Source organism: Collinsella sp. AM16-21, assembly GCF_003471905.1.
In the GTDB taxonomy this organism is placed as follows: domain Bacteria; phylum Actinomycetota; class Coriobacteriia; order Coriobacteriales; family Coriobacteriaceae; genus Collinsella.
Map to the genome: position 1 here is coordinate 1 of NZ_QRKJ01000005.1, position 115,343 is coordinate 115,343.

At 60.2% G+C, this 115,343-nt stretch carries 91 protein-coding genes, 1 tRNA gene and 1 other RNA gene (1 of these 93 running past the window's edge); 65 read left to right on the forward strand and 28 right to left on the reverse strand.

Annotation, left to right across the window (positions count from 1 at the left end; genetic code table 11):
• Positions 1-112 precede the first annotated feature (112 nt).
• The gene (locus tag DW180_RS03735) at positions 113-580 is read right to left on the reverse strand and encodes a hypothetical protein (RefSeq protein WP_117629859.1); all 468 of its coding nucleotides are present in this window, start codon (positions 578-580) and stop codon (positions 113-115) included.
• A 277-nt stretch (positions 581-857) separates the two neighbouring features.
• On the opposite strand from DW180_RS03735, the gene DW180_RS03740 reads away from it, so the two are divergent.
• The gene (locus tag DW180_RS03740; protein WP_055251783.1) at positions 858-1,289 is read left to right on the forward strand and encodes an Hsp20/alpha crystallin family protein; all 432 of its coding nucleotides are present in this window, start codon (positions 858-860) and stop codon (positions 1,287-1,289) included.
• Between the two features lie 81 nt (positions 1,290-1,370).
• Here the strand turns inward: DW180_RS03740 and DW180_RS03745 are convergent, their stop codons facing one another.
• A complete protein-coding gene (locus tag DW180_RS03745) occupies positions 1,371-2,180 on the reverse strand; it encodes an MBL fold metallo-hydrolase (RefSeq protein ID WP_117629858.1) in 810 nt (269 codons plus the stop codon).
• A 48-nt stretch (positions 2,181-2,228) separates the two neighbouring features.
• Here DW180_RS03745 and tilS point away from each other — a divergent pair, with 48 nt between their 5' ends.
• The 5 genes from tilS (at position 2,229) to DW180_RS03770 (ending at position 8,954) form a co-directional block, all read left to right on the forward strand.
• A complete protein-coding gene (tilS, locus tag DW180_RS03750; protein WP_199569870.1) occupies positions 2,229-3,770 on the forward strand; it encodes a tRNA lysidine(34) synthetase TilS in 1,542 nt (513 codons plus the stop codon).
• 147 nt (positions 3,771-3,917) lie between these two features.
• Positions 3,918-4,466, forward strand: a complete 549-nt coding sequence (hpt, locus tag DW180_RS03755; RefSeq protein ID WP_055251779.1) for a hypoxanthine phosphoribosyltransferase — start codon at positions 3,918-3,920, stop codon at positions 4,464-4,466.
• A 61-nt stretch (positions 4,467-4,527) separates the two neighbouring features.
• The gene (gene ftsH, locus DW180_RS03760; RefSeq protein ID WP_255413430.1) at positions 4,528-6,606 is read left to right on the forward strand and encodes an ATP-dependent zinc metalloprotease FtsH; all 2,079 of its coding nucleotides are present in this window, start codon (positions 4,528-4,530) and stop codon (positions 6,604-6,606) included.
• Positions 6,607-6,782: 176 nt separating this feature from the next.
• Positions 6,783-7,973 (forward strand): pyridoxal phosphate-dependent aminotransferase, encoded by a 1,191-nt coding sequence (locus tag DW180_RS03765; protein WP_117759914.1) that lies wholly within the window; start codon positions 6,783-6,785, stop codon positions 7,971-7,973.
• Positions 7,974-8,132: 159 nt separating this feature from the next.
• Positions 8,133-8,954 carry a phosphatase gene (locus DW180_RS03770; RefSeq protein ID WP_117646330.1) on the forward strand — a complete coding sequence of 274 codons (822 nt, stop codon included), beginning with the start codon at positions 8,133-8,135 and terminating at the stop codon, positions 8,952-8,954.
• 78 nt (positions 8,955-9,032) lie between these two features.
• Here DW180_RS03770 and rlmD read toward each other — a convergent pair whose 3' ends face one another.
• Positions 9,033-10,481: a 23S rRNA (uracil(1939)-C(5))-methyltransferase RlmD gene (rlmD, locus tag DW180_RS03775; RefSeq protein ID WP_118237503.1), complete on the reverse strand. Its 1,449-nt coding sequence runs from the start codon at positions 10,479-10,481 to the stop codon at positions 9,033-9,035.
• A 348-nt stretch (positions 10,482-10,829) separates the two neighbouring features.
• On the opposite strand from rlmD, the gene DW180_RS03780 reads away from it, so the two are divergent.
• From DW180_RS03780 to DW180_RS03795, 4 genes are all read left to right on the forward strand, one after another.
• Positions 10,830-11,690 carry a transporter substrate-binding domain-containing protein gene (locus DW180_RS03780; RefSeq protein WP_117759219.1) on the forward strand — a complete coding sequence of 287 codons (861 nt, stop codon included), beginning with the start codon at positions 10,830-10,832 and terminating at the stop codon, positions 11,688-11,690.
• Between the two features lie 150 nt (positions 11,691-11,840).
• Positions 11,841-12,494, forward strand: coding sequence for an amino acid ABC transporter permease (locus DW180_RS03785; RefSeq protein ID WP_099432382.1), 654 nt, complete (start codon positions 11,841-11,843; stop codon positions 12,492-12,494).
• A complete protein-coding gene (locus DW180_RS03790) occupies positions 12,487-13,251 on the forward strand; it encodes an amino acid ABC transporter ATP-binding protein (RefSeq protein WP_118237505.1) in 765 nt (254 codons plus the stop codon). Before DW180_RS03785 ends, DW180_RS03790 begins: the two co-directional genes overlap by 8 nt.
• Before the next feature lie 310 nt (positions 13,252-13,561).
• On the forward strand, positions 13,562-15,637 hold the full coding sequence (locus DW180_RS03795; RefSeq protein WP_118237507.1) for a translation factor GTPase family protein: 2,076 nt from the start codon (positions 13,562-13,564) through the stop codon (positions 15,635-15,637).
• Positions 15,638-15,765: 128 nt separating this feature from the next.
• Here DW180_RS03795 and DW180_RS03800 read toward each other — a convergent pair whose 3' ends face one another.
• Both DW180_RS03800 and DW180_RS03805 read right to left on the reverse strand, forming a co-directional pair.
• Positions 15,766-16,746, reverse strand: coding sequence for a DNA/RNA non-specific endonuclease (locus DW180_RS03800; protein WP_118237509.1), 981 nt, complete (start codon positions 16,744-16,746; stop codon positions 15,766-15,768).
• Positions 16,747-16,875: 129 nt separating this feature from the next.
• Positions 16,876-17,886 carry a LacI family DNA-binding transcriptional regulator gene (locus DW180_RS03805; RefSeq protein WP_233545171.1) on the reverse strand — a complete coding sequence of 337 codons (1,011 nt, stop codon included), beginning with the start codon at positions 17,884-17,886 and terminating at the stop codon, positions 16,876-16,878.
• Between the two features lie 415 nt (positions 17,887-18,301).
• Here DW180_RS03805 and DW180_RS03810 point away from each other — a divergent pair, with 415 nt between their 5' ends.
• From DW180_RS03810 to DW180_RS03835, 6 genes are all read left to right on the forward strand, one after another.
• Entirely contained in the window at positions 18,302-19,774 is a 1,473-nt protein-coding gene (locus DW180_RS03810; RefSeq protein ID WP_117779441.1) for a PTS fructose transporter subunit IIC, read from the forward strand.
• Positions 19,775-19,918: 144 nt separating this feature from the next.
• Positions 19,919-21,187, forward strand: a complete 1,269-nt coding sequence (locus tag DW180_RS03815; protein ID WP_118237513.1) for a class II D-tagatose-bisphosphate aldolase non-catalytic subunit — start codon at positions 19,919-19,921, stop codon at positions 21,185-21,187.
• 125 nt (positions 21,188-21,312) lie between these two features.
• Positions 21,313-21,996, forward strand: coding sequence for a fructose-6-phosphate aldolase (gene fsa, locus DW180_RS03820; protein WP_006235616.1), 684 nt, complete (start codon positions 21,313-21,315; stop codon positions 21,994-21,996).
• 64 nt (positions 21,997-22,060) lie between these two features.
• On the forward strand, positions 22,061-22,891 hold the full coding sequence (locus tag DW180_RS03825) for a transketolase (RefSeq protein ID WP_089573497.1): 831 nt from the start codon (positions 22,061-22,063) through the stop codon (positions 22,889-22,891).
• Positions 22,891-23,829, forward strand: a complete 939-nt coding sequence (locus DW180_RS03830; RefSeq protein WP_118237515.1) for a transketolase family protein — start codon at positions 22,891-22,893, stop codon at positions 23,827-23,829. Before DW180_RS03825 ends, DW180_RS03830 begins: the two co-directional genes overlap by 1 nt.
• 12 nt (positions 23,830-23,841) lie before the next feature.
• A complete protein-coding gene (locus DW180_RS03835; protein WP_089573499.1) occupies positions 23,842-24,294 on the forward strand; it encodes a PTS sugar transporter subunit IIA in 453 nt (150 codons plus the stop codon).
• Positions 24,295-24,436: 142 nt separating this feature from the next.
• Here DW180_RS03835 and DW180_RS03840 read toward each other — a convergent pair whose 3' ends face one another.
• Positions 24,437-25,315, reverse strand: a complete 879-nt coding sequence (locus tag DW180_RS03840; RefSeq protein ID WP_118237517.1) for an ATP-dependent sacrificial sulfur transferase LarE — start codon at positions 25,313-25,315, stop codon at positions 24,437-24,439.
• A gap of 173 nt (positions 25,316-25,488) precedes the next feature.
• Here DW180_RS03840 and DW180_RS03845 point away from each other — a divergent pair, with 173 nt between their 5' ends.
• The 8 genes from DW180_RS03845 to DW180_RS03880 all read left to right on the forward strand — a co-directional run bounded on the left by DW180_RS03845 (position 25,489) and on the right by DW180_RS03880 (position 37,570).
• Positions 25,489-26,139, forward strand: a complete 651-nt coding sequence (locus tag DW180_RS03845; RefSeq protein ID WP_118237519.1) for an HAD family phosphatase — start codon at positions 25,489-25,491, stop codon at positions 26,137-26,139.
• Between the two features lie 220 nt (positions 26,140-26,359).
• On the forward strand, positions 26,360-27,844 hold the full coding sequence (locus tag DW180_RS03850) for a rhamnulokinase family protein (protein WP_118237521.1): 1,485 nt from the start codon (positions 26,360-26,362) through the stop codon (positions 27,842-27,844).
• Between the two features lie 199 nt (positions 27,845-28,043).
• On the forward strand, positions 28,044-28,874 hold the full coding sequence (rhaD, locus tag DW180_RS03855) for a rhamnulose-1-phosphate aldolase (RefSeq protein ID WP_117759237.1): 831 nt from the start codon (positions 28,044-28,046) through the stop codon (positions 28,872-28,874).
• Between the two features lie 20 nt (positions 28,875-28,894).
• Positions 28,895-30,322 (forward strand): arabinose isomerase, encoded by a 1,428-nt coding sequence (locus DW180_RS03860; RefSeq protein ID WP_118237523.1) that lies wholly within the window; start codon positions 28,895-28,897, stop codon positions 30,320-30,322.
• A gap of 434 nt (positions 30,323-30,756) precedes the next feature.
• Positions 30,757-32,433 carry a PTS transporter subunit EIIC gene (locus DW180_RS03865; RefSeq protein WP_118237525.1) on the forward strand — a complete coding sequence of 559 codons (1,677 nt, stop codon included), beginning with the start codon at positions 30,757-30,759 and terminating at the stop codon, positions 32,431-32,433.
• A gap of 82 nt (positions 32,434-32,515) precedes the next feature.
• Complete coding sequence (locus tag DW180_RS03870) at positions 32,516-34,795, forward strand: family 78 glycoside hydrolase catalytic domain (protein WP_118237527.1); 2,280 nt, start codon at positions 32,516-32,518, stop codon at positions 34,793-34,795.
• Positions 34,796-36,697 carry an FAD-dependent oxidoreductase gene (locus DW180_RS03875; protein WP_117759244.1) on the forward strand — a complete coding sequence of 634 codons (1,902 nt, stop codon included), beginning with the start codon at positions 34,796-34,798 and terminating at the stop codon, positions 36,695-36,697.
• Positions 36,698-36,742: 45 nt separating this feature from the next.
• On the forward strand, positions 36,743-37,570 hold the full coding sequence (locus tag DW180_RS03880; protein WP_117759246.1) for a PRD domain-containing protein: 828 nt from the start codon (positions 36,743-36,745) through the stop codon (positions 37,568-37,570).
• A 138-nt stretch (positions 37,571-37,708) separates the two neighbouring features.
• On the opposite strand, the gene DW180_RS03885 is transcribed toward DW180_RS03880, so the two are convergent.
• Positions 37,709-38,914 (reverse strand): ATP-binding protein, encoded by a 1,206-nt coding sequence (locus DW180_RS03885; RefSeq protein ID WP_117759248.1) that lies wholly within the window; start codon positions 38,912-38,914, stop codon positions 37,709-37,711.
• Positions 38,915-39,130: 216 nt separating this feature from the next.
• Positions 39,131-40,264 (reverse strand): LacI family DNA-binding transcriptional regulator, encoded by a 1,134-nt coding sequence (locus DW180_RS03890; protein ID WP_233508907.1) that lies wholly within the window; start codon positions 40,262-40,264, stop codon positions 39,131-39,133.
• A gap of 317 nt (positions 40,265-40,581) precedes the next feature.
• Between DW180_RS03890 and glmS the strand changes: the two genes are divergently transcribed.
• A complete protein-coding gene (gene glmS, locus DW180_RS03895; protein ID WP_118237529.1) occupies positions 40,582-42,429 on the forward strand; it encodes a glutamine--fructose-6-phosphate transaminase (isomerizing) in 1,848 nt (615 codons plus the stop codon).
• Between the two features lie 118 nt (positions 42,430-42,547).
• Here glmS and DW180_RS03900 read toward each other — a convergent pair whose 3' ends face one another.
• Positions 42,548-43,249 (reverse strand): GntR family transcriptional regulator, encoded by a 702-nt coding sequence (locus DW180_RS03900; RefSeq protein WP_050766156.1) that lies wholly within the window; start codon positions 43,247-43,249, stop codon positions 42,548-42,550.
• A gap of 193 nt (positions 43,250-43,442) precedes the next feature.
• Here DW180_RS03900 and DW180_RS03905 point away from each other — a divergent pair, with 193 nt between their 5' ends.
• The 3 genes from DW180_RS03905 (at position 43,443) to DW180_RS03915 (ending at position 46,628) form a co-directional block, all read left to right on the forward strand.
• The gene (locus DW180_RS03905; RefSeq protein WP_117759250.1) at positions 43,443-44,477 is read left to right on the forward strand and encodes a YeiH family protein; all 1,035 of its coding nucleotides are present in this window, start codon (positions 43,443-43,445) and stop codon (positions 44,475-44,477) included.
• Positions 44,478-44,750: 273 nt separating this feature from the next.
• The gene (locus DW180_RS03910) at positions 44,751-45,968 is read left to right on the forward strand and encodes a helix-turn-helix domain-containing protein (protein ID WP_118237531.1); all 1,218 of its coding nucleotides are present in this window, start codon (positions 44,751-44,753) and stop codon (positions 45,966-45,968) included.
• Between the two features lie 84 nt (positions 45,969-46,052).
• The gene (locus DW180_RS03915) at positions 46,053-46,628 is read left to right on the forward strand and encodes a hypothetical protein (protein WP_147357372.1); all 576 of its coding nucleotides are present in this window, start codon (positions 46,053-46,055) and stop codon (positions 46,626-46,628) included.
• A gap of 239 nt (positions 46,629-46,867) precedes the next feature.
• Here DW180_RS03915 and DW180_RS03920 read toward each other — a convergent pair whose 3' ends face one another.
• The gene (locus DW180_RS03920; RefSeq protein WP_118237535.1) at positions 46,868-47,389 is read right to left on the reverse strand and encodes a nitroreductase; all 522 of its coding nucleotides are present in this window, start codon (positions 47,387-47,389) and stop codon (positions 46,868-46,870) included.
• Positions 47,390-47,684: 295 nt separating this feature from the next.
• Between DW180_RS03920 and DW180_RS03925 the strand changes: the two genes are divergently transcribed.
• The 4 genes from DW180_RS03925 (at position 47,685) to DW180_RS03940 (ending at position 52,398) form a co-directional block, all read left to right on the forward strand.
• Positions 47,685-47,975 (forward strand): CDP-alcohol phosphatidyltransferase, encoded by a 291-nt coding sequence (locus tag DW180_RS03925; RefSeq protein ID WP_199569871.1) that lies wholly within the window; start codon positions 47,685-47,687, stop codon positions 47,973-47,975.
• Positions 47,976-48,156: 181 nt separating this feature from the next.
• A complete protein-coding gene (locus DW180_RS03930; RefSeq protein ID WP_118237537.1) occupies positions 48,157-48,657 on the forward strand; it encodes a MarR family winged helix-turn-helix transcriptional regulator in 501 nt (166 codons plus the stop codon).
• Entirely contained in the window at positions 48,657-50,381 is a 1,725-nt protein-coding gene (locus tag DW180_RS03935) for an ABC transporter ATP-binding protein (protein WP_118237539.1), read from the forward strand. The genes DW180_RS03930 and DW180_RS03935 overlap by 1 nt, the downstream gene beginning before the upstream one ends.
• A gap of 1 nt (position 50,382) precedes the next feature.
• A complete protein-coding gene (locus DW180_RS03940) occupies positions 50,383-52,398 on the forward strand; it encodes an ABC transporter ATP-binding protein (protein ID WP_118237541.1) in 2,016 nt (671 codons plus the stop codon).
• A gap of 113 nt (positions 52,399-52,511) precedes the next feature.
• Here the strand turns inward: DW180_RS03940 and cysE are convergent, their stop codons facing one another.
• A complete protein-coding gene (gene cysE, locus DW180_RS03945; protein ID WP_117564329.1) occupies positions 52,512-53,216 on the reverse strand; it encodes a serine O-acetyltransferase in 705 nt (234 codons plus the stop codon).
• A gap of 223 nt (positions 53,217-53,439) precedes the next feature.
• Here cysE and DW180_RS03950 point away from each other — a divergent pair, with 223 nt between their 5' ends.
• Positions 53,440-54,087, forward strand: coding sequence for a DedA family protein (locus DW180_RS03950; protein ID WP_118237543.1), 648 nt, complete (start codon positions 53,440-53,442; stop codon positions 54,085-54,087).
• 289 nt (positions 54,088-54,376) lie between these two features.
• The gene (locus DW180_RS03955) at positions 54,377-55,429 is read left to right on the forward strand and encodes a branched-chain amino acid aminotransferase (protein ID WP_118237545.1); all 1,053 of its coding nucleotides are present in this window, start codon (positions 54,377-54,379) and stop codon (positions 55,427-55,429) included.
• Positions 55,430-55,908: 479 nt separating this feature from the next.
• On the opposite strand, the gene DW180_RS03960 is transcribed toward DW180_RS03955, so the two are convergent.
• Positions 55,909-56,460, reverse strand: a complete 552-nt coding sequence (locus DW180_RS03960) for a LemA family protein (protein WP_082421874.1) — start codon at positions 56,458-56,460, stop codon at positions 55,909-55,911.
• Positions 56,461-56,671: 211 nt separating this feature from the next.
• On the opposite strand from DW180_RS03960, the gene DW180_RS03965 reads away from it, so the two are divergent.
• On the forward strand, positions 56,672-57,256 hold the full coding sequence (locus DW180_RS03965) for a TetR/AcrR family transcriptional regulator (RefSeq protein ID WP_118237547.1): 585 nt from the start codon (positions 56,672-56,674) through the stop codon (positions 57,254-57,256).
• A gap of 2 nt (positions 57,257-57,258) precedes the next feature.
• On the opposite strand, the gene DW180_RS03970 is transcribed toward DW180_RS03965, so the two are convergent.
• Positions 57,259-57,348 (reverse strand) — tRNA-Ser (locus DW180_RS03970).
• 51 nt (positions 57,349-57,399) lie between these two features.
• Here DW180_RS03970 and tadA point away from each other — a divergent pair.
• Together tadA and ffs are read left to right on the forward strand one after the other, a co-directional pair.
• Positions 57,400-59,181 (forward strand): tRNA adenosine(34) deaminase TadA, encoded by a 1,782-nt coding sequence (tadA, locus tag DW180_RS03975; protein WP_118237549.1) that lies wholly within the window; start codon positions 57,400-57,402, stop codon positions 59,179-59,181.
• Positions 59,182-59,633: 452 nt separating this feature from the next.
• Positions 59,634-59,729, forward strand: an RNA gene (gene ffs, locus DW180_RS03980) — signal recognition particle sRNA small type.
• A gap of 349 nt (positions 59,730-60,078) precedes the next feature.
• Here the strand turns inward: ffs and DW180_RS03985 are convergent.
• Positions 60,079-61,059 carry a hypothetical protein gene (locus DW180_RS03985; protein WP_147357373.1) on the reverse strand — a complete coding sequence of 327 codons (981 nt, stop codon included), beginning with the start codon at positions 61,057-61,059 and terminating at the stop codon, positions 60,079-60,081.
• Between the two features lie 214 nt (positions 61,060-61,273).
• On the opposite strand from DW180_RS03985, the gene DW180_RS03990 reads away from it, so the two are divergent.
• The 9 genes from DW180_RS03990 (at position 61,274) to DW180_RS04030 (ending at position 75,514) form a co-directional block, all read left to right on the forward strand.
• The gene (locus DW180_RS03990) at positions 61,274-63,136 is read left to right on the forward strand and encodes an ABC transporter ATP-binding protein (protein WP_233545172.1); all 1,863 of its coding nucleotides are present in this window, start codon (positions 61,274-61,276) and stop codon (positions 63,134-63,136) included.
• Complete coding sequence (locus tag DW180_RS03995; protein ID WP_117635594.1) at positions 63,137-64,996, forward strand: ABC transporter ATP-binding protein; 1,860 nt, start codon at positions 63,137-63,139, stop codon at positions 64,994-64,996.
• Between the two features lie 323 nt (positions 64,997-65,319).
• A complete protein-coding gene (gene bilS, locus DW180_RS04000; RefSeq protein WP_118237553.1) occupies positions 65,320-65,871 on the forward strand; it encodes a flavodoxin family protein BilS in 552 nt (183 codons plus the stop codon).
• Positions 65,872-66,728: 857 nt separating this feature from the next.
• A complete protein-coding gene (locus tag DW180_RS04005) occupies positions 66,729-67,241 on the forward strand; it encodes a signal peptidase I (RefSeq protein ID WP_158570924.1) in 513 nt (170 codons plus the stop codon).
• Between the two features lie 70 nt (positions 67,242-67,311).
• Complete coding sequence (locus tag DW180_RS04010; RefSeq protein WP_118237557.1) at positions 67,312-68,001, forward strand: hypothetical protein; 690 nt, start codon at positions 67,312-67,314, stop codon at positions 67,999-68,001.
• Between the two features lie 91 nt (positions 68,002-68,092).
• Positions 68,093-68,740, forward strand: coding sequence for a hypothetical protein (locus DW180_RS04015; protein ID WP_118237559.1), 648 nt, complete (start codon positions 68,093-68,095; stop codon positions 68,738-68,740).
• Between the two features lie 3 nt (positions 68,741-68,743).
• Positions 68,744-74,242: a hypothetical protein gene (locus DW180_RS04020; RefSeq protein WP_118237561.1), complete on the forward strand. Its 5,499-nt coding sequence runs from the start codon at positions 68,744-68,746 to the stop codon at positions 74,240-74,242.
• A 1-nt stretch (position 74,243) separates the two neighbouring features.
• Positions 74,244-74,813, forward strand: coding sequence for a hypothetical protein (locus DW180_RS04025; RefSeq protein WP_118237563.1), 570 nt, complete (start codon positions 74,244-74,246; stop codon positions 74,811-74,813).
• Positions 74,814-74,815: 2 nt separating this feature from the next.
• Positions 74,816-75,514 carry a hypothetical protein gene (locus DW180_RS04030; protein ID WP_118237565.1) on the forward strand — a complete coding sequence of 233 codons (699 nt, stop codon included), beginning with the start codon at positions 74,816-74,818 and terminating at the stop codon, positions 75,512-75,514.
• Positions 75,515-76,217: 703 nt separating this feature from the next.
• Here the strand turns inward: DW180_RS04030 and DW180_RS04035 are convergent.
• The gene (locus DW180_RS04035; protein ID WP_118237567.1) at positions 76,218-78,518 is read right to left on the reverse strand and encodes an LTA synthase family protein; all 2,301 of its coding nucleotides are present in this window, start codon (positions 78,516-78,518) and stop codon (positions 76,218-76,220) included.
• 213 nt (positions 78,519-78,731) lie between these two features.
• On the opposite strand from DW180_RS04035, the gene DW180_RS04040 reads away from it, so the two are divergent.
• The 4 genes from DW180_RS04040 to DW180_RS04055 all read left to right on the forward strand — a co-directional run bounded on the left by DW180_RS04040 (position 78,732) and on the right by DW180_RS04055 (position 84,272).
• The gene (locus DW180_RS04040) at positions 78,732-79,604 is read left to right on the forward strand and encodes a nitroreductase family protein (protein ID WP_118237569.1); all 873 of its coding nucleotides are present in this window, start codon (positions 78,732-78,734) and stop codon (positions 79,602-79,604) included.
• Between the two features lie 160 nt (positions 79,605-79,764).
• Positions 79,765-81,792 (forward strand): KUP/HAK/KT family potassium transporter, encoded by a 2,028-nt coding sequence (locus DW180_RS04045; RefSeq protein WP_118237571.1) that lies wholly within the window; start codon positions 79,765-79,767, stop codon positions 81,790-81,792.
• Between the two features lie 136 nt (positions 81,793-81,928).
• On the forward strand, positions 81,929-83,554 hold the full coding sequence (locus tag DW180_RS04050) for an ATP-binding protein (RefSeq protein ID WP_118237573.1): 1,626 nt from the start codon (positions 81,929-81,931) through the stop codon (positions 83,552-83,554).
• Between the two features lie 4 nt (positions 83,555-83,558).
• Positions 83,559-84,272 carry a response regulator gene (locus tag DW180_RS04055; protein ID WP_197032188.1) on the forward strand — a complete coding sequence of 238 codons (714 nt, stop codon included), beginning with the start codon at positions 83,559-83,561 and terminating at the stop codon, positions 84,270-84,272.
• A 95-nt stretch (positions 84,273-84,367) separates the two neighbouring features.
• Here DW180_RS04055 and rlmKL read toward each other — a convergent pair whose 3' ends face one another.
• Positions 84,368-86,926 (reverse strand): bifunctional 23S rRNA (guanine(2069)-N(7))-methyltransferase RlmK/23S rRNA (guanine(2445)-N(2))-methyltransferase RlmL, encoded by a 2,559-nt coding sequence (rlmKL, locus tag DW180_RS04060; protein ID WP_118237575.1) that lies wholly within the window; start codon positions 86,924-86,926, stop codon positions 84,368-84,370.
• A gap of 251 nt (positions 86,927-87,177) precedes the next feature.
• Here rlmKL and DW180_RS10215 point away from each other — a divergent pair, with 251 nt between their 5' ends.
• Positions 87,178-87,327 (forward strand): hypothetical protein, encoded by a 150-nt coding sequence (locus DW180_RS10215; protein ID WP_158558713.1) that lies wholly within the window; start codon positions 87,178-87,180, stop codon positions 87,325-87,327.
• A gap of 52 nt (positions 87,328-87,379) precedes the next feature.
• Here the strand turns inward: DW180_RS10215 and DW180_RS04065 are convergent, their stop codons facing one another.
• On the reverse strand, positions 87,380-88,207 hold the full coding sequence (locus DW180_RS04065) for an HAD hydrolase family protein (RefSeq protein WP_118237577.1): 828 nt from the start codon (positions 88,205-88,207) through the stop codon (positions 87,380-87,382).
• Positions 88,208-88,256: 49 nt separating this feature from the next.
• Positions 88,257-89,120 (reverse strand): MurR/RpiR family transcriptional regulator, encoded by an 864-nt coding sequence (locus DW180_RS04070; RefSeq protein ID WP_055251936.1) that lies wholly within the window; start codon positions 89,118-89,120, stop codon positions 88,257-88,259.
• A gap of 300 nt (positions 89,121-89,420) precedes the next feature.
• Between DW180_RS04070 and DW180_RS04075 the strand changes: the two genes are divergently transcribed.
• From DW180_RS04075 to DW180_RS04120, 10 genes are all read left to right on the forward strand, one after another.
• On the forward strand, positions 89,421-90,623 hold the full coding sequence (locus DW180_RS04075) for an MFS transporter (protein WP_118237579.1): 1,203 nt from the start codon (positions 89,421-89,423) through the stop codon (positions 90,621-90,623).
• Positions 90,624-90,737: 114 nt separating this feature from the next.
• A complete protein-coding gene (locus DW180_RS04080) occupies positions 90,738-91,592 on the forward strand; it encodes a class II fructose-bisphosphate aldolase (protein ID WP_089573152.1) in 855 nt (284 codons plus the stop codon).
• 10 nt (positions 91,593-91,602) lie between these two features.
• Positions 91,603-92,031 (forward strand): PTS sugar transporter subunit IIA, encoded by a 429-nt coding sequence (locus DW180_RS04085; RefSeq protein ID WP_118237580.1) that lies wholly within the window; start codon positions 91,603-91,605, stop codon positions 92,029-92,031.
• Between the two features lie 29 nt (positions 92,032-92,060).
• Positions 92,061-92,564, forward strand: coding sequence for a PTS sugar transporter subunit IIB (locus DW180_RS04090; RefSeq protein ID WP_055251944.1), 504 nt, complete (start codon positions 92,061-92,063; stop codon positions 92,562-92,564).
• 46 nt (positions 92,565-92,610) lie between these two features.
• Positions 92,611-93,423, forward strand: coding sequence for a PTS sugar transporter subunit IIC (locus tag DW180_RS04095; protein WP_089573151.1), 813 nt, complete (start codon positions 92,611-92,613; stop codon positions 93,421-93,423).
• Complete coding sequence (locus tag DW180_RS04100) at positions 93,420-94,256, forward strand: PTS system mannose/fructose/sorbose family transporter subunit IID (RefSeq protein ID WP_055251948.1); 837 nt, start codon at positions 93,420-93,422, stop codon at positions 94,254-94,256. The genes DW180_RS04095 and DW180_RS04100 overlap by 4 nt, the downstream gene beginning before the upstream one ends.
• 97 nt (positions 94,257-94,353) lie before the next feature.
• Positions 94,354-95,298: an aldo/keto reductase gene (locus DW180_RS04105; RefSeq protein ID WP_055251950.1), complete on the forward strand. Its 945-nt coding sequence runs from the start codon at positions 94,354-94,356 to the stop codon at positions 95,296-95,298.
• Between the two features lie 2 nt (positions 95,299-95,300).
• A complete protein-coding gene (locus tag DW180_RS04110; RefSeq protein WP_118237582.1) occupies positions 95,301-96,392 on the forward strand; it encodes an alpha/beta hydrolase in 1,092 nt (363 codons plus the stop codon).
• Between the two features lie 44 nt (positions 96,393-96,436).
• Positions 96,437-96,835 (forward strand): HAD family hydrolase, encoded by a 399-nt coding sequence (locus DW180_RS10560; RefSeq protein WP_118237584.1) that lies wholly within the window; start codon positions 96,437-96,439, stop codon positions 96,833-96,835.
• 211 nt (positions 96,836-97,046) lie between these two features.
• Positions 97,047-97,751 carry a transaldolase gene (locus DW180_RS04120; RefSeq protein WP_199569872.1) on the forward strand — a complete coding sequence of 235 codons (705 nt, stop codon included), beginning with the start codon at positions 97,047-97,049 and terminating at the stop codon, positions 97,749-97,751.
• A 561-nt stretch (positions 97,752-98,312) separates the two neighbouring features.
• Here the strand turns inward: DW180_RS04120 and DW180_RS04125 are convergent.
• From DW180_RS04125 to DW180_RS04145, 5 genes are all read right to left on the reverse strand, one after another.
• Positions 98,313-99,446 (reverse strand): Abi family protein, encoded by a 1,134-nt coding sequence (locus DW180_RS04125; RefSeq protein ID WP_118237588.1) that lies wholly within the window; start codon positions 99,444-99,446, stop codon positions 98,313-98,315.
• A 181-nt stretch (positions 99,447-99,627) separates the two neighbouring features.
• Positions 99,628-101,775, reverse strand: coding sequence for a Tex family protein (locus DW180_RS04130; RefSeq protein ID WP_118237590.1), 2,148 nt, complete (start codon positions 101,773-101,775; stop codon positions 99,628-99,630).
• A gap of 420 nt (positions 101,776-102,195) precedes the next feature.
• Entirely contained in the window at positions 102,196-103,236 is a 1,041-nt protein-coding gene (locus DW180_RS04135; protein ID WP_055286288.1) for a Gfo/Idh/MocA family protein, read from the reverse strand.
• A gap of 67 nt (positions 103,237-103,303) precedes the next feature.
• Entirely contained in the window at positions 103,304-104,560 is a 1,257-nt protein-coding gene (locus DW180_RS04140; protein ID WP_118237592.1) for an MFS transporter, read from the reverse strand.
• A gap of 66 nt (positions 104,561-104,626) precedes the next feature.
• Positions 104,627-105,508 (reverse strand): SDR family NAD(P)-dependent oxidoreductase, encoded by an 882-nt coding sequence (locus tag DW180_RS04145; protein ID WP_118237594.1) that lies wholly within the window; start codon positions 105,506-105,508, stop codon positions 104,627-104,629.
• Positions 105,509-105,741: 233 nt separating this feature from the next.
• Between DW180_RS04145 and DW180_RS04150 the strand changes: the two genes are divergently transcribed.
• On the forward strand, positions 105,742-106,620 hold the full coding sequence (locus DW180_RS04150; RefSeq protein ID WP_233514502.1) for a LysR family transcriptional regulator: 879 nt from the start codon (positions 105,742-105,744) through the stop codon (positions 106,618-106,620).
• Between the two features lie 204 nt (positions 106,621-106,824).
• On the opposite strand, the gene DW180_RS04155 is transcribed toward DW180_RS04150, so the two are convergent.
• Genes DW180_RS04155 through DW180_RS04165 form a run of 3 tightly spaced genes read right to left on the reverse strand, consistent with a single transcriptional unit; the run spans position 106,825 to position 111,050 of the window.
• Entirely contained in the window at positions 106,825-108,744 is a 1,920-nt protein-coding gene (locus tag DW180_RS04155) for an ABC transporter ATP-binding protein (RefSeq protein WP_118237596.1), read from the reverse strand.
• The gene (locus DW180_RS04160) at positions 108,737-110,551 is read right to left on the reverse strand and encodes an ABC transporter ATP-binding protein (RefSeq protein ID WP_117758442.1); all 1,815 of its coding nucleotides are present in this window, start codon (positions 110,549-110,551) and stop codon (positions 108,737-108,739) included. Before DW180_RS04160 ends, DW180_RS04155 begins: the two co-directional genes overlap by 8 nt.
• Positions 110,544-111,050, reverse strand: coding sequence for a MarR family winged helix-turn-helix transcriptional regulator (locus DW180_RS04165; RefSeq protein ID WP_118237598.1), 507 nt, complete (start codon positions 111,048-111,050; stop codon positions 110,544-110,546). Before DW180_RS04165 ends, DW180_RS04160 begins: the two co-directional genes overlap by 8 nt.
• 214 nt (positions 111,051-111,264) lie before the next feature.
• On the opposite strand from DW180_RS04165, the gene DW180_RS04170 reads away from it, so the two are divergent.
• From DW180_RS04170 to DW180_RS04180, 3 genes are all read left to right on the forward strand, one after another.
• Positions 111,265-112,089 carry a PfkB family carbohydrate kinase gene (locus DW180_RS04170; protein ID WP_117758443.1) on the forward strand — a complete coding sequence of 275 codons (825 nt, stop codon included), beginning with the start codon at positions 111,265-111,267 and terminating at the stop codon, positions 112,087-112,089.
• The gene (locus DW180_RS04175) at positions 112,082-112,411 is read left to right on the forward strand and encodes a TIGR04076 family protein (RefSeq protein WP_199569873.1); all 330 of its coding nucleotides are present in this window, start codon (positions 112,082-112,084) and stop codon (positions 112,409-112,411) included. The genes DW180_RS04170 and DW180_RS04175 overlap by 8 nt, the downstream gene beginning before the upstream one ends.
• Positions 112,412-112,589: 178 nt before the next feature.
• Positions 112,590-113,951: an ATP-binding protein gene (locus tag DW180_RS04180; protein ID WP_118237600.1), complete on the forward strand. Its 1,362-nt coding sequence runs from the start codon at positions 112,590-112,592 to the stop codon at positions 113,949-113,951.
• A 205-nt stretch (positions 113,952-114,156) separates the two neighbouring features.
• On the opposite strand, the gene DW180_RS04185 is transcribed toward DW180_RS04180, so the two are convergent.
• Positions 114,157-114,603, reverse strand: coding sequence for a low molecular weight protein-tyrosine-phosphatase (locus DW180_RS04185; protein ID WP_199569875.1), 447 nt, complete (start codon positions 114,601-114,603; stop codon positions 114,157-114,159).
• 51 nt (positions 114,604-114,654) lie between these two features.
• Positions 114,655-115,343, reverse strand: partial view of an MFS transporter gene (locus DW180_RS04190; protein ID WP_233545174.1) — the 3' portion only. 547 nt of this gene lie beyond the right edge of the window; 689 of the gene's 1,236 nt are visible here — the last part of the coding sequence; its start codon lies beyond the right edge, outside the window — the gene reads right to left on this strand; it ends in the stop codon at positions 114,655-114,657.

The window sequence follows — 115,343 nt, forward strand, 5'->3', positions numbered from 1 at the left end:
TCTGATGACTTGAAGAAGGGGGAGGCCTCGCGGCCTCCCCCTTTTTTTGCGTTTACGGGGCGTAAATGACTCAATTACACCAGACGATCTTGTTGTTTTCGGTATTGAGCCTTTATTTAAAGAAAATAAATCGTATAACAAGGGCAACTACTATGGCCGCAATGGTCAAAAGCAGAATTGTCAGCTGATGCTGCTTGCGTCGTTTACTTGACGAAACGAAGATTGATTTTCCCTGTTTTGGCGTTTCGAGATAGCGAGCCGAATGCGTCAAGGTTTGCTTGGGTCGAGGCCCTCTTTGTTGATGAGCGGCGGATGCTTTCATCGGCTCATCGCTAGCTGCGCTGTTTTTAGATAATGGTGCGTCTTTCAGATATACAGGGTCTCCCGAGGCAACGCCCATATGTTTACGTCCCGTTTGGGCATCCTCGAGCGTTTGATATCGATTTCTCGTCACATAATCGGGCTCAGGATCATTAATGGGCTCTTGCGAGATGTGGGGGCGATGGAACCGTGGCGGCTGCGTAGAAGTATCTTCGCCCTGCGTCGGCATAAACATATTGTTCTGGTTTTGGTCGTCCATGATGCCCTTTAGCTCGTTACCAACAACGTGTACGCGCTCATTGTAAGCCCCTTGTTATTTGTAGCTGCGAACATACTTCTTATTTAAGCTCTGGTTCAAAGAACCTTAACCTTACTAAGACCTGAGTCATACACACTTAGATATGCTTATAGTACTGGACTCAAAAAACTTTATAGTCGATGTATATATGAGCACTGGGTGGGCATATATAAGAGCGTCAAAAGAAGTCTCAGTCACCTAGAAGATGACTCGGCAGTCCTTAAAAGGAGTGGTAAACATGGCAAGCATGGTTCCTTATCGTTCGGTTTTTGGCGTTCGTCCTTCTGCTAGCTCGCTGTTCGATTTGTTTGATGATATGACCGATCTTGCAAACAACTCGATTGCTTCCAAGGCGTTCCCCGTTGATGTCGAGGACAAGGGCGATGGTTATGAGGTCAAGGCCTATCTGACCGGCGTCGCTAAGGATGATATCGACGTTGAGCTTAACGAGGGTCGCCTGTCGATTAGCGTGAACGTTGTGGAGGACGAGGAGAACGAGGGCAAGAACTTCCTGCAGAAGGAGTTTAGCTCGTACAGCGCGACGCGCGGCGTGTATCTGAAGGACGCTTCGAGCGAGGGCCTTTCGGCTAAGTATGCTGACGGCATCCTGACCGTTACGGTTCCCAAGATTGTCGAGAAGAAGAACGTTACGAAGATCTCCATCGACTAACGATGGCTCTGCTTCAATCGAGAGTATGAGTTAAGGGGGGCTGGGAAGTGATTCCCAGCCCCCCTTTGTTGTCTTGAGGGGCTATTGAATGGTTGTCGGTTGATACTGGCTTGCAGGGCGTATCGAGAGCTTCCGTGGCCCTTGAAGACGGGTGGCAGAACTGCCGAGTTCATCATCGAGACTTGCATCAAGCGCGTTGGCATAGCTTTTGACGGTAAGGCTTGGACGATTATTGTCCTGGCTGATGTGCATGGCGATGAGTTGTTCGGTGCGATCGGTAACAAGTTCGCGCGCGGCTTCGGCGGCCTGGTTGTTGGAGAGGTGCCCCTTTGTGGACAGGATGCGCTCCTGAAGAAAGCGGGGGTACGCTCCTTCGCGCAACATAGTTACATCGTGGTTACTTTCGAGCGCGAGAACTCGACAGTCTTTGAGGATGCCTATGGCCTTGCTCGATAACTCTCCGGTGTCGGTGGCAAACCCAATGGAATCATCGAGAGCATTAAATCGATAGCCGACAGGATTGATGACATCGTGCGATGTTGAGTAGGTTTGCACGTGGATGCCGGCAATGGGGAGCGTGTCGCCGGGGTCAAATTCCTCTACGGGCAGGCGCGCGAGGTTTTCTTTGCATGAAAGGGTGTCCCTGCTGGCAAAGAGGGGACCATGCCAGTGCTTGCACCATACATCGAGCCCCTTGATATGGTCACCATGCTCATGGGTGATTACAAGAGCGGCGACGTCGTCTGCCGAGAGGCCAAGCTCCGCCATGCGTTTAAGTGTCTCGCGGCGGGACAGGCCGTTGTCGATCATGATGAGCCCCTGAGGTCCCTCGACGAGTGCGCAGTTGCCTTTTGAGCCGCTGCCGAGGATATGAAGGTGCAGGCGAGACATAAGATTCCAAAGGATACAATGAGTGCGGACGAATAGAGGAGGAAGCGAATGCCAACGGTATCTCAGCACTATGGACATCATGCCGCGCCGAGGACGGATAAGAGCGCCCTGGCAACGCGGCAGGCCGCTGCCCCCGTAGTGCTTATGGTATCAGGCGGTGCGGACTCGACGGCGCTGCTCCTTATGGCTTGCACATCAAAGCTGGATATCCAGGACGGGCGCGGCGTCGCTCCCATTGCGCGCGAGCGATTGCACGTGCTGCATGTAAACCATCATCTGCGCGGGGAGGCATCCGATGGCGACGAGGCCTTTGTATGTGACCTGTGCGCACAATACGGTTTGCCGCTGTGTGTTGAGCATGCCTATTTTGATGACGAATCGGGCAATATCGAGGCTGCGGCTCGCGAGGTGCGCTATGCCGCGGCACGGAGATACGTTCGCGAACTTTGTGCCGAATCGGGCGCACCGCGGACGGCGGCTCGTATCTGTACCGCGCATACTTCGTCGGACCGCGCGGAAACATTTTTGATGAATGCCATTAAAGGGTCGGGTCCCGCGGGTCTATCGAGCATTCCGCGCCGTCGGAACATTGTGGTTCGCCCCTTGCTCGACCTCACGCACGATGAACTCGTGGGCTATCTGCAGGTGCACGGTCAGCCATGGCGGGAAGATGAAAGCAACGAGGACGTTTCGTACCTGCGCAACTATGTGCGCCATCGAGTGATGCCGGTGGTGGCGCAGCGCAACGCGAGTGTCTGTAAGACGATTGGCGCCGCCTGCGAGATCTTGGGCGATGAGGATGCCTTTCTTTCCCAGCTTTCCGCACAGGCGTTTCGAAGCTGCCTGCGTAAGGAGGCGGCGGGTGCACTGGTTCTTGACGCTCGCCGACTGGCCGCGGCCGAGGTGGTGATTGCTCGGCGCATGGTGCGACTGGCAATTAAGCGTATCGACCCCGACGCTCGCCCGGAGATGCGGCATGTGGAGCGCGTGCTCGCCTGTGTCGCCGAAGGCTCGGGTTCGGTCACGCTGCCGGCGGGAATCGATGCGCGCGTGGAGTTTGGCATGCTGTCATTCAAGGCTCCGGCGGCGCGCGAGGGATTAGTTGCCGATTGGGTCACCATTCCCGGTCGATTGCCGCTGGGGGCGGGCCGCATTCTTGTGGCAGAGCCGATGGCCGTCGAGCCGGGGTGTGATATTGTGCGCCGTGCCCGCGAACTCGCGGGTGCCGGAGGGGTGGTCGCGATGGTGGATGCTGCGACGCTGGGCTTTGCCGATCGCGATAACGAACGGATGCTCGCCGGCTCGCGCGGGGAGATTCCCGCCGAGGCGCGTTTGGCGCGTCTGTGGGTAGACGGTCCCGCGCCGGGGGATGTGATGTGTCCGTTGGGCATGAGTGGGCGAAGTAAGAAGGTATCCGACCTGCTCAACGAGGCTCGTATTCCCGTATCTGAGCGCTCTGGCGTACCCGTGGTAAGAACGGCTCCGGGAGGTGCCGTAGTATGGGTCGCAGGCGTTCGCACGGACGAGCGTTTTAAATGCACGGCCGCAACGCGCGTGGCGTATCTGCTTCGTGTGGTCGATGCGGAATAGCGTCCCACGCCAGCTATTCTGTGCGACGTTGACGGTATTCCCGCGCTGATGGCGCACGGGCTGGTAAATATACCCCGTGCGCTGCTAGAATGTGTAGTTCGCGTCCATACGGCGGTGTGTGGGCGATAAGCACAAGAAAGGGTTGTCATGGCTTCTCAACATCCGGATATCGAGAAGGTTCTGTTTACGCAGGAGGATATCGACGGTATCGTCTCTCGCCTAGGCGAGCAGATTACTCGCGACTACGCGGGTAAGGATCTGGTGCTGATTGCGGTCTTGCGCGGCGCCGTGGTCTTTATGGGCGACCTGATGCGCAAGATCGAGCTGCCGACCAACATCGATTTCATGGCTGTTTCGAGCTATGGCGACGGTGTGAAGTCCTCGGGCATCGTGCGTATCATTAAGGACCTGGATATCGACATCCGCGGTCGCGACGTGCTGATCGTCGAGGACATTCTGGACTCGGGCCTGACGCTCAAGTATCTGATGAAGAACCTCGAGAGCCGCAAGCCCGCCTCGCTGGAGGTCGCCGCCTTCCTGTGGAAGGACGTTGAGGACCGTACCTCGGCCGTCACGCCCAAGTATGTTGGAACCCATTGCCCCGATGCCTTTGTGGTGGGCTACGGCCTCGACTATGCCGAGCGCTATCGTAACCTTCCGTATCTGGGCATTTTGAAACCGGAGGTTTATTCGTAAGATGCCCGATGACCGTAACGATAACAATTCCCAGACTCCCCGGGAGCCTAAGATCCCGGGGATGCCCGGAGGCAAGAAGCCCACGCGTACGGGCTGGCTGTATTTTATTTTGGCTTGCGCGCTTCTGGGCTACGCCTTCTTTAACATGGGCTCCGGCTTTGCCAACTCCAGCAATACCGTTAAGCTCGCGACGAGCGAGATGGTCAACGCCATTAAGCAGGACCGTGTCGAAGATTTGACCTATACGGTTCAAGACGGAAGCGTGGCGGGTCATTACTGGAAGACAAAAAAGGACAAGGGCGATACGAGCGAGCTCAAGAGCTTCTCCTCGACCTATGTCGGCTCCGATTCGCTTGCCGAGCTTATGGCGGAGCACCCCGATACCAAGTACATCGTCAACACCAATGACCCCGATTTTTGGGGCGACCTGGCGATGAGCGTGCTTCCGACGATCGCCCTGATCGCCATCATGTTCTACTTTATGCGCCAGATGATGGGCGCCAACAACAGGAACATGCAGTTTGGCAAGACTAACGCCAAGACCAACGAGGCCACGCGCCCCAAGGTCAAGTTTGAGGATGTTGCCGGTGTGGACGAGGCAGTCGAGGAGCTCGAGGAGATCCGCGACTTTTTGAGCGATCCGGACCGCTATCGCAAGCTGGGCGCCAAGATCCCGCGTGGCGTGTTGCTGGTTGGCCCTCCGGGTACTGGTAAGACCCTGCTGGCCAAGGCCGTTGCCGGCGAGGCGGGCGTGCCGTTCTTTAGCATCTCGGGTTCTGACTTTGTCGAGATGTTCGTGGGTGTCGGCGCCAGCCGCGTGCGTGACCTCTTTAAGGAGGCCAAGTCCCAGGCCCCGTCGATCATCTTTATCGACGAGATCGATGCCGTGGGGCGTCAGCGCGGAGCCGGTCTGGGCGGCGGTCACGACGAGCGCGAGCAGACGCTCAACCAGCTGCTGGTCGAGATGGACGGTTTTGAGGAAAGCGAGTCGGTCATCCTGATCGCCGCGACCAACCGTCCTGACATCCTGGATCCGGCATTGCTGCGTCCCGGTCGTTTTGACCGTCAGGTTACGGTCGACCGTCCGGATGTGAAGGGCCGCGAGCAGATCTTGCGCGTGCATGCCGAGAACAAGCCGATGGACGAGGACGTTAAGTTTGAGAAGCTCGCCCAGATGACCGTTGGCTTTACCGGCGCCGACCTGGCGAACTTGCTCAATGAGTCTGCACTGTTGGCTGCCCGCCGTCATCGTTCCGTGATCTCGATGGACGAGGTCGAGGAGTCGATGGAGCGCGTGATTGCCGGTCCGCAGCGCAAGGGTCGTGTGATGACCGAAGCCGAGCGCACCACGATTGCCTACCACGAAAGCGGTCACGCCCTGGTGGGCCACGTCCTGGAGCATTCCGATCCGGTTCACAAGATCTCGATCGTCAGCCGCGGCCAGGCGCTGGGCTACACGCTGCAGCTTCCGCAGGAGGACCACTTCCTCAAGACCAAGAACGAGATGCTCGACGAGCTTGCCGTGTTCTTGGGCGGTCGCGTTGCCGAGGAGCTCATGTGCGACGACATCACATCGGGCGCGAGCAACGATCTGGAGCGCGCGACCAAGATGGCGCGCGAGATGGTCACGCGCCTGGGCATGAGCGAGGAGCTTGGAACGCAGGTGTTTGGTGAGGCACAGCATCAGGTATTCCTGGGCCGCGATTACGCCGATCACCAGGATTACTCCGAGGAGACGGCGCGCCGCATCGATATCGAGGTTCAGCGCATCATGCGCGAGGCCCATCGCCGTGCGGTCGAGATTTTGGATGCCCGTCGCGATCAGCTCGATCTGATGGCCAAGGTGCTGCTTGAGCGCGAGACCGTCGAAGGCGACGCCGTGAACGCCCTGCTCGACAACGAGTGGGATGCCTATCTTGAGCGCGAGGGCGATATCCTGGCGGCCAAGGAGGAGCGCAATGCCAAGGCGGCCGGCATGCCGACCAAGAAGCGTGCGCCTCGTATGAGCGAGGAGGAGCTTGCGGCGGACGCCGCGGCATTTGCGCAGGCGGCTATGCAGGAAGATGCAGAGATCGCATCCGATGATGCCGGCGATGACTGTGCCGTCAATGCCGGTGCCGACACCGACGACGACAAATAGTCTTTGTGGCGAAAGCCTCTGCGGGGAAACCTGCGGAGGCTTTTTCTTTTGAGCGATATGTTGATTGGGGACAGACTTAAATGAGCGTTTTCACGCATTTAAGTCTGTCCCCAATCAACATTGTGGCGCTCTAGTTGGCTAAAGCGTACAATAGCGCCTATGCGAAAGGGGAACAGATGATCAACGAAACTATGTATGCTCGCGGTGCGGAAAGCTCCATCATCCGTGAGATCTTTAGCTATGGCCTTGAGCGCAAGGCACAGATCGGCGCGGAGAACGTATTCGATTTTTCGCTGGGTAACCCGAGCGTTCCGGCACCTGCCGCCGTGGCTGAGTCCATTAAGAAGGCCTTGGAGCTGCCGAGCGACCAGCTGCATGGATACACGCCTGCGCCGGGTCTGCCGCAATGTCGAGCAGCCGTCGCCGACTCGCTCAACCGTCGCTTTGGCACGAGCTATGAGGGCAAGGACGTCTTTATGACGGTGGGTGCCGCGGCTTCGCTCACCTGCACGCTCAATGCCGTTACGAACCCGGGCGATGAGGTTGTTGTTATCGCCCCGTACTTTCCGGAGTATCGCGTGTGGATTGAGAAGGCCGGCTGCACGTGTGTTGAGGCGCTCGCCGATGAAGATACGTTCCAGCTGAGCGTGGATAACGTGCTCAAGGCGATTACCGATAAGACCGCTGCCGTCATTATCGACTCACCCAACAACCCGACCGGTGCAGTGTATACGCGCGATACACTGACGCGACTGGCCAATGTTTTACGCGAGGTCAACGCCAAGCGCGATTCCGAGAACCCAATCACGCTCATCTCTGATGAGCCGTACCGCGAGATCGTGTACGGTGCCGGGGTGCCTTGGGTGCCCTCGATCTACGAGAACACCGTGGTGTGCTACTCGTATTCCAAGTCGCTTTCGCTGCCGGGCGAGCGCGTGGGCTGGATTTTGGTTCCCAATACCAATCCGCAGGCTGCTCGCCTGATGCCGGCCGTTGCCGGTGCCGCCCGCACGCTGGGCTTCGTGTGCACACCGGCCCTCTTCCAGCGTGTAATCATCGACTGCATTGATGAACCGAGCGATGTCGAGGCCTATGCGCGCAACCGCACCGCGCTTACCGATGCACTAGCGGAGTACGGCTACACCTATGTTGAGCCGGATGGTGCATTCTACTTGTGGGTGAAGGCGCTGGAGCCCGATGCGAATGCGTTCTGCGAGTGCGCGAAGAAGTACGAACTGCTCGCGGTGCCTTCGGATAGTTTTGGCATGCCGGGCTGGTTCCGCCTTGGCTACTGTGTGAGCTACGAGACAATCGTCAACTCGCTGCCTGCCTGGAAGCAGCTGGCCGACGAATATCGTCGAAAGTAAAGCGCTCTGCTTACAATGTTTTACGTGAAACGGGGTTTGGTTTTAAGCCAGACCCCGTTGTCTATGCCGTTGTGTGATTGGGATGAAGCAGTTTTACGACTGCCGAAAGCTATGCGTACAATGAATATACGCGACGGCCATACTGGACAAGGAGACCCGATGCCCTACCTTCTTTCTTGTGATATTCATACTCATACGATGTTCTCTGCGCATGCGTACTCAACCATCGAGGAGAACATCTATTGGGCGGCAGAGCGCGGCCTTCAGGTGCTCGGTTCCGCCGATCATTTAAGCTCGATGGTTACGCCTTGTCCCAATGACCTGCGCAGTTTCCAATTCTTTATTAACCAGGATATCTGGCCGCGCATTTGGAGCGGCGTGCTGGTGCTGCGTGGTGCCGAGGCCGATATCGTTTCGCTGGATGGAGGCCTGTTTGGCGAGGACATTCCCGTTTCGCTCGATATTGCCGGCGATTCGTACAGTCACCAGCATTCGCTGTTCGATTTGGTGACGCGTAATTTGGATTATTTGGTGGCAAGCGTGCATAACCCGCAGTTTGCCGAAGGCGCGACGCTCGCCCAGACAACCGAGATGTACATCAATGCCCTGGATCACCCCAAGGTGTTCATGCTGGGGCATACGGGGCGCTCGGGCGTGCCGTTCGATATCGATGAGGTGCTGCTGGCGGCCAAGGCCAAGCACAAGATTATCGAGATCAACAACCATAGTCTTGAACACGGTGTCGACACTGAGCATTGGGCCGTATGCCGCAAGATCGCCGAGCGCTGCGCCGAGCTGGGCGTGGGTATTGGCGTGTCGACCGATGCCCACATTGGCATGGCCATTGGCAAACTCGATCACGCGCGCAAGATGCTTGACGAGATTCACTTCCCGCTGGATTTGATCGTGACGCGCGACCGCGAGACGCTGCTGCGCGAGATGGCGGCAGCCGGCGTGTGCGACCTGCGCAAGGGGATGTAACGAGACTCATATGCCCAACGAAAGGGGGCGGTTCAAACGGGCCGCCCCCTTCTTGTCCCAAAAATCTACCGGTGTTGGTTAGCGGCGCTCGAGGACCGCGACGGTCTCGGTGTGGTCGGTATGGGGGAACATGTCGACGGGCGTGATCTTGAGCAGGCGATAGCCTCCGTCGAGAAGCTGGTGCAGGTCGCGCTCTTGGGTCACGGGGTTGCAGCTGATATAGGTGATGCGGCGCGGCTTGAGTGCGCAGGCGGCTTCGAGGAACTCGGGGGTAGAGCCGGCGCGCGGCGGGTCGATGGAAAGGACATCGATCCGCTCGTTGTTGTCGGCGGCGTCCAGGATGTAATCGGCGGCGTCGTCGGCCATAAACCAAGCGCTGCGGGTGAGGCCGTTGAGCTCGGCATTGCGACGTGCGTCGGCAATGCCCGCCGGGTTGCGCTCCACGCCGAGCAGCATAATGCCGATGCCCTTGTCCTGGACATCCTTCGCGGCGCACAGGCCGATGGTTCCGCTGCCGCAGTAAGCGTCCATAAGAATGTCACCCTGCTGCAGGTCCATGCCGTCAATGGCAAGTCGATAGAGCAGCTCGGTTTGCTGCGGATTGGTCTGATAGAACGCGGTAGGGGAGATGTCGAATTCACAACCGAGCAGCTGGTCGCGCATGCATTCGGCGCCATAGACGATACGGGTCTCCTCGCTCAAGATGGCATTTCCGGGGCGACCGTTGATGTTCTGAGCGACGGTGACGATATGCGGATCAAGCGCCGCGACGGCTTCAAAGAACTCCTGCGCATGCGGCAGGTCGCGTTGAGCGGTCACGAGGGTGACCATAATCTGGTCGGTGCGCCAGCCGCAGCGAACGACGGCATAGCGAAGCAGCCCCAGATGCTTGTCTTCGTTAAAGGCGGGAATATGCAGACGTTCGGCCTCGCGAGCGATGCCGTTGAGAATCTGACGAGCGCCCGGCGCCTCGACAGGGCATTCAGGAACAGCAACGATTCTGTGTGTCCCACGTTCAAAAAAGCCGCAGCGGACAGCGCCCCCTTTGCCGGGAGCAAACGGAGTGGCAGCCTTATGACGAAAACCACGCGGCGCAGGATATTTGCCCGGGTCTCCCAGGGTGACTCCCATACCGCGAATGGGGTCGACGCTAATGCCCTCGCGCTCGCAGAGCTCAGCAAACAGCTCCTCCATAGCAGCCTGTTTGGCCGCCAACTGCTTCTTATAAGGACGATTGAGCGCCGTGCACCCACCGCAAGCTTTCATGATCGAACAGGGAGACTTGGAGTCCACAACCTTACGCGCAGACGAAACCGGATCTTTATGCGAGCGCTTGGAGCGAGTCTGAGATGCCTTATCCTCGCTCCGACGAGAACTGGGGCGCTTGGCCTTAGCCTTGCCCTTGGCCGACTTACCCTTCGCATCCTGAGACGACTTGGATTTCGTAGAAGATTTTTTCTCCTCCGACCCCTCAGCCGCCTCGATCAAAGCACGACGAGCCTTACGCTCCGCACGAGATTCTGCCATCAATAACTCCACTAATTCATGAATTAAAAGCTGCAAGCATTGTACCGTGCCAAGCTAGTGGACGATATGCAAGCGGCCATTTCATGTCAGCGATAAGTCCAACGACGTTTGCCCGGCGCGGGCGGGGAGCGGCGCGGAATTAAGTTTATCGCGAGTTCCGCACGCAAAGGAAAGCACTTAATGTGCTTTCCGTCTTGCGCAGGACTGTAGAGCAGGAAACTTAATTCCGCGCCGCTCCCCGCCCGCGCCGGGCAGGTACTCCCTTGTACTCTATCCCACTAAAGTGTATGATTCTGAACGTTACATGACTCACTTTACCTAACTAAAGTGCTATCGAGGGGGAATACCATGAATACCGATATGTCTCGTCGTCAGTTTGTTGGTCTAGCCGGCTCGCTCGCCACGGTGCTTGGCCTTGGTCTTGTCGGCTGCGGCGGTGGTGCTGGCAAGGGCTCCGCTGCTGGTTCTGCCGCGGCCAAGGATGTGAAGGGCGCCGCGGAGTCCAAGAAGCTCGTGGTGGGCTTTGACAAGTCCTACCCTCCGTACGGCTTTGTGGGCGATGACGGCGAGTACACGGGCTTTGACCTTGACCTTGCCAAGGCCGTTGCCGATAAGCAGGGCTGGGATGTCGATTACGAGGCCATCGATTGGGATGCCAAGGACACGCTGCTCAACTCAGGCGCCATCAACTGCATCTGGAACGGCTTTACCATGGAGGGTCGCGAGGACGACTACACGTTCTCCGAGCCGTACATGCTCAATGAGCAGGTGCTCGTGGTCAAGAAGGACGCGGGTATCAAGAGCTGGGAGGATCTTGCCGGCAAGACCGTGATTACCCAGACTGATTCCGCTGCGCAGGATGTGCTCGAGGGCGACCAGAAGGATCTGGCCGCGACGTTTGCCACGCTCGATACCATCGGTGAGTACAACACGGCGTTTATGCAGCTCGAGAGTGGTGCGGTCGATGCCGTTGCCTGTGACCTCTCGATCGCTCAGTATCAGCTGGCCGCCAAGCCCGATGCCTATACGCAGCTCGACAAGCCGCTGTCCAGCGAGCACTACGCCGTCGGCTTTAAGAAGGGCGACACCAAGTCGGCCGATGCTGTAACCGAGTCACTCAAGGCGCTCTACGAGGGCGGCACGGTCAAGGACCTGTGCGATAAGTATGCAGATTACGGTCTTTCCTTCGACAACTGGGTTCTGAAATAGCGGCTTTCCCAGGCACTCGATTTTGCCGTTCAAACCGTCGCTTGCGTACATTTAGTACGCGGCGCTCCTCTTTCACGGCAAACTCGAGCACCTGGAAAACCCGCTTTAGCATTGGGTTTGCTGTTCTGTTGTCGCGAAAGAGAGCTTAGGTTGTCTATTCAGGTCATGATGCAGATGCTTGGCCAGGGATTCTTGGTCAGTTTGCAGTTGTTTGTGCTGACGCTGCTGGGGTCGATTCCGCTGGGAATCCCCGTGGCGTTTATGCGCATGAGCAAAATCGCGCCGCTCCGCTGGATTGCGCGCATCTATATTTCGGTGATGCGCGGCACGCCGCTCATGCTGCAGATGTTTGCCATCTACTTTGCCCCGTACTACGTGTTTGGCATTTCGCTCACGCCCGATTCCAAGTGGACGGCGTGCGTTGTGGCGTTCATCATCAACTACGCCGGCTACTTTGCCGAGATCTATCGCTCGGGCTTGCAGTCCATTCCGCGCGGTCAATACGAGGCAGCCGAGGTGCTGGGCTATTCGCGTCTGCAGACATTTTTGTACATTGTGATGCCGCAAGTCGCCAAGCGCATTTTGCCGGCGATGGGCAATGAGATCATCACGTTGGTCAAGGACACATCGCTGGCATTTGCCATTGGCGTGGGCGAGATGTTCTCGACGGCCAAGGCGCTGGTTGCCTCGCAGGTGAGCATGGTGCCGTTTGCGATTGCGGCGCTGATCTACTGGGTTTTCAACTTCGTGGTCGAGATGCTGTTGGGCGCCGCGGAGAAAAAATTGGATTACTACCATGACTAATTCGGTAATGAATATATCGAACGCGCGTAAGGCGTTTGGCGGCAATGAGGTGCTCAAGGATATCTCGCTCGAGGTCAAGCGTGGCGAGGTCGTGGCGATTATCGGGCCTTCGGGTGGCGGCAAGTCCACGCTGCTGCGCTGCGCCACGCTGCTCGAGACGCTCGACGGCGGCTCGCTTTCGTTTGGCGATCTTGCGGTTGTGACGGATGCGGGATCGGGCGCGGTCTATGCGAAGGGCGATGTGCCCAAGCAGGCGCGCTCGCGGTTTGGCCTGGTGTTCCAGAACTACAATCTGTTTCCGCACTATACCGTGATGAAAAACATCACCGACGCTCCGGTCCGCGTGCTCAAGCGCCCGCGCGAGCAGGCGGAGGCACGCGCGCGTGAGCTGATTGCGCAAATGGGGCTGACGGGCAACGAGAACAAAGTGCCGTGTGAGCTTTCGGGCGGTCAGCAGCAGCGCGTGAGTATTGCCCGCGCCCTGGCACTCGACCCGGAAATCTTATTCTTTGACGAGCCGACTTCGGCGCTCGATCCCGAGCTGACGGCCGAGGTACTGCGTGTCATTAAAGACCTTGCCGCGCAGAATATGACGATGGTGATTGTAACCCACGCAATGCAGTTTGCGCGCGATGTTGCCGACCGCGTGGTCTTTATGGACGGCGGCCGCATTGTCGAAGAGGGTTCTGCCGAGCAGGTCATCGACCATCCACGCGAGCAGCGCACCCGTGAGTTCTTGAGCCGTATCGAGGGATAGGCTCAGGTATTTACTCAACCATTAATTGAGGCGAAGCCGCCGCAGGTCTTACGGTCTGTGGCGGCTTTTTGTTTGCGTCGACGGGGTTCAATAATCGACTCACAAGCTTGTCTCTTCCTCTCGCCGCCTGTATTCATACGTGCGCCGAAAGGTATGCATGGACAGCCGCCCGTGAGGGTAGGGTGGTGGCATAGGACATTTGGAGGGTGAGTCGGCTCGGCTGCCGACCATGCTGCTCCTGGGACGGCACCGACCGCGAACCCTCCCCGTTGGCGTCGCGCATTGCGCGCGGCCCTGCAAGGAGGTCATCATGGGTGCTCCCAAGACCGGTAACGTAAGGAACGTGGTGCTCGTAGGCCAAGGCGGGGTGGGCAAGACTTCACTCGCCGAGGCCATGCTCCACCTTTCCGGCAAGACCGCCCGCCTGGGCGGCCACGACGGCACCAAGCCCACGCTCGACTATGACCCCGAAGAGGTCAAGCGTGCATTTTCCATCTCGACGACCATTGCGCCGATCGACTGGAAGGGCGCGCGCATCAACGTGCTCGATGCCCCGTGCTATCCCGATTTTATCGGCGACGCCTATGCCGCGATGAGCGTCTGCGAGACGGCTCTGTTTGTTGTCGACGCCGAGGCCGGCCCGCAGCCTACGACGGTTAAGCTCTGGTATGCCGCCGAGGACCTGCGCCTGGCGCGCGCGGTGTTCGTAAACCGTCTGTCGCGTTCCGAGGCCAGCTTTGCGACCACGATGGACCTGCTGCAGGAGCGCTTTGGTACGCGTCTGGGCGCCGTGACCCTTCCCTGGGGCGAGGGCGAGGACTTTGACGGCATTATCGACCTGGTGCGCATGAAGGCGCGCCATTGCAACGGCGCTGAAGCCGTTGAGTCGGAGATCCCCGAGGAGTATCGTGCCCAGGCCGAGGAGGCCCATGACCATCTGTGCGAGTTGGTGGCCGAGGCCGACGACGAACTGATGATGAAATACCTGGAAGGCGAGGAGACGCTGACGCAGGAAGAGCTCGAGGGCCTGCTGTCGAAGGCGATTGCCGAGCGCATCTTTGTGCCGGTCTTTGCGGGCGATTGCATTAAGGAGCAGGGCGTCAACTCGCTGATGGACGACATCGCCACGTACTTCCCGGCGCCGACCGACTACGGCGAGATGCCGCTCATCGACGGCGACTCGCTCAAGATCTCGAGTGACGATGACCGTCCGGTGGCATTTGTGTTTAAGACCCTGGCCGATCCGCAACAGGGTCGCATCAGCTTTATCAAGGTGCTGACGGGCACGCTTGAGCCGGGCCTTGAGCTGATCAATGCGCGCACGCGCAAGGGCGAGCGTCTGGCTCACCTGTATGTGATGTGCGGTCGCGACATGACCGAGGTCGGACACGCGTATGCCGGCGATATCATCGTGGCGCCCAAGCTGGCTGCCGAGACGGGCGATACGCTCTCGATTACCGGTAAGGTCGAGGCTGCGGCGTTTAAGTTCCCCAACTCGCAGTACCGCATCGCCATTGAGGCCGAGAATCGCGGCGACGAAGAGAAGCTCTACACGTTTATCGAGAAGGCCTGCAAGGCCGATCCGACCATGAGTATCGACCGCGACGAGGAGACCGGGCAGACCATCATCTCGGCGGTGGGCGAGGCGCAGGTTTCGGTGCTGCTCAACCGTTTGGAGGACCGTACCAAGGTTGTGGCAAAGAGCGTGCCGATCCGTATTCCGTATCGCGAAACCATCCGCCGCACGGCAAGCGCCCAGGGTCGCCACAAGAAGCAGACCGGCGGCGCCGGTCAGTACGGCGACTGCTGGCTGCGCGTGGAGCCGCTCATTGGGCCCGACGGCACGAGCGACGGCTATGAGTTTGTTGACGAGGTCGTGGGCGGCCGCATCCCGCGCTCGCTCATCCCCGCCGTGGACAAGGGCGTTCAGGAGACTATGAAGGACGGCATCATTGCCGGCTACCCGCTCACGGGCATTCGCGTTGCTGTGTACGATGGCTCGTATCACAGCGTCGACTCCAACGAGATGGCGTTCCGCGCGGCGGCCCGCATCGGCCTGCGCAAGGCGTGCGCCGATGCCGACCCGGTGGTGCTGGAGCCCATCGAGGAAATCACGGTGACTATCCCCGAGAGCTACGCCGGCGCCGTGATGGGCGACATCTCGGCCTCGCGCGGTCGCGTGACGGGCATGGAGACCGACGAACGCGGCGATACCGTGGTCATTGCCCAGGCGCCGCTGGCCGAGCTAACGGATTACTCGACGCGCCTGCGCTCTATCACGCGCGGCACGGGCGACTTTACCATGAAGCCTGCAGGCTATGAGCAGGTGCCTTATGACGTTCAGGCCAAGCTGGTCGAGCGCTATGAGGAGGGCCGAGCTAAGTAACGTGTGGCTTTGTCTGCAATGTAGGTGCTGACGAAAAGGCCGCCCTGGGTAACCGGGGCGGCCTTATTTGATCCCTTGGGAACGGAGGAAAACGGATCATTTTTGGGTTACGGGCGGCGCGGTCGGCACTAGTCTCCGGATGCCTGATTGCGGCCGGTGGCGTAGTCGATCTGCACATGCGGTTGCAGGTTATAACAGTACACGTGGAAGCACAGGGTTTTGCCGTGGTCCTCGATCGATTGTGCTTCCAGACGAATGCCACGACAGACGAGCTCCTCCTCGTTGTACATAGGCGTGACGCGATAGAGCACGTGGTTGCCCGTGTCGCGGACGTAGTCGAGGATCTGCTCTTCAAACGGCAGCATGCCCGTCTCGTTGAGATAGCGCGTGCCGGTGAGGAGATTCTTGCGGTTGGCGTTTTCGCCGCAGAGTGACCAGGCGATGAGGTGGCAGCGGTTGTAGAGGCTCTGGCCTGGAATAAAGTCGTAGCGCTGCTGGTGCCAACCGGCAGGATGGATACGCGAGATATCGCCGCGCTTGCCCTGACCGAGCGATTCGGGGCCCACGCAGGCGAGCGCCTTGCGAGTGCGGCCCAGGCTGTCGAGCTTGGAGAATTTCTTAAAGCAGCCCTCTTCGGTGGCACGATCGTATTCATCGAGTGTGAATGACGGCGTGCCGAGCGGGTGCGTGCTGTCGGCGCGAAGGGCAACGTAGGGGTTGCCGGCGTAGTCGGGAATGCTGCTGAGATAAACACCGCGGGCGCGGTTGAGGTCGGGGTTTTCCACCTCGTCGATGGGGGCGGCGGCGCTGTCTGTGGAAGCGTCGTCGGTGTCGCTTGCGGCGGAATCGGGGCCATCGCCAGAGTCTTGGCTATTTTGAGAGTCCTCGGAGCTCGCTGTTCCCGATTCGAGCCGGGCAACCAGGTCCGCCTCGTCGTCGGTGCGGCTGGGACTCTCGTTTTGCTTCTCGGCCAGAGCCGCCGCCTGCTCATCACTTTGCGGCGACAGCAACTTGGGCGCCCCATCGAGCGATCCCGTAAACAGCGCAAACCCCAGCACCACGGCGGTGCCGATGGAAAGTACTTGCTTGTAGGCGGACTTGCGCGACATTGAGGCTCCTGGATGGACGGTTGGGAATCTACCAGTCTAGCAGGAGCCGGCAGAGGCCGTTCTGTCGAACAAATACTTAAGATTTGGGACAAACGCTACTGGTTCATTTGCTTCATATTTGACGTATGGCTAGATCGAGGTGGAGTCGAGCCAGTTGAGCTTGCACTCGAGAATGCGCTGCTCGCCGGGTTGGCTGCTGCCATCAAGCAAGGCGAGCAGCATCTCGGCCGCCTCCCTGCCTTCCTGGTCGACGGGCTCGATGATCGTGGAGACGGTCGGCGTGGTGAGGTTGGTCCAGTCTTCGCAGTTGAGTCCCAAAAGACCTATTTGCTGCGGAAGTAGATGGGCCATGGGTTGGAGGGCCTTGTAGACACGGGGAAGCGCCCATTGGTTTTGTACGAAGATGAGCGTGCGCTTGGCGGGGTTGAACTTGTATTTAAAGTATTCGGTGAGCTCGTTGATTGACGGCTTGTTGTGATCGATGGGGATGGCTTTGTAGAGCTGCCCATTCGCGGCCAATGCCTCGGCATATCCCTGAAAACGTTCCATGCGAGTGCGCATTTCGGTCATGTTGGCGGCGATGGAAAAGAAGTCTTCGTAGCCGGCGTCGAGAAGCGCCTGCGTGGCATTGTACACGCCGTCGTAGAGGTTGGTTTTGATCCAGCTGGTGCCTGGGCTGTAGATGGCCGCGTCAAAAAAGACGACGGGCTTGTCGGCGCGCTTGATGCGGTCGTGGACTGCCTTGAAATTTGCCGTGGGCTGGATGATAAAACCATCGACGCCCAGTGAGAGCATTTTGTCGACATACATGAGCTCGGTCTCGGGGTTAAAGTTGCTCGTGCAAACGACCGTCTGGTAGCCCGCGGGGAGCATGACCTGCTCCATGCCGTTGAGGACGAGGCCCGCCCATTTGTTGGTGTTATCCAAGATGATGATGGCGATGACGTGGGTTTGCTTGCCGGTGAGCGTTTGCGCTTGGGCGTTGGGAACGTATCCGAGTTCCTTGATGACGCGCGCAATCTTTACCTGCGTCTTCTCGCTAAGCTTTTCTCGTTTGTCGTTGAGGTAATACGAGACGCTTGCCGTCGAGGTTCCCGCCTCTCGAGCGACGTCTGCGATCGTAACGCGCTGTTTTGCCACAGCGACTCCTTCCGACAGATGAGCATTTTCCAACATGATGACTTTGAGTCTTGGTGAGGGATGCGCTTTGGTGAGCGACTTTTTCCTTTCATATGAGTATGCAACAAATGCGGTATATGGGTGGGGTCGAAATTTGTGACCGGCATGCGCATCTGCCGTCTACCGAGAAAATCAAATACTTCTTGACTTTTGAAATCGAGGGTAAAATCGCAGGATTCATTTTTAGTTAAACGCATAACTAAATAGCGTAACCAACGCTCTGACCTGCGCGTTTACCGAAATAAACTGGCATTAAGAAAAACGAGCACCTATATTGGTCTTGTCGAAAAGACAGCAAGTCCAAACGGCAGGGGATGCTCCGGAGGCCTCCGCAAACGGTGTCTTGCGCACGCAACTCTATGAAAAGAGGGAAGCAATGAAGATCGTAGGCGTTGCCGCCTGTACCGTGGGTATCGCCCACACGTATATGGCCCAGAAGGCGATTCAGGATGAATGCGCCGCTCGTGGCATCGAGTGCAAAGTCGAGGCTCAGGGTGGTCTGGGTATCGAGAATGAGCTCACGCAGGAAGACGTTGATTCCGCCGACCTGGTGCTCGAGTCCGTCGACGTGGGTGTCGAGAACGAGGACCGTTTTGAGCAAAAGATGGCCGAGGGCAAGTTCCTCAAGGTCGGCACCTCGGATGTAATCGCCGATCCGGTAAAGATTATCGACCAGGCTGTCGAGATCATCAAGGCGACGGGCGGTGCCGTTGACGCGTCCAAGGCCGAGGCCAAGGCAGAGAAGAAGGCCGTCTCCGCTGCCCCGCAGGCCCCGACACCGGCGTCCAAGCAGTCCATCTTTGCCGATCCTGGCAAGACGCTGCTCAATGCATTCAATACCGGTGTTTCCTATTTTATCCCCATCGTCGTTATCGGTGGCGTGTTCCTCGCCTTCTCGTTGGCATCCGGTACTGCCGGTGCTAGCGGTATGGAGGTCACCAACCCGTTGATGGTGAGTCTTAACACTATCGGCATGGCCGGCATCTCTATGATGATTCCGGTGCTTGCGGCATACATCGCCTACTCGATGGCCGGTAAGCCCGCACTTGCCCCCGGCTTCGTCCTGGGCTACTTGGTTAACAACGCCGTCGTCACCCCGAGCGGCAACAGCGTTTCGACCGGCTTCTTGGGCGCCATGATCATGGCTGTCATCTGCGGTTACTTTGTCCGCTGGATGAAGACCTGGAAGGTCAACAACACCATCCAGACCATCATGCCCATTCTGATCATCCCGATTCTGACCTCGCTCGTCCTGGGCATGGCTTACATCTACATCTTGGCCACGCCGCTTGGCTTTGTGATGGATTGGCTCACCAGCGTGCTCGGCAGCCTGCAGGGCGGCTCCGCCGTCGTCCTGGGCTTGGTCATTGGCGTTATGACCGCTTTCGATATGGGTGGCCCCATCAACAAGACCGCTTCAACCTTTACCATGGCCATCATGGCCTCCGGCATCTACGGCCCCAACGGTATGTTCCGCGTCGCCGTCGCCATTCCCCCGATTGCTTGCGGCCTCGCTGCGCTCATCGCCAAGAACAAGTTCGATGACGCTGACCGTCAGATGGGCATCTCTGCGCTGTTCATGGGCTGCATCGGTATTACCGAGGGCGCTATTCCCTTCGCGGTCAAGGATCTTGGCCACACCCTGCCCGGCATTTGCATCGGCTCTGCCGTGGGCGCGGCGCTTGCCGCCTTCCAGGGCATCGACTGCTATGTTCCGCATGGTGGCTTTATTGTCGCCCTGGCCACCAACAACGTCGCGCTGTTCTGCCTGGACATCGTGATTGGCTCCTTGGTCGCCGCTGCAATCCTGATTGCCATGAAGCCCACGCTCGATAAGCAGGCCAAGTAAACCTTTAAGGACTCCGGTTGTGCGGAGGGATGGATTTGACTCCGCACAACCGCCCCTACACAACAAAATCCATCCGCACTGATAGGGCCCACATCTGGGTCCCAGGGAACTTTTGTCAAAAATCCTCTGGAGAAGGAGAACAAAATGTCCAACCTCACCATCCGCCAGGCCGTTCAGGGCATGCTCAAGCTGCAGGACAGCGGCGATCACGCAACCATGGTCGGCATTGGTCCCATGAGCCCCAACCTGATTCAGGCCGTGTTCGAGCTTGCCAAGGACGAGGATTTCCCGCCCATGTTTATCGCTAGCCGCAACCAGGTCGATATGGACGAGATGGGCGCCGGCTACGTCAACGGTTGGGACCAGACGCGCTTTGCCGCCGACATTAAGAAGGTTGCCGACGAGGTGGGTTATACCGGTCCGTACTACCTGTGCCGCGATCACGGCGGTCCGTGGCAGCGCGACGAGGAGCGTAACGCCCACCTGCCCGAGGACGAGGCCATGGAGCTCGCCCGCAAGTCCTTTGTCGCCGACATGGAGGCAGGCTTTGACCTGCTGATGGTCGACCCCACCAAGGACCCCTATCAGATCGGCAAGGTTATTCCGCTCGACGTGGTGCTTCGCCGCACGATCGATCTTATCGACTATCTTGAGCAGTACCGTCGCGAGCATAACCTGCCCGAGGTTGCCTATGAGGTCGGTACCGAGGAGACCAATGGCGGCCTGACCTCCACCGACAAGTACGAGGAGTTCATTTCTCAGCTGCAGCCCGAGCTCGAGAAGCGCGGCTGCCCCATGCCCACCTTTATCGTCGGCCAGACCGGTACGCTCACCCGTTGGACCGAGCAGGTCGGTCATTACAACTTTAAGAATGCCCGCGAGCTCGCCGACATGGCCAAGCGCTACGGCGTGGGCCTGAAGGAGCACAACGCCGACTACCTGGACGACGCGACGCTGCTCGAGCACATCCCGGCACACGTGACCGCTTCCAATGTCGCCCCTCAGTACGGCACCGAGGAGACCCGCGCTTACCTCAAGCTCTGCGCTACCGAGCAGATTCTGGTCGACAACGGCCTGTGCGACGATCCCTCCAATCTGTATCACACGCTGCTGGTCAAGGCCATCAAGACCGAGCGCTGGCGCAAGTGGATGACCGGCGACGATGTCAACCTGCAGGTTGACGACATTCTGGCCGACGACGAGCTCAGCCTGAAGATTCTGGATGTCTCCGGCCACTACGCGTTCAACGATCCCGAGGTCAAGGAGCAGGTCGAGAAGCTCTATCGCAACCTCGCTGCCCAGGACATTGACGGCAAGCGCTTTGTGATCGAGCACATCAAGCGCCCGATCAAGCAGTACGTCGTCGGTCTTAACCTCAAGGGCGTCACGAGCCGCATCGAGAAGGCTCTCTAAGTAGCTTTTCCTACACGACGCCGGGCCTGGGGCATGTCCCAGCTGCAGGCCCGGCACATAGGACAAAAGGACATCCCCTTTGTCCTATTTTTTGAGTTTTGGATTCCTTAGAAGGAGTTTGCACCATGAAGTTCTTTATCGATACCGCCAACCTTGACGAGATCGCCGAGGCCAAGAGCTGGGGCTGCCTTGCCGGCGTCACCACCAACCCGTCCCTGTACGCCAAGACCGGCGGCAAGCTCGCCGACTTTGAGCCCCATATGCTCAAGATTGCCGAGCTCTGCGAGGGCCTGCCCGTGTCTGCTGAGTCCACCGCGACCACTGCCGAGGGCATGATCGAGGAGGGCAAGCGTCTTGCCGCCCTGGCTCCCAACATCGTGGTCAAGCTTCCCGTGTGCGAGGCCGGCCTCGCCGCCTGCCGCGCCCTGGCCGATGCGGGCGTGCGCGTCAACATGACGCTTGTTTTCTCGCCGACGCAGGCCCTCATGGCCGCCAACGCCGGTGCCCGCTACATCAGCCCGTTTGTCGGCCGCTTTGACGACATCGCCGAGGACGGCATCTCGCAGCTCGACAATGTCGTGACATGCATCAAGAACTATGACTGGACCGGCAAGAACGTCGACGACACCGTCGAGATCATCACCGCTTCGGTCCGCACGCCCAACCACGTGACCCAGGCGGCTCTTCTTGGTGCCGACATCGCGACCGTGCCCATGGCCGCTCTCAAGAAGTGCCTGCATCACCCGCTGACCGACCAGGGCCTCGCCTCTTTTGAGGCTGACTGGCAGAAGGTCGTCGCTCAGGCTTAACGACCGGGTTGCCCTCGGCATCGCGCCATCCGGTGCCGGGGTTGTTCTCAAGAGAGGAATTCGTATGACCAACCAGGAGCTGGCGAAGGTCGCCAATGAGGTCAGGAAGGGTGTCGTGACTGCGGTTCACGCGGCCAAGTCGGGACATCCGGGTGGATCGCTCGGTGCAGCCGACATCATGACGTATCTGTACTTTGAGGAAATGAATATCGATCCTGCCGACCCTCACAAGGCCGATCGCGACCGCTTTGTGCTCTCCAAGGGTCACGCGGCGCCGGGCCTGTATTCGGTGTTGGCAAATCGCGGCTATTTTCCCGTCGAAGAGCTCGAGACGCTCCGCCATATTGGCAGCCGACTGCAGGGCCATCCCAACATGAACGATACCCCAGGCATCGATATGTCCACCGGCTCGCTCGGTCAGGGCATCTCTGCTGCAGTTGGAATGGCGCTTGCCGCTAAGCACTGGGGCGACAGCTACCGTGTCTACACGTTGCTGGGCGACGGTGAGTGCGAGGAAGGCCAGGTGTGGGAGGCGGCTATGTTTGCCGGCAACCATGCGCTCGACAATCTTGTTGCCGTCGTCGACCACAACGGCTTGCAGATTGACGGCACGATCGATGAAGTCAACTCGGCCATGCCGCTTGCCGACAAGTTCCGCGCCTTTAAGTGGCATGTGATAGAGCTAGCCGATGGCAACGACATGGCGCAGATTGAGGCGGCTTTCGCCGAAGCTCGCGAGGTGACCGGCGCGCCCGTCGCTATCATCGCCGAGACGGTGAAGGGCAAAGGCGTCTCCTTTATGGAGAACCAGGTTGGCTGGCATGGCAAGGCGCCCAATGACGAGCAGTTTGAGCAGGCCATGGCCGAGCTCGCGGCAGCAGGAGAGGAGCTCTAATGGCAGAGGTCAAAAAAGTCGCCACGCGCGTAAGCTACGGCGAGGCGCTCGTCGAGCTGGGCAATGAGCACGATGACTTTGTAGTGCTCGATGCCGACCTGGCTGCCGCTACGCAGACGGGTAAGTTTAAGGCTGCCCATCCTGAGCGCTTTTACGATGCCGGCATCGCCGAGAGCAACCTGATGGGTCTTGCCGCCGGCATCGCGACCACGGGCCGCGTTGCTTTTGCGAGCACCTTTGCGATGTTTGCCGCCGGTCGCGCCTACGAGCAGGTCCGCAATTCCATTGGCTACCCGCACCTCAACGTCAAGATTGGCGCCACCCATGCCGGCATTTCGGTGGGCGAGGACGGCGCCACGCACCAGTGCTGCGAGGATATCGCACTCATGCGTACGATTCCGGGTATGACGGTGGTCGTTCCCGCCGACGATGTCGAGGCCCGCGCCTGTGTGCGCGCCGCCTATGAGTTTGAGGGGCCGGTCTACATGCGCTTCGGCCGCCTGGCAACACCGGTCATCAACGATCACGAGGACTACGAGTTCAAGATCGGCCGCGGTGTTGTTGTACGGGAGGGCTCTGATGTCACGATCGTCGCGTGCGGTCTCATGGTCGCTGAGGCGCTCGCTGCCGCCGAGGCGCTCGCTGCCGACGGCATCGATGCTGAGGTCATCAACATGCATACGATCAAACCGCTCGATGAGCGTTTGGTGGTTGCCAGCGCCAAGAAGACCGGTCGCGTGGTCACCGCCGAGGAGCATTCGATTATCGGTGGTCTTGGCGAGGCCGTTGCCTCGGTGCTCGCGGAGCAGCATCCAGTGCCGATGCGTCGCGTCGGCGTGCGCGATGTGTACGGCGAGTCCGGCCCTGCGGTCGATTTGCTGCACAAGTACGGTTTGGACGCCGACGGCATCGAAGCTGCGGTCAGGTCCGTGTTGTAAGGAAGGCTTTCCATGGGGTTTGTATCTGCCAACCAAGTGACGATTGGCTACGCCGCCGCCTCGCGCGAGGACGCGCTGCATTATCTGTCCGAGCAGGCTGTTGAGCTTGGTTTTGCCGATGACGCGTCTGCTGTAGAGGCGGCTTTTATTGCTCGCGAAAACGAGGCCGAGACTGGCCTCGTCGCCGGTTTTGCCGTTCCGCATGCCAAGAGCGATGCGATCCATACGCCGGGCGTGGCCGTGCTCAAGCTGTCCGAGCCTGTTGAGTGGCCGAGCTTTGATGGCGTGCCCGTCGATGTGGCGCTCGCGCTGTACGTGCCCGCCGGCGAAGCGGGAACCACGCACCTGCGTCTGCTCTCCAAGGCTGCCGTGATGCTGATGGATGCTGGCTTCCGTGACAGGGTGCGCGAAAGCACCGATCCTGTCGAGATTGCCGAGCTCATCAACGCCGGGCTCGAGGGCTAGAACGGGCTCTCCGTTCCATTAATCGATCCTTCTCCAAGGAAAAGGGCCGCGACGCTATAGGCGTCGCGGCCCTGTCTGCGTTTCCCCAGATAAAACCTGCCAAAATAAACCTGTCCCTTTTTTGTAGGTTAAACGGCGTAACTTAAAGGTTCATGTTGCCGTGGATGTAGGGGGTGACCTCGGGGGAGATATGGCCGCAGCCCAGCTCGCGCAGCGTGGACTCGATGGCGGCGGGCAGCGGGGTCTTGCCTTCGGCGTCGACGGCGGCACCGCTGAGGGCGGCGATCTTGGCGACGTCTGCCGGCTCGGCCTCGATATGCATGCAGCCGCCGACGAGGCGTGCGCGGACCTGGTCCAGGCCAAGGTCGTGCAGGTAGTCCTCACAGGTGCGGATTACATCGACCTTCTCGCGCGTGAGCTCCTCGCCCGTGGGGACTCGCGTGGCCAGGCAGGCTCCTGCCGGCAGGTTCCAGACGGGATAGCCCCAGGCGCGTAGCAGCTCGCGCTCCTCGTCCTTGGTAAAGCCGACCTCCATAAGCGGCGAGCGCACGCCGAGCTCCTGGGCGGCGCGCATGCCGGGGCGGTAGTCGCCGCGGTCGCTTGCGTTGCTGCCGTCGATGACGGTGGGAAAGCCCAGCGACTTGGCGTGGTTGACGATGGCGGTAAAGCCGGCGCGCTTGCAGTGGTAGCAGCGGTTGGCGTCGTTGCAGGCTACCTGGGGGAGCTGCAGCTGATCGACCGAGAGGTTGAGCACGGGGAGCTTAAAATGCGGCCCCTCATCGGCCTGCCCGTCAACCGCCCGCTCAAACGAAGCCTGCTCGGGCGTGCCGATGAGCGGCGTGGTGAGGTGAACAAGAAGCGTGCTGGCGGGCATGATGCGGGCGCAGACCGCGGCCAAAAAGCTGCTGTCGACGCCACCGGAAAAGCCGATGGCGACGCGTCCGTATGCTAAAAGCAGCTGCTCGAGCGCTGCGAGTTTGTCCTGAAGCCCCTCTGCGGGTGCGGTGGTGTCTGAAAGCATAAGTCGATCCTTGCCGTTGAGTACTCGGTCGAAAACTATAATCCTACCGAGTCGCTTGTCATAAGACTTCTATCTATGTAACGAAAGTGCAATATGCTATATACGTTATATACAAGTTTACAGGTGCGGTAAAGTTGCGGGAGTACAGCAGCGCGAAGAGATGGGGGACCGATATGATCAAGGCCGTTATTTTTGACATGGACGGAACGCTGGTCGACACCGAGCGTTTGGGTATCAAGGCGTGGAAGGCGGGCGCGGCCGAGCTGGGATTCGCGATTGATGATGCGCTGATCCATCAGTTTATCGGTCGTACGCTGCCCGATGTCATGCGCATCCTTGAGGAGCATTACGACAGCAGCGAAACCGCTGAGGCAATCTATCGTCGCCATAAGGAGATTCGCGACGAGATGGTCAAGACCGATCTGGAGCTTAAGGCTGGCGCTGCCGAGTGCCTAGGCGAGCTGCTGGCTGCGGGCTATCACGTGGGCCTCGCGACGTCGTCGCGCCACGTTACCGTCGAGCGCAACCTTAAGACGGTCGGCCTCTTTGACAAGTTTGAGACGGTGACCTGCGGCGAGGACGTCGCGCACGGCAAGCCCGACCCCGAGATGTACCTGCTCGCCTGCGAGCGCGCGGGCTTTGCTCCCGAGGAGTGCGCCGTGGTCGAGGATTCGCGCAACGGCTGCGTCTCGGGTATCACGGCCGGCTGCCACGTCTTTGCCGTTCCCGACATCGTGCCGCTGCCGCAGGACGTGGTGGATGGCTGCGAGGCTGTGCTCGATACGCTGTTCGATCTGACGGCGGCGGTCAAGGCCGTGTGTTAGCGTTCGCATGTGAATCATTTCAATAGCATTTTAAGGATGCGGCCAACCGCTAAGTGTGGGTGGCCGCATCCTTTTGTTTAGAAGAGTTTTTAACCCAAAAACTACCGCTTACCGATTGATAACAACCGCTCGCCGGACTAAAGTTGACTCATATTGAAATTGAAACGGTTCAAATAATAATGAAAACTGTAAATGAAGCGCTTCAATAAGGGGAGAGCACATGGAGAGTCGCATCGAGTCCAAGCAGTACGCAGCGGTCGATATCGGTGCCTCGAGCGGTCGCGTTCTTGCCGGCTGGATCGAGGACGGCAAGATGTCCTACCAGGAGGTCTACCGCTTCGATAACGAGCAAAAGCGCGTAGACGGCCACGACTGCTGGGACGTTGAGGCTCTGTTCGACCATGTTGTCGCAGGCCTGCGCGCCGTCAAGGATCAGACCGGACAGGCTCCGGCCACCATCGGAATCGATACCTGGGGTGTTGATTTCGTGCTGCTCGATGAGCACAACAAGATCGTCGGTGATACGGTCGCCTACCGCGATGCCCGCACTGACGGCATCTACGAAGTTGCCGACCAAATTATGGATCCGGCCGAGGTCTATGCCCGCACCGGCATTCAGCGTCAGCCTTTCAACACGCTCTATCAGCTGCTCGCCCTCAAGAACGAGCATCCCGAGCAGCTCGAGGCAGCTCGTACCTTCTTGATGATCCCCGACTATCTCAACTGGCGTCTGACCGGCATCAAGGCCAACGAGTACACCAACGCGAGCACTACCGGCATGCTCGACGCCGAGAAGTGCACGTGGGACACCGAGATCCTTTCGCGCTTTGGTATTCCCCAGAGCATCTTCCTGGAGCCGACCATGCCCGGCGCCGTGCTCGGCGAGCTCACGGCCGACATCTCCGAGAAGATCGGTTACTCCGCGACCGTGGTGCTGCCTGCCACGCACGACACTGGCTCTGCCTTCCTGGCCGTTCCCGCCAAGGATGACAACGCCGTCTACATCTCGAGCGGAACGTGGAGCCTGCTGGGCGTTGAGAACCAGCACGCTATCACCAGCGAGTTCGCCCGCAAGCAGAACTTTACCAATGAGGGCGGCTACCTCAAGCGCTATCGCTTCCTCAAGAACATCATGGGCTTGTGGATGAACCAGTCCGTCCGTCGCGAGATCAACGGCGTAGACTATGTCGAGGGCAAGACCTCGCACAAGGCTCTCATGGATCATAAGGTTGGCTTTGACGAGCTCCGTACGCTCTGCCGCGAGGCTGAGCCCTTCGAGGCGTATGTCGATGTCGACGACGACCGTTTCCTGGCCCCCGACTCCATGATCCAGGAGATTAAGCAGGCCTGTGCCGAGGGCGGCGAGCCGATCCCGCACACCGTGGGCGAGATCATGCGTACCAACTACTGCAGCCTTTCGCGCTCGTATGCCAAGGCCATCGAGGGCTTGCGTGAGCTTTCGGGCCACGACTACACGAGCATCAACATCGTGGGCGGCGGCTGCCAGGATTACTACCTCAACCAGATGACGGCCGATACCTGCGGGCTCCCCGTGTTCGCCGGCCCCATCGAAGGTACCTGCATCGGCAACTTTATCGTTCAGATGATCGCCGGCGGCGATTTTGCCGACCTGGCCGATGCCCGTGCCTGCGTTGCCCGCTCCTTCAATGTCAAGCGCATCGACCCCAAGGGCACCCAGGCCTAAACGAGGGCAGGGCCTGCCCCGACTCACCTTTCAACTACCCCCAGCCCCGCGTGCGGCAAACGACTCCTGCCGGGCGCGAGCGGCTCTCTCCGATGACATACGGCGCGGAGGCCCTACACGAAACCATACTCCGCGCCGACGTCAATCGGCTTGCTACGTTTTTCAATTGGACCTGCGGGTCCCGGAGAGGAGACAAACAATGGCAATGGAAGATCTGGCGTTTATCAAGGGCTTCTGCCGCTTGTGCGATGACGGCTTTAAGCAGGGCTGGCATGAGCGCAACGGCGGCAACCTCACTTACCGTATGACCGACAAGGAGGTCGCCGAGGCCAAGCCGTTCTTTGAGGAGCCTCGCGAGTGGGTCAAGATGGGCGTGCGCGGTGAGAATCTTGCTGGCCAGTACTTTGTGAGCACCGGCTCGGGTAAGTACATGCGCAATGTTCTCGAGAGTCCGCATGCCAACATCGGCATCGTCGAGATCAACGAGACCGGTGACGCCTTCCGCATTGTGTGGGGCCTTGCCAACGGCGCCCGTCCGACCAGCGAGTTCGAGAGCCACTACATGAACCACTGTGTCGCCGCCGCCCGTACCGATGGCGCCGACCGCGTGATTTACCATGCCCACACCCCCGGCATCATCGAGATGTCCTTTGTGGTGCCGCTGGAGGACCGTGCCTTCACCCGCATCCTGTGGCAGATGATGACCGAGTGCGTCGTCGTCTTCCCGACCGGCGTGGGCGTGGTGCCCTGGATGGTCCCGGGTGGCCCGGCCATCGCCGAGGCGAGCTCCGAGCTCATGAAGACCTACGACACCATCGTCTGGGCCCACCACGGTCTGTTTGCCGCCGGCCCTGACTTCGATACGACCTTTGGCCTGGCGCACACCGTCGAGAAGGCCGCCGAGATTTACCTGGCCGCACGTGCTGCCAACGGTGGTTCGGATGACTTCCTCAACAAGATTTGCGACGAGGGCCTCAAGAACACCTGCCGCGACTTTGGTATCAAGATCAACGAAGCATTTGTTGACTAGCGCAAGAAAGGTGGATATAGATGCTCGTTAACACCAAGGCCAAGGTTGGCGTCTTTTCTATCACCCTCGGTGCCTATCTTCCGCAGTTTCCGCAGCTCGTTCCCAACTTCGAGCAGCAGTACGAGGACTTTAAGGCCACGCTGCCCACGACAGTCGAGCTTGTTGACGGCGGCATGGTGACCACCAAGGAGCAGGCCCAGGTCGCTGGCGACAAGTTCCGCGCCGAGGACGTCGACCTGGTCATCCTGCAGATGCTCACCTATGCCACGAGCTACAACGTGTTGCCGGTCGTGCGCGACCTGGATGTGCCCGTCGTCGTGGTCAATGTGCAGAAGAAGGCCCAGCCCGACTACGCTAACACCGACATCCCCACGTGGCTGGGCGACCTGTACGCCTGCGGCGCCCCCGGCGAGGTCGTGGCCGACCTTAACCGTGCCGGCAAGCGTCATGCTGTTGTGACCGGCGTTGTCGAGGGCGGCGACCCGGCTGTGGCCGAGCAGCTCGAGCAGTGGTGCCGCGCCGCCCAGGTGCGTCGTCGCCTGCGTCGCACCAACATCGCCCAGATCGGCCGTCCGTACCCGGGCATGATGGACCTCTACATCGACGAAACCAACCTCTACAACCGTCTGGGTCTCTACACCAAGCAGTTTGACTGGGAGAAGATGTGGGCCATCGCCGACAACATCGATGACCAGGCCGCCGTGGACGCCAAGGCTGCCGAGATTCTCGACACCTTCGACGTCGAGGGCGGCGCCAAGGTGAGCGACGAGCCCATCCAGGAGATGGCCAAGTACGTCGTTGCCTTTGAGCAGTGGGTCAAGGACGAGGAGATCGGTCTGGTCGCCAGCCACTACGATGGCTATGCCAAGGGTCAGGCCGGCGTGCTCGACTCCATGCTCATTCCGGCGTTCTCCATGCTCATCAAGCAGGGCACGAGCTGCGCGGTCGAGGGCGATATGAAGGTCGCCATCGCCATGAGCATCCTTAAGACCATCTCTGGCACCGGCCAGCTTTCCGAGATGTACTCCATCGACTTCCCCGAGGACATCGTCATCATCGGCCACTCCGGCTCTGGCGATGCCGACATCTCGACCGCCAAGAAGCCGACGCTCAAGGTCGTCCCCGTGTTCCACGGCAAGACCGGCGGCGGCTACCTCACCCAGTTCTATCCCGGCCACGGCACCATCACCTTCCTGGGCATCACGCAGGACGGCGACGGCAACTTCAAGTTTGTGGTTGCCGAGGGCGAGAACGTCGACGGCCCGATCTTTACCTTCGGTGACACCAACATGCGTATGAAGTTCTCGATCGGCGCCCGTGAGTTCATGGATCGCTGGAACGAGACGGGCCCGACTCACCACATGGCCGCCTGCCTGGGCAGCCAGACCGACACGATTCTTAAGGTCGCCAAGATTTTGAATGTGCCCGTCGAGATCGTCTGCCGCTAGATTAATAGCCACAGCTGGGTGGACCTCCCGCCTGTTTTGATGCGGGAGGTCCACTTGCGCACAGCAGCCTTAGCTGCCCAGCCAACAAAAATGGCCATTTTTGTCGTTAAGTAGGCCCAAAATGGCCTCTTATCAACAGAAATGGCCATTTTTTTTGAAGGGGAACGACGGGTTTCAACCGTTTGCCGCGTAAAAGCCACCGTTTGCCGGTACGTCATTTGAAACGTTTCATCGCAATGGCTATAGTGTAGCCAGAAAGAAAAGCTGCGCCGGAGACAAGGTGTCAGTGGGATTGTTATTCCATTTGGAAGCATGACCGGGTCAGAGGCTCTAGGAGTCCTCTGGCTCGGTCTTTTTTGTGCAGCTATTCTTGAGGTCGATGCAGTGCACGGCAGCGGCCCTATGGATTGGGACCTAAGGAGAGGCGGTTTGCGATGGATGTTCTCGAGACCATCAAAGCCCTGGTCGGCGGCGACACGAACGTGAGCTCGGTGATCGAGCTTGACGGCGGCGCGCAGATCAGGGTCAAAGACGCAAGCGCCGTGAAGCTCAGCGAGATCTGCGCCCTAGCGGGCGTGGAGAGCGCCAAGCTCACGTCCTCGGTCCTCAAATGTACGTTTATCCACGGAAAGGGTAAGCACATGGGTCAGTACCATGAACTCGCCGGCGAGATCCTCAAAGGGGTCGGCGGTATCGAAAATATCAAGAACGTGCGCCACTGCATCACGAGGCTGCGTTTTACGCTCAAAGACGAGAAGATCGCCCAGGACGAGACGATCAGCAACCTTGACGGCGTCATCCAGGTCATGAAGGCCGGCGGCCAGTACCAGGTCGTTATCGGCGCTGCCGTGGACGATGTCTACGAGGAGCTCGTGAGCGAGTACAAGGTCCCGGGCGTGGGCACGGTCGCTGAGGACGATGCGGCCGAGGACGAGGACGAGAAGAGCCGCAACGTCTTTAACATGCTGATGGACACGGTGTCGGGCTGTATGGCGCCTACGCTTATGCCCCTCGCTGCCGCAGGTATGATCAAGGGCCTGCTCGCCCTCTGCATTGCCATGGGCTGGCTCACCGCCGATAGCGGTGCCTACATGATCTGGTACTCCATTGCCGACGGCTTCTTCTACTTCCTGCCCATCATCTTGGGCTACACTGCGGCCAAGAAGTTCGGCTGCAACGAGTTTCTGGGCATGGCGCTCGGCGCGGCGCTCGTGTATCCGGCCATGGTCAACCTGAGCTCCACGGCCGAGGTCGCAGGCACCATCCTCGAGGGCACCGCCTTCCAGATGAGCTACTACAACACCTTCTTCGGCATTCCCGTCATCTTCCCGGCGGCCGGCTACACTTCGAGCGTTATCCCCATCCTTATCGCCGTGTGGGCCGCCTCTAAGCTCGAGGGCGCGCTCAACAAGGCCGTCCCGCAGCTCATCCGCTCCATGGCCGTGCCGTTCCTCTGCTTTGCCATCATGGCTCCCGCGACCTACCTTGTGATCGGCCCCGTGGCCTCCATGATTTCGGGCGTCCTCACCCTCATCACCGAGACCCTCATCAACATCCCCGTCGTGGGCGGCGCTGTGGTCGGTCTCGTCGTGGGTGGTGCGTTCTCCACGCTCGTTATGTTCGGTCTGCACTGGGCCATCATCCCCATCATGCTCAACAACATCGCTATGCTCGGTTACGACCCGCTCATGGCAGCCGGTTCCATCGGCGGCTTCGTGGGCGTCTCCCAGGGCCTGGCCGTGATCCTGCGCACCAAGAGCGACAAGACCCGCAACGTTGCCATCCCGGCCACCATCTCGCAGTTCTTTGGCGTAGGCGAGCCGCTGCTCTACGGTATCCAGCTCCCCAGCAAGTTCCTCTTTATTCAGAACATCGTCTTCAGCGCAGCAGCCGGCCTGGTTATGGGTGCGCTTAACGTCCACGCCTTCAGCATGGGCAGCGCCGGTCTCTTCGGTATCCCCACCTTTATGGATCCCTCGGGCGCCGACACGAGCAATATCGTGTTCTACCTGGGCACCCTTGCCGTGATCATGGTCGTTGCCTTTGTCTTTACCATGGCGACCTATCACGACGACGGTAGCTACCTGGGCAAGAAGCGCGCCGACAAATAATCGTCGGTACAGATTACACCCCAGCCAGAATGGCGGTTCCACGTGGCGGGCCGCCATTCTGTTTATCTCTTGAGAGGTCAGGATGGAGCATACGTTATTGGACGGGGCGCGCTGGATCGCAGGCGCGCCGTTTTGCTACGAGCCCGAGTCGGCTTTTTTTGGCGAAACATATCGAAACCATGTGGTCATGGGGTCGTTTGAGCTTGAAAGCGTGCCCGCACGGGCCGAGCTCGAGCTGGCGGTGCTGGGCTATGCGCGCGTGCGCATCAACGGTAAGCGCGCGGATGGCTCCGAGCTTCTCGGATGGTGGACCAACTTTACCAAAAAGGTCTATGCGCACAAGGTCGACGTGGCGGGCCTTTTGCATGAGGGTGAAAACGAGATCCAGATCGAGCTCGGCAACGGATTTTTTAACCCCTCGCCCTTACGCCTGTTTGGCAAGTACAACCTGCGCGAGCGCCTGACCGAGGTCGGCACGCCCCGCGTGGCCGCACGGCTCGTCGACGGCGAGGGCAAGGTGCTCGTTGCCACCGATGCCTCGTGGAGTGTGCGCGAGGGCGACCTCCTGTTCAATAACGTGTATCTGGGCGAGGTGTTTGACCTGCGCGGGGGTGCTCCCGCGGCAGGCCCGTGCCCTGTGACGGTATATGACGATACTCGCTCGGTCGAGCTCACGCCGGTCGCCCCGTGCGTGCGCGCGGGAAGCATTGCGCCCGTGCGGATCTTTGAGCACGAGGGGGCGACGGTTGTCGACTTTGGCGAGGTCGTCGCCGGATTTTTGCGTATGCGCGTGGCGGCTCACGCGGGTGCGCGCATCGAGCTTCTCTATTCCGAGACCTGGCGCGATGGCGGCCCTTATACAGGGACGGCGGTTGCGGGCTATGCCGGCATGGAGACTCCGCGCGGCGTGTGTCCCGGCGGTCCCGACGCTCCCGAGCCGGCCGAGCAGCACGACTCGGTGCTCTGCCACGAGGGCGTCAACGAGTTTGAGAACCGCTTCTGCTGGCATTCGTTCCGATACGTGAGCGTGACGGGCGCGTCTGCTGCCGACATCGTCGAGGCGGTGGCGACCTATGTGCATACGGACCTTGCGCAGGTGGGTAAGCTTGAGCTGGGCTGCGAGCGCTTTGAGCGGCTGCACGAGGCTGCGATCCGCACCAAGCTCAACAACAACCACGGCCTGTTTGAGGACTGCGCGCGCGAGCGCTTTGGCTACGGCGGCGATATGGTGGCCCTCGCCGCGTCCCAGACGTTCTCGTTTAACGTCGCGGGCCTCATCGACAAGACGCTTGCGGATTTTGCACGCGATCAGACGGAGCGAGGCGGCCTTCCCGAGACGGCGCCGTTCATGGGTATCGGCTCCAACGGGCCCGCCTATGGCGAGGGGCCGCTTATATGGCAGATCGCCTACCCGTATCTGGCGCTTGTTGCAGATCGTGTCTGCGGGCGACGCGACCTGCTCGAGCGGGAGTGGGCGGGCATCGAGCGCTTTGGCGACTACCTGCTCGGCTTTGATGCGGCAGAGCTCGCTCCGCACTGCCTGGGCGACCACGGCAGCCTGATTGCGCAGGGCTTCTCGAGCGGCAGCCCCGACAAGGAGTTTGTGGGCTGGTGCGCAATCCTTTGGGCGCTCGGCCTTGTGTGCGAGGCGGGGGAGCGCTTAGGCTGCGATGTCGAGCGCTTTGCTGCGGCCGCCGCAGAGCTGCGGCCCCGGATCATCGATCGCTTTAAGCACGAGAACGGATCGTTTGGCGACGGGACCCAGACGTCTTGGGCGTTTGCCGCGGAGCTCGGCCTGGGCGACCAGTCGGAGCTGGTGGGCGCACTGGTGCGTGCGATCAAGGCCGAAGGTGGCGTGCTCACCACGGGCATCTTCGGTACCTCGTTTGCCTTTAGGCTGCTTGCGGAGTATGGCTACAGCGAGCTTCTTGAGCGCTGGCTGCTGCGCGAGGAGAACCCGAGCCTACTCGGAATGCTCGCCGACGGCAACGGGGCGCTTATCGAGATGTTCGACGATCCTTTGGCCTCGTGCGACCATGCCATGTTCTCGAGCTACGACCAGTGGTTCTACGAGGGTCTGGGTGGCCTTTTAGTTGCGCGCGACGCGCAGGGCTGCGACAAGCTCACGGTCAAGCCCTACCTTTCGCACGCCACGGACAGTTTTGCCTGTACGTGGAAGACCTGCAAGGGCGCGGCACGCGTGGAGTGGAAGCGCGCGGACGGCGCGGTCACGGTTGCCGTCGAGGTGCCCGAGGGCGTCGAGACGGCCATCGAGTCCCCCTGGGGCTCGGAGGTCCTCTCGTCAAAGACAGAGGGCACGCGTACCGTCATGGTCGTTTCTGAAGAGAAAGGGGGCTGCTAGATGAGCTACCCACATCTGTTTTCTCCCATTAAGCTGGGCGACACGCTTGTGCAGAACCGTATCGTCGCAAACCCCATGAGCGAGCATTACGAGGATCGCTGCCGCGGTGGCGCCGGTGTCGTGATCTGCGGGCACACCATTGTGGAGCCCGGGCGCTCGTCGTGGATGAGCGCCGATGAGCCGTATGCATTCTCCAAGTACGAGCGCGAGTCCACGGTGGCCCGCGCCCGCATGGCGCGCGCGGGTGGTGCGGCGGCAAGTATCGAGCTTGCGCATGCGGGTCAGTATGCGCGCACCGTGGACTACGCCATGGGACCAGACGGCTTTGTGCGCGCCGATGGCATCGAGGTGCGCGCCATGACGCCCGCCATGATGGAGCATACGGCCGCATGTTGGGTGCAGGCGTGCGTTGATGCGCGCCGCGCGGGCTTTGACATGGTGTTTTTGCACTTTGGGCACGGCTGGCTCATGGGGCAGTTTTTAAGCCCGCTGTTCAACCACCGCACGGATGGGTACGGCGGCTCCATCGAAAATCGCATGCGCTTTCCCTTGCAGGTGCTGAGCGCCTGCCGCGAGGCCGTGGGGCCGCGCTTCGCCATGGAGATGCGCATCTCGGCTGACGAGTGGATGCCGGGCGGCATAGAGCTTGACGACGTCATCGCGTTTTGCCGCGAGGCCCAGCGCTACGTGACAAGCATTCAGGTCTCCTGCGGGCTCGATATCGAGCACGAGGCCAACGTGCACACTTCGGCAACTAACCTCGACCCGCATCTGCTCAACCTGGAGCTCGCCCGTGCCGTCAAGGCGGCAGTCGATGTCCCCGTGACGCTCGTGGGCTCCGTCGAGACGCCCGAGGAGGCGGAGCGCGCCATCGCCGAGGGCGCCTGCGACATGGTGGCGCTCGCGCGCGCCCTGGCCGCCGACCCCCTGTGGCCCGCCAAGGCACGCGACGACCGTGCCGAGGATATCGTGCCGTGCCTGCGCTGTCTGCAGTGCTACCACATTTCGACGGACCGCTGGAACGTGGGCTGCAGCGTGAACCCGCGCTTTGCCAACGAGGATTTTGTTCCGCGCACGGTGGAGCCCGCGGAGGTTTCGAAGCGCGTACTCGTGGTGGGTGCCGGCCCTGCCGGCTGCATGGCGGCGATCACAGCCTGCGCGCGCGGTCACAAGGTGGTGCTCGCGGAGCGCGCCGATCGCGTGGGCGGCAATGTGAGGCTTATCGCCCAGGAATCCCACAAGGAGGATATCGCTCGCTACTTGCACTATCTCGAGCACAAGATTGCCGGGCTCGAGCGCGCGGGTGAGCTTGACGTGCGCTTTGGGTGCGAGGTGGACCGTGTCTTTGTGGAGGAGATGGCGCCCGATGCGCTCATCGTCGCCGTGGGCGCCGAGTCGTTTGTGCCTTCCGTTCCGGGTGTCGATGCGCCCGTCGTTATGGGGTTTGCCCAGGCTATCGAGCATGTGGAGGACCTCGGCTCGCGCGTGGTGGTCGTCGGCGGCGGCACGATCGGTGCCGAGCTGGCGCTCGAGCTTGCCGAGCAAGGGCACGAGGTCAAGGTGGTCGAGATGGGGTCTGCGCTCGCGGCGCAGGGCAACTCACTCTTTAGGATTGCGCTCCGCCAGATGTTTGACAGGCAGGGCAAGGCCATCGAGGTGCTGCTCAACACTTCTTGCACCTCGATCGGCGATGAGGGCGTGTGCGTGAGCGGGCCCGATGGGGCCGAGTGCGTGCTCGCCTGCGACAACGTGGTGATCGCTGCGGGCGTGCGGCCGCGCACCGCGCTTGCCGAGGGCCTTGCGGGCGTGGTGCCCCAAACGTATCTTGTGGGTGACTGCCGCCGGGCGCGCGTCATCAAGGATGCCGTGTTTGAAGGCTACTCTGCGGCGGCATCCATCTAGCACATGTGCTAGGTTGTACAGTGGGTCAGAAAGGAAGGATAGGCGATGTGGATCCTCAAGAAGATCAACAACAACTGCGCGCTTGCCCGCGATGACGACGGGCAGGACCTTGTTGTCTTTGGCAAGGGCATCGCCTACCGCAGGCCCCCTTATGAGCTTAAGGACCTTTCGATCGTCGAGCGCACGTTCTACGGCGTGGGCGGGGCGTCGGTTGCCGCGCTCAAGGATATTCCGTCCGATGTGCTGCTGCTTGCGGCCGATATCGTCGATTACGCGAGCGCCAAGCTCGACACGGAGTTCAACCCCAACGCGCCCGTGACGCTCGCCGACCATATCAATTTTGCCTGCCAGCGCGTGAGCCAGGGCGTGGTGATCGAGACGCCGCTTTCGTTTGACGTGATGCGTCTGTATCCGCGCGAGGTCGCCGTCGCCCGCCGTGCGCTCACGCTCGCAAAGAGCCGCCTGGGGGTTGCGCTTCCCGAGGCCGAGGTCACCAACATTGCTCTGCACCTGATCGACGGCGAGTCCGAGCAGAGCAACATGGAGGCTACGATCGAGGCGACGCGCGTGCTTGAGGACCTGACAGAGATCGTGGTGCGGCACATCGGAGCTCTCGATACCTCGTCTTTTACCTATGCGCGCTTTGCGATGCATGTGAGATTTTTGCTCGACCGTATCAAGCTGGGGGAGGACGCGGATGCCGGCTTTGGAACGATGCTTCCCGTTATGAAGGAGACGTATCCGGAGTCGTATGCCTGTACGGCAGATATTCTCGCCTACTTTATTTCCGAGCACGGCTGGGAATGCAGCGAGAACGAGACGCTCTACCTGCTGATGCATGTTCAGCGACTTAAGGCGAGTATCGAAGGATAAGGTCGTTTTATTTGGATGGGCCCCTCCCGGAAGGGACCCGGAGGGTGGCTAGGGTGGAATAAAAGGGGCTTTTTTGCTTTAAACGATCGAGGGTGCAGCCTTGGCAAGGGGTCGGCGGAGGGCTTTGGGCGCTATGAGTTACTCCAGGAGCCAGTCGATCACGTTGCGCTTGCGGACTCCTTCGTAGTTCGCGTCCGCAAACAGCGTGTCGAGCGTAAGAAGCGTCTTGGGGTAGTTGTCTCGGACTTTCTTAAAGGGGGCCAACTCTCGATTGAGGGTAGTTTCGTCGAGCGTTGTGGCTGAAACCTGAAAATAGGCTGTCTCGTCTGACTTTAGGGCAACAAAATCGATTTCCCCGCCGTCGATATCGCCCACGTAGACGTCGTATCCACGGCGTAGGAGCTCGAGATAAACAACATTTTCGAGGATATGACCGATATCGCTGCTTTGGGTTTTGACGAGAGCACCTCTAAGTCCAAGGTCAACGGCGTAGTATTTGCCGTTTGTTGAAAGAAGCTGCCGACCGCGCACGTTATAGCGCGGAGCAAAGTACAGCACAAGGCTGTCTGTTAAGCCTTTGAGGTATTTGGCTACGGTTTTCTGGTCGGTTTTGTTGCCGTTGGACGAGAGCGTGTCGGAGATTTTTTTAATCGAGATCCGGTTTCCAATGCTATGGAGTAGGAACTTGGTGATATCGCGCAGGGTCGGGACGTCCGAGACCTTCAGGCGTTCGATAACGTCGCGTATGACGATGGTATCGTAGAGGCTCATAAGATAATCGCGCGCCTGGGGTCCCTGAATACCCGTCTCGGCGATAAAGGGAAAAGAGCCCCGGGTGATGTACTCGTCAAACAACTGCGCGGGAGCCTTTCCGTCATTGGTTTTTGCCGAGCAAAACTCTTTAAAGGATAGGGGCAGCATCTTGAGCTCTACGTAGCGGCCGGAGAGCAAAGTTGCCAGCTCGCTCGAGAGCAGATAAGCGTTGGAACCGGTTATGTAGAGGTCGACATTGTCCTTGATAAAAAGACTGTCGACGGCTTTTTCGAAATGCTCGACGTGCTGTATCTCGTCCAGAAAAACGTAGTTCATCTTATCGGGGACGAGTCTGGCGGAAATGTAGTCGTAGAGTGCTCTATACGACGTAAGCGACTCGAACTCCAGGTCTTCAAAGTTGAGGGATATAACCTGGTCGCCTGTGATTCCATGATCGCGCAGGTAGCTACGGTAGATTTCGAATAGCTTTGATTTGCCGGACCTTCGCACGCCCGAAACGACCTTGATGACGTGCGAGTCTTTCCACGAAATGAGCCAGTCGAGGTACTGTTTGCGATCAATCAGATTCATGAAACCCCTTTCTTGGCGAGAAAAAACTGGAGCAAAATCAATACTTATAGGAAATATCTAAAAATATGGAATTGAGTCTATTTTAACAAAAAAGTTAATGAAAAATGGATTATATTCCGTAAATATCCGTAGCCGCAGGTCCGGCTAAACGGGGAGGGCACATGGGGCCAGTAAAAAACGCCGCAGCGGGCCTGTTTCCGTTGCGGCGTTTTTTTGTCACAAGTAGGCGCCTAGGTTGATGTCGGTTGTTGGGACCATGGGTTGGCCCGTCGGGTGCGGCTTGGCATTTTGGGTGCTTACGCGCTCGAGCAAGAAGGGACGCACGAGCTCCTGACGGTTAATGTCCTCGCTGGCCGTGACCGTGGTGACGGTGCGCGCGGCGGAGCCGATGCGGACTCGTTTGGTCTTGGCGGCAGGTTTATCCTCGATTTGCTCTATGAGCAATTGAACGCCCTTGCGGCCAATCTCGTAGCCCGGGGGCGCTACCGTAGTGAGCGGGACCGATCCGCTCCATGCAAGGGGGTTGCCGTCGCAGCCGGCCACGCGGACCTGCTCAGGGACGGAGATGCCTTTGTCGGTCAGCGCTGCGATAACGCCCGAGGCCAATACGTCGGTCAGGCCGATGACAAAATCGGGGCGCTTGTCATCAGGGCGCTCGGCAAGCTGGGCACCGATGCTGTAGCCGTCGGCAGCGGTATTCCATTCGCCGGCGTCGATGACTTCGATCTTGATATCGGGATGCAGGGCGAGGGCCTTGTGGATGCCAAGTACGCGCAAGGTGAGCTGCATAAATGCCGCTCTGCCCACAACGGTGATATGGCGTGCGCCACGGGCAACGGCGAGCTCGGCGATAATGCGGCCTTGTGCCTCGTTGTCGGCAGCCACGTAATAACCGGGCTCGGAGCAGTGGATGTCCAGATGGACGATCGGCACGGGCATCTTGGCCATGGCGGGGTGCCAGTCGGGGGACGCCATGGGCTGAACCATGACGCCGGACATCTGCGTGCCCATAAAATAGCGCAGGTAATGATCCTCGAGAATGTCGTCGTTATCGGCATTGGCGATGAGCAAGTCATAGCCGTGCTTGCGTGCCTCGTTGTGGGCACCGCTGGCAATCTGGAGCGAAAAGCCGTGGTCGAGACGGGGGAGGACAAGGCCAAAGGACTTAGTGGTGCCGCCGGCCAGCTGGCGAGCGCTTTGGTTGGGCAGGTAGCCAAGGCGATTGATGGTCTCGTTGATGAGCTTGAGGGTCTCGGGGCGCAGCTTTTCGGGGTGGTTGAGCGCGTTGGATACCGTGCCCAGCGAGACCCCCGCCTCGCGCGCGACGTCGCTGATTTTTACCTTTGCCATAGCGGCCCCTTTGATGCGTTTCAAGTACAAGGCAGATTGTAGCATCGCCCACCCCTAGGGTGTCAAAACCTGCCAATTAGGGACAGGTTTATTTTGGTAGGTTTTATCTGGGCAAACGCTGGAGCCCAAACCACCACAAAGGTGCCTGTCCCCATCGTGGTGGTTTGGGCATGTGTGCATCGAGTGGTATCTAAGTTGAGATACCACTTCTGGTATATCAGCTTGCGCTTGCGTGAGTACAATACTCGAACGTTATACGTCTCAGCGCCCCCTGTGCGTGGACGTCTTGCAGTCACGCGAACGAAGGGATTTATCCTATGTGCGGAATTGTCGGCTACACCGGCTCTGATATTGCAAAGAACATACTGGTCACAGGCCTTAAGCGCATGGAGTATCGCGGCTATGACTCCTCGGGCGTTGCGCTCGAGGTGGGCGAGGGCGCCGCGGCACACCTCGACGTCATCCGCCGCGTGGGCAAGGTTGCGGGCCTGGAGAGCGAGCTTTCCAACATCGACAGCGACGCTACCTGCGGTATCGGTCACACCCGTTGGGCCACCCACGGCAAGCCCTCCGTCGTTAACGCTCACCCCCACACCAGCTGCGACGGTCGTATCGCCATCGTCCACAACGGCATCATCGAGAACTTCGCCGAGCTGCGCGAAGAGCTGGAGGGCCGCGGCCACCACTTTAAGAGCGAGACCGATACCGAGGTCTTCGCGCATCTGATCGAAGAGGCTTATGCTGAGACGCACGACCTGATGGCCTCCGTGCGCGAGGCTTGCACCCACGTGGTCGGTGCCTATGGTCTGGCCGCCGTGTGCGCTGACGAGCCCGGCGTGATCGCCGTGGCCCGCAAGGATTCCCCGATCGTAGTCGGCGTGGGCGAAACCGGCTCCTATGTTGCTTCCGATGTCATCGCGCTCATCGACGCCACCCGCGATGTCGTGGTGCTCGAAGACGGTCAGTTTGCCAAGCTCACGCCCGCGGGCGTCGAGTACACCGACGAGGCCGGCAACGTTATCGAGCCCAAGGTCACCCACATCGACTGGGACCTAGACATGGCCGAAAAGGGTGGCTACCCCGACTTTATGCTCAAGGAGATCCACGAGCAGCCTCGCGTTGTGCGCGACACGCTGGTCGGTCGTATGACGCCGGCCGGCGAGCTCGACATCGACGAGCTGGGCCTTTCGCTCGAGGAGCTCAACGACATCGACCGCGTCTACGTGATCGCCTGCGGCACCAGCTACCACGCCGGACTCATCGCCAAGAACCTTATCGAGGGTTGGGCTCGCATCCCCACCGAGGTTGAGGCGGCCAGCGAGTTCCGTTACCGCAATCCCATCATTACGCCGACGACGCTCGTCGTTGCCGTGTCCCAGTCGGGCGAGACGGCCGATACCCTTGCCGCCATTCGCGACGCGCGCATCAAGGGCGCCAAGGTCTTCGGCATCACCAACGTGGTGGGCAGCCCGGTGGCGCGTGAGAGCGACGGCGTCATCTACACCAAGGCCAACAAGGAGATCGCGGTCGCCTCGACCAAGAGCTTTATCGGTCAGGTCGTGAGCCTTACGCTGCTGGCTCTGCTGCTGGCGCAGGTTAAGTACCGTCTGACCACCAAGCAGGCGCGCATGCTGTTCCGCGAGCTTTCCGATACGGCCGAGCAGATCCAGTGGATTTTGGATACCCAGACCGAGGCCGTTCATGAGGCCGCCCTGCTGTGCAAGGACGCGCAGTCGGCGCTGTTCGTGGGCCGTGGCATGGGTGCCGCTATTTCCTACGAGGGCGCACTCAAGCTCAAGGAGGTCAGCTACCTGCATGCCGAGGCCTACGCCGCTGGCGAGATGAAGCACGGCCCCATTGCCCTGATCGACCCGGGCTTCCCTGTCATCGCTGTGGCCACCAAGAGTGCCACCTACGACAAGACCGTGTCGAACCTCATGGAGTGCAAGGCGCGTGGCGCCAAGGTCATCGTCGTTGCCACCGAGGGTGACGAGGAGATCAACAAGATTGCCGATTGCATCATCCGCGTGCGGGCCGTCCGCGACGTGTTCAGCCCCATCACCGCGAGCGTCCCGCTGCAGCTGCTCGCCCGCGAGGTCGCCATCCTGCGCGGTTGCGACGTTGACCAACCTCGTAACCTGGCGAAAAGCGTTACTGTCGAGTAGTTGGTTCCGCCGTTCTAACGACCAAGGCCCGGCTCCGCGTCATCAGACGGAGCCGGGCCTTTTTGTACGGAGAAACCAGCACAAAGGTGCCTGTCCCCTTTGTGGTGGTTTTGGCAGGTTAGCGGAGCTTACTGGTCTCGAAGTACTCGGGGAACTGGTCCAGAACCTCGGTTTGGTTGCGGAACATCATGTGCAGGTGCTTGCTGACCAAAAAGCTCGCTTCGATGGGGTCGCGACCGGCGATAGCGCGGCGAATCTGCTTGTGCTCGTTCACGATGTCCTGATTGTCGAGAACCTGCGTGGCGGCGCGCAGCCAGCGGAAGCGCTCCAGGTCGGCATTGGTCTCTTCGAGCCACGACCACACGGTGCTGCGACATGCGATGCTAAAAATCATGTGATGCATGAGGTTGTCGCTCAAAAAGAAGCCGATGCGATCCTCTTCGGCCATGGCCTTTTCCTGCAGCACGATGGCGCGGTCGAGCTGCTCGATGCCGGCCGACGTGGCGCGCGCACAGCACTCCACAATCACCTGCTTTTCCAGATGCTCGCGGATGTAACAGGCACTCTCGGCAAGGGTGAGGTTGATGGGTGAGACGTAGGTGCCGCTCTGGGGCACGGTGCGCACCAGGCCTTCCTGCGCCAAGCGAACCAAAGCCTCGCGCACGGGCGTGCGCCCCATATCCAGGTCGTCGCAAAGTTGCTTGACGCCCAGCTTTTCGCCCGGCTTGTAGTCCAGGTAGACGATTTTGCGTCGAATGGTGTGGTAGGACTGGTCCTGTAGGCTCGTTTCCTGCTCGCCGACGTGCATCGATTCTTCCATAGCGCCTCGCAACTGTTCTATCAAACTCATATGTCAGTTGTTAATTATGCCGCGAATCAGCTTTCCGCGGTGGGTAATTCGGCTGTTGCCCAAGAACTATTGCGGCATCTTAGTCTTTGTTTACGCAAGGCTGCGCTCAATGTTGCCGTATCATAAGCCGTCGCAAACGTGAAAGAGAAAGAAGGAATCCCATATGCAACTGGCGAATATCGTACGCGAGCGCTGGAAGGGTGTCTTGTTCTGCCTGATCATCGCTATCCCCGCAACGCTGCTCGGCAAACAGATTGAGGTGGTCGGTGGGCCGGTATTCGCCATCCTCTTCGGCATGGTTCTGGCGCTCGTCTTTCCCAAGAATCGCCGCGAACAGCTCGCCGTCGGTGTCACCTATACGTCTAAAAAAGTCTTGCAGTACGCGGTTATCCTGCTTGGCTTTGGCATGAACCTCTCCCAGATTCTGTCCAAGGGCGCCCAGTCGCTACCGATTATCGTGGCGACAATCTCGACCTCGCTTGTCATCGCCTTTGTGCTCTGCCGCGTTATGAACGTGCCGAGCAAGATCGCGACGCTTGTGGGCGTGGGCTCGTCAATTTGCGGCGGTTCTGCCATCGCCGCGACCGCGCCCGTCATCGATGCCGACGATCGCGAGATTGCCCAGGCTATTTCGGTCATCTTCCTGTTTAACGTTATCGCGGCGCTCGTGTTTCCGACGCTCGGCGGTATGCTCGGGCTGACCAACGAGGGCTTTGGCCTGTTTGCCGGCACCGCCATCAACGACACCTCGTCCGTAACGGCTGCAGCGAGCGCTTGGGACAGCATGCATCCCGGCGCCAATGTGCTCGAGAGCGCCACGGTGGTCAAGCTCACCAGGACGCTGGCCATTATTCCCATCACGTTGGTCCTCGCATGCTGGCAGATGCATCTGGCGCGCAAGGCCGGCGGCGACGCCAAAAGCACGTTCTCGCTTAAACGCGCGTTTCCCATGTTTGTGCTGTTCTTTGTGCTGGCGAGCGTAATCACCACGGTGCTTCAGCTTCCCGTGTCCATCACGGCGCCCATCAAGGAGCTGTCGAAGTTCTTTATCGTGATGGCCATGGCGGCTATTGGCTTTAATACCGATATCGTCGAGCTGGTCAAAAAGGGCGGCAAGCCCATCGCGCTGGGCTTTTGCTGCTGGATTGGCATTGCGTGCATGAGTTTGGGAATGCAGCACGTGCTGGGAATCTGGTAGAGAAGTAGCTTATTCGCGTGCTGGTTGCTGGTTGCTGGTGAGCGCAAGCCTGCGGTGGAGCGATAGGAGCTCTTGCGGGTATGGCTTGTCCGCAGGTTTATAAGTCCCGAAGAGCTCTTATCGCCCCGCCAGGATGGCGATGCGGGGCAACACCTATACTCGCAGGACGGCGCTTTCTGCCCTATAGTGTTTGGTGAGCAATATCGTTCAATTTTGAAACACTCGGTCGTGCGACCGTCGGCGGTTGCACGTCGCCGCGGACAGGGGCAAATCATGGATAGCGATGCCAAGCTGAACATCTTGACCGAGGCCCTGGCTGCTGCCGGGGCCTCGGCATTGGCAATCGATGCGCGTGGGGATGTCGCGATTTCGACCATGAATGACGCGGCGCTTGAGCGGGATGTGGCGGCTTTTGTCGCTGAGCGCCTCGACCGTATAGGAGACGGCGCGCGTCTGGTTATGGGGCGTGCGGGTACGCGCCTGAGCCTGACCGTTCGCCCCACCGACAAAGAAGGCGGGGGCCTTTGGGTCGTCGTGGTCCGCGAGGTACGCGGCGCCGCGGCACATGCGGGCATCGAGTGGCTCAACGCCGACGAAGTTGAGGCCCGCTACGAATCGAGCGCGTACGGCATCGTTGAGGGGGCGGCCTCGGTAGCTGCGCCGGTCGCCGAGAGCTACGCGCGCGGTGTGCCCCTTATGCTCGAGGGCGAGCTGGGAGCGGGTCAGGTCGAGATAGCCAAGCGCCTCTATCTGGACGGTCCTTTTGCCGATCAACCCTTTGTTGCCGTTGCGCTCGATGAGCTTGCCGATCGCGGTTGGCGCCACGTGCTCAAAAGCGCCGAATCGCCGTTGTTCCAAACGGGGCTGACACTTTGCATTGCGGGCTGGAATGCGGTTGGCCCCCAGCGCCTTCGCGAGCTCGTTTCCACGATGGCCGACACCGCGTTGGCGACGCGCTGCCATGTGGTGCTGACGGCGAATGACATGCCGGGCGGCAGCGAAAGTGATCAAGCCGCCTTTGTGACCGAGCGCTTCGCCTGTGCGGTGAGCGTGGCGCCGGCAATCGTCGAGCAGGGAGCCGCGTCGACGAAGGTTGCGCGCTATTTGGAATATCTCGCTGGTGCATTTGGGACGGCAGCGCCCACGCTGTCTGTCGCGGCGACGAAGGCGCTCGATGCTTACCGCTGGCCGCGCAACTATCTGCAGCTCCGCGAGGTCTCGGAACGACTGTATATATTGGTGGGGACGGGCACGGTGGATCGCGCTGTGGCGGAGGAAGTGCTAGCCCAAGAGGACGTGATTAAGACCGCAACCTTTGGCGCCCCGACACTCGAAAGTGACCTGTATATCCTGCGACCGCTGGCCGATACCGAGCGAGATATCGCGCATCTGGTTGTAGATCATCTACACGGCAACCGAACCCGTGCGGCGGAGGTGCTGGGCATAAGCCGTACAACGCTGTGGCGCTTGCTGAAGGACGATGACCGTTGAGCGAGGCGCCCGTGACCGCGCGCGACGCGTGTGCTACAGTCCAAAGCGTTATTGTTTCGATTTGGTTACGGCGTGCGAGGGCATATGGCTGAGACTTCAAAACCGAGCCGCAGAAGGCGGAGTGCCGCGCCGGTTAACCGACGCACGACATCGGTGACGTGGGGCAAACACGCCTCGGGGTTTGATGGCTCGTTCAAGCGCACTAAATATGGCTATCCTTCGGCAAGCGCTCGCTTGGCCATGCAGGCCGAGTCGTCGCTGTGGGGCCGCAAGCGCGTGGTGGGCTCAAAGCTCAAGCACGACGGAACGCTCGGTTACATCAGCCGCGGGGCGGCTCGTCGCAGCGGGCTCAATCCCGCCGGCTGGCATCGCTACGTGCCGATCGTGGCTGTCGTTGCAGCGATCGTCATCGCACTCGCTGCGCTTGGCTACGCCGGCGGCGGCGCCAACTTGGACGCAATGTTTAAATCGCCCGAGCTCGCACATGCAGGCATAGAAGTTGTCGAGGGCGCACAGGTCCAGACGGGCGTCGCGCCCCAGCGCGGAATCGTTGCGGCGGTCACCACCATCGCCGATGCTCAAAAGGACGAGGACGAGCAAGACGACGACGCCGAAACGACCCAGACGAACGAAACGACGACAACTCCATCGGCAAGATAAGTTGCGAGCGGAGCAGCAAATTTGGGACGGGGCCTTTTAGCTGCCCAAGTGTCGAATGTCAACAGTGGCGCACCTGATGTCAGTCGCCAACAGCGAGCGAGCCGCATTTGCGCCAAGGTGACGTGAAATGAGAGGGCGCTGACCTTCTGGTCGCGCCCTCAAAATTGAACGTCAGATTGACGTGAATGCGGCCCGCGCAGCGTCAGCGGGTCCGCCGTTCGTTAGAACGGCGGAACTAATTACTTCACGTACACCACGTTGTCGCGGCGCGGCTTTGCCTCGGGAAGCGTGTCTTCGGCATAGCCCAGAATGCAGTGACCGACACCGCGCAGGCTGCCGTCGGCGGGCAGGCCCCAGCTGGCCAGCAGCTCCAGGCCCTCGGGCGAGTCAAAGACCTCATGTGCGCGGTGAATCCAGCACGAATCGACACCCAGTGCATAGGCGGCGTTGAGCAGGTTGCCCATGGCGAGCGAACCGTCTTCCAGATGCGTTGGCACGCTGCGGTCAACCAGCACCACCACAACGGTCTTGGCGCCATAGAAGGGGTCACCTTTGCTGCCCATGACCTGGTCGTTGAGCTGTGAGAGACGCTCAACGGTTGCGGGGTCGGTGACGGCGACAAACGTCACCGGCTGGCGGCCCATGCCGCTCGGTGCATATTGGCCGGCTTCGATAATACGTGCAAGCTTCTCGGCCTCGACGGGACGATCGCTGTATTTGCGGCAGCTGCGGCGGTGAATGAGCGCTTCGATGGTTTCCATGGTGTCTCCTTGTGGTGGCGTTGCAGATGCCACGTTCATACCCGTCGGGCTCAAACGATAGACGGTCAATTGCCCGGCCAAAAGGATAGATTCCAATTGGGAAAGTAGGTTTGCATAAAAGTACCTTCAGAATGTGACAAACCAATGGGATGGTTAAACGTTTTATCCCGTCTACCCTGCGGTTTTTTACCACTTGCCTAAATGACGAACGCATAACCTCTGATAAAGGTTTTACTAAAGAAGTACCAACGTTTATCAATGCGCCGTGGTGGCGCCGGGCCAGGAGGTAACTATCATGTTCCAGGCTGGAGATGTCGTCGAGACCGATTTCGAAGGATTTCTGAAGCTGCTGCGTTCCAAGACGCGCGCTTTTGTGACGATTGACAACCACGAGTACTACATCACACATACCGATGGGTACTGGCGTGTTCAGGATTGTGAGGCCATCAACGATAAGGGCCACTTTACTGACTGCTCCGAGTTGGTCAATACGGTCTGCGAGGTTGTTGAGCTGCCTTGGATCTGCGGCAAGAGCCTGCATGACAGCTTTGCGGGCGCTACGGTTTACGAGGCCGTCGCTGCCTAACAGGCAATAAAACCTGAATTTCACGTGACCGCTGGCGCCGCCCCCGCGCCGGCGGTCTTTTTCTGCCGATGGGCCATAAAAGTGCAAGCATTTGCGGAGCGCCTGTTGACGATAGTCAAAACTCGGACTAATCTAGAGACATAAAATTGGTCAAAAATCGGACAATCGAATGGTGGGATAGATGAATAGTGCGGTTACGCTGGTCGACTTCGACCGGTTGCTCAATGGACTCGACCATATCTATTCGGAGTTCTCGCGCGCCTGCGGTCTTTCGGACTGCGCTTACTGGATGCTCGTCGATACCAGCACGGCGGGCGGCAGTGTTGCCGTAAGCCGTCTGACAAGCGAATGGTTCTACAGCAAGCAGACTATCAACTCGGCAATTAAAACCTTGACGGCGCGGGGCTTCGCAACGTTGGAGTTTGCCGAAGGCAGCCGTAAGAACAAGGTTGTGCGTTTGACCGAAGCGGGCATGCGGTTTGCCGAGCGTTATGCGTTGCCGGCACTCAAGGCCGAACAGCGAGCCTTTGGTGCGCTTGAGCCATGTGAGCAGCGCGAGATTATGCGCTTGATCGGCAAATTCTCTCGGGTGCTCGGCGATGAGTGCGATGCCTTTAAGCAGCATATCGCTGCCGAGAGCCAGGCCGAGAATCAAGGTGAGGGGGAGTCGTGCGACTCTTAATGAGGTTTATGAAGCCGTATCGCAGGCTTGTCGCGGTGACGTTGTTGGTGCTGCTAATCGACAACGTCGGTACGCTGTTGGTTCCCACGATGCTGGCGAACATGGTCAACACCGGCATCACCACGGGCGATGTCGACTACATCCTGCGCAACGGCCTCCACATGCTTATCGCGACCGGCATGGCCAGCGGCGGCGCGGTGCTGGGCTGCTATCTTTCGGCGCGCCTGGCCGCCAACGTGGCCTCCGATATCCGCAACGCCGTCTACGACAAGTCGCTTGAGCTGTCTGCCAGCGACTTTGAGCGCTTTGGCACGGGCTCGATGATCACGCGTTCGCTCAACGACATCAACGTGATCCAGCAGGCGATTCTGCAGACGATTCAACTGGTGCTGCCGGTGCCGTTTTTGGCCGTGGCGGGCATCATCTTCGCCTGGTTTATCGATCCCGCCATGGGCACGCTGCTGGGCGTCGTGGTTGCGATCGTGCTGGTGGCGGCGGTCTTTACGGTCGCTAACGCCGCGCCGATTTTTATGCGCCTGCAGAGCTTTATCGACCGCATGAACGTGGTGCTGCGCGAGAACATCGTGGGCGTTCGCGTCATCCGCGCCTTTAATAAAGAGCGCCACGAGGAGCAGCGCCTGGACGAGGTGTTTAGCGAGTACGCGGACAACGCCATTAAGGTCAACCACCTTTTTGTGGGGCTCGACAGCTCCAGCTTCTTTTTGATGAACATTGCCGAGGTGGCGGTGCTGTGGGTGGGCGGCAACCGCGTGGGCGCCCACGCCATGCAGATCGCGAGCATCTCGGCGGTGCTGGAGTACGCGCTTCTGATCCTGTTCTTTGTGATGATGGCGCAGATGGTGGTGCTGACGCTTCCGCGTGCCGCCGCATGTCTGAACCGCGCACAGCAGGTGCTGGAGATTAAGCCGAGCATCGTCGATGGCCAGCGTACGCTCGATGCGGCCGCGTCCGACTCAAAGGACGGGGCCGATACGGTCGCCGTGTTCGATCACATGTCGTTTCGCTTTGACGATGCCGACGAGGACACCCTGTGCGACCTGAGCTTTGCCTGTCGTCGCGGGCAGACCACCGCGATCGTGGGCTCGACGGGCTCGGGCAAGTCGACGGTGGCAAAGCTTCTACTGCGCTTCCACGATGCCACCAAGGGCATCATTCGCCTGGACGGCGTCGATCTGCGCGAGCTTTCGCAAGGTGAGATTCGCGGGCGCATTGCCTATGTGCCGCAGAAGGCGTGGCTGTTCTCGGGTACCGTGGCAAGCAATCTGCGCTTTGGCAACGAGGACGCGACCGAGGCGGACATGCTTCATGCGCTGCAGGTTGCCCAGAGCACCTTTGTGCTCGATCAGCCGCAGGGGCTCGATACCCCGGTGGTGCAGGGCGGTACGAACTTTTCGGGCGGCCAGCGCCAACGTCTGGCCATCGCCCGTGCGCTCATGAAGCATGCCGATCTATATATCTTCGACGATAGTTTTTCGGCCCTGGACTTTAAGACCGATGCAGCCCTGCGCCATGCGCTGCAGGACGAGACGCGCGACGCCGCGGTGCTCATCATCGCGCAGCGCATCTCGACGATTCTGCACGCCGACCAGATTGTCGTGCTCAAGGATGGCGAGGTCGTGGGCCTGGGCACGCATGGCGAGCTTATGGAAACCTGCGAGGTGTACCGCGCCATCGCGGAATCGCAGATGAAGGGAGGTGAGTAGCATGACCGAGGAGCTCAAGAAGCAGGGCGGCCTTGTCGATGCCGCCGCTGCGGACGCTGCCGATAAAACGGTCGACCAGGCTGCCGCGTCGACCGAGCTGGATGACGCCGCCAAGGCGGCGGCCGGGCGCGAGGCTCGTCGTCAAGCGCTTTACGAGGAAAACGAACGAGCCGAGGATGAGCGTGCCCGCGCCGAGGCAGAGCGCATGCGCGACGTGGATGACGAAGACGAAGACGAGACGCCCCGTGATACCTGGGCGACGGTGCGCCGCCTGTGGAGCGAGGCTGCCGGCGACCATTGGCGCTTCTATATCGTGTTTGCGAGCATTGTGTTCTATGTCATCTTTAACACCGCCGCGCCGGCATATAGCGCCCGCGTGATCGATGAGCTGTGGGGCCACATTCAGGTGGCGTTTGCCAACGGAACCACCTTCAACATCACCTGGGAGAACTGCGGCAAGACCATCTTCGTCTACTTTATGATCTGGACTGCCGCCGCCTCGTTCTATGCGCTCCAGAGCTTTTTGATGTCGAGCGTGGCCGAACGCCTCAACCTGCGTCTACGCAACCGCATCGCACAAAAGCTCAACCGTCTGCCGCTTGCCTTCTTTGATGCGCATCGTCCCGGTGAGGTCGTCAGCCGTGCGACCAACGACTTGGACAAGATGTCCGAGAGCATGCAGCGCGGATTGCTGCAGCTGCTTGTGTCGATCGGCACCGTGGTGGGCGCCGTGGGCGTGATGTTCGTGTTTAGCGTGCCGCTTACGCTAGTCTTTTTGTTCTTTACGGCGTTGTCGCTGCTGGTGACCAAGGTGGTTTCGCGCCGTACGCATGATGTGACGGGCGAGCGTCAGGAGTGGGTGTCCAAAATCACGAGCGCGGTCGAGGAAGGCTATTCGGGCCGTTTGGTGATTCGCGCATTCAACCGCGAGCACCAGAGCTCTGCCGAGGTGCACGAGGCCTCGGGCGAGCTGGCGCGCGTGAGCACCAAGGCCGACTTTATGATTAACGCCGTCGGACCCGCGGTTCGCTTTATCGGTCGCCTGGCGCAGATTGTGATTGCGCTCGTGGGCTGCAGCATGCTGGTCGCCGGTCACATGACCGTCGGCGTGTTCCAGGCGTTCTTCCAGTTTATCTACGAGGCGTCCGAACCCATGACGCAGCTGTCGTTCACTTTTAACTCGCTGCAGAGCGCGCTGGCGAGTGCGGAGCGCGTGTTCGACCTGCTTGATGAGCCCGAGATGGAGGCCGATCCGCTGCCGGACGAGGCCGCCAAGCTGCCGGGTCGCATTGAGGGCCGCGTCGCTTTTGAGCACGTGCGCTTTGGCTATGCGCCCGACAAGCCGCTCATGCGCGACGTGTCGTTTACCGCCGAGCCGGGCCAGAAGATTGCCGTGGTGGGAACCACGGGCGCAGGCAAGACGACGCTCATCAACCTGCTCATGCGCTTCTACGAGATTGACGGCGGGCGTATTACGCTCGACGGCGTGGATACGAGCCGCATGGATCGCGGCGAGTTGCGACAGCAGTTTGGCATGGTGCTACAGGACGCCTGGCTGTTCGACGGCACGATTGCCGAGAACATCGCCTACGGCTGCCCCGAGGCAACGCGCGAGGAGATTGTTGCGGCCGCTCGCGCCGCCCAGGTCGACTTCTTTGTGCGCACCATGCCTCAGGGCTACGACACGCGCGTAGCCAACGATGCCGAAAGCATCAGCCAGGGCCAGCGTCAGCTGCTGACCATCGCACGCGTGCTGCTCAACAACCCGGCGATTCTCATCCTGGACGAGGCGACCTCAAGTGTGGACACGCGCACCGAGCTTGCTATCGGCCGCGCCATGGACGCGCTCATGCGCGGGCGCACGAGCTTTGTGATCGCGCATCGCCTGTCGACGATCGTGGACGCCGACCTGATCTTGGTCATGGACCACGGCAACATTATCGAGCAAGGCACGCATAAGGAACTGCTGGCTGCCGAGGGTGCTTACGCCGACCTCTATCTGAGTCAGTTCGCATAATGTGACAAAGGGACAGTCCCGCATGTCACATCAAAAGGAATGGCGCGCCGGGGATTGATTCCCTGGCGCGCCTTTTGCGTCGGTGCCGATATTGTTTTGTGCCGCTTGCGTTCCTAACGTTCGTCCATGAGCTTGGCGACGAGGGCCTTGAGCTCGGCCACCTCTCGCTCGAGTTCTTTGACGCGGCGGGCATTCTCGGTGATGCCCTGGCGGTTGAGGGCACTCTGCTCGGCGGCGTCATCGGGCATGTACTCGCGATGCTGCTTGGCGTCGAAACTCTCCTCGAACACACGGCAGCCGTTGCGCTTGATGATGCGTCCTGGCACGCCCACGACGGTGCAGTTGTCGGGCACGTCCTTGACGACAACCGAGTTGCCGCCGATTTTGACGTTGTTGCCGATGCGGATGTTGCCGAGCACCTTGGCGCCTGTGCCCACGGTGACGTTGTTGCCCAGGGTGGGGTGGCGTTTGCCGGTCTCGTTGCCGGTACCGCCGAGCGTGACGCCCTGGTAGAGCACGCAGTTGTCGCCCACGATGGTGGTCTCGCCGATGACGACGCCCATGGCATGGTCGATAAAGAAGTGCTTGCCGATCTGTGCGGCGGGATGAATCTCGACGCCGGTGATGTGGCGGGGGATTTGCGAGAGCACGCGGGCGAGCGAGCGATGACCGTGCTCCCAGAGCCAGTGCTCGGGCACGTGGTTCCACTTGGCGTGCAGGCCAGGATAGGAAAGGAAGATGACTAGACCGTTTTGCGCGGCGGGATCCTGCGCTTGGACGGTCTTGATGTCCTCGCGAATGGTATTGATAAAGCTCACCGGCCGCCCTCCCTTAGCGCCATGGCAATGCGATTCAATAAAGTATAGCGATTCGCTAGGGATTAGGAAGAACAATCTTGGCGGCATTGCGCAACAGGTGTCAGTTATGCAAACTTGCTGGTAATGGGGTCATGCTTTTGTGGGGTTGCGCACGAGGGGGCGCCGCAACCGTATACTGGTCAACTTGGACGTATCCGCGCCCACAACTGAGAGGTTTTACTTCATGGGTTTCATCAATTTTATCGCCGAGCTGCTCAAAGACCCGCGCACCGCGATTGCCAGCTGGATCGCCGCCGGCCCGCTTATGGCCTACGGCTGCGTGTTCCTGATCATCTTCATCGAGACGGGCGTGGTATTCTTCCCGTTCCTTCCCGGCGATTCGCTGCTGTTCGCCTCGGGTTTCTTTGCCCATAACGGCGGCTTTAACATCGTGGCTCTGTTGGCCGTCGCATGGTCTGCTGCCATCTTGGGCGATCAGTGCAACTTTATGATTGGCCATTTCTTTGGCAAAAAGATTATCGCTTCGGGCAAGGTGAAGGCCATGACGCCCGAGCGCATCAAAAAGTCCGAGGACTTCTTGGACAAGTGGGGTCACCTGGCCATCTTCCTGGGTCGCTTCTTCCCGTTTATCCGCACCTTTGTGCCCTTTATCGCCGGCATGGGCGGCATGCACTGGCGCAACTTCGTTATCTTTAACGTGCTGGGCGGCATTACCTGGTCGACGGTCTTTACGCTGCTGGGCTACTTCTTTGGCGGCATTCCCTTTGTGCAGGAGCACTTTGAGCTGCTGATTATCGGCATCGTCGCCGTGTCGATCATTCCGACCGTGGTCGGCTTGGTTAAGGCTAAACTGGGCAAAAAGAACGCATAGCTCGAGGCAGCGCACAAACTGTGTCGTTGAGGCCCGCCACTGCTTACGGTGGCGGGCCTCTTTAGCTTCGGTTGAATGAAAATACTTTACTTAGTTAAAGAAAAGCGTTTTATCAGGCGTGTGCGGGGAGTACAATCTCGTGCATGCGAATCGACGTGCCATGGGCTTTGGTGTTGTCCGCGTGTCCCGTCCGGCTCTACGCTCCGGGCGTGCGACGTTGCGACGCGGTCGGCCTCGGTCCTTGCGTGCGAGTTCGCGAGTATGCAACTGTGTATGTAAGGAGCGACACATGACTGTCGAGAAGAAGGATATCGATTGGGGTAGCCTCGGCTTTGGCTACATGAAGACCGATTACAGCTACGAGGCCCATTGGAAGGATGGCGAGTGGGACGAGGGCGGCCTGACCACCGACCACACCCTGCATGTCTCCGAGTGCGGCGGCATCTTCCATTACTGCCAGGAGGTCTTTGAGGGCCTGAAAGCCTACACCGCCGAGGACGGCAGCATCGTCTGCTTCCGTCCCGATATGAACGCCGAGCGTATGTACAACTCTGCCCAGCGCCTCGAGATGCCCCCGTTCCCCAAGGACAAGTTTGTTGAGGCCGTCAAGCAGGTCGTTTCTGCCAACGCCGCCTGGGTTCCGCCTTTTGGCTCCGGCGCGACCCTGTACGTGCGTCCGTTTATGATCGGCTCCGGTGACGTGATTGGCGTGGCTCCCGCTCCTGAGTACACGTTCCGCATTCTCGTGACTCCGGTCGGTCCGTACTTTAAGGGCGGCCTCAAGCCCGTCAAGCTGCGCGTTTCCGAGTACGACCGCGCCGCACCGCACGGCACCGGCAACATCAAGGCTGGCCTGAACTACGCCATGTCCCTCAAGCCCACGATGGAGGCCCATCGCGAGGGCTATGCCGAGAACCTGTATCTCGACTCTGAGTCCCGCACCTATGTCGAGGAGACCGGCGGCGCGAACGTTCTGTTCGTGAAGGAGGACGGCACGCTCGTCGTTCCGCAGTCGCACACCGACTCCATCTTGCCCTCCATCACCCGTCGTTCGCTTGTTCAGGTTGCCGAGGACCTGGGCATGACCGTTGACCAGCGTCCCGTCGAGTGGGCTGAGGTCAAGTCCGGCACCTTTGTTGAGTGCGGCCTGTGCGGCACCGCTGCCGTCATTTCCCCGGTGGGCGAGATCGACAACAAGGTCTATGGTGCCGATGAGACCGTGACCTTCCCGGCTGGCTACACCGAGATTGGCCCCGTGATGAAGAAGCTCCGCGAGACCCTGACCGGCATCCAATCTGGTGCTGTCGAGGATAAGCACGACTGGGTTCACACCGTCGCGTAAGCTGCCATAGCTGTTCGGCCCGAGGGCAACCTTCCTTTCCGGCGCGTCCTCGGACATGCAAGAACCTCCGCAGCGCACTTCGTGCGGCGGAGGTTCTTTCGTCCTGCGGAGTGCGCCGGAAAGGAAGGCCGCGCTTTTGTTTTGGTTCGCGCCATGTGGGGGTGGTGGCGACGTGCATTTTTGCGAGTATTCTGCAATCGAAGGCCCCTGCATACCGACCTCGGGCAAAAAATCGGGATTTCTCGATGTTTTCTACGAATGATGGGCGGGGTTATGGGCTGACAGCGTTTGATTTGCAGGGGTATTTGCGCTCTTTGGCATTTATCGCGGTGCCCGAAGCCCTTGGTTATGTTGAATACTCCTAAAAATGCACGGCGCTTAGAGGGGGAGCTTCGCGAAAAAGGAAACCGCCCCGTCGAAGTATGCATTCGACGGGGCGGTTTATGCATTTGGCCGATTAAGGATGCGCTGCCAAACTACTAGAACTTGACGGTCGGGGCCTGGCGGGCTGCTTCGGCGGCCTCGAAGCCCTGGCGCTCCTTAAACTGGAAGATGCCGGCAAAGATGACAGCCGGGAACGTCTGAATGGCGTTGTTGTAGCTGAGCACGCAGTCGTTGTAGCTCTGGCGTGCATAGCTAATCTTGTTCTCGGTATCCTCGAGCGACGCCTGCAGCTGCGTAAAGTTGGTGTTTGCCTTAAGGTCGGGATAGGCCTCGGCTACGGCGAAGAGCTGGCGCAGCGCACCGGTCAGCACGTTGTCGGCTTCCATCTTGGCCTCGGGCGTGGTGGCCTTGACGGCGGTGTTACGCGCGCTGATCACGGCGGAGAGCGTCTCCTGCTCGTGCTTGGCGTAGCCCTTGACGGTCTCGACCAGGTTGGGGATCAGGTCGTTGCGGCGCTGCAGCTGCGTATCGATGTTCTGCCAGGCGTTATCGATGCGGTTACGCTTGGTGACCATGTTGTTGTAGATGCCGGCGATGGCGCAGACAATCACAATGACAACAACGATGCCGATGATGACGGTAATCATGATGTCTCCGTTTCGAATGGCCGCGGCGGCATGCGCCAGCTGCCGTTGGTATAACGCTACTAGTATACCCGCAACGTTTTGCCGTGCCGAACTTTCCGGTAAGCGTTATGTTTTCGGCGGGGTTGGCACCGGGGCAAAGCGCGCGAGGTACAGGTGTAAGATATGCGACAGATTTTCGAGTGTTGTCTTTGCCCTGAGGATGGCGATACCAGTGGACCTTCGCATTAAGAAAACCTACCGCGCCCTGTTCGATGCCTTCACCGAGCTTCTCGAGGAGCATCGTTTTGAGGATCTGACGGTTGCCATGCTGTGCGACCGGGCCATGATTCGCCGCACGACGTTCTACAAGCACTTTCGCGACAAGAACGATTACTTTGCCTTTTATATCGATGAGCTTATGTCGGGTTTGCCGCAAAAGCGGGTTGGCGAGGGCGGCACGGTGTCGGCTGACGACGTGCGCGTGCTTCGCCACGAGGTGTTCACCGACGCCATGGACCTGATTCTGGCCCATGAGCAGCTCATGGACAACATTTTGGCGAGCAGCATGTCGGGCATACTGACCAGCATGATTTGCGACCGCATTGCCCGCTCTATCCGCGAGTGTGTGATGAGTGCGCTAGACGAGGACGCGCTTGCGCCCGTGTCGCTCGACACGACGGCTGAGTTTGTCGCCGGCGGCATTATTCGGCTTTTTACTATGTGGTGGGAATCTGGTCACGATCTGGAACGTCGCTCCGAGATAGCCGACGTTGTCGATGCGCTGTTCGAGCGGACCATGACGCCGGTGCATCACTAAAGTGGCGGAGAGAGGGGGATTCGAACCCCCGGAACGCTCTCGCGCTCAACGGTTTTCAAGACCGCCGCATTCAACCGCTCTGCCATCTCTCCGTGAGTCGTAATGATAGCATCGTTTTGAATTTGCAACAGGGAAGGCGAACGATGACGATCACCGAAATCGACGAGAAGTTCATGCGCGAGGCGCTGGCGGAGGCTCGCGCCGCTGCTGCGGTGGGCGAGGTGCCCATCGGAGCCGTAGTGGTGCGCGACGGCGAGATCGTCGCGAGGGCGCACAATCGGCGCGAGCTCGACCAGGATCCTTCGGCTCATGCCGAGTTTGCGGCCGTGTGCGCCGCTGCCCAGGCGCTTGGCCGCTGGCGCCTTTCCGACTGTACGGTCTATGTGACGTTGGAACCCTGCTGCATGTGTGCGGGGCTTATGGTCAATGCGCGCGTGGGGCGCTGCGTGTATGGCGCGAGCGACGCCAAGGCGGGTGCGTTGGGCTCGTTGTACGATCTCAATGCCGATTCGCGCCTAAACCATCGGTTTCATGTGACCGCCGGCGTGTTGGCGGATGAGTGTCGCGCGGTGCTGAGCAACTATTTTGCCGGTTTGCGCGGTGCGGATGGCGTCGGTTGCGGCTGCGGTGCAAACCTTGAGGCGCATGTTGCCCACGCCGAGGCCCTTGCTGACGGCGAGGATCTTGCCGGCGAGACGCTCGACTTTGGTCCCGTGCAGCGCCGGCCTCGCCGTGTGCTGCTGGCGATTGATTCCTTTAAGGGCAGCGTTTCGAGTGCGCAGGCAGAGGAGGTCGTTGCCGAAGGCGTGCGCCGCGTTTGGCCCGATGCCGAGGTGTGCACATTGCTACTGGCGGATGGCGGCGAGGGAACGCTCGATGCTATCGCCGCATGCGGTGGTGAGCTCTCGACCTGCGAGGTGGCAGGTCCCTTGGGCGAACGCGTGTCTGCCCGGATGCTGGTGGACGGCGAGCGCGAGTCGGCCGTTATTGAGATGGCCGAGGCGGCGGGTATTGGGTATTCGCCCTGTGCGGAGTCGGCGGCGTTGGCGGCTTCGACCTATGGCGTGGGCGAACTGATGCTCCGTGCGGTTCGTGCCGGAGCGAAGACAATCTATATTGGCTTGGGTGGCAGTGCCACCAACGACGGTGGCGCCGGCATGCTGCAGGCGCTGGGCGCGCATGTGGTCGATGATCAGGGCTGCAATATCGCCCCCGGTCTTGCGGGCCTTGAACACGTGACGAGTATCGATTTGGCGCCAGCGCTGCAGGCTTTGGATGACGCTCGTATCGTTGTGCTTTCGGATGTCGAGAATCCGCTCGTAGGGCGTCGCGGCGCGCTTGCGGTGTTCGGCGGACAGAAGGGTCTGCCGGCGGATGATGCCGAGGCGCTGAACAGGTGCGACAGCTGGATGGTCGGCTACGGTCGCTTGCTCGACGCTGCGATTGCCGGAGCTCGAGCCCAGGGGCTGTTGCGCACATCCGAGGGTGCACGGACATTTGGCTCGGTGCTCGGTGTGCCCGGCGCCGGTGCCGCCGGTGGTCTGGGAGCAGCGCTGTTGGCACTCGGTGCCGAGTTGCGCTCGGGCGTGGAGACGGTGCTCGATCTCGTGGGGTTTGACGAACATGTGCGCGATGTCGACCTGGTCATAACGGGCGAGGGCAATATGGACGAGCAATCCGCCGCCGGCAAGGCGCCGGTGGGTGTGGCCCGCCGTGCCAAGCGCTATGGCAAGCCGGTTGTTGCCGTCGTGGGCGGTCGCGCTGACAACCTGGATGCGGTGTATGAGCAGGGCGTCGACCTGGTTTTGACGATCTGCCGCAAGCCCATGGGCCTTGAGCTGGCGCTCGATCCCCAAGAAGCCATAACCAACCTTATCTGCGCCGGCGAGTCTGCCGCTCGATCCTACGACCTCGCCCGCCTCTAAAACCTATCTCTCTATAAGTTGCGGTGAAATACGGAGTGTTTTTGCCTTTAAGGTGCCAATTCAGTACGTATTCCACCGCAACTTCGTGAATGGTCATCCGAGGCTGGTCGACATGGGTTTCGAGTCGGACCGTTTGCCACGAAACACGGCTATCTACTACGTTTAACCGACCACCCTCGACTATCTCGGAATTTGCAAAAATGAAACCGCAGGTAGAGAGCTTGCCGATTTCCGAAAAAGTCGGCTATGGTCGACCCCTGCGACCAAAACGTAGTAGATAGGCCCTTTTCGTGGCGCAGCACCAGATCAGTCTTTTTGGGACGGGGCTTTCTTGGCTACTTTCGTCACCCTGATGTCCCCAGTCAAAAAGTAGTCAAAAAAGCCTCGTCCCAAATTAGCTGTCTTGCCCCATCGGGCGGGAGCAGGTAATATATATCGAGCGCCTAGCGCGTTCGATGGGTTCGGATGACGACATGTTCCGAATCTGGTCAGGTCCGGAAGGAAGCAGCCATAAGGAGCCTCTGTCGGGCATCCGAATCCATCGAGCGCACGGGCGCTTTTTTGGTGCCGCGATGCGGTCCCGGTGTCGGCGGGCTGTTTGGTGCCTCGCTGGTCCTCGGCTTTGCCTGCGGGATCGCTCGACTACCAAACAGCCCACCGGCACCGGGACCACTTCGTCCAAAAATCACCCGTAAAGGCGCGTTAGCCTAATTAAATCTATCCCTTAAGGAATGCTGCTCGCTGGCGTTGTTTGGAGCGCGGTGGCGATGTGCTTCAAGAGACAGTGGCATTACCATTTGTTTTTACAAGTAAAGAGGTCCGTTTCTCTGGGTTGGGGAAACGGGCCTCTTTTTGTCTCTGGGCTTGTGGATTGGCGAAGACAATAACCGCTGGCAGCTATTTTGAGTTCTTGATGCGGCGTGTAGCCGTGGCGTTTATTCCGAGGCCTGCGGCGGCGACTGCTGCGAGTGCGATTGCGCTCGGTGCAGTGTCGCCCGTGTTTGCGAGCTTGCCGGGCTTGCCGCTGCTCGCGTTCGCTTGCTTGGTGGAGCTCGGCGTGGCGCCTTTGCCGGTCGCGGGCGAGCTGGCGGGCGGTGCCGGTTCGGCGGGTTGCGCCGAGTTGGAGGGAGGCGTCGTCTCGGTCGGTTGCGTTATCTCGGGCGAGGTGACCTTGTCTGCCGCGGCTTTCGCCTCTTCGTATGCCTTGCAGGCGTCGTCATAGGCCGCTTGCGCCTTTTCCAAATCGTCGAGGAGCGCATCTCGCTTGGCTACGTCCTCATCGATGTGGGCTTTGGCTTTCTCCGCCTCACTTTCGAAACGCTGAACCTGTCTTTCCTGGCTTTCGAGCCGGCGTTGGCAGTGGTGAAGATCATCTTCACAAGATTTTTCTCGCCTTTCTGCCGACATGATCTCACTTCGCAACTGCTTAATAGTTTCGTTAGAAGCTCCGTCGTCGATTGCCTTATTTAATTCTGCCTGAAGGCCGCTTGTCCGGTTGTGGGCCTCATCGTATTTGGCTTGGGCTGCATCGACGTTCGCTTGCATGGCGGGAAGGGGTTTCCTCCATTTGGCGGCTTCCGTCACCACCATGTCGTAGATCTCTTGAAAAGCGGCAATGTCATCATCGATTACCGCAAGTTTCTCAGGACTTGCGGCGTCTTTTGCGGCCTCGAGGGTTTTGAGCGCTTCCTGCATGGTTGCATACGCTTTTTCTTTTGCGGCGGCCGCATCTTCCGTCTGCAAGGCAACTGCACCGGTGGGGGAACTGGTTTCTGCCGCGATCGCCGTTACGGGGGGGGCGATTCCCGCGACAAGCGCCGCGGAAAGGGCGATGCCCACAGTTGCTCGTCTTGCTCTTCTTGCGAGAATGTCGTTCATCTTGGCACCTCATTTCAAGGGTCGGCGGCTCGGCTGGTAGCACTACTGTAAGTATACCAAGCGATTGGCGCGCCGCTGACCGGGCGCGCGCGACCTCTCCGCTTCTTTGGAAACCGAACCCCATTAGAAATGACGAGTTGTTTACGCTTCTTTTGGGCTCACCGTACTATCATGATTCGAATTGAGTGTGAATGATGATAGGGAGCGCCTTTTTATGATTGAGCTGCTCAGGCGTTTTGGCGGTAAGTTTCGCCGCTATATGGTGATTGGTCCTGCGTGCAAGCTGATCGAAGTGATCTTTGACCTGCTGACGCCGCTGGTGATTGCCCAGATGATCGATAAGGGCATCGGCGCACACGATGTCAACGCCGTCGTCCACTACGGCGTGGTGCTCGCCGCCATGGCTGTGATTGGCATCTCGTTTACGCTCGTCTGCCAAAAGATGGCGGCGCTCACCTCGCAGGGCATGGGCACCGATATCCGTGGTGCGCTCTACGAGCGCATTAATAAGCTGAGCTATGCTGAGCTCGATCGCTTTGGCGCGCCGTCGCTCATCACGCGCATTACCAACGACGTCAACCAGGTGCAGCTCGCCGTGGCGCTGGGCGTGCGCATGCTCATCCGCTGGCCCTTCCTGGCGGTGGGCTCTATGGTCGCAGCCCTTGCCATCGACCTTAAGCTCGGCATCATCTTTTTGATTTGCACGCCCGCCATCGGCCTGGTGTTCTGGTTTGTCATGGCACGCTGCATTCCGTACTACAAGCAGCTGCAGGCAAAGCTCGACCGCATTGCACTCATTTGCCGCGAAGGCCTTTCGGGCGCTCGCGTGGTCCGTGCGTTTGTGCGTGAAGATCACGAGCGCGAGCGCTTTGCTCAAGCCGCCGATGACCAGGCCAATACTGCCATCGCGGTGGGCAAGCTCTCGTCGATTCTCAACCCCGTCACGTTTCTTGTGATGAACCTGGGCGTGTGTGCCATCCTGTGGGTGGGCGGCATCCAGGTCAACGTGGGCGAGCTCACGCAGGGCCAGGTCATGGCGTTCGTCAACTACATGACGCAGACCCTGACCTCCATCGTGTACGTCGCCAACCTGGTCGTGGTCTTTACCAAGGCGAGCGCCAGTGCGTCACGTATCAACGAGGTGCTCAATTGCGTGCCGAGCATCACCGACGAGGGCAACCAGCCGGTCGCGCTGCCCGAGCCGGGCAATGTCGCTCCGACCTCCGCGCTGAGCTTGAGCCATGCGAGCTTCTCTTTTGGCGCCGGCGCTGCCAACGCCGTCAACGATGTGAGTCTGGAACTCCCGCTGGGCAAGACGCTCGGCATTATCGGCGGCACGGGCAGTGGCAAGTCCACGCTCGTTTCGCTTATCCCGCGCCTGTACGATGCGGGCACCGGCAGCGTGAGCGTAATGGGCGCCGACGTGCGCACCTGGCCGCTCGATCAGCTGCGCCACGTGGTCGCGACCGTCCCGCAGCGCGCGTCGCTGGTGAGCGGCACCATCCGCAGCAACCTGACCTGGCGTGACGAGGCGGCGACCGACGAGGAGCTCTGGGCGGCGCTCGACATAGCGCAGGCGAGCGAGTTCGTGCACAACAAGCCCCAGGGGCTCGACGCCCCGGTCGAGGCGGGCGGCAAGAACTTCAGCGGCGGTCAGCGCCAGCGCCTGACTATCGCGCGCGCCCTGGTGGGTTCGCCTCAGATATTGATCATGGACGATTCCGCCTCGGCGCTCGACTTTAAGACTGATGCGGCGCTTCGCCGTGCCATTCGCGAGCGCAGCATGCGCGGTGCCGCCGAGGGCGGGCTGCCGCTCACGACGGTGATTGTGAGCCAGCGCGTCTCGACCGTGCGCGACGCCGATATGATCTGCGTACTCGACCACGGCTCGGTTGCGGGCCTGGGCACGCACGATGAGCTGTACACGACCTGCCAGCTCTACCGCGAAATCTGTCAGTCGCAGCTTCGCCGTGAGGAGCTCGAGGGTCAGCAGGGGAGCGCGTCGCCCGCCCCCGCCCCAGGCGCCGCGCCCGCCTCGACTGCCCCCGCATCCGTCTGCACAAAGGAGGGCTGCTAGATGAATCCGTATACTTCCTCCGGTTCGGTCGCCACGATGACCGCTAACGTGTCCGGCAACGATAACCTTAACGACCTGGGCGACGGTCCGCGCCAACCCGGTGATCCCGAGCGCTATCCCGTGGGTGCGGTGACCCGCCGCCTGATGGGTTACGTCCGTCCGCACCGTATTTCGTTTACGGCGTCGTTTGTGAGCGCCGCCGTCTCGGTGATCTTACAGCTCTATACGCCTATTCTCATTGGCGAGGGCATCGACCTGATCGTTGCCGCGGGCCAGGTGAATTTCGATGCACTGCTGCCGCTTGTCACCAAACTCGCGATTGTCGTCGTAGGTGCCGCGGCCTTCCAGTGGCTGCAGGGCTACTGCGTCAACCGCCTGTCCTACGAGACGGTGCGTGACATGCGCGTGGAGGCGAGCGACAAGCTCAGCCGTATGCCGCTCAGCTTTATCGACAGCCATGCCCACGGCGACCTTATGAGCCGCGTGGTCAATGACGTCGACCAGGTGGGCGACGGTCTGCTGCAGGGCTTCACGCAGCTCTTCACCGGCGTTATCACCATCGTGGGCACGCTCGCGTTTATGCTCTCCATTAACCTGGCCATGACGCTCGTGGTGGTGCTCGTCACGCCGCTTTCCATTTTTGCAGCCGGCGCCATCGCCAAGCTTTCCAACAAGAGCTTTACGGCACAGCAGCGCATCCAGGGCCAACTTGGCGGTCATATCGAGGAGTATGTTGGTGAACAAAAGCTCGTGGACGCCTTCGCCTACGGCCCGAGCGCTCAGCAGCGCTTCGATGTCCTCAACGCCGAGCTCTATACGGCAGGTGAGCGCGCACAGTTTATGGGCTCGCTCTCTAACCCCGGCACGCGCTTTATCAACAACATCATCTACGCCGTGGTCGCCGTGATCGGCTGCGTCGGTGTGATCACAGGTGTGCCCGCGGCGCTTACGGTGGGCGGCGTGCAGATTTTCCTGTCCTACGCCAACCAGTACACCAAGCCGTTCAACGAGGTCACCAACGTCATTACGCAAATCCAGACGGCGTATGCCTCGGCGCGCCGCATGTTCGCGCTGCTCGACGCCCGTGAGCAAGAGCCCGATGCGCCAGATGCCGTGGAGCTTGCTGCCCCACAGGGCGAGGTGACCTTTGAGCACGTGGACTTTAGCTACGTGCCCGACCGCAAGCTGCTGCAGGATATCTGCATCGATGCCAAGCCCGGCATGCGCTTTGCCCTGGTCGGCCCCACGGGCTGTGGCAAGACGACGCTCATCAACCTGTTGCTGCGCTTTTACGATATCGACGCCGGTCGCATTGCGGTCGATGGCCGTTCCTCGCGTGACTACACGCGCGCAAGCCTGCGCCGTGCCTTTGGCATGGTGCTGCAGGACACTTGGCTGTTTGAGGGCACCGTGGCGGAAAACATCGCTTACGGTTGCCCGGATGCCACGCGCGAACAGGTTATCGAGGCTGCCAAGCGCGCGCATGCGCACAAGTTTATCGTGCAGCTGCCAGGCGGCTACGATACGGTGATCGGCGAGGACGGCGGCACGTTTAGCCAAGGTCAAAAACAGCTGCTGTGCATCGCGCGCGCCATGCTCACCGACCCGGCGATCTTGCTGCTGGACGAGGCGACCTCGAGCATCGATACGCGCACCGAGCTGCAGGTTCAGGCGGCATTTGACGAGCTCATGGCCGGTCGTACCAGCTTTGTGGTGGCGCATCGCCTGAGCACGATTCGCAACGCCGACTGCATTCTGGTCATGCGCGACGGCGAGATTATCGAGCGCGGCACGCACGACGAGCTGCTAGCGGCAGGTGGCTTCTACGCCGAACTCTACCGCAGCCAATTCGCCCAGTGAGCAAGCCCGTGGGGCAAATTAATCAGGTTTGTTTGTCCCATAGAGCGATCTTGTTATATAGCGTTCTACCAGCGCGTGAAACATTTTGACGATACTCCGTGACACAATTTGACGGCGTTTTGTGAAACAGTTTTTCGGCCATTCGTGAAACGTTCTGCGGCGGTTTCAATCCGAAGTACATACTGTTCGAAATCTGTCCAAAGATGTCGTCTGCGTCGCCAATCGACAGACGGTGGTTTACATCTGTCACGTTAGTACTAAGATATTCATCTAATAAATTGCATTAGTGGCTTTAGTTTTGGGGGAAACGAGGCAACGTGACTATGACGTGCTCTTTGGTGGTTAACAGCAAGAGCGGTAATACCAGGATGGTTTCGGGTGCGATCAAGCGCGCTCTGCAGGTTGCGGGCGTTGAGTTTGTCCATGCCGCGGCGTTGAGCGACGATGCGGACGCAGATCAGGTTGCGCTCGAGGCGCAGGGCGCCTGCGCGGCCGACACGGTGCTCGTCGGTTTTTGGTGCGACAAGGGCGCGTGCACGCCTTCGGTCGCGGCGTTGCTCTCCGCCTTGCACGGTAAGCGCGTCTTCCTGTTTGGCACCTGCGGCTTTGGGGCCGACCAGAGCTATTATCAGCAGATTATCGACCGCGTAACTTCCAATTTGGCTGGGGATGCCGAGCTTGCGGGCTGGGCGATGTGCCAGGGCAAGATGGGCCCCGCGGTCAAGCAGCGCTACGAGGCCATGCTCGAGCAAGATCCCGAAAACGCCCGATTTAAGATGCTGCTCGACAACTGGGTTGCCGCAAAGGATCACCCCACTAAGGAGGATCTGGACAACATGGCCGCAGCCGCAAAGAAGGCCGTGCTGGGAGAGTAGCTTCGCCGTTCGCGGTCCTTCGTGCAAAACAATACAAATGTGAAAGCCTCGAAGTTCTCGAGGCTTTTTTCTTGACACGAGGGCGCTCCTTTATTGATGGAAGGCCTAATAAGCTGATTGTTCTATGCCCGGATGTGTGCGGAGTGGGATGGGATTTCCGGATGGGTGGGGTTGCGGAAGCTGCGTCCCGGAATTTGCCTTTGGAATGGGATGCGGTTTCCCGTTGAGGGGCTCTGTGGAAACCGCATCCCAGTTTTCGGCCGAGAAATGGGATGCCGTTTCCGGTTGAGGGCCTTGGCGGAAAGCGCGACCCGGAATTTGCGATCGGAGTGGGATGTGGTTTCCCAACGGGGCCACAAGCGGAAACCGCATCCCACTCCGGACGTGAATTCTGGGACACGGTTCTCAGAGGATTATGGGCTGCGAACTACATGGGGCTGTCATAAAACTCCGGCAAGGGGAGGGTCGGAAATAAATGACACTTCCAGTAGTTTGTTTTAATGTGGGGGGGGGTACCATTATTTTAGTTTCGCAAAAAAATCGAACCTCCTATGGGGAAGTTGCGTAGGGGGTTAGTCGTAAGTATTGGATAAAACAGACTAATTTGGGGATAAATGGCCACTTACGCCAAAATAAGTAGCATTTAGCGATAAAACATTGAAAAATGTGTAGCACATCGCTATGTTTTTATTACGAAAAGATTCCAAATTGGCTTATTTCGGACTCACTTTTCAAGCGCCTTGCGGTTCCTGTTGAAACTTGCTGACCTTTGGATGGGTAGAATAGGTCCTCAAGGGGGATGAATTATCACTTTGACGGCGCGCAGACTCAAACGATTTATTACGCTTTTGAGTAGCTTGGCGTTCGCGCTTGTCATAGCCCTTGCCGTTGTTTCTTTTGTGCCTCGCGCATTTGGATACACACCCTTTGCTGTGCTTTCGGGCTCTATGGAGCCCGAGTTTCCCGTCGGCTCCATGGTGTTTGTTCGCCAAGTTGAGCCAACGGATATTGCCGTGGGCGACAATGCAACCTTTTACCGCTCCGACGGTGCCGTGGTGACGCACCAGGTGTACGAGATCGACCCTGTGGCACAGACGATCGGTACGCAGGGAATCGCAAACAAAAATGCAGATGGAACCATCATGCACGACGCCGAGCAGACGCCTTTTTCACGCGTGATCGGTGTCGTTTCTTTTTGTGTCCCTTACCTGGGCTTCGTTAACGCATATTGCACGACGATGCCCGGTTTGCTTGTTGTGGTGGCCGTTCTGGCGCTGCTGGTCGCGGCGTCGATAGTGCTCGATCGGGTGGTTTCCGACGAGCCTGCGGGTAAGCATGCCCGCGTGCATGCGAGGGAGCGGCGTTCATAGCGGCAGGGAAAAGCGTCGGCGGCGGTAGGGGCCGTTGCCGGGGAAGACGATTCTCGAAAGGAAGAGAACGATGGAAAACAAGAAGAAAAAGCGCTACGGCATCATTGCCGCCCTGCTGCTGTTGGTGCTGGCCGCCGGCGTTGGCACCTATGCATGGCTGACGGCGCAGTCGGGCCTGACCAACAACTTCACTACTGCGGGCATCAACAAGCCCACCACTAATCCTGATAATCCGGATCAGCCGATTCCGGATGACAACACTAAGGTCAACGGCAATCTGACCGAGACCAACTGGGTTGCGGACTCCAAGCTCGCCCCTGGCGTGTCTGTTCCTAAGAATCCTAATGTCGGTATTGGCAAGGGATCCGAGAACGCTTATGTGTACGTTTTCGTGAAGAACGCGACAGCGTCTGCTGGGGTTGATGATTCCAAGACGACTTACTTCACCATTAAAAATGGCTGGAAGGCCGTTGACGTGACCGCAGTTACGGGCGAGCCGACTCATTATCTCGGTGGCCTTTTCGTTTATGTTGGCGATGGGACCGAGGCAACTCCGCTTATTGCCAGCAAGACCGAGGACAAGTGGACCGGTGAGCTGTTCAGCAATGTGACTACGCCCAAGGAGACCGAGCAAAAGGATTTCGCCAATCCTGCCACGATGAAGGTCAACTGCTTCATTTACGCGGCAGACAACACTGCTGAGGGCTCGTCTGCGTCTGCTTTGACTGCTGCCAAGGCATGGGCTGACACTCTCAAGTAATCCCACCCCCCACTGAGATCCCGGCCCGCCCCCACCCCTATATTCGGGCTGGGATCTCAGTCCCCCTTTTTATCGACGACTGGCGAACGTAATGCTCAATAATCTTTCCGACAATCAGAAACGTACCTTGGCGCTTGCCGCGATGGCGCTGTTGGCCCTGGCGTGCCTGTGCGGCACGCTGGCTTTTACCGTTGATATGGTTCCGGCGAACAACGTCCTATCGTTTGGCAGCGTGAAGGTACGAGTCTGCGAATACACCCTCAACGAGCAAGGCGAAGAGATTCCGTTTGAGGCCAACGAGTACGGGGACTATCCCGACACCAAGGCCAGCGGCTCTGACATCAGCCGCATTGTGCGCGTGGAGAACGCTGGCGCGCAGCCTGAGTACGTTCGCGCGCGCCTGCGCATGACGTCGGTGGCACCAGACGGCTCGTGCGCGGATGCCTCGGGCAACGTTGCGTTTCATGTGAATGTGGGCGAGGGGTCCCCGTGGATCGACGGCGGCGATGGGTGGTACTACTACCGCGGATTGGCCGGGCGTGGCGGCACGCTCGACCCCGGCGTCATGACGGAAAGCCTCATGGACTCGCTGCGCTTTGTGGGCGACTACCACGATGCCGCGCGCGGCGGCTCATTCAGGCTCGATATCGATGTTCAGGCCGTGCAGGCCAAAAACCAGCAGGCAAGCGATACCGCCCTCGACGTACTTGACGTTGTGGGTTGGCCGGAGGCGAACTAGCCTATGAAGATCAAGAACATGAACCGGGGTATGCTTAGCAGGCTGGTTGCCGTCGCAGCGATTGTCCTTTGCTGCGTTATGGCGCTGCCAACGGTGGTGCATGCCGAGGACGTGCCCGAGAACAAAAACGAATTCCACATCAAAAACGAGGCTGACTTTTTGTTGTATGTGGCGCTGTCGCGCGAGCGCGATACGTCCGGCTGGCACGTTTATCTCGATAACGACATTGAGCTCGACAGCGACGACATGAAAGCCATCGTTGCAAACACTGTTAAGCATCTGTCGTTTGGCAACAAGGAGCATCCGTTTAAGGGCGTGTTCGATGGTCAAAACCACACCGTTGAGGGCCTGAACTACGATAAAGACGCTTTTGACCCCGAGCGCGATACGGGATTTTTTGCCGAGACCAACGGTGCCACCATCAAAAACTTCCTGGTCAAGGACGCCAACGTGTGGGCGGACTTCCGCGGTGGCATTATCGTGGGCAAGGCCGTCAATACGCGTTTCGAAAACGTTATGGTCATGGAGAGCACGCTGCACGTGACCTGCGCCAACAATGCTCTCAACCTCATTACCAACGCAGGCTTTGAGGGCGGTCTCATCGCCGGCGAGCTCGACGGCTGTACCCTCTATAACTGCGAGGTACGTGGTGGCCGCGCCGTTAACAACACGACTTCGGGCGTGCAGGCGCTCGGCGGTGAGGGTCTGTATATGGCGGCGTTTGCCGGCTACGTTGAGAAATCGACTATCGAGTACTGCCGCGTGACGCCGACGCGTAAGGACGACGGCTCGATTGCCGAGAAGGGCATGACCGACGTCACCAATAAGTACGACGTGGCCATTGGCGCCCTGGGCGGCAACAACGTGTACGCCTCGGGCTTTGTGGGCTGCATGGCAGGTGACGCCAAGATCATCGACTGCTTCTCGACGGCCCAGTGCTACAGCTATGCCGCGTCGTACGTGGGCGTTGTCGCCGTGACGCGCGCGTGGGCGGGTGGCCTGGCGGGTCGTATTTTAACCAAAGAAGGCAATGAGCTCGTCCGCAGCCACTTTGCAGGTGACCTGAGCTCGCGTCAATACAACCCCATCGCCGTGATCCCCATCATCCAAAACGACGTGAACCTGGGCGGTATTGCTGCGCGCGCCAACAAGGGCGACGCCACGGTCACCGAGTGCTACTTTAAGCCGAGCGTGAGCCTAAACGGCAGCAGCCAGGGTACCGCGGCTAAGAAGAAGATCCCCTCTTTTGGCGGCGACGGTACCACCAAGGGCGACGGCTATGGCCCGTGGGACGACGAGCGCTATACCACGCGTGAGCTATGGGAAGAGCACGACTACGACTTCTGTGCCGGCACCATGCGCTCGACTGCCAATAACGATTATCTGGGCGGCGACCATGCAAACGAATGGGCGATGGATTACAAGCTGAATATCCCCGTGCATGGCCAAAGCGTTAAGGCGACGATCGATTTTCCCGGTGCGGGTACCGCGACTATTACGGCAACCAAACTCGGTATTGATCAGGCGACCTCGGATCCGTATGCCTTTGCCGTGAGTGCCGTGCTGGCGGGAACTGCTCAGGTCTTGGCCCAGGGCGATACCTCGGTAACGTTTAAGCAGGAGACCTCTGCAAAGCCTGCCGACCTGAGCGAGGCGAACGGCGGCTACCGCTTTATGGGCTGGTTCCGCGAGCCCGATGTGCGTGTGAACCGAATTGGACAAGACAACAGCTGGTTTGACGGCAAGACCGATGCCGATGCTGTGGCTGCTGGCAAGCAGGTCCAGAAGAACGAGGCAAACGACAAAACGTCGACCTATACTGCCGATAACGCGAAGGGGGCCGAGGCCTTTAAGGGCAACGACCTCTTTATTGCTTCGTACGAGGCGCAGGTGCTGTTCTATAACGTCAAGGGTGAGATGCTCTCGTGGCAGAGCGGCGAGGCGCACGACAAGTCGACGGATTGGTACCGCTATGGTGTCGGTTTAACGCCGGTTGCCCCTGCGGACCGCGGCACTCTATCTGCCAGCGCCACCTTTATTGGTTGGACGACGCAGCCGAGCGGCGAGGCCGGGATGCATGGCGGTTACGCGGCCATCACCTCGCCTAAGCTTGCCGAGCTAAAAAACGCCGGTGCGTTCTATCCTGCCGGCGCTGAGATCACTGTGCTTGGCCCTACCGATTTTTATCCGGTGTACACCGACTATGTGTCGAACATCATGACGGTGTTTGAGGGCAATGAGCAGGATGCAATCGACGATCAGACTCGGCGCGATGGTGTGGGCAAAACTGACGTTAAGGTTGAGACTGCCGAGGATGGCACCGGTGTGTACACGGTGCGGGTGTGCGACGTGGACAACAAGCCTTTATCAGAGGACGGTGCGCTGCCCGACGGCTACCGTTTCCTGGGTTGGTATGAAAACAAGGGAACCGAGGATGCCCCGCTTGAGGTGCGCGTAAGCCGCGATCCCAGCTATACGCTCCCCACCGATGTCGATTTAACCGCGCCGCATACCTACATCGCCCGCTTTGAGTACCGAGTGGATTATTACGTTCGGGCTTATACCAACCATGAGTTTACGGACAGCAAGCTACTTTGTTCCGTTTGGAATCGCTATCAAACGCCCTTTGAGGAAAACGTCGGTAGTACCTTCGTGCGTGAAAACGTCGTCCACTGGGGCCCGGAGCATGTTGACCACGGTATAAAGGATAGTTATGAAACGTGTGGCACACGCTTCACGAAGGAAACCCTTGTCGTGAGTCCCCTTAACGCGTACTCGCACAACGTTAAAAACGATACGGGAGCCGATACTCTAAAAAACCTCTATGCCGATACCGATTTTCCAGGCGCTGCAACGCTAAGCGATACTTGGACTTCGGCTTCGCTGAACGTAACGGTCAAACCGGTGAATGATCGCTATCGCCTGAATTTCTGGACGCTTGAGCGCGATGGTGAATATTGGACATATGTGAAAAATCCCATCGAGAGCATGGTGCGTACAGATAAGAAGTACTACGTTCGCGCGATGATTACCACGGACGTCAATTTCTACAACAAGGGCGATAATGTCGTGAGGACTGCCACGCGGCGCTATGAGAGTAACTTGCTGCAGACCAAGGTGAACGGGGCGGATCCGACGTTCACGTATTACTACCCGCATGTTAATAAGTCGGTTAAAGTGGCCGAAAAGCCAGAAGATGGTGAGAAGGGATCGTATGAGAGCCCCCTGACCCTCGAGTCTTCTCCGACCGATACTGAAATGGCCGTGCGGAATCCTAAGGGCGAGCCGGATCCGAGATATAAGTTCTTGGGTTGGATTTCGACCGCCGAGGTCCAGAAGGATTCTCCCGTCTGGAACTATATCTATGATGTCGCCAACGACCCCTATGTGACGAGCGATCCGGAAAAGGCGGCGCCATACTTGGCGACGGATGACTTCAAGGTCACCAAGTGTCAGGATGCCTATCCCGTCTACGCAAAGTTCGACGTCAACTACACCACCAACCTGCACCGCGCCGGTTTTAATGGCACTTCCGAGGTGAATGTTCCTAGGTATGACATCACCCCTAATCTCAATGCGGACAACGATCCCGCCACGGCAACGGTGACTCCTGATATCGAAACGACGGTATACAAGTCCGGCGGCGAGTTATACAAGCTGAATAAGGTCGAAATCGAACTCCCGAACGGTGAGGTTAAAAAGCTCGAACCTAACGGCGATAACTCGTATTCCTATCAGGTGGAACCCGGCGGAGCCTATACATTTGTGGCGTACTATTCGCCGTTGGCGGTCGTGTACCATCTCAATGCCAAAGATGTGGATGGCAAGGTAGCCCAGCAGGGCGATACGCTCGGCAGCCTTAAGGACGGCATCCCGCTGCCGACGTATAACGTTGGCGACATCGATGATGCAACGAACGCATACAATGCCTTCGTAGGCTGGACGGAAACTAAACCGGCATCCGGCAACTGTTATGTCGTTTGGTCGGACGGCCTTCCCATGGTGAATACAAACACTGTGGTTAACGCCCCCATGGAGCTGTACCCGGTCTACCGTGCCAGCGCGGTAATTGTCCAATCGAATATCGATGCCAATCTGGATAACCCCGATTCCGTGCGTTCTCTTTCGCGCACCGACTCTGGCGATCAAATTTCGCTGGAAGTAAGAGCTACAGCTGAGGTTGTCGGCATTGACGGCACCAAGTACGACTTTGTCGGCTGGTCGCGCGACTATGAACCCGATGGCAAATACACCCTGTTGACCGAAGACGATAAGTATCCCCTCGAGGGTAGTGAACCCTTTAAGGGCGCGACGTATACCGCGGTGTACAAGGTCACGCCGTATAAGGTGCGCTATCACAGCGTCGACGGGGCGGTCATCTTTACGGCGACGGTCGACTCGGGCGACGAGCGCGCGCAGGACGGTAAGCCTGGCTTTGTCTACACGGTCGATGTTCCCAAAATGGACGAGAGCGGCAACCCTTTCTACGACAACGACGGCAATCCTGTGATGGAGCAAAAATCCGTGGCGTACGATCCGGACGCCCACTCCAAGATCGTCGCGCTGCTCGATGAACAGGCTGCTGCCAATGGCGATAAGCGCGAGCTCTTCTTGGAGTGGCGATATGTGGGTGCCGATGGCACTGCAAAGTCTTGGGATGAGTTCAAGGGCGAGCCAGTCAAGGGCGACATGGACCTGTATCCCGTGACGTATCGCGTGGTTGCCAACGATACGTCTGATCCCGCGAAACCCGTAACCATGACCGCGCAGCTTAAATGGCTGCTCGATCCCGCCGCCGCCAACACCGTCGATGACGGTGCCGACCAGGCGCCGTTTAAGGTCTGCTTTGCCGAGCCGTTTATGGGAACACAACTGACCGTTACGGTAACGCAGGCAAGCTACGGCCCTGGTGCAGAGGGCGTTTCTGCGGCGGAAAAGCCTGTGAACGGCAAGTTTGTCTCGCTCTACAGTCTGGGTTCGGGTGGCGGCTCGTTCGACCTGGCCAACCGTCTGGAGTCCAAGAAGACGGGCGAGGGCGATCAGGGCCCCGGCAAAGCCGTGTTCAACTTTGCCCAGACTCATGCGCTGACGATCGTTAAAAAGACGACCGATGCCAGCGCTATGGGGCAAACGTTCCGCTTTAAGGTAACGCGAAAGATGTCGCAGGATTCTCCTGCCGAGACGCGCATGGTCGAGGTGAAAGTCGATAAGCAGCAGCCGGAAAACGGTGAGACCTGGTATGTCGGCAGCGTGCAGTTCGCCGCTCCGGCGGGCATCTATACCGTCGAGGAAGATACGGCTTGGGCATGGCGCTACCGGGGCGAGCTGAGCACGCCGGGCAAGGCGCCCGGTAAAACTGCCGAGCTGACGATTTCGTCTGCTTCGAGCGCAGGCGACGCCGTGGTGACGTGCGTTAACACGCGCGCGAAGGACAAATGGGTCGATGGTGGCTCGCGTGCCAAGAATGTTTGGGAAAACGGCACGCTAAGGAGGGAGGACTAGGATGGGTAAGCGCAAGCAGATCGTTGCCCTCCTTGCCGGCGTTCTTCTTTTGGCTGGCGTTGCCGGCACCTTTGCGTGGCTTTCGGTTACGGGCGTGCTGGTCAACGAGTTTGGCTTTGGTTCGGTGGCGCCCTCGGTAGACGAGAAGCTCAATGGCAACGTGAAGAGTGACGTCACGATTACAAACAAGGGCTCGGCTCCGGCATACCTGCGTGCTGCGGTGGATATCTACTGGCAGGACCAGGATGGCGCGCGCCTGTGGGATGAGCCGGTCGAGGGTACCGACTACGCCATTGTGTGGGGCAACGTGTCCAATGCCTCAACTACTGGCAGCGCCTCGTCTTGGGTTCGCTCGGCCGACGGGTTCTACTACTGGACGTCTCCTGTTGCGCCGCTCGACAAGACGGGCGTGCTCATCAAGGGCGTGTCCGAGAAGAAGGCAGATGGTAAAAACCTAGTTGTTGACATCTCGACCCAAGCGATTCAGTCTACGCCCGACGATGCGGTCACCGAGGCATGGAACTGTACGGTCAAAGATGGCGTGCTGGTGCCGCCGCACGGAGGTGCGTAAGCATGGCTTTACCGATTTTCAAAGACGTTGCGCGTTCCTTGCGTTGTGTGGTCGCGGCCATTTTCTGCGTGGTCGCGCTCGCCGTTCCTGCCCGTGCGTTCGCCGATACGCCCTCGATTGCCTATGACGGAAATGCACGCCAGCTAACGGTATCGGGAGCGACGGACTCCTCGGGGGAGCCCGATCTGTTTCCAGCCTTTAAAGATCTAATGCCCGGCGATGTACGCGAGCAACAGATTGGGGTTCGTGCCACGGGTGTAAAGTCCCAGGTACGTGTGTTTGTGCGGGCTGTTGTCGATCACGAGACGGCACATCTGCTGTCGCCCATTACCCTAACGGCGTCGGCGGCCGATGCGTCTGCCGGTTGGCTCCAGACGGGAACGCCGGGCAGCGTGTTTGCCTATCCCACGCAGGTCGCAACGTTTACGAGCGATGGCAGCACGGTACTCAATTTGCAACTAAGTGTCCCGACGTCGGTGGGCAACGAGCTTGCCGACGCAAACAAGGCAATTCGCTGGGAAATCACCGCCGAAGACGATGGCGAGAAGATCTCCGTACAACCTGCTGGCAGCAAGAAGCCCGGCTTGCTTGGTCTGGCGGCAACGGGCGACAACACGCTCGCTTTGCTTTTGGTGTTGCTGGCGCTTGCCATCATCGCTTTTATAGCCGCGCTTCTCTTGTCCCGGAGGAACAAGCGCTAGGTCCATCTTCTAAACGCAACGCCCTCCTGGGCGGCGGGCACGAAGTTCCCAGCTCTACAGTCCTGCGCAAGACGAAGGCCACATTAAGTGGTCTTCTTTGCGTGCGGAACTCGCGATGAACTTCGTGCCCGCCGCCCGGGAGGGTGTCTCTTTATTGATAGAAGGCCTAATAAGCTGATGATTTCATGCCTGGATGTATACGGAGTGGGACGGGCTTTCCGGATGGGCGGGGTTTCGGAAAGTGTGTCCCAGAATCGGCGCTCAGAGTGGTCCCCACTTTCCGGTTGATGTCTTGTCCGGAAACTATGTCCCGGAATTAAGGCTTGGAATGGGATGCACTTTCCGGTTGAGAGCCTTAGCGGAAAGTGCGACCCGGAATTTTCTCTTGAAGTGGGATGCGCTTTCCCAACAGGCCCTCAAGCGGAAACTGCGTCCCATTCCGAAGGCAGATTCCGGGACACACTTTCCGAATATAAAGAAGGCCACTTAATGTGGCCTTCAACTTATATATGTTGCGGATGCTTTCATGACAAGCCGCGCTTCAACACCGAGGCGTCTGCCTGGCGACGCGGAATGTAAGGTTCATCGCGAGTTCCGCACGAGCCGGAGAGCACTTAATGTGCTCTCCGTGCGAGCAGGACTGTCCGAGCAGGGAACCTTACATTCCGCGCCGCCAGGCAGACGAACCAGTTAAGACGTGTCGCTACTTGATCTTGGTCGTGCCCGGTGCCAGGTTGGGGTCGGTCTCGTTGGCCTCGGTCTGGAAGTGCTCGGTATACACGTTCTTGCCGTCGCGGAACATCTCGTAGTACTGCATCTTGGCGTAATCCTCGCGCGCCTTGGTGGCGGCTGCTGCGGCGGCGTCGTCACCGGTGACGTTGGAGGAAAGCGCCCAACGCAGGCTGGCGTCCTCGTAGCCCACCGAGTTGATGGCGGGCAGCGACTCGCGCAGCGTCATGTGCGCTTTCTGGTAGTCGGTCAGCGGGGCGCCGATCAGCTGCATCAGCTGGGTGGACAGGTAGTTGGTGGACAGGTCGTCGACCTCGCTCGTCTGGTCGCAGCCGGCGACGTCGTAGTTAGCCCAGATGATGTAGTCGGTCTGCCACAAGCGCTCCTGGTGCGTGGCGTCGTCCTCGCCGGTAAACCACTTATCGTTGAACTTGGACGGGAAGAACGGCTGGTGGTCGCCCCAGAACACCACGACCACCTTGCGGTCGAGCTTGCTCAAGGCGTTAAGGAAGTAGCGAAGCGCCTGGTCGGACTGCTCGATGCACGAGACGTACTCGTCGACATCGGACAGCGTGCCGTCCTCGACGGTCTTGGCGTCCAGATCGGTCGTGTCGATGTTGAGGTGCATCTGCTTATCTGCCGGCAGCAGGCCCGTGTCGTAGCCCGAGTGGTTCTGCATGGTCACATCGAAGATGAACTGCGGGTCGGCGTTCTGGTCGAGAAGCTCCAGAATCTTGTCGTAGGTAGCCTGGTCGGTCACCATGCCGCGCAGGGTATCGGCGCCCTGGAAATCGTTGATGGACAGGAACTGGTCAAAGCCAAAGTCCTTATAGACGTTCTCGCGGTTCCAGTTGGTGGCGTGGTTGGGGTGCATGGCCGTGGTGGAATAGCCGAGCGATTTGAACTGCTCTGCCAGGTTCCCGGTCGTCTCCATGTTGTAGATGGTGTAGGGGTACACGCCCGAACCCAGGTTGGCCATGGAGTTGCCGGTCATAAACTCAAACTCGGTATTGGCCGTGCCGCCGCCGTAGGCGCTCACATAGAGCTTGCCGCGGCTGAGGCAGTTGGACAGGTTCTTAAAGTACTGCGGGCCCTCGTAGCCGGCGCGCATGTTCTGGTAGATGGACAGGTCCGAGAAGGTCTCGTTCATGATGGCGATGACCGTGGGCTTCTCGCTGTCGAATTGCTCCTTTGCGGCGGCGCGCTCGTCGCTCTTGGCCGCGTCGGACTTGTCGTAGGCCTTGGCGTACTTTTTGAGCGTGGCCTTGGCATCGTCGACGGAGTAGTCGGCGGGTTTGGGCGGCTTGATGGACTGCGCCGCACTAATAAAGGCAGGCAGGTAGCCCTCGCGCCAGTAGCTCTCGAGCGGACGCCAGGTGTAGACGGTGATGCCGAGAGTGTTGTAGTAGTCGATGAGCGTGACATGCGCGGTCACACCGCCCAGGCATAGCACTGCCACGAGCAGGTTGGTGAGCAGCATGCGCTTGGCGCTGGCGGCACCCTTCTGACGGTGCGGTGCCACCAGGCCGGCGTACTCGCACAGCAGCATGGCGATGGCGGTAAAGCCCATGGACAGCACGCAGAACAGCGAGATCGAGAAGGTGTAGCCGTTGCCGGCGACCGCGGCGGCGGTGGAGATGGCCGAAAGGTCGCCCGGCTGGATGGGCATGGATTTAAACGTGATAACGAAGAACTCGGCAATGCCCAGGACAAAGAGGGCAAAGGCCAGGACCGCGGGAGCTGCGCCGTGGCGCTGGAATAGGAAGAACAGGCCGGTCATGAGCACGGTGATGATGGCCCACTCGAGCAGGATGCACAGGGGGTAGACCCAGGTAAAGTCGTGGTTGGACGAGACCTCCATGCCCAGCAGCGCAAAGACGCCGGCGAGCAGCAGGCACAGGACGGCGGCGACGAGCGGTTTGCCCACAAAGGCGCCGCGCAGGCGGGCGAGCTTGCCAGTGGGGGCGGGAGCGTCGGCCGAGGCGAACGCAAAGACGCGCGGTGCGATGCGGTCGCGGGCGATGCTGGCCCAAGCGCATCCGGTGAGAATGGCGTTGGTCAGGATGAGAATCACAAAGGCGAGCGGCTCGTTTTGAGCGACGAGGCCAATGGCGCCCCAAATGGTCAAAAAGAGCTGGAACAGGCCGAAGGCGACGCTCCACCCAAGAGCGCTTTTGGCAACGGTGCCCGACTTTGCGCAAATGGCCTTGGCCTCGCGCAAGACAAGGTAGACGGTCGCCGCAAGACCGACGAGCGAGATGGCGGCAGCGAACATGCTGAGACTCCTCACAAACTAAAACCTACGAAAGCGGGGATTTACCCGATTGTTACCAAGATATGCGCAGCAATTGGTGGCTGCGCACACCAACCAGCCATATTAACGCGCGCGTGTGGCGGTGTGGCGCAATGTAGTGGCGACCTGCGCGATAATGGACGGGAATTACACGGAAACGTAAAGGCTTCTTAAAGAAATGGCGAGGGTAGGGCAATGAGCGAGCAGGTTTGCGAGGCGGACATGGGCGGCGACGGAGCTGCGGGCGTGGATACGTACGGCTATCCGGTCGAGACTACGGGCAACGCGGTACTGGACATTTTGGAGCACCGCTCGTCCACGCGCGCTTTTGCGCGCGATGACGACGGCCGTCCCGTGGCGGTGACCGACGAGCAGCGGGCGGCGATCTTGCATGCGGCGAGTCGCGCGCCGTCGGCGGGCGCCATGATGATGTATTCCATCGTGAGCATTCGCGAGCAGGCTACGCTGGACCGTCTGGCCGACCTGTGCGATCACCAGCCCATGATCGCCAAGGCGCCCTGGGCACTTATATTTGTGGTCGATTATGCCAAGTGGATCGATCTGTTTGAGCACGTGGGCTGCTTTGAACCCGAGTTTGTCGGGCGCACGGGCAAGGCGCCCCGCCGCGCGCCGGGTTTGGGCGACTTTGCCATCGCGGCGCAGGATGCCGTGATCGCCGCTCAAAACGCCGTGGTTGCCGCCGAGGCCCTGGGGCTGGGGAGCTGCTACATCGGTGATATCGTCGAGAATGCCGAGGAAGTCGCCGAGCTGCTCGATCTGCCGCCCTATACCATGCCGCTGTCGATGCTCATCATCGGCACGCCCCGTAAGGAGCGCCCGGCAATCGCGCATCCCGTGGTGAACCTGGTGCACGAGGAGCACTACCGCCGCGCCGACGCCGAGACGATGGATGCGCAGGTGGCCGAGATGGACGCGATGTTTCGCCCGCATGCCCGCGAGGCGGGCGAGCGCGTCATCGATATCTACACCCGCAAGCACACGAGCCCCTTTATGGCCGAGATGAGCCGCTCCATGGAGTGGTGGTTCAAAAACTGGTTCGGAAAATGACGGATGTGACAAAGGGAGCAGTCCCTTTGTCACATTCCATATCGCCGCGGTGGCCTAAAGGCCGCATAAATGTTTATCTAGCTGGGAAAACGGTGCCATTAAAATATGGGCTGATTACATATAATCCCGTCGAACGTTAAAGTTGGGAGGAAACCGGCTTATGAATCAAAAGGCCAAGGAGGCAGCTTCGCACGCTGCGATTCCTGTGAGCATCTCGGCGATGCTCGTCACGCTGGGCGTGGTGTATGGCGATATCGGCACCAGCCCCATGTATGTAACCAAGGCGCTCGTTGCCGGCAACGGCGGCATCGGAAGCGTCACGCAGGAGTTCGTGCTCGGCGCGCTCTCCCTTGTCGTGTGGACGGTCACACTGCTGACGACCGTCAAGTACGTGCTGATCTCGCTGCGCGCCGACAACCACGGCGAGGGCGGCATCTTTGCCCTGTACAGCCTGGTCAAGCGCTGCGGCAAGTGGCTCATCATCCCCGCCATGCTGGGCGGCGCGGCGCTCCTCGCCGACGGCATCCTGACGCCTGCCGTTACCGTCACCACGGCCATCGAGGGCCTGCGCACCATCCCGGCGGTCCATGCCGTGCTCGGTGACGACCAGGGTCGTGTCGTCGCCATCACGCTTGCCATCATCATCGCGCTCTTCTTGGTGCAGCGCATCGGCACGGCCAAGATCGGTCACGCCTTCGGCCCCATCATGACGCTGTGGTTTTTGTTCCTGGGCGGCACGGGCCTGTTCTTTGTCTGCCAGTATCCCGCGGTGCTGCTGTGCCTCAACCCGTTGCGTGGCATCGCTTTTCTGCTGAGCCCCAACAACCATGCGGGCATCATGATTCTGGGCAGCTGCTTCCTCGCTACCACCGGTGCCGAGGCGCTCTATTCCGACATGGGCCATGTGGGCCGCGGCAACATCTATGCCACCTGGCCGTTCGTTAAGTGCTGCCTGCTGCTGTCCTACATGGGCCAGGGCGCGTGGCTTATCAACAACGCCGGCAACCCGGAGCTCATGGGTATCGCCGACCTCAACCCCTTCTACCAGATGCTCGCCCCGGGTCTGCGCCCCTTTGCCGTCGGCCTTTCCACCGTCGCGGCCATCATCGCCTCGCAGGCGCTCATCACCGGCGCATTCTCGCTGGTGTCCGAGGCCAGCCGCCTGGACCTCATGCCGCATATGCAGGTCTTCTATCCTGCCGAGACCAAGGGCCAGCTCTACATCCCCATGGTCAACAACGTCATGCTCGTGGGCTGCGTCGTCGTGGTGCTGCTGTTCCAGAACTCGGCGCACATGGAGGCCGCGTACGGCCTGGCCATTACCCTGACCATGATGTGCACGACAATGCTGCTCTTCTTCTATCTGCACGTGGAGCGCAATCTCAAGGTCGCGCCGTGGATCTTTGCTGCCTTCTTCCTTTTGCTCGAGGGTTTCTTCTTTGTGAGCTCGCTCACCAAGTTCTTCCACGGCGGCTACTTCACCATCCTTATGGCTGCACTCATCATGGGCATTATGGTGTGCTGGTACAACGGTACGGCGGTCGAGCAACGTCAGTTTACGCTGCTGCCGCTGCGCAGCTATCTGCCGCAGCTCAAACGCCTGCGCGACGACGATCGCTACGAGCTCATGAGCGACAACATCGTGTACCTGACCAAGGACACCAACACCGACTATATCGACCGCGATATCGTCTACTCGATTTTGGATAAGCACCCCAAGCGCGCTCGCGCCTGGTGGTTCGTGAATGTCGAGACCATGGAGGAGCCGCATACCTTTGCCTACTCGGTCGAGACGTTCGGCACCGACTACGTATTCCGCGTGCATCTGTACCTGGGCTATAAGATCAACCAGCGCGTCAATGCTTACCTGCGCCAGGTTGTTCAGGACCTGGCTGCCAGCGGCGAGCTGCCGGCGCAGACGCATGACTACTCGGTCTACAAGGACCCGGGCAACATCGGTACGTTTAAGTTCGTCATGATCCGCAAGCTGCTGGCGCCCGAAAGCGACGTGGAGCCCAGCGAGCGTACGGCCATCACGCTCAAGTACATCATCCGCCGCGCCGCCGGCACGCCTGCGCGCTGGTACGGCCTGGAGAACTCCAACGTGAGCTTTGAGTACGTGCCGCTGTTCACCAAGTTTAAGGCCGTGAGCAAGATGCAGCGCCTGGCTCCCGACGAGCGTCCGTAGTCGACGTCTGCTGTTTGTCTAGCGACCGCAGGCTGCAAAGGCTATACACTTGAAACCACCACAAGGAGGCCACCACCGCAAAGGTGCCAGTCCCCTTTGTGGTGGTTTTTGTTTTTGAGAGAGGGGCGGGGCGCTGATGGACGTCCGTGCGGACGGCGATATTGCCGAGAACTTTTGGTGGCGGCGTACAACGCTGACGCGTCGCAGCCCTCTGTATGACGCCTGCGTATCGGCGGGGCTGCTAGCCGCGGCGACGATTGTGGGCGCGCTGCTCGACCATCCGGGGCTCGCGCCGAGCATCATGATCGTCTATGTGTTTGCCGTGCAGCTGTGCGCTTTCTTTACCTGGAGCCGCCTGTACTGCCTGCTGAGCTCGGCTGCCGCCGTGGCGCTCTACAACTTCTTGTTTGTCGACCCGCGCTACGCGCTGTCGTTTATCGACCGCGTCTATCCCGGCATGTTCTTTATCATGTTTGCGGTCTCGCTCGTATCGAGCTCGATCGCGCTGGCCCTGCGCCGCGCCTTGGCGCAGGCCGCCGCCAGCGACCGTCGCACGCAGATGGTGCTCGAGACCAACCGCATGCTGCAGCGGTGTGGCGATCAGCAACAGATTGTGCACGCTATGGCAACGCAGCTGGCGCGTCTTTCGGACTGTCCGGTCGTGTGGTATAGCGCCGATGCCGATAACGATGACCTGCTGCCGCGCACGACGTACACGGCCGTGGGCGATGCCGCGCCGGTACACCAGCTGGCGCCGCAGATGCCGCCGCGGCTCTCGGCGTCCGCCTATGTGGGAACGCCGCTCGATGCCACCTATGGCGCCTCGGCGTTCTACGGCATATACCTGACCGTGCGCTCGGGCGACACCATGGTGCGCGCGGGCGATCCCGCCTCGGTGGTGGGGGTGTTCGCCATTGTCGCCGAGCCCGATGCGCTGACGCCCGAGGAGCGGACGCTTGCCGATGCCATCGCGAGCGAAGGCGAGCTGGCGCTCGATCGCGCCCGCGCCATGGAGGCCCGCGAGGAAGCGGCGGTGCTCGCTAAAAACGAGCAGCTGCGTGCCAACTTGCTGCGCTCCATCTCGCACGATCTGCGCACGCCGCTTACCAGCATTTCGGGTAATGCCGACGTGCTGCTCGACCAGGGCTCGACCGGCACGGCCGTGCTTGACGACCAGACGCGCCGCGGCATGCTCCTATCCATTCGCTCGGACGCGCAATGGCTCAACGCCACCGTCGAGAACCTGCTCGCCATCACCAAGCTCGAGGGCGGCGGCATGCATCTGTCGACTACGCTCGAGCTTATGGACGATATCGTCGAGGAGGCGCTGCGCCACGTAAACCCGGCCGTGCGCGAGCACGACCTTAAGGTGGTGGCGTGCGATGAGCCGGCGCTCGTCAACGTCGATGCGCGCCTGATGGTGCAGCTGGTGGTAAACCTGGTGAACAACGCCATTACCTACACGCCCGCGGGCTCGCATATCGTGATTTCGATTAGCGTCGACGGCGGATGCGTGAGGTGTTCGGTCGCCGACGACGGCCCGGGCATTGCGCCCGAGGACCGCGAGCGAATCTTTGAGTCGTTCTACACCGCCAACCATGGCCTGGCCGACAGCTGCCGCAGTGTGGGCTTGGGGCTTTCGCTCTGCCGCTCCATTGCGCTGGCACATGGCGGTAGCATAGAGGTTACCGCGGCGGACCCTCACGGTTCGGTCTTTACGATTGAGCTTCCCGCCGCCGACGTTTCGTTTGATAAGGAGTAGCGCTGTGCCGAACTCTGCCGTGAAACCGCTCATCTTGGTCGTTGAGGACGATCCCGCCGTCCGCAACCTTATCGTCGCCGCGCTCGAGGCGCACGGCTTGCGCCATATGGCTGTGGAGACCGCCCACGCCGCCATCGCCGCCGCTTCGTCGCAGGCGCCGAGCATTGTGCTGCTCGATCTGGGCCTGCCCGATATGGACGGCGTCAAGGTGGTGGAGTCGGTGCGCGCGTGGTCGGGCATGCCGATCATCGTGGTTTCGGCGCGCAGCGAGGACGCGGACAAGATCCGAGCGCTCGATGCCGGCGCCGATGACTACCTGACTAAGCCGTTTTCGGTCGAGGAGCTGCTCGCGCGCATTCGCACCACGCTCAGGCGCCTTTCGTATGCGCAGGCGGGCGGTGTTGTCTCCGAGGGCTCGTTCGATACCGGCGAGTTGCATATCGATTTTGATGCCGGCATCGCCACGATGGATGGCGAGGAGCTGCATCTGACGCCGATCGAGTACAAGCTCTTGTGCCTGCTGGCACACAACGCCGACAAGGTGCTGACGCACCAGTTTATCTTGCACGAGATTTGGGGTACGGCGACCAAGAGCGACCTGGCGAGCCTGCGTGTCTTTATGGGCACGTTGCGCAAGAAGATCGAGTCCGACCCCGCGCACCCGCGCTATATCCAAACGCACGTGGGTATTGGCTATCGCCTGGTCACCCAAGGGTAGGACGGCACCCGCCATCCCACTATGAGCTGCGGTGAAATAGTTCCTGTTTGGGCCTTTACCAGGCATTTTTAGAAACTATTCCACCGCAACTTTGTTTATTTGCCCTTGGGCTTGCTGGCGTAGAACTTCTTCTTTTTGGGCTTGCCTGAGCAGGCGGGCTTGTCGTCGCCGTGCGGTCCTCGGACGCCGGCCTGCGCGTGCGCGGGCGCCGTTGCGCGAGGCTTGCGGGCTCCGGGGTTGCGCAGTTCCTCGACGCGCTCAGCAATTTCCTCGGCGCTAAAGCCGACCTCGGCCATGGCGTCCTCGATGGGCAGGCGGCGCACGATGTAGCAGTGGTGCACCTTCTGGTTGCGCGCGAAATCCTCGGGGATGGTCTGCGCCGTAATGTCCTCCAGCACCACGCCTGCGCGCGCAAGCTTGCGCGTCTCGGGGCGGAAACCGCGCAGGTTGCAGCTAAAGATGGCATGGCCGCCCTGCGCGAGCAGGCGCGATACGCCGGCCAAAAGCTCAACATGGTCGCGCTGAACATCCCAGGTGCGACGGCCCATCTTGGACGAGTTCGAAAACGTGGGCGGGTCGACAAAGATCAGGTCCCAGCGGTTGCGCGTCTGACGCTGGTCGCGAATCCAGGCGAGCACGTCGTCGCGCACAAAGTGATGCTGCGGGCCCACAAAGCCGTTCTGACGCATATTGCGCTCGGCCCAGTCCAGATAGGTGTTCGAGAGGTCAACCGTCACGGTCTCCTCGACGCCGCCGTCTGCCGCATAGCAGGTGGCAGTGCCGGTGTAGGCAAACAGGTTGAGGAAGCGGCGCGCCTGCTTGGCGTGCTCACGCACCAGATTGCGCGTGACGCGGTGGTCCAAGAAGATGCCCACGTCCAGGTAGTCGTCAAAGTTGACGGCAAAGGTGAGGCCGCCTTCCTCGATGAGCGGCAGGCGACGACGCGCGATATTGGCGCGCTCGCCCGAGCCGCCCTTGCCAGCGCCCTGCTTGCCGTACTGCGAGCCGCCGCGCGAACGCATGCGGGCCTTGGCGTGCACGTGCTCGGCTGGAACATCCAGGATGCGCGGCGCGATGGCCAAGATGTCGAGCATGCGGGCCTGGGCCAGCGCGGGGTCGATGGTCTTGGGCGCGGCGTATTCGGCGATGACGAGCCAGCGGCCCGGCGTCTGCGGGCATCCCTCGTACAGGTCGATGGCGGCGGAGTAGTCGGGTAGGTCGGCATCGTAGACGCGGTAGCAGCTCACGCCCTCGTGCTTGGCCCACTTACGACGCAGGCGGGCGTTCTTGCGCAGGCGGTTGGCGAACTGCTCGGACTCGGGGATGAGCACGGGCAGCGGCTTGCCGTCGCCTAGGTCGAGCGTGGCGGCGGGCTCGGGCATGGGGGTGTCGGCGGCTTCGTCTTGGGCATTTGCGGTCTGCTCCTCGGCATCTGCGTTGGTCGCAGCCTCAAATGCCGCGGCGGCGTGGTCGAGCGAAGGCCAGACTTCGACGATCGCCTCCTCGTTGTTGGGCATGACGGCGATGGAGCGCGCGGGCTCGGCATGGAGCGCGCGGGCCAGCAATCCGTCGCGGGTGAGCGCGGCGACCGGCGCGGCGGTAAGCTCGGGCGCGCGGTGCAGCTCGCCGACCAGCGTCATGGCATCGTGCATGAGCGAAAACGGGGTCTCGGTCGTATCCGCGACCACGGCGGCACCGGCGACGGCGCCCGCGTGGTCAAGTACGGTGGCGGACTTGGCGGCGCAAAAATCGACAAAGCGCTTGTAGCCGGCACACGTAACCATGCGCTCAGCGGTCTTGCGTGCGGCGGGGTCAACATCTACGGCAACGATGCGCGCCTGGCGCTCGCGTGCTTCCGTCTCGCGCTCGCGCGCCTCGGCACGCAGCTGCTCCCACAGGTCGGCATCATGCAGCTGCCAGCCCTCAAAGCCCCAGCGCTCGCGGGCGGCGCCCGGGGCGCGGTCGTTCAGAATATTCACGGCTTCCAGCAGCAGGCCGCCGCCGGCGCACGAGGCGTCGATCAACGTGGGTAGAGCCTCGTTCTCGTAGTCGTCGGCCGTCAGCTCGCGCTCGCACAGCGCGGTCCAGCCGACCTGCGCCAACACCAGGGCGGCGTAGTCGGGGCGTAGCACGTGCGTGCCCTCGCCAGCGCGGGTCGCCGCGGGCGGCAGACGCTTGAACAGCGGGTCGCCTGAAAGGTCCAGGCTTATGCTCGCACGACGTTGGCGCAGCGAAAGCAGCAGGTGAACGTCGGGATCGGCGGCATCGACGCCGGCGCGGCGACCCGTGGCCTCGGCCAGGCGGTCGCACAGCGCGTCCTTGGCGCGCAGGGCCGAGAAGCGCGTGTTGCGCAGCTGCTCGGTCACGCCGCGGGCGGTGATGGCGATGGTGGCGCCCGGGCGAACAATGCTCTCCCAGGCGATGTCGTAAACGCCGTCGTACAGCGCATCGGCATCCTGCGCCTCAAAGCGCCCAAGCACCACAAACACGCGGCTGGCCAGGCGCGACCACAGACAGGCGCGGTAGCCTTCTTCGAGCTCGCCCTCAAACGTAGCGCGGCCCTTAAGGCGGCGTACATGCGAAAGCCCGAGCCGTTTAAGCTCGTCGGCGAGTGCGGACTCAAAGCCCTCGGGGCAGCTTGCATAAAATTCCATGGGTGACCTCTCTGATTGCGTCGCTCCATTATATGATGGATGCTTCGTTTGCCATCGCCCCCGAAAGGAACCCATATGATTGATGCGTGCCCCTTGATTCCCATTTTCATTGCAACAGCCTCAGGACTCGGGGCCTCGCACAGGCTCCCGCCGCCTTACAGAACTGAAAGCTGGGCGTAGGGCAAATCCATGGCACGTGACCTGCGATTGCTCGGCCATAGATGGCGTAATCGAGGCTAAGGGAGGGCATCATGCGCAAGGGAAACGAGAGCTGGTTCTGGCACGCGAACGACATGGTGGTGGCGGGCGACATGAACCCCGTGGTCCGCGTCCTGTGGGCCGCGCTCATCGTAGGCATCGGCGTCGCGACGATGGCCACGCTCTGGATCGTCACGAGGTAGCGCGCCACGAACGGATGACGAGGCACGCGGCGCATGCCACGCTGGCGGAACCCTAGCCTCGCTGCTGGACAATCTGTTCGATGAGCTTCGCGACGGAGTCCTCGGCTGCGTTCCCGATCAGGTGATGGGCCGCGGCCTTCGCCTCTGGCATCGCGCCCGCGACTGCGTAGGAGTTCGGCACCTTATCGAGGAGCGTCACGTCGTTTTCCGAGTCTCCGATAAAAGCGACCTCGTCCAGCGTGACCCCAAGGCTGCCGAGAAGCGCGTCGAGTCCGTTTACCTTGCTCCAGCCAGCCGGAACAACATCGAGGAAGAATGGGACGGGCGAGGGGAAATCAAGCTCTGGGCAGGCTTCCTTGCATCGACTCCGAACGACTTCCGTCGGGGCGGAGCTGACGTTGACGAAGATGCCGGCGGTGATGACGTCACGGTTCGTGGGCACGTCTCCGAGCGCCATGTCTCTTCCGGAGTCCTTAACGATTTCCAGGGCGAATTCGTCGCCAGGCTCGACGGCGCAGAGGAACTGCTCGCAGCGTTTGCCTGTCTCATCGACATCGGCGACTAGCCAGAGTGACGTCCCCGCGTAGGGGCGTACGGCGCTATCGAGCTTGACGAGGGCCTCCGTCGAGAGCGTCTTTTTAAACACGAGTTCGCCGCTGGAGAAGACCTTCTTTCCGTTGGCCATGATGCCGGTCGAGAAACAGCGCGCGTCGCCGTCAAAGGCATCGGCCAGGTCGGCGTAGTCGCGGCCGCTTGCGGGGCCGAACGCGATGCCCGCATCAAGCGCCGAAAGAATCGCGCTGTGCGTGCGCTCCGATACGACCCTTGAGCCAAACGGCAGCAGGGTCCCGTCCATGTCTGCGAGGATGAGCTTTATCAAGGGGTCCTCCCGTTTCGGTCTGGGCGTCGGTGCGCCGGTGTGCGTCGTCCTAGCTGTATTGCCTGTCTCCCAAGAGATTCTTCGAGATGATCCTGTTAAACTCTACCGGGTCATCCCAGCAAGAGGTCAGGAAGAGGAACAGCAGCTCGATGACGAAGTTGATCGAGCTGTGCGAGAAGGCGACCTCGGTTCCGGTGATGGCCTGATCTCGCGAGATGGCTCGGATGATATACGTGGCACGCTTCGCGAGCGGCGTATCTGGGTTGTCTGTGATCATGATGATGGGGGTGTTCGAATCCTCGGCAGAGTCGAATATGTTGACGAGGCGCTTCGAGTATCCGGACGTCGAAATGACGAGCAGGATGTCATTCTCCTTGAGGCTGGTTGCGGCGGAGACCATGGCATCGGTGGTACTGGGGCAAAACGCCCTGACTCCAACCTGTGAGAGCTTGAACGCCGCGTTTACGCCCATGCTAATCGAGTTGCCGACGCCCGCAATCAGGACGAGGTTGGCGTTGTGGAGCAGATTGACGACTGCCGAAAAGTCATCGGAGTCAATGAGCGAGGCGGTTTGGGAGAGCTCCTTGACCTTGTGAGACAGGACGTACTTAATGGAGCCCTCGACGTCGTCCAGAGTAACCTTGCCGCCCGTGGCCTTTTCCTCGCCGGAGGCCCTGCTGATGGATATGCCGAGCGCCAGACGCATGTCCGAATAGGTTCGGTAGTCAAGCGTCCTTGCGAACCTCGAAACAGACGCCGGTGACGTACCGGTTCCTGCGGCGAGTTCGCGGACGGTCATCGTTGCGACGTCCGACGGGTGGTCGAGCACATACGTTGCGATTGCCTTCTCCGAGGGGGATAGGCTGTTCATGACCGCGCAGATGTGGCTGAGCACATCCCCTGTCTTATCCATGGTTACTCCTTGGCCCTAGTTTGCTTCGTATCTTAGGTCAAGAGAGGTGAAAATAAAGCAAAATGTTTCATAAGCAGTGAAATAGCGTTTCACCGCTGATTTCCTACCGTTCACGGTAAATCGGTGCTTCCCCGGCGCAATCTCATCTTGAGCTGCTATCTTATGAGCCGTGAAACAACGGCACGAAAACGATGAAACAACAGAACATTGTTCCAACGCCTCACAACTTTGTTTCACGCTAGATGGCGAATCACTTCGAAGCCCAGACAGGCACCCGGCGAGCAAGAAGGGAGAAGCACGATGCACAACGCCAGGACAAACGCAAGCATGATTTCGCTGTTCTTCGCGAACGTCCTCTACTGGGTCTGCGCGGGCGTGTACTCGCCGTTCCTCTCCGCTCACTACACGAGCCTCGGCCTCAGCGCAGCCCAGACCGGCATCCTCCTCGCGGCGACCCCGGTGTGTGCGCTCGCCATCCAGCCGCTCTGGTCGACGATCGCCGACAAGCTCGGGCGCCGCCGCGCGGTCATCGTGATCCTCTGCCTTGCGGCGGCGGTACTCGCTCCGCTGTATTACCTGGCGTCGACGTTCGTCCCGGTCCTTCTTGTAACCTTTGCGTTCTCGGCGTTTTTCTCGGGGCTCCTGCCCCTGAGCGACTCCCTCGTCATCGAGCTCGCGGATCGCTCTGGCCTGGACTTTTCTCGCATTCGCATGGGTGGCACTATCGGCTATGCCATCGTCGTCCTGATCGTCGGTCGGCTGCTCGACATGGCTCCTCAAATCCAGTTCGCGGTGGTCTCTGCCGCGCTGGTGGTCTTCGCGGCTCACATGTGGCGCCTCCCCGAGGCGGGAATTCGCGCCAATGCCGCGGACGATCCCAAGGTCTCCCACGGAAAGGGCCTCCTCTCGCTGTTTACCAGCAATGAGATCGCCTTCGTCTTGGTCTTCGCCTTCATCAGTTCGGCCGCGATTGGCTTCATCGGGGCGTTCTTGGGCCGCTACGCGGTCGAGCTTGGCGAGGGTCAGAACCTCGTGGGCGTCCTGAGTGCGGTCTCCGCTGCGAGCGAGATCCCCATCCTGCTCGTTTCCTCCAAGCTGGTCAGGCGCTTCGGCGAGATGAACCTCCTGATCTTTTCCTGCTTCATGGCGGCGCTCAGGCTCGTGCTCGTGGGCACCGGCATCGTCCCGGTCATGATCTGCGGCCAGCTGCTGCAGAGCGTGAGTTACATGACCGTCTACTACTCCTGCGTTACCTACATTGCCAACCACACTTACGAGGATTGTCGCGCTCGAGGTCAGAGCGCCTTCGCGATGGTTCAGAGCGGTCTGTCCGTCGTGGTTGCGAACCTGTTTGGCGGTTGGGCGTGCGACGCGCTCGGCACGCACGCGGGTTTTCTGGCCTTCGCCCTCGCTTCAACGATTGCTGCGGTCGTTGCTTTTGTGGCGTACGTACTGTGGCGTCGAAGCGCAGCGCCACAGCCTGAGGGCCAGTCGGCCGCATAGGTTCCACCGCGTTTTGCAAGCGCCTGCCTGCTTCGCGCTTCTCTTCGTGTTCAACCAGCTGACGAGCTGAGAACTGTCCAATCCAATGGTTATCCAAGTGAAAGGAAGACAAAGATGTCTCTCATCAAGGTCAACGAGCTTCTTCAACATGCGACCGAGCACCACTATGGCGTGCCCGCGATCAACGTCATCAACACGGAGACCATCCGTTATGCGATCCAGGCCGCCGAGGATGAGCACATGCCTATCATCATCCAGTACTGGCCCGGCTTCGAGGACCACTGTGCCCTCGACATCATCGCCTTCGCCGCCCGCTATTACGCCGAGCGCGCGAGCGTGCCCGTCGCCGTCCACCAGGATCACTCCGCTGGTTACGAGATCGCCGTCAAGGGCGTCAAGGCCGGTTTCCCCTCCGTCATGGTCGACGGCTCCTCGCTTCCCTATGAGGAGAACTTCCAGCTCACGAAGGACGTCGTCCAGGTCGCCAAGATCTTCGACGTTGACATCGAGGCCGAGCTCGGCCACGTCGGCAACGGCTCCGACGCCAACGACTTCGTGAACAGCGACCACTATACCGACCCGAACCTCGCCGAGGAGTTCGTCGAGGGCACCGGCTGTGGTTCGCTCGCCATCGCCGTCGGCAACGCCCACGGCCCCTACGTCAAGGTCCCGAACCTCGACATGGAGCGCATCAAGGCCTGCAGGGAGGCCGTCAGCGTCCCCCTCGTCATGCACGGATGCTCCGACATCCCCGACGAGCAGCTCCAGGAGGCCGTGAACCTCGGCATGAGCAAGTTCAACATCGCCACGGAGTACTTCCGCTCCATGTACCGCGCCTTCGAGAAGGACATCAACTCCGGCAAGAACGACGGCAACGGCGTTGGCCTCCTGATGGACGCCGCTCCCGACATGCGCGCGTTCGTCGCAAGCAAGATCCAGCTTCTGAACCCCAACCACTATTCGCTCTAGGAGAGACTCGATGAAGAAAGTTCTTGTCGCGTCGCACGGTCACCTCGCAAGCGGAATCAGGAGCTCGATCGAGGTCCTGACCGGTATGGCGGACATGGTGGAAGCAGTTGACTGCTACGTGGACGACTCCGATTTCACCCCTCGCATCCAGGCGTTTATTGACTCGGTGGGCCCTGAGGACGAGGCCATCATCTTCACCGACATCTACGGTGGCTCCGTCTTCCAGAAGGTCGTCCTTATGGAGCCGGAGAAGCGCGGGATCGTCCATGTTACCGGTATGAACCTCGGCCTCGTGATCGAGGCGCTCCTCGGCGCTGAGCCGGTCACGGCAGATTCGATCAAGCAGAGCGTCGAGCTGGCGAGGGCGACGATGCAGGTCGTCGAGCCTCCGAGCAAGGCCGCGGACAACGAGGGGTCCGACGGAGACTTCTTCGATTAGAGAGCACTAATAAGTAAGGAGAGGAAACAATGATTGTTCAGGTTCGAGTCGATGACCGTCTGATTCACGGGCAGGTCGCCCTGGTGTGGACCAAGGAGCTCAACACCACCAGGATCATCGTCGCCAACAAGCACGCCGTGGAGAGCGATGCCCTTCGCATGACGCTTTCCATGGGTACGCCGGCGGGCCAGAAGCTCCTCGTCAAGGATGTTCCGGATGCTTGCCGCATCGCGAACGATCCGCGTGCGGACTCCATGCGCATCTTCGCGCTCACCAACTGCGTGCGTGACGTGCTTGAGCTCGTTAAAGGCGCACCGGGCAAGATCGAGGGCGTGAACGTTGCCAATGTCGGCCGCTTCGACAAGTCCGATCCGGATAGCAAGGTCGCCCTCAACTCCACGATCATGCTCAACCCGGATGAGCTCGAGGCCGCGAAGGAGCTTTGCGAGCAGGGTATTCCGGTTTTCCATCAGCTTATCCCGTCCAATCCCAAGACTCCTCTCAAGAGTCTGATCGAGGCGGCGGAGAAATAAGGGGATTTGGCCAGGCGGTCAAATGAAATGAGAGAAAGGAAGTCAAATGATTGGGTTAGCAGTAATGGCCTGGTTGACCGTGCTGATTTGCTACGGCGGCAACTGGGTTCTCGGTCAGTGTATGATCGAGCGTCCTCTCGTGGTCGGCCTCGTTGCGGGCCTTCTGATGGGCGACGTCAAGACCGGTGTCATCATCGGTGCCTCTCTCGAGGCAATCTTCATGGGCGCGGTTAACATCGGTGGCGCCATCTCCGCCGAGCCCGTTACCGCGACCGCCCTCGCCGTCGCCTTCACCGTTGGCGCCGGCATCGACCAAGGCGCCGCCATCACGCTGGCCGTTCCCGTTGGCGTCGTCACCGCGTTCCTCTCGATCTTCATGAACAACGTGTTCCTCGCGTTCTTCGCCGCCACCTTTGACAAGATGGCCGCCGAGGGCAACGAGAAGGGCCTCGCGCTTCAGCACTTCGTTCTCTGGTTCGTTAAGTACGCCGCATTTGGCCTCATCGCCTTCCTCGGCGTTTACCTTGGCGCTGAGCCCGTTGCCGCTATCGTCAACCAGATTCCGGCCAATGTCATGAGCGGCCTCAACGCCGTGGGCGCCCTCCTGCCCGCCGTTGGTATGGCGCTCCTGCTCCAGATGCTGTGGAGCACCGAGCTCAGCATCTACTTCTTCCTGGGCTTCACGCTCTACCAGTACCTCGGCCTCCCGATGATCGCCATCGCGGTTCTCGGCGTCATCATCGCGGTTGCCTCCGCCCTCCGCGACAAGGAGATTTTCGATCTCACCAAGAAGGGCTTGGCCACCCAGGCCGTTTCCAACGACTCTGTAACCAGCGACGAGGAGGATTTCTTCGCATGAGCAACCTGACCAAGAATGTGAGCCCTGAAGACAAGAAGATGCTCAACAGCATTTTCCTGCGCTCTTTCTCCGTGTTCGCCTCCTGCGCCGGCGGTTCCGTCAAGGCTGGCGCCGACGGCTGGCTGTACTCCGTCCAGCCCGCGCTTAACCGCTACTACGCCGATGACCCCGAGGCCCGTGCCGAAGCCATGAAGCGTCACACGACTTGGTACAACATTACCCAGAACGTCGGCACGTTCGCCATGGGCCTCGTCGCCTCCATGGAGAGGGAGAACTCGCAGCACGAAGACTTCGACACCGAGTCCATCGACGGCATCAAGGTTTCCCTGATGGGCCCGATGTCCGGCATCGGTGACGCAATCTTCTGGGGCGTCCTGCGTGTCATCGCTGCCGGCATTGGCATCAACCTCGCCATGAGCGGCTCGCCACTCGGCGCGATCATGTTCCTGCTGATCTACAACATCCCGTCGATCCTCTGCCGATACTTCATGACCTACCTCGGCTTCAGCATGGGCACCAACTTCATCTCCGAGATGTACGAGGGTGGTCTCATGAAGCTCATCACCAAGGCGACCTCCACGGTTGGCCTCGTGATGATCGGTGCCATGACTGCGGCGAACGTCCAATTCAACACGATCCTGTCCATTCCGGTTCAGGACTCTGACCCCGTCATGATCCAGACCTACCTCGACTCGATCTTCAAGGGCATCGTGCCCCTGGGGCTTACGCTCGTCGTCCTCTGGCTCCTGCGCAAGAAGAACGTGAACGTCAACATCATCCTGGTTGGCATCATGATTCTGGCGCTCGTCCTCGGCCTCGTGGGCATCGTGTAGGGCGGCTTCCGGATCATTCGAAGCTTGTTTAAGGCAATTCCCGGCGGCACGCGATCGAGGACATTCGACGCGTGCCGCCCCATTAGAAGGAGAGAACATGCGCTACACGCACCTCAAGAATTCCGATGTCGACGTCTCCCAGCTCGCTGTGGGCACCTGGGCGATCGGCGGCGACTCCTTTGGTGAGAACGATGACGCCGCCAGCATGTCCGCCATCCGCACCATGCTCGATCACGGCGTCAACCTCATCGACACCGCGCCGTGCTATGGCAACGGCACGTCCGAGAAGGTCGTCGGCAACGCGCTCAGGGGCGTCGACAGAGAGAGCTACCTGCTCTCGACCAAGGTTGGCCTGATCACCAGCGCCGCCGGCTATGACCGCGACTCCTCGTTCAAGAACATCATGAGGGAGGTCGAGAGCTCGCTGCGCAACCTCCGCACCGACTACATCGACTTCTACTTCGTGCACTGGCCCGACGCTAAGACTCCGTTCTCCGAGACGATGTGCGCCCTCCAGCTCCTCAAGGAGCAGGGCAAGATTCGCCACATCGGCGTCTCCAACTTCACGACCGAGATGATCGAGGAGTGCGAGAAGGTCGCTCAGATTGACGTCCAGCAGCCGCCCTACTCTATGGTTGACCGCTCCTCCGAGGACCTCATCAAGTGGGGCTACGAGCGTGGCATCGACTCCTTCACCTATGGCTCCCTTGGCGCGGGCATCCTGTCGGGCAAGTTCCGCGAGCTGACGAAGTTCGAGGAAGGCGACGTCCGCGGTGGCTTCTACGACTACTTCCGGGAGCCCAAGTTCTCGCGCGTCCAGGAGCTGCTCAAGGTCATGGACGAGATCGCCGAGGCCCACGACAAACCCGTGGCGCAGGTTGCCGTGAACTGGAGCACCCAGAAGGAGTACGTGGGCACCGCTCTCGTGGGCGTGCGCACGGACGCCCACGCGATTCAGAACTGCGAGACGTTCGAGTGGGAGCTTTCCGCCGACGAGATGGCCAAGCTCGACGCCAGGCTCGACGAGCTGAAGATCGGCTAGCCATGAGCGCCGAGGATAGGAAGTACCCCACTTCCGAGCTTGAGGTGCTTGAGAGTGGCGCGAGGGAGGTTGTCGAGCCTAACGGCCTGAGGCTGATGCTGAAGCCCGTGCCGGGTGACGACCGCGAGCACGTGCTCGATCCGCGCGTCTATGCTCGTGCGCACGCGAAGCTCGCTGCGGCTCCTGCGGCGGGGTCGGCGCCGGCCGGACCGGTGGACGTGATCGCGTGGCGCTCCGCGCCCAACAAGGAGACCCACGTCGTGAGGGGCGCGAACGTTGCCAAGAAGACCGTCGTCATGAACTTCGGCGACAAGGGCATTCCGCTGCACATCTTCACGCCGGAGGGGCACGAGGATGGGTCTGCCGCGCTCGTGTTCATCCATGGCGGCGGGTTCATGGTGGGCAACATCGGCCAGTACGAGAACTGCCTGCGCGACATCGTGGAGCGCACGGGTTGCGTCGCGATCTATCCGGAGTACCGCCTGTCTCCCGAGACGATGTTCCCGGGTGGCGTCGAGGACTGCGTGAAGACGCTCGACTGGCTTGTCGATCACGCTGACGAGCTGGGCGTTGATGCGGCTCGCATTGCCGTGGCTGGTGACTCTGCGGGTGGCAGCCTGTCGAATGCCGTCGTGCTCGAGGGCTCTCACGCGGATAGGATCAAGGCGGTTGTCGAGCTTTATCCGCTCGTTGATGGCGGTCCCGTTCCGGATGAGTGGTCCTATGACCTGTACGAGGTCGTGGATGAGCAGAGGCCCGAGGCGCTGAGCAGGGTTGATCGCATTCGCCTCGCCAACAACGATCTTCCGCCCATGTACGTCAACGGCGATGCGGACAAGATGCTCGACCCGCTGATTTCCGCGCTGTTCGCGGAGGACGTGAGCGCGTTCCCCCGCACGGTCATCATCTCTTCCGAGTATGACTATCTGCGCTATCAGGACGAGCTGTTCGCGAAGAGGCTGCAGGATGCGGGCGTTGACGTCACTGCGATTCGTTATCGCGGCTGCGACCACGGCTTCTTCGAGATGTACGGCGTGATGCCTCAGGCTGAGGACGTCTGCCGCGTCATCTCCGAGGAGCTTGCGAAGATCTAGGGGCTCGTCGCGGCGGCCTCCTGGACGAGTGAAGGTCCGGCGGGATGCTAGGTGCGTCCCGCCGGACCTTTGCGTTGACGGGCGCGTGCCGCTTGCCGGAGGGCGTGTGTGGGGTTCGCTTCGGCGGTGCCGGTTTGATCGGGAGATGCGTTTACCGCCGCTCTTCCAAGCGAGCCCAGCAAACAAATCGCGAGCTGAACCCCAAAGGTATCGACAAGGGCGTGGGCGTGGCGCGGGCACTGGAGTATCTGGGTCGCCCTGGCAACGAACGCACCTTTGGCTTTGGCGATTCGGGCAACGACCTGGGCATGCTCGCCGCCGTCGAGACGGCTGTGGCCATGGGCAACGCCATGCCCGAGGTCAAGGCGGTCGCCAACTACGTGACCGACGACGTCGCACACGACGGTACCGTCACCGCCATGCGCCACTTTGGGTTGATCTAGCGGGAACCGTCCAATTACCGTTCACCCGCGGCGGGCGGCTCAAATCGGCTCGCCCTGCAAAATCGTTTTGCCGCTGGAGGGTGTGCTCAAAAACGCTAAAGCGTTTATGCCGTTCGCCGAGAAGATAAAAAACCGCAGCTCACGCCTTGATAAACGTAGGTAAAGTGTTTAGCAGTTTAACGCCCATGTGCAAGCGAAAGGAATCAGGCAGATGGCAATCAAGGTGTTCGCTGACGGTGCAAACCTCGAGGGCATGCTCGACATGTACGAGAACGGCAACGTTCAGGGCTTCACAACCAACCCGTCCCTTATGAAGAAGGGCGGCGTGACGGATTACCGCGCATTTGCCAAGGAGGTTCTGGCCCACATCACTGATGTGTCCGTTTCGTTTGAGGTCTTTGCCGACGACGTCGAGACCATGGAGATCGAGGCCCGCGAGATCGCTACCTGGGCCGAGAACGTCTATGTCAAGATCCCGTGCGTGACCACCAAGGGCGAGTCCACCGCCGAGCTGGTGCGCAAGCTTTCGGCCGACGGCATCAAGGTCAACGTCACCACTATCTTTACGCCCGCGCAGGTCGACGAGATGGTCGAGGCCGTTGACGCCGAGACGCCGTCCATCATCTCGCTCTTTGCCGGCCGCATCGCCGACACGGGTGTCGACCCCATTCCGTTTATGACGGAGTCGGTCAAGAAGGCCGCCGCCAAGCCAAACTGCGAGGTCCTGTGGGCATCCACGCGCGAGCTCATCAACATTTACCAGGCCGAAGCCTGCGGTTGCCAGATCATCACGGTGCCCAACAGTATCCTGGCCAAGCGCAAGAACATCGGTCGCGATCCGTACGAGGTCTCGCTCGACACCGTGCGCGGCTTTGCCAAGGATATCGCCGCTTTGGGCTTCCATATCTTGCCGTAACGCGAACACTGGCTGCGCCGCGGGTTGTTCGCCCCGGCCTTTCCTTTCCCTATCGCTCACGCGCTTCGCGAGGGTCGCGCTAGGTAAAGGAAAGGCCGGGGCTGCCGACACGAGCTTGCCGGCAAGTTAGCACTCGGCTTCCATATCCTGCCGCGGGCAAAGGTACCCCCGCCTGCGACGTGCAAAATTGAGAGTATTCAGCAAGGTAAAGGCTTTTACCAGCTGGCTGAAGCACGGAACAGCCCCCGTTTTGGCTCTAATTGACGCTAAAACGGGGGCCGTTTTTGCTTTTATGGCTCTCTGAGGCACCGCGGGGCTATCGAGAGATGCTGAATATTCGCGATTTTGCACGTCGCCAAGAGGGGGAAGTCGGGCCCTACTCTGACCACTCGGACGTACTCTTACCCGAACCCGCTGCTTCATGGGACGGCATGTCATGCGTCTGAGCTGCGGTTTTCATGCAGCGGGTAGTCGGATTGCTGCTGAGTTGCTCGAACCTACTCGAACCTACTCTGTTCGAGCGGGGCCCAAATGGTAAGGGGCTATTAGGGGGCTGAAGAGCTATAGGGAGCTCGAAGAGATGACATCGGCTCCCGAGCGCATGACTTCCCCCAGCATCCTGATTCCTCGGTCAAGCTCGATCTGCTTTTCGAAGTAGTCGGCGTGCTCAAGGAAGCGCTCGCGCAGGGTGCGCAGGCCTGCTGCCTTTTCCGACCTCGCGTCCGCATCGCTGACGATTCTATCGAAGCAGAGTACGAGTGCGGTGAAGTCGTGGATGACGGGGAAGCGCTTTGTAAGGGCGACGAGCTCATGGTCGATTCTGAGCTCCTCCCGCGCGGCCGTCGCGATGGAGCCGACGGGCTTCTGTAGGCGCTGCCCGATCGTGTTCAGAACGTTGCCGTTATGAGCGGCCGCGTTGCGCAGGGCCTTCACGGGGAACAGGAGCTGCTTGACGGATTCGGCCTCCTGGCTGCGTTCCCTCCTGAGGTCGTAGAAGTAGAACTTGTAAAGCGCGATGATTCCCCCGAAGGAGACGAGTTCCAGGTAGTTCCAGACGTACATGTCCTCGCGTCTGCCATACTTATTCGCGAGGTTCCGGGTGTAGTTCGAGTCTCCGAGGTACGAGACGCTGCGCTCAAGGTGCTCCGGGTCTATCCCCAAAGTCTGGTCCTCGGCGATGTGGAGCATCTCGAGGAAGAGCGTCGCTCGCTCGCTGCCGCCCACTCCATCTAGCCGGTCGGCGATGGCTTTCATCTTCTCGACGGCTGTTTCTGACCCGCTTGGATCGAACCGCTCCTCCAGCATCCTCTCCTTACGCACCCTCTCGTGGGCGAAGAGGAGGTCGAGGATCTCCTTCCCGTCGGCGCCGTCGTCCATCATCGTCCGGTTTAGATGGACCTTCATGTAGTGCTCGATGTCAAGCGTCATCGAGAGGATGTGCTCGCGGAGGTGGTGGTCGAGTCTGGTGAGCTCGGCGAGGTAGGCGAAGTCTAGGTTGACGTAGCGTCCGTAGCCCTCTGACGCGGAGCTACGATACGTTGAGAAGCACTTCGCAAACGCCTTGACCTTGAAAAAGAAGTTTTTGTCGCGGAGGAACGCAACCGCATCCTCGGGGCTCATTATGTCGAAGCGGACGCCCCGCTCTGCGAGGTGGGCGACCTGTTGTTCTGCCGGGATGAGCGGGCGCTCCTTCATAGTCGAGCCTCCAAAACGAAAAATGCGGCTGTAGGTACAGGTACCCGCAGCCGCTAAAAGCACGAAGGCTTTTCACACTGCGGACAGTATACCCCACTTTGTCGAAGGGGCAAAGAGTGCGGGGAATTCCCGCACTCTTTGCGACACTCGCCGCGAAGAGGGGGACGTTCGCTTTGGCGGTTTACTTCCCCTGCACCATGGTGAGCGAGATCTTCTTGCGGTCGCGATCGACCTTTTCGACCCACACCTTGACCGTGTCACCGACGCGTACCACGTCGCTCGGGTGCTTGACAAAGCGGTTGGCCAGTTTGGAGATGTGCACGAGGCCGTCCTGGTGCACGCCCACGTCGACGAAGGCGCCAAAGTCGACGACGTTGCGCACCGTGCCCTTGAGCTCCATGCCGGGTTCCAGGTCGTTGATGGAAAGTGCCGAGCGGCTAAAGACCACCTCGGGCGCGTCGTCGCGCGGGTCGCGGCCGGGCTTCTTGAGCTCGTTGACAATGTCGATGAGCGTGAGGGTGCCGCAGTCCAGGTCGCTTGCCAGCGCCGAGATGCTGCCCAGACGGCGCTCGATGTCGGGCACGCCGCCGCGGCTGAGCTCGCTTGCCGCAACGCCGGCACGTTCCAAGACGGATGTGGCCACCTCGTAGCTCTCGGGGTGGACGCTTGTCGCGTCGAGCGGGTTCGTGCCACCGCTGATGCGCAGGAAGCCCGCGGCGTTGAGGTATGCCTTGGGTCCCAGCTTGGGGACCTTCTTGAGCTGGCGGCGATCGGTAAAGGCGCCGTTTTCCTCGCGGTACGCCACGATGTTCTTGGCCACGCTCGGCGTGATGCCCGATACGTATCCCAGCAGGCTTGCGCTTGCGGTGTTGACGTCGACGCCCACGCGGTTAACGACGTCCTCCACCACGTGGCCCAGGGTGCGTGAAAGCTCGGCCTGGTCAAGGTCGTGCTGGTACTGGCCAACGCCGATGGACTGGGGCGGAATCTTGACGAGCTCTGCCAGCGGGTCTTGCAGGCGGCGGCCCAGGCTCATGGCGCCACGTACGGTGACGTCCAGGTCGGGATATTCCTGGCTGGCGAGCTCGGAGGCGGAGTACACCGACGCGCCCGCCTCGTTGACGATGGTGTAGCGAAGGCTGGGCGCCTGCTCGGCAATAAACTCCGAGACGACTTCCTCGGTCTCGCGGCTGGCGGTGCCGTTGCCGATGACGATGGTGTTGACGCTGTCCTTCTTGACGAGGCGGGCGAGCTCGCGCTTGGTGCCGGCGACGTCGTGGCGCGGCTTGGTGGGGTAGACCACGCCGTGGTCGAGTAGCTTGCCGGTCTCGTCCATGACGGCGACCTTGCAGCCGGTACGGTAGCCCGGATCGAGCGCGAGCACGCGGGCGCCGCGTACGGGGCGTGCCGAGAGCAGGCCTTCGAGATTCTTGGCAAAGACGTTGATGGCCTCGGTCTGGGCGCGAACGGTGAGTTTGGCGCGGGCCTCGCGCTCCAGCGAGGGGGCCATGAGGCGCTTGTAACCGTCAGCGATGGCGGCATTAAAGACGGGAGCAAACACGCCCTGGCGACGGGGCCAGCGGCTGCCGAGGCGTGCCGTAGCGGCAGCGCCGTCGACGTTCACGCGCACGCGGAGCTTGCCCTCACGCTCACCGCGGTCGATAGCCAGCACACGGTGGTTGGGGATGCGACGCAGCGGCTCATCATAGCTGTAGTACGGCTCGTAGGGGGTCTTCTCGGCGGGGTCGGTGGCCTCGACGACGATGTCGGCGGTGTTTTGCGTAAAGGCGCGCAGGTCGGCGACGTTCTCGGGGTCCTCGGCCACCGTCTCGGCCACGATGTCCGCCGCGCCGGCGAGCGCCTTTTCGGGCGTGTCGAAGCCGGCCTCCTCGTTGACGTATGCCGCGGCGGCGTCGAGCGCGCTGCCCTTGGCCGAGGCCTGCATGATGATCATGTTGGCGAGCGGCTCCAGGCCGGCCTCGCGGGCCTTCTGCGCGCGGGTCATGCGCTTTTTACGGTAGGGCTTGTAGAGGTCTTCGACACGCTGGAGCTGCGTGGCCTCGCGAATCTGCTGCTCGAGTTCGGGCGTGAGTTTGCCCTGGGCGCCGATGAGCAGAATGACGTCCTCTTTGCGCTGCTCAAGATTACGCAGGTAGGACAGGCGCTCGTCGAGCGCGCGCAGGGCGACATCGTCCATGCCGCCCGTGGCTTCCTTGCGGTAGCGCGAGATAAAGGGAATGGTGTTTCCCTCGTCGATGAGCTTGACGGCCGCCTCGACGTTGGCGGCCTTAAGGTTGAGCTCGCGCGCGAGCTGGGCGATAAGATCCATGGGACTCCTTGCGTTTGAGGTGCGTTTGCAGCACAGAGCTACCAAGGATACCACCTGCCACTTCGCTCAAAAAAGACTGTTTTGGCGCGGGACCACGAAAGCGGCCTATCTACTACGTTTGAACCGTGTGGGTCGACCATCCCCCGGTTTTCCGAAAATGCGCAAGCCATTTACCTGCGGTTTTTATTTCGCGAAATTCGGTATGGATGAGGGTGATTGGTTAAACGTAGTAGATAGGCACATTTCGTGGCGAACGAATCAAGCTAAGGTGCAAAAAGTCCCCCGTCCCAGAAAAATCATTGGCAAGGTAGCAAAATGCCCCGCGGGCAGGAGGCTGCTCGCGGGGCAAAGAAGAGGGACTTGTTGATGGCAGACCGAGGGACTCGGCATGGGGTTTCTGCCGCGGCCGCTCTCAAGGCATTACAGCTCGACGAGCTGGCCGGTCTCGGCTGCCTCCTTGATAGCGTTGAGAAGCGTGAGCGTCTTGACGTTGTCGGCGGGGGTCACGACGGGCTCGACCTCGCGGCGGACGACCTTCACAAAGTGCTTGAGCTGCATCTTGTGCGGCAGTGCCGGGTCGACAGCCGGAATCTCCATCTGCAGCGGCTTGTGCCAGTTGGAGGCGCCGTCGTAGGAGAACTGGTGCAGGCGGGGCAGCGACAGGGCGCCCTTGGTGCCGCCGATAAAGTAGGCGTCGGCGTCGAAGGGGCGGTACTGCGGGTCCTCGCGAGCAGTCGCCTCCCAGTTCCAGGGGCTGGCGGTGGCATCGGAGATGGTCATGCTTGCGAGCGCGCCATCGGCAAAACGGACGTTGACCACGGCGGAGTCCTCGGTCTCAAAACCGCGGGCGGCGCTGGACTGCATACCCTGGACGGCAACGGGCTCGCCCAGCAGATAGCGGAGCAGGTCGACGTCGTGAACCAGGTTAACCAGGATCGGGCCGGCACCCTTCTTGCGGCGCCACTCGACATCGAAATACTCGTCATTCTTATAGATCATGTAGTGGAAGCTCGACACGGTGAGCTTGCCCAGCTCGCCAGACTCGATGATCTCCTTGGCCTTGTTCACAAACGGGTTGTGGCGACGGTGCTGACCCACGAGCACGGGCACGCCGGCGGTCTCGGCCTCGGCGGCAAAGGCCTGGGCATCCTCGAGATCGTTGGAGATCGGCTTTTCGACCAGCGGCACGATGTTGCGCTTGATGGCCTCGCGAGCAACGCCCAGGTGCAGGTCGTTGGGGGTGGCGATAATGACGGCCTCGGGTTTGACCTCGTCCATCATCTGGGCGGGATCGGTGTAAAACGGCACGCCAGCGGCCTCGGCCGTGGCGCGGGCACCCTCAAAGGCGTCGGCGATGGCGACGAGCTCGGCCTCGGGCTCCTCGGTGACAAAGCGGATGTGGTTGCGGCCCATGGCGCCGGCGCCGATGACGGCAATGCGGACGGGGTTGAGCTCAGACATTTCGACTCCTTAATGCTGGTGGCTTGGAATGTGACAAAGGGACAGCCCCTTTGTCACATCGGTATAACTAGGCGGACTTCTTCTTGCTGTCGGAGACCATCATGTAGACGGTGAGCACGACGGCGATGGCGGCGATCACGATGGCGCCGTAGAAGGACTGCTGGTAGGCAGCGCTGCCGGCCTCGGCGTGATACAGCACGGCGGTGATGGGCTGGCTGATCCAGGTAGAAGCAGCGTAGCCCAAGAACATGATGCCGTAGTTGACGCCGATGTTGCTGGTGCCAAAGGCGCCACCGGTGAGCGGCGGGTAGATGACGAGCAGGGCGCCAAAGCTAAAGCCGAGCAGGGCGAGCGCCACAAAGAACATGCTCTGCGTAAAGCTCATCGACATGATGACGAGGGCGACGATGGTGACGACAAGGCTGATGAGCAGCGACTTATAGGCGCCGAGCTTGTCGATGATCTGACCAAAGGACAGGCGGCCAACCAGGTTGGCGCAGGTGTTGACGGAGACCACCACACCGCCGAGGGCGACGGCCGCGGCGCTCGTGGGGTCGGCGAAGAGCTGGACAGCGGCGATGGAGGCAACCTTGCCCACGAGCAGGGTGCCCGCGGTGGCGGCGAAGGCGAAGGTGGCGATGAGGACCCAGAAGCGCGGGGTTTTGACCATCTCGCCCGGGGTGAGGTCGCCGAAAGTGCCGGCGTGCGCGCCGCCCTTGGGGACCTCGAAGCCCTCGGGCAGCCAACCGGCCTCGGGGGCCTTCAGGAACAGGGCGGAGGCGGCGATCGTCACAAAGAAGATGACGCCGAGTGCCTTAAGGGCGCCAAAGATGCCAAGGCTCGGGATGAGCAGCGAGGCGAGCACCGGGGACAGCACGGCGGGGCCGGCGGTCGAAGCGGCCAGGGTGATGCCGGAGGCGAGGCCCTTTTTGTCGATGAACCACTTTTGGCCGGTGGTGAGCGCGGGGTTGTAGCCCAGGCCGTTGCCGATGGCGGCGACGAGCGAGAACCACAGGTAGAACTGCCACGGCTCGGTGACGGTGCCGGACATGAACCAGCCCACGCCGTAGCACACGGCGGCAGCGATCACGACGTTGCGCGGGCCGATCTTATCGGAGATGCGGCCGGCGAAGATGCCCGTCACGGCCATGATGGTCTGGAAGACCGGGAAAGCCCAGGTAAGAGCGCTGGACCACTCGGGATAGACGGCGAGTAGGTTCTTGCTCACAACGGAATACAGCGCGATGGAGCTGATAAAGAACATGGTGACGCACGCGGCGGAAAGCACGACGGCGCGACCCTTGTTGGAGTTGGTGGAAGCCATTGGACTCTTTCTAATCGATACGGGGGAGGGGCGGGCGTGTCCGCGGTGCCTCCCTGTCAGGCTGGTTTACTGGTCAGTCGGCTTTGCGACGCCGGACTCATCGGACCAGAGCTCGACGCCCTTGTTCTTGAGGTAGTTGTCGGCAAAGGCGCGGCGGCCGCCGGGCTTGGCGGTGAGGTCGCCCATCATGTTGGAGAAGCCGCCGTCGACCTTGATGGCGTCGCCGGTGGTAAAGTCTGAGCGCGTGGACGCCAGGAACATGACGGCGTTGGCGATATCGCTGACCTCGCCGATGCGACGCGCGGCGATGAGGCGGCTGCGGCTCTTCTCGACCTCGGGATCGGCGTAAAAGCTTGCCGACATGGGTGTCTTGACAAAGCAGGGCTCGACGCAGTTGGAGCGCACGCCGTAGGGACCCCACTCGGCAGCCAGCATCTTGGACATCATGTTGACGCCCGCCTTGGTGGAGCTGTACACGCCCGAGAACGTTTCGGGGGAGTGACTGGCGACGGTGGAGATGTGAACCAGGCGGCCCTGGCCGGCCTTGATCATCTCGCGACCAAAGCGCTGCGAGGTGATGAAGTAGCCGGTGAGGTTGACGTTGATGACCTCGTTCCAGTCGGAGAGCGGCAGGTCCTCCATGGCTGCGAAGCGCAGGATGCCGGCGGTGTTGACGAGGACGTCGACGCGGCCGAAGTTGGCGATGGTGGCGTCGACGGCGGCCTGAACCTCGGCCTCGTCGGTGGCGTTCATCTTGTAGCCCTCGGCGTGGATGCCAAACTCGGCAGCGAGGTCGGCGGCAGCGGCCTTGACCTTCTTCTCGTCCAGGTCGAGCAGGACGACGTTGGCGCCATTGCGGGCGAACTCGCGGCAAATCTCGACGCCCATGCCGCCGAGCGCGCCGGTCACGGCGCAAACATCGCCCTCGAGCTTAAGCCAATTGCTCATAGGAACTTCCCTTCTTGTGCCTCCCGGTGGGTCGCTCCCATTAACCGACCCACGTGGTTTTCGCTGGTTATCGTATGCTTAGCGTTCGCGCAGGTGAATTGCATATTTGTTAGAATGACGTTAACCGTAGGTTTACACTGTACATTGAGGTTTGTTCTCAATTGAGCGCGTGACCTGCGAAAACGACCCCCTGCGGTGCTGTGGGCCCGCGCGTGCGAAAACGGGAGATTGACGTGTACGATCGACGACTTGACGCTATTTCGGCCGCCGCGGAGCTGGGAAGTTTCTCGCGTGCCGCGGCAAAGCTGCGCGTGTCGACGCCGGCACTCGTCAAGCAGGTTTCGGGCTTCGAGGCCGAGTTCGGCATCACGCTGTTCGAGCGCTCGCATTCGGGCGTCAAGGTGACGCCGGCGGGTGCTCTGCTGGTGGACGACGCGCGCTCGATCATGCGCCAGTCCGAGGACGCACTGCGTCGTGCCCGACGCGCGGCGGGCGATGGCGGCGCCGTGCGCCTGGGTGTGTCGATGATGTGCCCGGGGCGCCATACACTCGCGCTATGGCCGCAGCTGCACGACATGGAACCGCGTTTGCGTTTTGAGATTGTGCCGGTGGGGGACCTTTACGATGAGCACGAGACCGTTATGCGCAGTCTGGGACGCGAGGTCGACGTGGTGCAGTCGAGTTTTTCGACCCCGCGCTGGGGAGACGCCTGCCAAAAGCTTCGCATCGTTACCGTGCCGTTTTATATCGACGTGCCGCGCACAAGCCGACTCGCGCGCAAGACGCGCATCACGGTTGCCGACCTGGAGGGTATGCGCCTGCGCGTGCTTCGTCACGGCAACGACGCCATGGACAGCCTGCGTATCGATCTTTTGGCCGACGGCGGCGTGGACGTGATCGACGTGGACAGCTTTGACTTTGCGCTTTTTAACGAGGCGGAGGAAAAGGGCGACGCGGTGCTCACCTGCGGAGCGTGGTCGGGCGTGCACCCGGCCTTTGTGGGCGTACCGTTTTTGTGCGGCCGCGAGGTGCCGGTCTATTTGCACTACCCGCTCGAGCCCACCCTCCAAGTCCAAAAATTCGTCAACGCCATTGCCCAACTCCTCAAGTAGCTCACACAAAACGAGGCCCTGGCCAAACGGCCAGGGCCTCACTAACCTTTATTCCGTTTTAAACGACGGGCTGATCACGCGTAGGAGGGTGCCCCGTGGACGGCGGTGTATTTCCTCCGCGCGCAGTTTCGCAGCGCAGCGAGAATGTTTGAGCACGGAGGAGTTACCCCGCCGCCCCGGGGAACCCTCCGTCAGTAATCGTTCCTACTCCAGCTCAAACGCACCCGTGTAGAGCTGGTAGTAATACCCGCGCTTGGCGATCAGTTCGTCGTGGTTGCCGCGCTCGATGATGCGGCCGTGGTCCAGGCAGATGATTGCGTCGGAGTTGCGCACGGTGGAGAGGCGGTGCGCGATGACAAACGTCGTGCGGCCCTCCATGAGCTTATCCATGCCCGCCTGCACGATAGCCTCGGTGCGGGTGTCGATGGAGCTCGTGGCCTCGTCCAGAATCATCGCCGGCGGATCGGCGACGGCGGCGCGCGCAATCGAAATCAGCTGGCGCTGGCCCTGCGACAGCTGGGCACCGTTACCGGTGAGCATGGTGTCGTAGCCGTCGGGCAGGCGGGTGATAAAGTCGTCCGCGCCCGCGAGCTTGGCCGCCGCGATGCACTCCTCGTCGGTCGCATCCAGGTTGCCGTAGCGGATGTTATCCATCACGGTGCCGGTGAACAGGTTCACGTCCTGCAGCACGACACCCAGCGAGCGGCGCAGATCGGCCTTGCGGATTTTGTTGACGTTGATGCCGTCGTAGCGAATCTTGCCGTCGGCGATGTCATAGAAACGGTTGATGAGGTTGGTGATGGTCGTCTTGCCGGCACCGGTGGCGCCGACAAACGCGACCTTCTGGCCCGGCTTGGCGTATACGGACACGCCGTGCAGCACCTCGTGGTCGGGCGTGTAGCCAAAGTCGACGTTGTCCATGACCAGGTCGCCGCGCAGCGGCACGTACTCGATCTCGCCGGTTGCGCGGTGCGGATGCTTCCATGCCCACATGCCAGTATGGTGGTCGGCCTCCTCGAGCTCCCAGGTCTCGGGGTTTACCTGCGCGTTGACGAGCGTCACGTAGCCTTCGTCGGCCTCGGGCTCCTCATCGATGAGCTCAAAGATGCGGTCGGCGCCGGCGAGGCCCATGACCACGGCGTTGATCTGCTGCGAGATCTGGCCGATCTGTCCGCAGAACTGCTTGGTCATGTTGAGGAACGGCACCACGACGGCGATGGACAGCGCCATGCCCGAGATGCTCAGGTTGGGCACGCCCAGCGCCAGGAAAATGCCGCCCGCCAGTGCGACCAGCACGTAGAGCAGGTTGCCCAGGTTCATAAGGATGGGCATGAGGATGTTGGCGTACATGTTGGCCTTTTGCGAGACCTCGAAGAGCTTCTCGTTGCGCTCGTCAAAATCGGCCTCGGCGGCAGACTCGTGGCAGAACGCCTTGACGACCTTCTGGCCGTTCATGACCTCCTCGATATGGCCCTCGACCACGCCGAGCTCGGTCTGCTGCGCAATGAAGAAACGCGCGGAATTGGAGCCGAGCAGCTTGGTCATAAAGGTCATAAAGGCGACGCCGGCGATGATGACCAGGCACATCCACACGCTGTAGTACAGCATGATAAAGAACACCGTGACGATGATGATGATCGTCATGAGCAGGTTGGGCAGCGACTGACTGATCATCTGGCGCAGCGTATCGATGTCGTTGGTGTAGTGGCTCATGATATCGCCGCGCTGGTGCGTGTCGAAGTAGCGGATCGGCAGGTCCTGCATGCGGTTGAACATCATCTCGCGCAGCTTCTCGAGCGAGCCCTGCGTGACGATAGCCATGGCGCGGTTCCAGAAGAGCGAGGACAGGACACCGACGCCGTAGATGCAGGCGAGGGTGGTCACGAGCTGCAGAATCTTGGGCTGTGCGGCTTCCCAATCGCCCGACTGCCACGATTCGCTAATAATCTGCAGGGCGCTCTGCAGGAAGGTCGCGCCGATGGAGTTGATGATGGCGCAGAGCACCACGCCGGCGACGACAAGGGGCAAAAGCACGGGATAGAAGTCAAAGAGCGTCTTGATGAGGCGCGACATGGTGCCGCCCTTACGGTTGAGCGCGCGCTCGGCGGTCGTTGCCTTACTCATGTGCCTCGCCTCCTTCCTGGGTCTGAGCTTGCGTTGCGGATGCCTCGGTGTCGGCCTCGACGGCCCCTTCGCCCTCGGCAGACATCTTGTTTTGCGAGGTAAAGGTCTCTCGGTAGATCTCGCTCGTCTTGAGCAGCTCTTCGTGGTTGCCGATCTGTGCGATGCGGCCGCCCTCCATGACAATGATGCGGTCTGCGTCCTGCACGGAGCTGATGCGCTGGGCGATGATGAGCTTGGTCGTGTTGGGCAGATAGCTTGCCAGGCCTGCGCGAATCTTGGCGTCAGTCTTGGTGTCGACGGCGCTGGTGGAGTCGTCCAGGATCAAGATCTTGGGGCGACGCAACAGGGCGCGTGCAATGCACAGGCGCTGCTTCTGACCGCCCGAAACATTAGAGCCGCCCTGTTCGATCCAGGTGTCGTAGCCCTTGGGGAAACCGTCGACAAACTCGTCGGCGCAGGCCAGATGCGCTGCCTCGCGGACTTCCTCGTCGGTGGCGTTCGGGTCGCCCCAACGCAGGTTCTCGGCGATGGTGCCGCTAAACAGCACGTTTTTCTGCAGCACCATGGCGACCTGGTGACGCAGCGCGTCCAGGTCGTAGTCGCGCACGTCCACGCCGCCCACGCGCACAGCGCCTTCGGTGGTGTCGTACAGGCGGGCGATGAGGTTAACGAGCGTGGACTTGGCCGAGCCGGTGCCGCCGATGATGCCGATGGTCTCGCCGCTCGTAATGTGCAGGTCGATATCGTCGAGCGCCTGGCGCTTCGCATGCTTGGAATACTTAAAGCTCACGTGGTCAAAGTCGATGGAACCGTCGGCAACCTCGAGCACGGGCTCGGCGGGATCGGCGATCGTGGGCTCGGCGGCCAGCACCTCGGCAATGCGGTGTGCCGATTCGTCGGCCATGGTCACCATGACAAAGATCATCGACAGCTGCATCAGGCTCATGAGAATCTGGAAACCATAGGTAAAGGTCGAGGAGAGCTGGCCCACGTCGAACAGCGTGCCCTGGCTCGTGATGATGAGCTTGGAGCCCAGGTAGATGATGACGACAAACGCGCCGTTGACGCAGATGTTCATCATGGGGTTGTTAAAGGCGAGCAGCTTCTCGGCGCGGGTGAAGTCCATCTGGACGTCGCGCGCGGCGGTCGCGAACTTCTCCTTCTCAAAGTCTTCGCGCACATAGCTCTTGACCACGCGCATACCGGTGACGTTTTCCTCGACGGACTCGTTAAGGGCATCGTACTTGTGGAACACGCGCGAGAAGATGGGGCGCACCTTAAAGATGATAAAGAACAGTCCAAAGCCCAGCAGCGGAATGATGACCAGGTAGACCATGGCGACGCTGCCGCCCATGATAAACGCCATGGTAAAGGCGAAGATCAATACCAGCGGCGCGCGCACGGCGATACGGATGATCATCATAAAGGCCTGCTGCACGTTGTTGATATCGGTGGTCAGGCGCGTGACGAGCGAGGAGCTCGAGAACTCATCGATGTTGGCAAAGCTGAACGTCTGGATCTTGTAGAACAGGTCGTGACGCAGGTTCTTGGCGAACCCGCAGCTCGCATGGCTGCAGGTGACGCCGGCAGCGGCACCAAAAGCAAGCGACGTCAGCGCGATGAGCACCAAAAAGCCTGCGGTGGGAAGCATCTCGGCTACGGTGGCGCCGTCTTTGATGGCGTCGATCAGGTTGGCAGTGATAAATGGAATCAGCATCTCGCAGAGCACCTCGCCAAGCACAAGCAACGGCGTAGCAACGGTGACTTTCATATAGTCGCGGATGCTGCCCATGAGGGTTTTAATCATCCAGTTCCTCCCAGGTTACGCGGATTTTATCGAGCATTTCGGCGAGGTCCTCGCGCTCGTCGTGGGTGAGCGCGCTAAAGGCCTGCTCTCTAAAGCGAATGCGGGCTGCCTGGTCGATGCGGGCGTTTTCCCGGCCGGTTTCGGTCAGGCGAATGGTGAGTTGCCGTCGATCCTTGGGGTTACGGCTGCGCTCGATGAGGCCGTTGAGCTCGAGCTTGGACAGGATCTCGGAAAGCGATCCCGGCTTGAGGTCAAAGTGCATGCCGAGCTCCTGCTGCGACATCTCGCCGCCGGGTTGCTTGGCTAGCAGGCAGATGATGGGCGCCTTGCCGGATACGCCTCCGCCATGAAAGTGCATGTAATGGCCGCAAAAGCCCAGATTATTGAGGATGCGCTTGGCAAGCTTGTCTTCGGCGCTGACCGCTTCGGGTACATCCGCAGGCTGTGACGGGTCGCCGCCGGGCTCATGCGAACAAAGGTTAAGAGGTTCATCGCACATGAATTAGTGTTGCTCCTTTCTTTAGTTAGGTAGTGGAATTGTTTTGTGCCTAACCAATCTAGGAGCATGAGAAATGAATGTCAAGGTACCAAACTTTATAGTTACGGCGTTTTGCCAAACGCCGTAACCGCTCGACTCCGCTCGCAACGTTCCCTGCGCTACACTTAGTCGCACTGTGGCGCTGCGCGTCGCGCCCGAAACAAGGGAGACCTTCATGAAGAATACTCAGCTGCTGCTGATCAACGATATGTGCGGCTACGGCAAGGTCGCGCTTTCCGCCATGCTGCCGGTGCTGTCGCACATGGGCTACCGTATCCATAACTTGCCGACGGCGCTCGTTTCCGACACGCTTAACTACCCCAAGTTCTACATCCACGACACCACGGAGTACGTGCGTCAGAGTCTTGCCATCTGGGAGGAGCTCGGCTTTGAGTTCGACGCCATCTCGACCGGCTTTATCGTGACCGAGGAAGAGACGCGCATCATCTCGGACTTTTGCCACCGCCGCGCGCAAAAGGGCACCAAGGTGTTCGTCGACCCCATCATGGGCGACAACGGCAAGCTCTATGCGGGCGTGCCCGAGTCCACGATTGGCCTTATGCGGCATCTTCTGGAGTGCGCAGACTACGCGGTGCCTAACTATACCGAGGCGTGCCTGCTTGCCGATAGGCCTATTGCCGAGGAAATTACGCCCGATGAGGGCCGCGCCCTTGTGGACGCCGTGCGCGAGCTGGGTGCCAAGTCGGTGGTCATTACGAGCGCCGTGGTCAATGGCACGAACGCGGTTATCGGTTACGACCATGTAGCGGGGGAGTACTTTATGATTCCCTTTGAGCTCATTCCGGTCTATTTCCCGGGCACGGGCGACACGTTCTCGGCGGTGCTCGTCGGCCGCGTTATGGCAGGTTGGAGTCTGCAGCGCGCGACGTCCGATGCCATGCGTGTGGTGGCTGAGCTTATCGAGCGCAATGCCGACCAGGAGGACAAGTCGGCCGGCCTTCCCATCGAAGCCTGCCTGGATGTGATTGACCATGAGTAACGCTGGCGAGGGCGGCGCCAAGCCTGCGGGCGGGGGCAAGCCGCTCGGCGCGCCGCGGGACAAACGTCCGCGTATCCGCGTGAGCTGCGTGGACCAGCTGGGAACGTGCCGCTGCCATCATGGTCACAAGCCGGGCGACGTTTTTGACTTCGACCGAGACCGCGGCAAGATGTGCGCCATGGCCTGCCATGTGGGCTTTCCCTATATCGATATCCTGCGCTATGGCGGAACCGTGCCTGGCAACGAGCCCGGCACGGCAAAGTTCTGCTGTCCCGAGGTCGACACGTTGAACGTCTGGCTTGCCGAGATCGTCGACGAATAGCCGGATGTGACAAAGGGGCGGGCCCTTTGTCGCATCCGCCGATGGTGCCCCTTCTTTTTTGCCTATAATCCTAAATCTCTGCATTTCATCCGATATTAGGTTCTAAAAACTCTGCATTTCATCGATAATCAAGCATATAAACCTTGCATTTCATTTGATGACACTGAGGGGAGAGCCTATGCTGCGTAGGAAAATAGCGGCAGAGCTGGAGCGTTGGCTGAAGTCTGCCGAGCAAAAGGCCTTATTCATTACGGGTTCTCGCCAGATCGGCAAAAGTTATTCGATTCGCGCATTTGGCAAAGCCAGCCATGCAACCTACATCGAACTCAACCTCATGGAAAATCGCCAGGCAAAAGATGCTCTTCTCGAGGCACGGGATGCCGACGATTTCATCAGCAGGGTGACGCTTCTCTCGGGAAAGCCGATAGCACCGGGCAAAACGCTCGTGTTTATCGATGAGGTCCAAGAGGCCCCCGACATCATGACGATGGCAAAGTTCCTTGTTGAGGACGGGAGGTGCCGCTGGGCGTTTTCGGGGTCAATGCTCGGGACCCAGTTCAAGGTCGTTAGGTCCTATCCCGTGGGATATGTTCACGAGCTTAGGATGTTCCCGCTCGATTTCGAGGAGTTTTGCTGGGCGATCGGGGTGAGCGAGGGAGCTCGCCAAACGATACGCGACGCGTGTATCAGCGAGAAGCCCATTCCTGATTACATTCACGACGCGATGATGGCAAACTTCAGGACCTATACCGTTGTCGGTGGAATGCCAGAGGTCGTGCAGCGTTTCCTTGACACGCGGGGCGACCTTGCCTCTGTTCGTCAGCTACAGTCAGAGCTCAACGAACAGTACCGGCGGGATATCTCCAAGTATGCAAGCGGGCGAGCCCTTCAGGTGCAGAGCATTTACGATCAGCTCCCTATTATGCTCGAGGGCGAAAACAAACGCTTCGTGCTCAATTCCATTGACCTCAAGGCGCATTACGACAAGTACCAGCGAGATTTTGTCTGGCTTGTCGATGCCGGCGTTGCTCTCAAGGCGGATATCGTAACCGAGCCAAAGTCGCCCCTGCTCAAGACGGCACGGCCATCGCAGTTCAAGCTATACCAATCGGATACGGGCATGTTGATGGCGCGCTACCCCGTTGGCGTCGCCCAGGCGGCGTATCTTGATAGCAAGGAACCCAATCTGGGCGGCATTTACGAAAACGTGGTGGCCCAGCAGCTGGCTGCCCAGAATCGCCAGCTTTACTACTATCAGACGAAAAAGCGCGGCGAAGTGGACTTTGTGGTCGACGGACCGGATGGGACGGCTGTCCCGATCGAGGTTAAATCGGGCTCCTATTACCACGCGCACGCTGCGCTCGGTCATGTGCTTGATACGGCCGAATATGGCGTAAGGCTCGGGATTGTTTTCTCGAGAGGCAACGTTGAGCGCAACGGAGCTGTTCTTTATTTGCCGCTATATGCGACCTGGGTCCTTTCGGATGTTTTGGGCGACTCCCGTGCCGAGGGGATAAAGCTGGAGGTCAAGCCGGTCTAGGGCCAGTCCCGAATGTGACAAAGGGGCAGTCCCTTGGTCGTATCGAGTTCCACTGCCCGAGAAAATGAGCGTGGATTTTCTCCCGTTTAGAGCGCACTTGAACGCTCAAAGTGGGAGATTTTCCACGCTCGATCTGTATACGAGAGAAAATCCACGCTCGATGTATACCGATGACGCGGTTCGCGCGGTTTGTGCGCCCGCAAACCTACATCTGCTCGAGCATGGCAGTGCAACCGTCGAGCACGTCGCGGTAGGTGGCATCGAAGTTGCCGGTGTACCAGGGATCGGCCACGTCGCCGGGGCGCTCGGTCCAATCGAGCAAGCGCGTAATCTTGCCGTCGGGGTCGTCGCCAAAGATGCGGTGCAGGCCGCGGGCGTTCTCATCGTCCATATAGACAATGTGATCCCAGTCGCCATACTCCGCGCGACGCACCTGGCGCGCGCGATGTGCGACGACGGGAATCCCGACCTCGCGCAGCTTGGCAACAGTGCCACGATGCGGTGGGTTGCCAATCTCCTCAGTCGAGGTCGCGGCGGAATCGATGACAAACTCGTCCGCGCGTCCGGCGCGGTGCACCAGCTCGGTAAACACCGACTCAGCCATCGTCGAGCGGCAGATATTTCCATGACAGATAAACAGTACACGTTGCATGTGCGGTTTCCTTTCGATCGCCATCATCGAGCTCGAGTATCGCATCTACGCCTATGCCCTCGCCCGCCTGCGCTCCCAGCGAGCCAACTTGATCGTCACCAGCGTGAGCATCCAGGCCACAAGCGAGAACGCGGCGCCCACTGCGCCCACGTACGCAATGCCAATGCTGCTTACCACGGCGCCGCCCACTGCGGTGCCAAACGAGATACCGACGTTAAACGCCATGGGCTCAACCGAACTTGCGAGTACCATCGATTTGGGATGGCGGCTGCGTGCCACGTCCATAAAGTGTGTGATGCACGAGACTGAGAACAGGTACATGAGCAGCGCCAAGCTAAAGACAAAGACCAGTGCGAGCGGCATGGTGCCGCCCACGGCAAACAGCCCGAGTAACGCCGCGGCCTGCAGCACAAACGTCACAAGCAGTGCCTTCATGCCAAAACGCGCGTCGATCCATCCGCCCAGGATGTTCGAGATCAGGCAGAACACGCCGTAGGCCATAAGCGTGGTACTGGCTTCGACCGTGCCCATGCCCAGCACCTGCTCAAGATAAGGCGTCACGTAGCCGTAGAATACGTAGACCGAGCCCACGCCAAACAAAAAGATGAGCATGCCGGTGATGATGCTCGGCTCGCGTAGCAGACCCGCCTGCTCGCGGAAGGTGGCGGGCTCATCGGTCTGCCCAGCGCGCGGCATAAACGCCACGAGCGCTCCGCAGATTAGAACGGCAAAGGTCAGCG

What these genes read in the sequence shown, in the direction of transcription:
- DW180_RS03795 (WP_118237507.1), top strand. Translation starts at nt 13,562, where the DNA reads ATGGGTGCTCCCAAGACCGGTAACGTAAGGAACGTGGTGCTCGTAGGC.
- DW180_RS03990 (WP_233545172.1), top strand. Translation starts at nt 61,274, where the DNA reads ATGATTGAGCTGCTCAGGCGTTTTGGCGGTAAGTTTCGCCGCTATATG.
- DW180_RS04035 (WP_118237567.1), bottom strand. Translation starts at nt 78,518, where the DNA reads ATGTTCGCTGCCGCCATCTCGCTCGTCGGTCTTGCGGCGACCGTCTAC.
- DW180_RS03995 (WP_117635594.1), top strand. Translation starts at nt 63,137, where the DNA reads ATGAATCCGTATACTTCCTCCGGTTCGGTCGCCACGATGACCGCTAAC.
- rhaD (WP_117759237.1), top strand. Translation starts at nt 28,044, where the DNA reads ATGGCAATGGAAGATCTGGCGTTTATCAAGGGCTTCTGCCGCTTGTGC.
- DW180_RS04050 (WP_118237573.1), top strand. Translation starts at nt 81,929, where the DNA reads ATGGACGTCCGTGCGGACGGCGATATTGCCGAGAACTTTTGGTGGCGG.
- DW180_RS04170 (WP_117758443.1), top strand. Translation starts at nt 111,265, where the DNA reads ATGAAGAATACTCAGCTGCTGCTGATCAACGATATGTGCGGCTACGGC.
- DW180_RS04020 (WP_118237561.1), top strand. Translation starts at nt 68,744, where the DNA reads ATGAAGATCAAGAACATGAACCGGGGTATGCTTAGCAGGCTGGTTGCC.
- DW180_RS03840 (WP_118237517.1), bottom strand. Translation starts at nt 25,315, where the DNA reads ATGCTTTCAGACACCACCGCACCCGCAGAGGGGCTTCAGGACAAACTC.
- DW180_RS03815 (WP_118237513.1), top strand. Translation starts at nt 19,919, where the DNA reads ATGTCCAACCTCACCATCCGCCAGGCCGTTCAGGGCATGCTCAAGCTG.
- DW180_RS03790 (WP_118237505.1), top strand. Translation starts at nt 12,487, where the DNA reads ATGACTAATTCGGTAATGAATATATCGAACGCGCGTAAGGCGTTTGGC.
- DW180_RS03950 (WP_118237543.1), top strand. Translation starts at nt 53,440, where the DNA reads ATGGGTTTCATCAATTTTATCGCCGAGCTGCTCAAAGACCCGCGCACC.
- DW180_RS04090 (WP_055251944.1), top strand. Translation starts at nt 92,061, where the DNA reads ATGATTGTTCAGGTTCGAGTCGATGACCGTCTGATTCACGGGCAGGTC.
- DW180_RS04175 (WP_199569873.1), top strand. Translation starts at nt 112,082, where the DNA reads ATGAGTAACGCTGGCGAGGGCGGCGCCAAGCCTGCGGGCGGGGGCAAG.
- DW180_RS04140 (WP_118237592.1), bottom strand. Translation starts at nt 104,560, where the DNA reads ATGGCTTCCACCAACTCCAACAAGGGTCGCGCCGTCGTGCTTTCCGCC.
- DW180_RS03920 (WP_118237535.1), bottom strand. Translation starts at nt 47,389, where the DNA reads ATGGAAACCATCGAAGCGCTCATTCACCGCCGCAGCTGCCGCAAATAC.
- DW180_RS03960 (WP_082421874.1), bottom strand. Translation starts at nt 56,460, where the DNA reads ATGATTACCGTCATCATCGGCATCGTTGTTGTCATTGTGATTGTCTGC.
- DW180_RS03905 (WP_117759250.1), top strand. Translation starts at nt 43,443, where the DNA reads ATGCAACTGGCGAATATCGTACGCGAGCGCTGGAAGGGTGTCTTGTTC.
- DW180_RS03930 (WP_118237537.1), top strand. Translation starts at nt 48,157, where the DNA reads ATGAATAGTGCGGTTACGCTGGTCGACTTCGACCGGTTGCTCAATGGA.
- tilS (WP_199569870.1), top strand. Translation starts at nt 2,229, where the DNA reads ATGCCAACGGTATCTCAGCACTATGGACATCATGCCGCGCCGAGGACG.
- rlmKL (WP_118237575.1), bottom strand. Translation starts at nt 86,926, where the DNA reads ATGGAATTTTATGCAAGCTGCCCCGAGGGCTTTGAGTCCGCACTCGCC.
- DW180_RS04100 (WP_055251948.1), top strand. Translation starts at nt 93,420, where the DNA reads ATGAGCAACCTGACCAAGAATGTGAGCCCTGAAGACAAGAAGATGCTC.
- DW180_RS04025 (WP_118237563.1), top strand. Translation starts at nt 74,244, where the DNA reads ATGGGTAAGCGCAAGCAGATCGTTGCCCTCCTTGCCGGCGTTCTTCTT.
- DW180_RS10560 (WP_118237584.1), top strand. Translation starts at nt 96,437, where the DNA reads ATGCTAGGTGCGTCCCGCCGGACCTTTGCGTTGACGGGCGCGTGCCGC.
- hpt (WP_055251779.1), top strand. Translation starts at nt 3,918, where the DNA reads ATGGCTTCTCAACATCCGGATATCGAGAAGGTTCTGTTTACGCAGGAG.
- DW180_RS04130 (WP_118237590.1), bottom strand. Translation starts at nt 101,775, where the DNA reads ATGGATCTTATCGCCCAGCTCGCGCGCGAGCTCAACCTTAAGGCCGCC.
- DW180_RS04045 (WP_118237571.1), top strand. Translation starts at nt 79,765, where the DNA reads ATGAATCAAAAGGCCAAGGAGGCAGCTTCGCACGCTGCGATTCCTGTG.
- DW180_RS04085 (WP_118237580.1), top strand. Translation starts at nt 91,603, where the DNA reads ATGAAGAAAGTTCTTGTCGCGTCGCACGGTCACCTCGCAAGCGGAATC.
- DW180_RS04180 (WP_118237600.1), top strand. Translation starts at nt 112,590, where the DNA reads ATGCTGCGTAGGAAAATAGCGGCAGAGCTGGAGCGTTGGCTGAAGTCT.
- DW180_RS03940 (WP_118237541.1), top strand. Translation starts at nt 50,383, where the DNA reads ATGACCGAGGAGCTCAAGAAGCAGGGCGGCCTTGTCGATGCCGCCGCT.
- DW180_RS04095 (WP_089573151.1), top strand. Translation starts at nt 92,611, where the DNA reads ATGATTGGGTTAGCAGTAATGGCCTGGTTGACCGTGCTGATTTGCTAC.
- DW180_RS03900 (WP_050766156.1), bottom strand. Translation starts at nt 43,249, where the DNA reads ATGGAAGAATCGATGCACGTCGGCGAGCAGGAAACGAGCCTACAGGAC.
- DW180_RS03890 (WP_233508907.1), bottom strand. Translation starts at nt 40,264, where the DNA reads ATGGCAAAGGTAAAAATCAGCGACGTCGCGCGCGAGGCGGGGGTCTCG.
- DW180_RS04040 (WP_118237569.1), top strand. Translation starts at nt 78,732, where the DNA reads ATGAGCGAGCAGGTTTGCGAGGCGGACATGGGCGGCGACGGAGCTGCG.
- tadA (WP_118237549.1), top strand. Translation starts at nt 57,400, where the DNA reads ATGACGATCACCGAAATCGACGAGAAGTTCATGCGCGAGGCGCTGGCG.
- DW180_RS03780 (WP_117759219.1), top strand. Translation starts at nt 10,830, where the DNA reads ATGAATACCGATATGTCTCGTCGTCAGTTTGTTGGTCTAGCCGGCTCG.
- DW180_RS04160 (WP_117758442.1), bottom strand. Translation starts at nt 110,551, where the DNA reads ATGATTAAAACCCTCATGGGCAGCATCCGCGACTATATGAAAGTCACC.
- DW180_RS03845 (WP_118237519.1), top strand. Translation starts at nt 25,489, where the DNA reads ATGATCAAGGCCGTTATTTTTGACATGGACGGAACGCTGGTCGACACC.
- glmS (WP_118237529.1), top strand. Translation starts at nt 40,582, where the DNA reads ATGTGCGGAATTGTCGGCTACACCGGCTCTGATATTGCAAAGAACATA.
- DW180_RS03870 (WP_118237527.1), top strand. Translation starts at nt 32,516, where the DNA reads ATGGAGCATACGTTATTGGACGGGGCGCGCTGGATCGCAGGCGCGCCG.
- DW180_RS03850 (WP_118237521.1), top strand. Translation starts at nt 26,360, where the DNA reads ATGGAGAGTCGCATCGAGTCCAAGCAGTACGCAGCGGTCGATATCGGT.
- DW180_RS03770 (WP_117646330.1), top strand. Translation starts at nt 8,133, where the DNA reads ATGCCCTACCTTCTTTCTTGTGATATTCATACTCATACGATGTTCTCT.
- DW180_RS03835 (WP_089573499.1), top strand. Translation starts at nt 23,842, where the DNA reads ATGGGGTTTGTATCTGCCAACCAAGTGACGATTGGCTACGCCGCCGCC.
- DW180_RS03765 (WP_117759914.1), top strand. Translation starts at nt 6,783, where the DNA reads ATGATCAACGAAACTATGTATGCTCGCGGTGCGGAAAGCTCCATCATC.
- DW180_RS03865 (WP_118237525.1), top strand. Translation starts at nt 30,757, where the DNA reads ATGGATGTTCTCGAGACCATCAAAGCCCTGGTCGGCGGCGACACGAAC.
- DW180_RS04110 (WP_118237582.1), top strand. Translation starts at nt 95,301, where the DNA reads ATGAGCGCCGAGGATAGGAAGTACCCCACTTCCGAGCTTGAGGTGCTT.
- DW180_RS03880 (WP_117759246.1), top strand. Translation starts at nt 36,743, where the DNA reads ATGTGGATCCTCAAGAAGATCAACAACAACTGCGCGCTTGCCCGCGAT.
- DW180_RS04185 (WP_199569875.1), bottom strand. Translation starts at nt 114,603, where the DNA reads ATGCAACGTGTACTGTTTATCTGTCATGGAAATATCTGCCGCTCGACG.
- DW180_RS04155 (WP_118237596.1), bottom strand. Translation starts at nt 108,744, where the DNA reads ATGAGTAAGGCAACGACCGCCGAGCGCGCGCTCAACCGTAAGGGCGGC.
- DW180_RS04010 (WP_118237557.1), top strand. Translation starts at nt 67,312, where the DNA reads ATGGAAAACAAGAAGAAAAAGCGCTACGGCATCATTGCCGCCCTGCTG.
- DW180_RS10215 (WP_158558713.1), top strand. Translation starts at nt 87,178, where the DNA reads ATGCGCAAGGGAAACGAGAGCTGGTTCTGGCACGCGAACGACATGGTG.
- bilS (WP_118237553.1), top strand. Translation starts at nt 65,320, where the DNA reads ATGACGTGCTCTTTGGTGGTTAACAGCAAGAGCGGTAATACCAGGATG.
- DW180_RS04080 (WP_089573152.1), top strand. Translation starts at nt 90,738, where the DNA reads ATGTCTCTCATCAAGGTCAACGAGCTTCTTCAACATGCGACCGAGCAC.
- ftsH (WP_255413430.1), top strand. Translation starts at nt 4,528, where the DNA reads ATGCCCGGAGGCAAGAAGCCCACGCGTACGGGCTGGCTGTATTTTATT.
- DW180_RS03935 (WP_118237539.1), top strand. Translation starts at nt 48,657, where the DNA reads ATGAGGTTTATGAAGCCGTATCGCAGGCTTGTCGCGGTGACGTTGTTG.
- DW180_RS03925 (WP_199569871.1), top strand. Translation starts at nt 47,685, where the DNA reads ATGTTCCAGGCTGGAGATGTCGTCGAGACCGATTTCGAAGGATTTCTG.
- DW180_RS03810 (WP_117779441.1), top strand. Translation starts at nt 18,302, where the DNA reads ATGAAGATCGTAGGCGTTGCCGCCTGTACCGTGGGTATCGCCCACACG.
- DW180_RS03985 (WP_147357373.1), bottom strand. Translation starts at nt 61,059, where the DNA reads ATGAACGACATTCTCGCAAGAAGAGCAAGACGAGCAACTGTGGGCATC.
- DW180_RS03915 (WP_147357372.1), top strand. Translation starts at nt 46,053, where the DNA reads ATGGCTGAGACTTCAAAACCGAGCCGCAGAAGGCGGAGTGCCGCGCCG.
- DW180_RS04120 (WP_199569872.1), top strand. Translation starts at nt 97,047, where the DNA reads ATGGCAATCAAGGTGTTCGCTGACGGTGCAAACCTCGAGGGCATGCTC.
- DW180_RS03955 (WP_118237545.1), top strand. Translation starts at nt 54,377, where the DNA reads ATGACTGTCGAGAAGAAGGATATCGATTGGGGTAGCCTCGGCTTTGGC.
- rlmD (WP_118237503.1), bottom strand. Translation starts at nt 10,481, where the DNA reads ATGGCAGAATCTCGTGCGGAGCGTAAGGCTCGTCGTGCTTTGATCGAG.
- DW180_RS03800 (WP_118237509.1), bottom strand. Translation starts at nt 16,746, where the DNA reads ATGTCGCGCAAGTCCGCCTACAAGCAAGTACTTTCCATCGGCACCGCC.
- DW180_RS03735 (WP_117629859.1), bottom strand. Translation starts at nt 580, where the DNA reads ATGGACGACCAAAACCAGAACAATATGTTTATGCCGACGCAGGGCGAA.
- DW180_RS04125 (WP_118237588.1), bottom strand. Translation starts at nt 99,446, where the DNA reads ATGAAGGAGCGCCCGCTCATCCCGGCAGAACAACAGGTCGCCCACCTC.
- DW180_RS03830 (WP_118237515.1), top strand. Translation starts at nt 22,891, where the DNA reads ATGGCAGAGGTCAAAAAAGTCGCCACGCGCGTAAGCTACGGCGAGGCG.
- DW180_RS03745 (WP_117629858.1), bottom strand. Translation starts at nt 2,180, where the DNA reads ATGTCTCGCCTGCACCTTCATATCCTCGGCAGCGGCTCAAAAGGCAAC.
- DW180_RS03885 (WP_117759248.1), bottom strand. Translation starts at nt 38,914, where the DNA reads ATGAATCTGATTGATCGCAAACAGTACCTCGACTGGCTCATTTCGTGG.
- DW180_RS04105 (WP_055251950.1), top strand. Translation starts at nt 94,354, where the DNA reads ATGCGCTACACGCACCTCAAGAATTCCGATGTCGACGTCTCCCAGCTC.
- DW180_RS04030 (WP_118237565.1), top strand. Translation starts at nt 74,816, where the DNA reads ATGGCTTTACCGATTTTCAAAGACGTTGCGCGTTCCTTGCGTTGTGTG.
- DW180_RS04135 (WP_055286288.1), bottom strand. Translation starts at nt 103,236, where the DNA reads ATGTCTGAGCTCAACCCCGTCCGCATTGCCGTCATCGGCGCCGGCGCC.
- DW180_RS03740 (WP_055251783.1), top strand. Translation starts at nt 858, where the DNA reads ATGGCAAGCATGGTTCCTTATCGTTCGGTTTTTGGCGTTCGTCCTTCT.
- DW180_RS04070 (WP_055251936.1), bottom strand. Translation starts at nt 89,120, where the DNA reads ATGGATAAGACAGGGGATGTGCTCAGCCACATCTGCGCGGTCATGAAC.
- DW180_RS03825 (WP_089573497.1), top strand. Translation starts at nt 22,061, where the DNA reads ATGACCAACCAGGAGCTGGCGAAGGTCGCCAATGAGGTCAGGAAGGGT.
- DW180_RS04165 (WP_118237598.1), bottom strand. Translation starts at nt 111,050, where the DNA reads ATGTGCGATGAACCTCTTAACCTTTGTTCGCATGAGCCCGGCGGCGAC.
- DW180_RS04145 (WP_118237594.1), bottom strand. Translation starts at nt 105,508, where the DNA reads ATGAGCAATTGGCTTAAGCTCGAGGGCGATGTTTGCGCCGTGACCGGC.
- fsa (WP_006235616.1), top strand. Translation starts at nt 21,313, where the DNA reads ATGAAGTTCTTTATCGATACCGCCAACCTTGACGAGATCGCCGAGGCC.
- DW180_RS03875 (WP_117759244.1), top strand. Translation starts at nt 34,796, where the DNA reads ATGAGCTACCCACATCTGTTTTCTCCCATTAAGCTGGGCGACACGCTT.
- DW180_RS03910 (WP_118237531.1), top strand. Translation starts at nt 44,751, where the DNA reads ATGGATAGCGATGCCAAGCTGAACATCTTGACCGAGGCCCTGGCTGCT.
- DW180_RS03860 (WP_118237523.1), top strand. Translation starts at nt 28,895, where the DNA reads ATGCTCGTTAACACCAAGGCCAAGGTTGGCGTCTTTTCTATCACCCTC.
- DW180_RS04075 (WP_118237579.1), top strand. Translation starts at nt 89,421, where the DNA reads ATGCACAACGCCAGGACAAACGCAAGCATGATTTCGCTGTTCTTCGCG.
- DW180_RS04015 (WP_118237559.1), top strand. Translation starts at nt 68,093, where the DNA reads ATGCTCAATAATCTTTCCGACAATCAGAAACGTACCTTGGCGCTTGCC.